The sequence below is a fragment of the Pseudomonas sp. R-28-1W-6 genome (genome assembly GCF_009799925.1).
In the GTDB taxonomy this organism is placed as follows: domain Bacteria; phylum Pseudomonadota; class Gammaproteobacteria; order Pseudomonadales; family Pseudomonadaceae; genus Aquipseudomonas.
The window spans coordinates 166575-279233 of sequence record NZ_WELK01000001.1; the positions used below are offsets into that span (position 1 = coordinate 166575).

Annotated in this window: 102 protein-coding genes, 1 pseudogene and 1 riboswitch (2 of these 104 running past the window's edge); of the genes and pseudogenes, 55 read left to right on the top strand and 48 right to left on the bottom strand. The window is 66.4% G+C overall.

What is annotated here, in order from left to right:
- From alr to F3I62_RS00800, 6 genes are all read right to left on the bottom strand, one after another.
- Window positions 1–614, bottom strand: partial view of an alanine racemase gene (gene alr, locus F3I62_RS00775; protein ID WP_160487790.1) — the 5' portion only. It extends 460 nt beyond the left edge of the window; the window shows 614 of its 1074 coding nt (coding positions 1–614); its start codon is at window positions 612–614; its stop codon lies beyond the left edge, outside the window.
- 60 nt (window positions 615–674) lie between these two features.
- Window positions 675–1025, bottom strand: coding sequence for a RidA family protein (locus tag F3I62_RS00780; RefSeq protein WP_160487791.1), 351 nt, complete (start codon window positions 1023–1025; stop codon window positions 675–677).
- A complete protein-coding gene (dadA, locus tag F3I62_RS00785) occupies window positions 1000–2298 on the bottom strand; it encodes a D-amino acid dehydrogenase (RefSeq protein WP_160487792.1) in 1299 nt (432 codons plus the stop codon). The genes F3I62_RS00780 and dadA overlap by 26 nt, the downstream gene beginning before the upstream one ends.
- 241 nt (window positions 2299–2539) lie before the next feature.
- Window positions 2540–2884, bottom strand: coding sequence for a YdbL family protein (locus F3I62_RS00790; RefSeq protein ID WP_160487793.1), 345 nt, complete (start codon window positions 2882–2884; stop codon window positions 2540–2542).
- 20 nt (window positions 2885–2904) lie between these two features.
- On the bottom strand, window positions 2905–3096 hold the full coding sequence (locus F3I62_RS00795; protein ID WP_160487794.1) for a YnbE family lipoprotein: 192 nt from the start codon (window positions 3094–3096) through the stop codon (window positions 2905–2907).
- A 2-nt stretch (window positions 3097–3098) separates the two neighbouring features.
- Complete coding sequence (locus F3I62_RS00800; RefSeq protein WP_160487795.1) at window positions 3099–5321, bottom strand: YdbH domain-containing protein; 2223 nt, start codon at window positions 5319–5321, stop codon at window positions 3099–3101.
- A gap of 155 nt (window positions 5322–5476) precedes the next feature.
- Between F3I62_RS00800 and dadR the strand changes: the two genes are divergently transcribed.
- Window positions 5477–5965: a transcriptional regulator DadR gene (gene dadR, locus F3I62_RS00805; RefSeq protein WP_160487796.1), complete on the top strand. Its 489-nt coding sequence runs from the start codon at window positions 5477–5479 to the stop codon at window positions 5963–5965.
- A gap of 105 nt (window positions 5966–6070) precedes the next feature.
- Here dadR and F3I62_RS00810 read toward each other — a convergent pair whose 3' ends face one another.
- Complete coding sequence (locus tag F3I62_RS00810; protein WP_160487797.1) at window positions 6071–6424, bottom strand: YkgJ family cysteine cluster protein; 354 nt, start codon at window positions 6422–6424, stop codon at window positions 6071–6073.
- A gap of 174 nt (window positions 6425–6598) precedes the next feature.
- Between F3I62_RS00810 and F3I62_RS00815 the strand changes: the two genes are divergently transcribed.
- Window positions 6599–7933 carry an FAD-binding oxidoreductase gene (locus F3I62_RS00815; RefSeq protein ID WP_160487798.1) on the top strand — a complete coding sequence of 445 codons (1335 nt, stop codon included), beginning with the start codon at window positions 6599–6601 and terminating at the stop codon, window positions 7931–7933.
- 251 nt (window positions 7934–8184) lie between these two features.
- Here the strand turns inward: F3I62_RS00815 and F3I62_RS00820 are convergent, their stop codons facing one another.
- Together F3I62_RS00820 and F3I62_RS00825 are read right to left on the bottom strand one after the other, a co-directional pair.
- The gene (locus tag F3I62_RS00820) at window positions 8185–9336 is read right to left on the bottom strand and encodes an MFS transporter (protein WP_160488413.1); all 1152 of its coding nucleotides are present in this window, start codon (window positions 9334–9336) and stop codon (window positions 8185–8187) included.
- A gap of 289 nt (window positions 9337–9625) precedes the next feature.
- On the bottom strand, window positions 9626–11119 hold the full coding sequence (locus F3I62_RS00825) for an aldehyde dehydrogenase (protein WP_160487799.1): 1494 nt from the start codon (window positions 11117–11119) through the stop codon (window positions 9626–9628).
- Window positions 11120–11333: 214 nt separating this feature from the next.
- Here F3I62_RS00825 and F3I62_RS00830 point away from each other — a divergent pair, with 214 nt between their 5' ends.
- Window positions 11334–11696: a cupin domain-containing protein gene (locus tag F3I62_RS00830; RefSeq protein WP_160487800.1), complete on the top strand. Its 363-nt coding sequence runs from the start codon at window positions 11334–11336 to the stop codon at window positions 11694–11696.
- Window positions 11697–11872: 176 nt separating this feature from the next.
- Here the strand turns inward: F3I62_RS00830 and F3I62_RS00835 are convergent, their stop codons facing one another.
- The 4 genes from F3I62_RS00835 to F3I62_RS00850 form a co-directional block, all read right to left on the bottom strand.
- Window positions 11873–12604 (bottom strand): ABC transporter ATP-binding protein, encoded by a 732-nt coding sequence (locus F3I62_RS00835; protein WP_160487801.1) that lies wholly within the window; start codon window positions 12602–12604, stop codon window positions 11873–11875.
- A gap of 1 nt (window position 12605) precedes the next feature.
- Entirely contained in the window at window positions 12606–13433 is an 828-nt protein-coding gene (locus F3I62_RS00840) for an ABC transporter permease (protein ID WP_160487802.1), read from the bottom strand.
- 5 nt (window positions 13434–13438) lie between these two features.
- Window positions 13439–14428, bottom strand: a complete 990-nt coding sequence (locus tag F3I62_RS00845; RefSeq protein WP_160487803.1) for an aliphatic sulfonate ABC transporter substrate-binding protein — start codon at window positions 14426–14428, stop codon at window positions 13439–13441.
- Window positions 14429–14523: 95 nt separating this feature from the next.
- Entirely contained in the window at window positions 14524–15849 is a 1326-nt protein-coding gene (locus F3I62_RS00850) for an OprD family porin (protein WP_160487804.1), read from the bottom strand.
- 369 nt (window positions 15850–16218) lie between these two features.
- Between F3I62_RS00850 and F3I62_RS00855 the strand changes: the two genes are divergently transcribed.
- Both F3I62_RS00855 and F3I62_RS00860 read left to right on the top strand, forming a co-directional pair.
- A complete protein-coding gene (locus tag F3I62_RS00855) occupies window positions 16219–17193 on the top strand; it encodes an aliphatic sulfonate ABC transporter substrate-binding protein (RefSeq protein WP_160487805.1) in 975 nt (324 codons plus the stop codon).
- Window positions 17183–18409 (top strand): acyl-CoA dehydrogenase family protein, encoded by a 1227-nt coding sequence (locus F3I62_RS00860; protein ID WP_160487806.1) that lies wholly within the window; start codon window positions 17183–17185, stop codon window positions 18407–18409. Before F3I62_RS00855 ends, F3I62_RS00860 begins: the two co-directional genes overlap by 11 nt.
- Window positions 18410–19134: 725 nt before the next feature.
- Here the strand turns inward: F3I62_RS00860 and F3I62_RS00865 are convergent.
- From F3I62_RS00865 to F3I62_RS00875, 3 genes are all read right to left on the bottom strand, one after another.
- Window positions 19135–20040 (bottom strand): sigma 54-interacting transcriptional regulator, encoded by a 906-nt coding sequence (locus F3I62_RS00865; RefSeq protein WP_160487807.1) that lies wholly within the window; start codon window positions 20038–20040, stop codon window positions 19135–19137.
- A 119-nt stretch (window positions 20041–20159) separates the two neighbouring features.
- Window positions 20160–20741, bottom strand: a complete 582-nt coding sequence (locus F3I62_RS00870; RefSeq protein WP_160487808.1) for an alpha/beta hydrolase — start codon at window positions 20739–20741, stop codon at window positions 20160–20162.
- Between the two features lie 111 nt (window positions 20742–20852).
- Window positions 20853–21821 carry a sensor domain-containing diguanylate cyclase gene (locus F3I62_RS00875; RefSeq protein ID WP_160487809.1) on the bottom strand — a complete coding sequence of 323 codons (969 nt, stop codon included), beginning with the start codon at window positions 21819–21821 and terminating at the stop codon, window positions 20853–20855.
- Window positions 21822–22126: 305 nt separating this feature from the next.
- Here F3I62_RS00875 and oscA point away from each other — a divergent pair, with 305 nt between their 5' ends.
- The 6 genes from oscA to F3I62_RS00905 all read left to right on the top strand — a co-directional run bounded on the left by oscA (window position 22127) and on the right by F3I62_RS00905 (window position 27276).
- Window positions 22127–22309: a sulfur starvation response protein OscA gene (oscA, locus tag F3I62_RS00880; protein WP_160487810.1), complete on the top strand. Its 183-nt coding sequence runs from the start codon at window positions 22127–22129 to the stop codon at window positions 22307–22309.
- A gap of 83 nt (window positions 22310–22392) precedes the next feature.
- Complete coding sequence (locus F3I62_RS00885) at window positions 22393–23391, top strand: sulfate ABC transporter substrate-binding protein (RefSeq protein ID WP_160487811.1); 999 nt, start codon at window positions 22393–22395, stop codon at window positions 23389–23391.
- Window positions 23392–23518: 127 nt separating this feature from the next.
- On the top strand, window positions 23519–24337 hold the full coding sequence (gene cysT, locus F3I62_RS00890) for a sulfate ABC transporter permease subunit CysT (protein ID WP_160487812.1): 819 nt from the start codon (window positions 23519–23521) through the stop codon (window positions 24335–24337).
- 9 nt (window positions 24338–24346) lie between these two features.
- Entirely contained in the window at window positions 24347–25219 is an 873-nt protein-coding gene (gene cysW / locus F3I62_RS00895) for a sulfate ABC transporter permease subunit CysW (RefSeq protein WP_160487813.1), read from the top strand.
- 3 nt (window positions 25220–25222) lie between these two features.
- Window positions 25223–26212 carry a sulfate/molybdate ABC transporter ATP-binding protein gene (locus F3I62_RS00900; protein ID WP_160487814.1) on the top strand — a complete coding sequence of 330 codons (990 nt, stop codon included), beginning with the start codon at window positions 25223–25225 and terminating at the stop codon, window positions 26210–26212.
- A gap of 299 nt (window positions 26213–26511) precedes the next feature.
- A complete protein-coding gene (locus tag F3I62_RS00905) occupies window positions 26512–27276 on the top strand; it encodes a hypothetical protein (RefSeq protein ID WP_160487815.1) in 765 nt (254 codons plus the stop codon).
- Between the two features lie 228 nt (window positions 27277–27504).
- Here the strand turns inward: F3I62_RS00905 and serA are convergent, their stop codons facing one another.
- Window positions 27505–28734: a phosphoglycerate dehydrogenase gene (gene serA / locus F3I62_RS00910; RefSeq protein ID WP_160487816.1), complete on the bottom strand. Its 1230-nt coding sequence runs from the start codon at window positions 28732–28734 to the stop codon at window positions 27505–27507.
- Window positions 28735–28921: 187 nt separating this feature from the next.
- Between serA and F3I62_RS00915 the strand changes: the two genes are divergently transcribed.
- The 3 genes from F3I62_RS00915 (at window position 28922) to F3I62_RS00925 (ending at window position 32117) form a co-directional block, all read left to right on the top strand.
- Window positions 28922–30316, top strand: a complete 1395-nt coding sequence (locus F3I62_RS00915; RefSeq protein ID WP_160487817.1) for an FAD-binding oxidoreductase — start codon at window positions 28922–28924, stop codon at window positions 30314–30316.
- A gap of 146 nt (window positions 30317–30462) precedes the next feature.
- Window positions 30463–31128, top strand: a complete 666-nt coding sequence (locus F3I62_RS00920; RefSeq protein WP_160487818.1) for a fumarylacetoacetate hydrolase family protein — start codon at window positions 30463–30465, stop codon at window positions 31126–31128.
- Window positions 31129–31196: 68 nt separating this feature from the next.
- Window positions 31197–32117 (top strand): SdiA-regulated domain-containing protein, encoded by a 921-nt coding sequence (locus F3I62_RS00925; RefSeq protein ID WP_160487819.1) that lies wholly within the window; start codon window positions 31197–31199, stop codon window positions 32115–32117.
- 27 nt (window positions 32118–32144) lie between these two features.
- Here the strand turns inward: F3I62_RS00925 and ubiM are convergent, their stop codons facing one another.
- The gene (gene ubiM / locus F3I62_RS00930; RefSeq protein WP_160487820.1) at window positions 32145–33320 is read right to left on the bottom strand and encodes a 5-demethoxyubiquinol-8 5-hydroxylase UbiM; all 1176 of its coding nucleotides are present in this window, start codon (window positions 33318–33320) and stop codon (window positions 32145–32147) included.
- Between the two features lie 222 nt (window positions 33321–33542).
- On the opposite strand from ubiM, the gene F3I62_RS00935 reads away from it, so the two are divergent.
- Complete coding sequence (locus tag F3I62_RS00935) at window positions 33543–34466, top strand: SdiA-regulated domain-containing protein (protein ID WP_160487821.1); 924 nt, start codon at window positions 33543–33545, stop codon at window positions 34464–34466.
- A 33-nt stretch (window positions 34467–34499) separates the two neighbouring features.
- Here the strand turns inward: F3I62_RS00935 and F3I62_RS00940 are convergent, their stop codons facing one another.
- Together F3I62_RS00940 and rpiA are read right to left on the bottom strand one after the other, a co-directional pair.
- Window positions 34500–34832: a YegP family protein gene (locus F3I62_RS00940; RefSeq protein WP_160487822.1), complete on the bottom strand. Its 333-nt coding sequence runs from the start codon at window positions 34830–34832 to the stop codon at window positions 34500–34502.
- A 123-nt stretch (window positions 34833–34955) separates the two neighbouring features.
- Window positions 34956–35630, bottom strand: coding sequence for a ribose-5-phosphate isomerase RpiA (gene rpiA, locus F3I62_RS00945; RefSeq protein WP_160488414.1), 675 nt, complete (start codon window positions 35628–35630; stop codon window positions 34956–34958).
- A gap of 163 nt (window positions 35631–35793) precedes the next feature.
- On the opposite strand from rpiA, the gene ilvA reads away from it, so the two are divergent.
- From ilvA to F3I62_RS00960, 3 genes are read left to right on the top strand one after another with little or no spacing between them, the layout of a single operon-like run.
- Window positions 35794–37329 carry a threonine ammonia-lyase, biosynthetic gene (ilvA, locus tag F3I62_RS00950; RefSeq protein ID WP_160487823.1) on the top strand — a complete coding sequence of 512 codons (1536 nt, stop codon included), beginning with the start codon at window positions 35794–35796 and terminating at the stop codon, window positions 37327–37329.
- A gap of 24 nt (window positions 37330–37353) precedes the next feature.
- Window positions 37354–37794 carry a DUF2269 family protein gene (locus tag F3I62_RS00955; RefSeq protein WP_160487824.1) on the top strand — a complete coding sequence of 147 codons (441 nt, stop codon included), beginning with the start codon at window positions 37354–37356 and terminating at the stop codon, window positions 37792–37794.
- 37 nt (window positions 37795–37831) lie between these two features.
- Window positions 37832–38299 (top strand): DUF2269 domain-containing protein, encoded by a 468-nt coding sequence (locus tag F3I62_RS00960; protein WP_160487825.1) that lies wholly within the window; start codon window positions 37832–37834, stop codon window positions 38297–38299.
- A gap of 64 nt (window positions 38300–38363) precedes the next feature.
- On the opposite strand, the gene F3I62_RS00965 is transcribed toward F3I62_RS00960, so the two are convergent.
- Window positions 38364–39017, bottom strand: a complete 654-nt coding sequence (locus tag F3I62_RS00965) for an HAD family hydrolase (RefSeq protein ID WP_160487826.1) — start codon at window positions 39015–39017, stop codon at window positions 38364–38366.
- Between the two features lie 145 nt (window positions 39018–39162).
- Here F3I62_RS00965 and F3I62_RS00970 point away from each other — a divergent pair, with 145 nt between their 5' ends.
- On the top strand, window positions 39163–39642 hold the full coding sequence (locus tag F3I62_RS00970; RefSeq protein WP_160077046.1) for an RNA pyrophosphohydrolase: 480 nt from the start codon (window positions 39163–39165) through the stop codon (window positions 39640–39642).
- An 11-nt stretch (window positions 39643–39653) separates the two neighbouring features.
- Window positions 39654–41936, top strand: coding sequence for a phosphoenolpyruvate--protein phosphotransferase (gene ptsP / locus F3I62_RS00975; RefSeq protein WP_160487827.1), 2283 nt, complete (start codon window positions 39654–39656; stop codon window positions 41934–41936).
- A 177-nt stretch (window positions 41937–42113) separates the two neighbouring features.
- On the opposite strand, the gene F3I62_RS00980 is transcribed toward ptsP, so the two are convergent.
- The 8 genes from F3I62_RS00980 to F3I62_RS01015 form a co-directional block, all read right to left on the bottom strand.
- Entirely contained in the window at window positions 42114–42977 is an 864-nt protein-coding gene (locus F3I62_RS00980) for an ABC transporter permease subunit (protein WP_160487828.1), read from the bottom strand.
- The gene (locus F3I62_RS00985; RefSeq protein ID WP_178122488.1) at window positions 42974–43855 is read right to left on the bottom strand and encodes an ABC transporter permease subunit; all 882 of its coding nucleotides are present in this window, start codon (window positions 43853–43855) and stop codon (window positions 42974–42976) included. Before F3I62_RS00985 ends, F3I62_RS00980 begins: the two co-directional genes overlap by 4 nt.
- A gap of 23 nt (window positions 43856–43878) precedes the next feature.
- The gene (potA, locus tag F3I62_RS00990) at window positions 43879–45033 is read right to left on the bottom strand and encodes a polyamine ABC transporter ATP-binding protein (RefSeq protein WP_160487830.1); all 1155 of its coding nucleotides are present in this window, start codon (window positions 45031–45033) and stop codon (window positions 43879–43881) included.
- A 53-nt stretch (window positions 45034–45086) separates the two neighbouring features.
- Window positions 45087–46181 carry a polyamine ABC transporter substrate-binding protein gene (locus tag F3I62_RS00995; RefSeq protein ID WP_160487831.1) on the bottom strand — a complete coding sequence of 365 codons (1095 nt, stop codon included), beginning with the start codon at window positions 46179–46181 and terminating at the stop codon, window positions 45087–45089.
- A gap of 211 nt (window positions 46182–46392) precedes the next feature.
- Window positions 46393–47493 carry a polyamine ABC transporter substrate-binding protein gene (locus tag F3I62_RS01000; protein WP_160487832.1) on the bottom strand — a complete coding sequence of 367 codons (1101 nt, stop codon included), beginning with the start codon at window positions 47491–47493 and terminating at the stop codon, window positions 46393–46395.
- A 120-nt stretch (window positions 47494–47613) separates the two neighbouring features.
- Window positions 47614–48987 carry an aspartate aminotransferase family protein gene (locus tag F3I62_RS01005; RefSeq protein WP_160487833.1) on the bottom strand — a complete coding sequence of 458 codons (1374 nt, stop codon included), beginning with the start codon at window positions 48985–48987 and terminating at the stop codon, window positions 47614–47616.
- Window positions 48988–49050: 63 nt separating this feature from the next.
- On the bottom strand, window positions 49051–50409 hold the full coding sequence (locus tag F3I62_RS01010) for a glutamine synthetase family protein (RefSeq protein WP_160487834.1): 1359 nt from the start codon (window positions 50407–50409) through the stop codon (window positions 49051–49053).
- 87 nt (window positions 50410–50496) lie between these two features.
- Window positions 50497–51249, bottom strand: a complete 753-nt coding sequence (locus F3I62_RS01015) for a gamma-glutamyl-gamma-aminobutyrate hydrolase family protein (protein WP_160487835.1) — start codon at window positions 51247–51249, stop codon at window positions 50497–50499.
- Window positions 51250–51526: 277 nt separating this feature from the next.
- Between F3I62_RS01015 and F3I62_RS01020 the strand changes: the two genes are divergently transcribed.
- The 6 genes from F3I62_RS01020 (at window position 51527) to ligB (ending at window position 58950) form a co-directional block, all read left to right on the top strand.
- Window positions 51527–52906 (top strand): glutamine synthetase family protein, encoded by a 1380-nt coding sequence (locus F3I62_RS01020; RefSeq protein ID WP_160487836.1) that lies wholly within the window; start codon window positions 51527–51529, stop codon window positions 52904–52906.
- A 136-nt stretch (window positions 52907–53042) separates the two neighbouring features.
- Window positions 53043–54119 (top strand): polyamine ABC transporter substrate-binding protein, encoded by a 1077-nt coding sequence (locus tag F3I62_RS01025; protein ID WP_160487837.1) that lies wholly within the window; start codon window positions 53043–53045, stop codon window positions 54117–54119.
- Window positions 54120–54223: 104 nt separating this feature from the next.
- Window positions 54224–54865 carry a TetR/AcrR family transcriptional regulator gene (locus F3I62_RS01030; RefSeq protein WP_160487838.1) on the top strand — a complete coding sequence of 214 codons (642 nt, stop codon included), beginning with the start codon at window positions 54224–54226 and terminating at the stop codon, window positions 54863–54865.
- A 266-nt stretch (window positions 54866–55131) separates the two neighbouring features.
- Window positions 55132–56010, top strand: a complete 879-nt coding sequence (aguB, locus tag F3I62_RS01035; protein WP_160487839.1) for an N-carbamoylputrescine amidase — start codon at window positions 55132–55134, stop codon at window positions 56008–56010.
- Between the two features lie 59 nt (window positions 56011–56069).
- Window positions 56070–57167, top strand: a complete 1098-nt coding sequence (gene aguA, locus F3I62_RS01040; RefSeq protein ID WP_160487840.1) for an agmatine deiminase — start codon at window positions 56070–56072, stop codon at window positions 57165–57167.
- 112 nt (window positions 57168–57279) lie between these two features.
- Window positions 57280–58950 carry an NAD-dependent DNA ligase LigB gene (gene ligB / locus F3I62_RS01045; protein WP_160487841.1) on the top strand — a complete coding sequence of 557 codons (1671 nt, stop codon included), beginning with the start codon at window positions 57280–57282 and terminating at the stop codon, window positions 58948–58950.
- 32 nt (window positions 58951–58982) lie between these two features.
- On the opposite strand, the gene F3I62_RS01050 is transcribed toward ligB, so the two are convergent.
- The gene (locus F3I62_RS01050; protein WP_160487842.1) at window positions 58983–59429 is read right to left on the bottom strand and encodes a cytochrome c; all 447 of its coding nucleotides are present in this window, start codon (window positions 59427–59429) and stop codon (window positions 58983–58985) included.
- Between the two features lie 187 nt (window positions 59430–59616).
- Window positions 59617–59767: riboswitch (S-adenosyl-L-homocysteine riboswitch) on the top strand.
- A gap of 8 nt (window positions 59768–59775) precedes the next feature.
- On the opposite strand from F3I62_RS01050, the gene ahcY reads away from it, so the two are divergent.
- The 4 genes from ahcY to F3I62_RS01070 all read left to right on the top strand — a co-directional run bounded on the left by ahcY (window position 59776) and on the right by F3I62_RS01070 (window position 65083).
- Window positions 59776–61185 (top strand): adenosylhomocysteinase, encoded by a 1410-nt coding sequence (gene ahcY, locus F3I62_RS01055; protein ID WP_160487843.1) that lies wholly within the window; start codon window positions 59776–59778, stop codon window positions 61183–61185.
- 71 nt (window positions 61186–61256) lie between these two features.
- Entirely contained in the window at window positions 61257–62102 is an 846-nt protein-coding gene (metF, locus tag F3I62_RS01060) for a methylenetetrahydrofolate reductase [NAD(P)H] (RefSeq protein ID WP_160487844.1), read from the top strand.
- Between the two features lie 115 nt (window positions 62103–62217).
- Window positions 62218–62994, top strand: coding sequence for an ABC transporter substrate-binding protein (locus F3I62_RS01065; RefSeq protein WP_160487845.1), 777 nt, complete (start codon window positions 62218–62220; stop codon window positions 62992–62994).
- 187 nt (window positions 62995–63181) lie between these two features.
- The gene (locus F3I62_RS01070; protein ID WP_160487846.1) at window positions 63182–65083 is read left to right on the top strand and encodes a DEAD/DEAH box helicase; all 1902 of its coding nucleotides are present in this window, start codon (window positions 63182–63184) and stop codon (window positions 65081–65083) included.
- A gap of 215 nt (window positions 65084–65298) precedes the next feature.
- Here F3I62_RS01070 and F3I62_RS01075 read toward each other — a convergent pair whose 3' ends face one another.
- The 3 genes and pseudogenes from F3I62_RS01075 to F3I62_RS01085 all read right to left on the bottom strand — a co-directional run.
- Window positions 65299–65874, bottom strand: coding sequence for a YceI family protein (locus F3I62_RS01075; protein WP_160487847.1), 576 nt, complete (start codon window positions 65872–65874; stop codon window positions 65299–65301).
- 24 nt (window positions 65875–65898) lie between these two features.
- A complete protein-coding gene (locus F3I62_RS01080) occupies window positions 65899–66453 on the bottom strand; it encodes a cytochrome b (RefSeq protein ID WP_160487848.1) in 555 nt (184 codons plus the stop codon).
- A gap of 279 nt (window positions 66454–66732) precedes the next feature.
- Window positions 66733–68110 (bottom strand): annotated as a pseudogene (locus F3I62_RS01085) (flavin monoamine oxidase family protein); the annotation flags it as partial.
- 137 nt (window positions 68111–68247) lie between these two features.
- Here F3I62_RS01085 and F3I62_RS01090 point away from each other — a divergent pair.
- Window positions 68248–69654: an adenosylmethionine--8-amino-7-oxononanoate transaminase gene (locus tag F3I62_RS01090; RefSeq protein WP_160487850.1), complete on the top strand. Its 1407-nt coding sequence runs from the start codon at window positions 68248–68250 to the stop codon at window positions 69652–69654.
- Between the two features lie 141 nt (window positions 69655–69795).
- Window positions 69796–70515, top strand: a complete 720-nt coding sequence (locus F3I62_RS01095) for a 16S rRNA (uracil(1498)-N(3))-methyltransferase (protein ID WP_160487851.1) — start codon at window positions 69796–69798, stop codon at window positions 70513–70515.
- 137 nt (window positions 70516–70652) lie between these two features.
- Here the strand turns inward: F3I62_RS01095 and F3I62_RS01100 are convergent, their stop codons facing one another.
- The 8 genes from F3I62_RS01100 to pilG form a co-directional block, all read right to left on the bottom strand.
- Window positions 70653–71123: a chemotaxis protein CheW gene (locus F3I62_RS01100; RefSeq protein WP_160487852.1), complete on the bottom strand. Its 471-nt coding sequence runs from the start codon at window positions 71121–71123 to the stop codon at window positions 70653–70655.
- A 31-nt stretch (window positions 71124–71154) separates the two neighbouring features.
- Window positions 71155–72177, bottom strand: a complete 1023-nt coding sequence (locus F3I62_RS01105) for a chemotaxis protein CheB (RefSeq protein WP_160487853.1) — start codon at window positions 72175–72177, stop codon at window positions 71155–71157.
- Window positions 72170–79825: an Hpt domain-containing protein gene (locus tag F3I62_RS01110; protein ID WP_160487854.1), complete on the bottom strand. Its 7656-nt coding sequence runs from the start codon at window positions 79823–79825 to the stop codon at window positions 72170–72172. Before F3I62_RS01110 ends, F3I62_RS01105 begins: the two co-directional genes overlap by 8 nt.
- A gap of 24 nt (window positions 79826–79849) precedes the next feature.
- A complete protein-coding gene (locus F3I62_RS01115; RefSeq protein ID WP_160488415.1) occupies window positions 79850–80713 on the bottom strand; it encodes a CheR family methyltransferase in 864 nt (287 codons plus the stop codon).
- Between the two features lie 68 nt (window positions 80714–80781).
- A complete protein-coding gene (locus tag F3I62_RS01120; RefSeq protein WP_160077103.1) occupies window positions 80782–82824 on the bottom strand; it encodes a methyl-accepting chemotaxis protein in 2043 nt (680 codons plus the stop codon).
- An 83-nt stretch (window positions 82825–82907) separates the two neighbouring features.
- Window positions 82908–83444 carry a chemotaxis protein CheW gene (locus F3I62_RS01125; RefSeq protein WP_160487855.1) on the bottom strand — a complete coding sequence of 179 codons (537 nt, stop codon included), beginning with the start codon at window positions 83442–83444 and terminating at the stop codon, window positions 82908–82910.
- 49 nt (window positions 83445–83493) lie between these two features.
- Entirely contained in the window at window positions 83494–83859 is a 366-nt protein-coding gene (pilH, locus tag F3I62_RS01130; protein ID WP_068824882.1) for a twitching motility response regulator PilH, read from the bottom strand.
- Between the two features lie 45 nt (window positions 83860–83904).
- Window positions 83905–84312: a twitching motility response regulator PilG gene (pilG, locus tag F3I62_RS01135; RefSeq protein WP_160077107.1), complete on the bottom strand. Its 408-nt coding sequence runs from the start codon at window positions 84310–84312 to the stop codon at window positions 83905–83907.
- A 242-nt stretch (window positions 84313–84554) separates the two neighbouring features.
- On the opposite strand from pilG, the gene gshB reads away from it, so the two are divergent.
- The 7 genes from gshB to F3I62_RS01170 all read left to right on the top strand — a co-directional run bounded on the left by gshB (window position 84555) and on the right by F3I62_RS01170 (window position 90427).
- Window positions 84555–85517, top strand: a complete 963-nt coding sequence (gene gshB, locus F3I62_RS01140) for a glutathione synthase (RefSeq protein ID WP_160077108.1) — start codon at window positions 84555–84557, stop codon at window positions 85515–85517.
- 56 nt (window positions 85518–85573) lie between these two features.
- Window positions 85574–86470 carry an energy transducer TonB gene (locus F3I62_RS01145; RefSeq protein ID WP_160487856.1) on the top strand — a complete coding sequence of 299 codons (897 nt, stop codon included), beginning with the start codon at window positions 85574–85576 and terminating at the stop codon, window positions 86468–86470.
- Window positions 86471–86533: 63 nt separating this feature from the next.
- Window positions 86534–87103, top strand: a complete 570-nt coding sequence (locus F3I62_RS01150; RefSeq protein WP_160487857.1) for a YqgE/AlgH family protein — start codon at window positions 86534–86536, stop codon at window positions 87101–87103.
- Window positions 87100–87534, top strand: coding sequence for a Holliday junction resolvase RuvX (gene ruvX / locus F3I62_RS01155; protein WP_160487858.1), 435 nt, complete (start codon window positions 87100–87102; stop codon window positions 87532–87534). Before F3I62_RS01150 ends, ruvX begins: the two co-directional genes overlap by 4 nt.
- Before the next feature lie 100 nt (window positions 87535–87634).
- Window positions 87635–88144: a bifunctional pyr operon transcriptional regulator/uracil phosphoribosyltransferase PyrR gene (gene pyrR, locus F3I62_RS01160; RefSeq protein ID WP_160487859.1), complete on the top strand. Its 510-nt coding sequence runs from the start codon at window positions 87635–87637 to the stop codon at window positions 88142–88144.
- A 10-nt stretch (window positions 88145–88154) separates the two neighbouring features.
- Window positions 88155–89156 (top strand): aspartate carbamoyltransferase catalytic subunit, encoded by a 1002-nt coding sequence (locus F3I62_RS01165; protein ID WP_160487860.1) that lies wholly within the window; start codon window positions 88155–88157, stop codon window positions 89154–89156.
- Window positions 89156–90427: a dihydroorotase gene (locus F3I62_RS01170; protein WP_160487861.1), complete on the top strand. Its 1272-nt coding sequence runs from the start codon at window positions 89156–89158 to the stop codon at window positions 90425–90427. The genes F3I62_RS01165 and F3I62_RS01170 overlap by 1 nt, the downstream gene beginning before the upstream one ends.
- Before the next feature lie 56 nt (window positions 90428–90483).
- Here F3I62_RS01170 and F3I62_RS01175 read toward each other — a convergent pair whose 3' ends face one another.
- Window positions 90484–90882 carry a TM2 domain-containing protein gene (locus F3I62_RS01175; protein ID WP_160487862.1) on the bottom strand — a complete coding sequence of 133 codons (399 nt, stop codon included), beginning with the start codon at window positions 90880–90882 and terminating at the stop codon, window positions 90484–90486.
- Between the two features lie 149 nt (window positions 90883–91031).
- On the opposite strand from F3I62_RS01175, the gene F3I62_RS01180 reads away from it, so the two are divergent.
- Complete coding sequence (locus F3I62_RS01180) at window positions 91032–92243, top strand: putative DNA modification/repair radical SAM protein (protein ID WP_160487863.1); 1212 nt, start codon at window positions 91032–91034, stop codon at window positions 92241–92243.
- Entirely contained in the window at window positions 92243–93085 is an 843-nt protein-coding gene (locus F3I62_RS01185; protein ID WP_160487864.1) for a TIGR03915 family putative DNA repair protein, read from the top strand. The genes F3I62_RS01180 and F3I62_RS01185 overlap by 1 nt, the downstream gene beginning before the upstream one ends.
- On the opposite strand, the gene F3I62_RS01190 is transcribed toward F3I62_RS01185, so the two are convergent.
- Window positions 93082–94227, bottom strand: coding sequence for a PilT/PilU family type 4a pilus ATPase (locus tag F3I62_RS01190; protein WP_160487865.1), 1146 nt, complete (start codon window positions 94225–94227; stop codon window positions 93082–93084). The two genes, F3I62_RS01185 and F3I62_RS01190, sit on opposite strands and share 4 nt — an antisense overlap.
- A gap of 54 nt (window positions 94228–94281) precedes the next feature.
- Window positions 94282–95316 (bottom strand): type IV pilus twitching motility protein PilT, encoded by a 1035-nt coding sequence (gene pilT / locus F3I62_RS01195; RefSeq protein ID WP_160077127.1) that lies wholly within the window; start codon window positions 95314–95316, stop codon window positions 94282–94284.
- Between the two features lie 72 nt (window positions 95317–95388).
- Here pilT and F3I62_RS01200 point away from each other — a divergent pair, with 72 nt between their 5' ends.
- The 12 genes from F3I62_RS01200 (at window position 95389) to F3I62_RS01255 (ending at window position 105470) form a co-directional block, all read left to right on the top strand.
- Window positions 95389–96075, top strand: coding sequence for a YggS family pyridoxal phosphate-dependent enzyme (locus tag F3I62_RS01200; protein WP_160487866.1), 687 nt, complete (start codon window positions 95389–95391; stop codon window positions 96073–96075).
- 42 nt (window positions 96076–96117) lie between these two features.
- Complete coding sequence (gene proC / locus F3I62_RS01205) at window positions 96118–96936, top strand: pyrroline-5-carboxylate reductase (protein ID WP_160487867.1); 819 nt, start codon at window positions 96118–96120, stop codon at window positions 96934–96936.
- Between the two features lie 25 nt (window positions 96937–96961).
- Complete coding sequence (locus F3I62_RS01210; protein ID WP_160487868.1) at window positions 96962–97555, top strand: YggT family protein; 594 nt, start codon at window positions 96962–96964, stop codon at window positions 97553–97555.
- Window position 97556: 1 nt separating this feature from the next.
- Window positions 97557–97853: a DUF167 domain-containing protein gene (locus F3I62_RS01215; RefSeq protein WP_160487869.1), complete on the top strand. Its 297-nt coding sequence runs from the start codon at window positions 97557–97559 to the stop codon at window positions 97851–97853.
- A 175-nt stretch (window positions 97854–98028) separates the two neighbouring features.
- Entirely contained in the window at window positions 98029–100017 is a 1989-nt protein-coding gene (locus tag F3I62_RS01220) for a dynamin-like GTPase family protein (RefSeq protein ID WP_160487870.1), read from the top strand.
- Between the two features lie 97 nt (window positions 100018–100114).
- On the top strand, window positions 100115–101254 hold the full coding sequence (locus tag F3I62_RS01225) for a homoserine O-acetyltransferase (RefSeq protein WP_160487871.1): 1140 nt from the start codon (window positions 100115–100117) through the stop codon (window positions 101252–101254).
- A 3-nt stretch (window positions 101255–101257) separates the two neighbouring features.
- Entirely contained in the window at window positions 101258–101878 is a 621-nt protein-coding gene (gene metW, locus F3I62_RS01230; RefSeq protein ID WP_160487872.1) for a methionine biosynthesis protein MetW, read from the top strand.
- 25 nt (window positions 101879–101903) lie between these two features.
- Complete coding sequence (locus tag F3I62_RS01235; RefSeq protein WP_160487873.1) at window positions 101904–102323, top strand: DUF4426 domain-containing protein; 420 nt, start codon at window positions 101904–101906, stop codon at window positions 102321–102323.
- On the top strand, window positions 102320–102916 hold the full coding sequence (rdgB, locus tag F3I62_RS01240; RefSeq protein WP_160487874.1) for an RdgB/HAM1 family non-canonical purine NTP pyrophosphatase: 597 nt from the start codon (window positions 102320–102322) through the stop codon (window positions 102914–102916). The genes F3I62_RS01235 and rdgB overlap by 4 nt, the downstream gene beginning before the upstream one ends.
- Window positions 102913–104073 (top strand): radical SAM family heme chaperone HemW, encoded by a 1161-nt coding sequence (gene hemW / locus F3I62_RS01245; protein WP_160487875.1) that lies wholly within the window; start codon window positions 102913–102915, stop codon window positions 104071–104073. The genes rdgB and hemW overlap by 4 nt, the downstream gene beginning before the upstream one ends.
- 172 nt (window positions 104074–104245) lie before the next feature.
- A complete protein-coding gene (locus tag F3I62_RS01250) occupies window positions 104246–104569 on the top strand; it encodes a DUF3392 domain-containing protein (RefSeq protein ID WP_160487876.1) in 324 nt (107 codons plus the stop codon).
- A gap of 475 nt (window positions 104570–105044) precedes the next feature.
- Window positions 105045–105470: a hypothetical protein gene (locus tag F3I62_RS01255; protein WP_160487877.1), complete on the top strand. Its 426-nt coding sequence runs from the start codon at window positions 105045–105047 to the stop codon at window positions 105468–105470.
- Between the two features lie 62 nt (window positions 105471–105532).
- On the opposite strand, the gene F3I62_RS01260 is transcribed toward F3I62_RS01255, so the two are convergent.
- From F3I62_RS01260 to F3I62_RS01270, 3 genes are all read right to left on the bottom strand, one after another.
- Entirely contained in the window at window positions 105533–107074 is a 1542-nt protein-coding gene (locus F3I62_RS01260; protein ID WP_160487878.1) for a phosphoenolpyruvate carboxykinase, read from the bottom strand.
- Window positions 107075–107232: 158 nt separating this feature from the next.
- Window positions 107233–108120: an Hsp33 family molecular chaperone HslO gene (hslO, locus tag F3I62_RS01265; protein ID WP_160487879.1), complete on the bottom strand. Its 888-nt coding sequence runs from the start codon at window positions 108118–108120 to the stop codon at window positions 107233–107235.
- Window positions 108121–108205: 85 nt separating this feature from the next.
- A complete protein-coding gene (locus F3I62_RS01270) occupies window positions 108206–108601 on the bottom strand; it encodes an RNA-binding S4 domain-containing protein (RefSeq protein WP_160487880.1) in 396 nt (131 codons plus the stop codon).
- 166 nt (window positions 108602–108767) lie between these two features.
- Between F3I62_RS01270 and F3I62_RS01275 the strand changes: the two genes are divergently transcribed.
- Both F3I62_RS01275 and rimK read left to right on the top strand, forming a co-directional pair.
- On the top strand, window positions 108768–109169 hold the full coding sequence (locus F3I62_RS01275; RefSeq protein ID WP_372238565.1) for an ATP-dependent zinc protease: 402 nt from the start codon (window positions 108768–108770) through the stop codon (window positions 109167–109169).
- Window positions 109166–110071: a 30S ribosomal protein S6--L-glutamate ligase gene (gene rimK, locus F3I62_RS01280; protein ID WP_160077161.1), complete on the top strand. Its 906-nt coding sequence runs from the start codon at window positions 109166–109168 to the stop codon at window positions 110069–110071. Before F3I62_RS01275 ends, rimK begins: the two co-directional genes overlap by 4 nt.
- Before the next feature lie 57 nt (window positions 110072–110128).
- Here rimK and F3I62_RS01285 read toward each other — a convergent pair whose 3' ends face one another.
- Window positions 110129–112659 carry the 3' portion of an EAL domain-containing protein gene (locus F3I62_RS01285; protein WP_160487881.1) on the bottom strand. 1255 nt of this gene lie beyond the right edge of the window, so the window shows 2531 of its 3786 coding nt (coding positions 1256–3786); the start codon falls outside the window, past its right edge — the gene reads right to left on this strand; the stop codon is at window positions 110129–110131.

The following is a 112659-nucleotide window of genomic DNA, read 5'->3' on the forward strand; positions in this document are numbered from 1 at the left end:
TCACTAGGGATAGAGGGCCAACCGAGGATGGCCGGCGAGTTGCGCAGGCTGACCTCGGCCTGCAGGCCGTTGCGCGCCTCGTGGAACAGCGCCAGCTGCTCGGCACTGCGCGGGCAGTCCAGCTCGTCGGCGCGGGCGAAGTGGCTCATCAGCACGACCTTCTTCACCTTGCCGCTGGCCAGCAGGCGCTGGTGCGCATCGCGGTACTCGGCCGGGTGCAGGCCGACGCGGTGCATGCCCGAGTCCAGCTTCAGCCAGACGGTCAGCGGCCGCCGCAGCGGCGTGCGCTCGATGGCCTCCAGCTGCCAGCTCGAATGCACCACGCACCACAGCTCATGCTGCTCGATCAGCGCCAGCTCGGCGGCTTCGAAGAAGCCCTCCAGCAGCAGGATCGGCTGGGTGATACCCGCTTCGCGCAGCTCCAGGGCTTCCTCGATGCAGGCCACGGCGAAACCGTCGACCTCGGCCGCCAGGGCCTGGGCGCAGGGCACGGCGCCATGGCCGTAGGCGTCGGCCTTGACCACCGCCAGGGCTTTCGCGCCGCTGACTTCGCGGGCCAGTTGGTAGTTGTGGCGCAGGGCATTGAGGTCGATCAGGGCACGGGCGGGACGCATGGTTCGAGCTTCTTCAGGATAAAAAAAGCCCGGCGGGGGGACGCCGGGCCAACGGGATGTTCAGGCTTGCGCGGCGACCACCATCATCTCGACCCGCACGCGCGGGTCGTACAGCTTGGCCTCGACGCAGGCACGGCCGGGCGCGGCACCGGCGGCGACCCAGGCGTCCCACTCCAGATTCAGGCCGGCATAGTCGGCCATGTCCTTGAGGTAGATGGTCACCGAGAGGATCTTCGCCTTGTCGCTGCCGGCCTCGGCCAGCAGGCGGTCGATGTTGGCCAGGGTCTGGCGGGTCTGCTCGCGGATGTCGCCGTCGTAGTCGTCAGCCAGCTGGCCCGCCAGGTACACGGTGCCGTTGTGGATGACGATTTCGCTGTAGCGCTTTTCAGTGTGCAGGCGCTGGATGGACATGCTTGGTGCTCTCCTTGGTCTTGCCGTAGCGGGAAATATCCAGGCCTTCGCTGCTGATCTGCGGGCGCTTCTGCGCCATCAGGTCGGCGAGGTAGCGACCGGAGCCGCAGGCCATGGTCCAGCCAAGGGTACCGTGTCCGGTGTTGAGAAACAGGTTGCGGTAGGCGGTGGCACCGACGATCGGGGTGCCGTCCGGGGTCGCCGGGCGCAGGCCGGTCCAGAACTCCGCCTGGCTCAGGTCGCCGCCCTGCGGGTAGAGGTCGGCGGTGATCATTTCCAGGGTCGCGCGGCGCTTCGGGTTGAGGTGCAGGTCGAAACCGGCGATCTCGGCCATGCCGCCGACGCGGATGCGCTGGTCGAAACGGGTGATGGCGACCTTGTAGGTCTCGTCGAGGATGGTCGACGCCGGGGCCATCGCCGGGTTGGTGATCGGCACGGTCAGCGAGTAACCCTTGAGCGGGTAGACCGGCGCGCGGATGCCCAGCGGCTTGAGCAGCTGCGGGCTGTAGCTGCCCAGCGCCAGCACGTAGCGGTCGGCGGTTTCCAGCTTGCCGTCGACCCACACGCCATTGATGCGGTCGCCGGCATGGTCCAGGCGCTCGATGTTGCAGCCGAAGCGGAACTCCACGCCCAGCGCCTTGGCCATCTCGGCCAGTTTGGCGGTGAACATCTGGCAGTCGCCGGTCTGGTCGTTGGGCAGGCGCAGGGCACCGGCCAGCTTGTGCTTGACCCCGGCCAGGGCCGGTTCGACGCGGGCGATGCCGTCGCGGTCGAGCAGTTCGTAGGGCACGCCGGAGGCTTCCAGCACGGCGATGTCCTTGGCCGCGTTGTCGACCTGGGCCTGGGTGCGGAACAGCTGGGTGGTGCCCAGCTGGCGACCTTCGTAGGCGATGCCGGTCTCGGCGCGCAGCTCGTCGAGGCAGTCGCGGCTGTACTCGGACAGGCGCACCATGCGCTCCTTGTTCACCGCGTAGCGCGCGGCGGTGCAGTTGCGCAGCATCTGCGCCATCCACAGGTACTGGTCGATGTCGGCGGTGGCCTTGATCGCCAGCGGCGCATGCTTCTGCAGCAGCCACTTGATGGCCTTCAGCGGCACGCCCGGGGCGGCCCAGGGCGAGGCATAGCCGGGGGAGACCTGGCCGGCGTTGGCGAAGCTGGTTTCCAGGGCCGGGCCGTTCTGGCGGTCGACCACCACCACCTCGAAACCGGCACGGGCCAGGTAGTAGGCACTGGCGGTACCGATCACACCGCTGCCAAGAACCAGAACACGCATGATTGTCTCCCTCGTCGCGAGCTTTCGCTGGCGTTTGTTTTACTGAGCACGATTAGGCGCAGTATAGGAAGACAGCAGCAGTGTTATTCACTGTTTAACATGGCTTATTTGGCGATAATTTCCGGCAAATAAGCCTTTTATGGAGAGCCATGCAGCAGGATAAAGGGCTCAAACAGTAAATAGACAGGTAAAACTCTTGCAGCGGAATATTTAACAGAAGCAGAGCAAACCTCGGCCCCCGCTATTTGCGCAGCCACTTGCCGTTGAGCTGGATGTACTGCCCGGACGGGGTCTTCTCCAGCGCCTTCTGCCCGGCCAGGGCCTCCACATCGCCGAGCTGCAGGCCGTTGTCCTTGGCCAGGCGCTGGTATTCGGCCTGGCGCGCCTGGTTGATCAGCCTGGCGATCTCGGCGGCCGAACCGCCGGGGCTGACCACGCCGAGGTAACCGTCGGGCTGCTCGCCCAGTTGGCCGCTGTTCTTGGCCGGGCCGAGGGCCGCCATCGCCTCGTTGAGGTTCATCGCCAGGGCCGGCAGGCTGAGGCTCAGGGCCAGCAGGCCGCAGGCCAGGGTGCGTTGTAGTTTCATGAAGGGCTCCTTGCGGGGGCTCAGAACAGGCCGCTGTCTTCGTTGATGATGGAGTCCAGGGCCTTGTCGACCTTGATGTAGATCTCGTGCTCGATCTTCACGTTGAGGTTGATGTTGATCGGCTCGTCGGGCATGGCCAGCTGCACCGTGGGGGTGCAGGCGCCAATCAGGCCGGCGAGCAGCGGGACGACCAGCAGGGCGCGCAGGCGCATGGTCAGTTCTCCTTCTGCGGATCAGTGCGTTGCCGCAGGCGTTGCTGCACGCGCTGGCGGATGGTTTCGCTCACCCGGTCGGTGAGCTGCAGGCTGGTCAGCAAGGCCGGAATGTCCTCTTCCAGATTGACGTTAAGGTTGATCGGCCGGCCCTTCTCCACTGCCGGGTTGCGCCCCTGCAGGCGCAGGGCCAGCTGCAACTTGCCGTCGGCAGCATAGCTGACCGCACTGTCGAGCAGGTCGAAGTGGAAGTCGTCGAGCGCCTCCACCACCAGCTGCATGCCGGGATTGCTGCGGCCCAGGGCACTGATCTTTTCCGAGCGGAACTGCAGGTAACCGGGCGCCTGGGCGGCCAGCCGGCCCTGCTCGATGCGCAGGCCGGCGGCATCCAGCAGCAGCGGCAACTCGCCGCGCAGACTGCCGCGCCCGGCCAGCCCTTCTGCAGGGTAGACCCGGAAAATCTCCTCCAGTTGCACGTCCTTGAACTGCACGTGCAGGCGCTGGCTGGGCTGGGCCAGGTCCAGCTGCCCGGCGGGCAGCCAGGCCTGGCCTTGGAGCAGCGCGGCCTGCGCCGTCTGCCAGGACAGCAGGCCCTGCAGCGGCTGGCCCAGACGGGCGACATAGCGCCCCTGCAGCTGCAACGGGCCGATCGGCAGGCCGGGATTGAGCTGCTGCAGGCTCAGCTGCGGCAGCTCCACTGTCAGCTGCTCGCCCTGCAGCCGCAGGTTCAGCTGGCCATCCAGGCCGCTTAGCTCGCTGCGGTCATAGACCCCGGCGAGGCCCTGGAACTGCAGGGCCAGATCCAGCAGCAGCGGCGCGCCGAGCGGCAACTGCAGGCTGGCCTGGCCGAGCAGGCGGCCGCTTCCCAGCTGCAACAGCGCCGGCCAGGCGCGCAGGGTCTGGCTCAGCGGATTGCCGGCGCGGAAAAACAGCTCGGCCAGTGTGGCGGACAGCTGCAGCGCGCCCTGGGCATCGCGCGCGGCGGCGACGTCCAGGTTGAGCCCCGCAGCATTGCTCAAGGCGCCCTGCAGGCGCTGCTGGCCGGCATCGGCCTGCAGCTGGCCGCTGAACTGCCAGGCCTGCGGCAGCAGCTCGGCCTGTTCCAGCCTGCTCACGCTCAGTTGCAGCCGGCCCTGCAGGCTCGGGTTGGCGCCCAGTTGCAGGGCCAATCCGGCCAGCCTGGCCTGCAGCTGCTGCACCTGAATCGAGTCGGCGAACTGCACGCGCCCGGCCTGCAGGCTGGACGAGGGCTGCAGGCCGATCTGCAGCTGCCGTTCGGCTAGCGTCCCGGCCAGCGTGAGATCGAGCGCCAGGCCTTCTGCACGCAGATCCTGGTACTGCAGCAGCGGGCTGTGCAGCTGCAGCGCGGCGCTGAAGGTACCGCTGCCGCCGCGCAGGCGCTGCCCATCCAGCAGGCTCGAACCGGGAGCCAGCGCCAGCTGCCAGCTGGCCTGCAGGCGCAGGGACGCTTGGGTATCGAGCAGGCGCTGGTCGGGGGTCTGCCATTGCTGCAGCCAGACGAACAGGCCGCGGCTATCGGCCAGTTGCACCAGCTCCAGCTCGCCTTGCCAGTGGCTGACGGCGGCCTCCTCGCGCAGTTCGCTGCGCAGTTTGAACAGGGGTTGGCGGTCGAGCTGGGCATCAGCCAGCACCTGCCACTGGCCATCGCGCTGCACCAAGTGCGCCTGCAGCTCGAGGCTGCGCGGCCCCGTCTGCAGCTGCAGGCGCAACTCGGCCGGCTGTTGCAGTTCGCCGGCATGCTGCAGTTGCAGGCTGCCGAGCAACGCGCAGCGCCCCGCCGCGCAGGGCAATTCCAGGCTCAGCTGGTCGACCGCCAGTTGCCGCGGCAGCCAGGCCAGGCTGTCGAGCAGCGCCTGCGGATCACTGTCTGCCTTGCCCTCGCCCTGCCCCGCCTGCCAGCTCAGTTGCAGCGCCTGGCTGCGCAGCGCGGGCAGATACAGGCGCTGCTGCGCCCGTTGCGGCCAGGCCAGTTGCAGTGCACTGGCGCTCAGGTGCAGGCGGCTGCCATCGGCGCCGTCGCGCACCAGCTGCAGGCTGTCCACCTGCAGCCCCGCGCCCGACAGCTGCAGGCCCTGCCAGTCCAGCTGGCTGATGCCCTGGGCCGCCAACAGCCAGCGCCAGGCCAGCCACAGCAACGCCGCCAGCAACAGCAGTGCCAGCAGCAGCCTGCCCAGCAGGCGGCTTCCCTTGTGGCGCGACGGCATGGCGCAAAACCTCGACGGCATCCATTGCCACTCAGGGTGGCGGGCGCCCCCGGCAAGATCAAGGCGTTTCGCCTGGCCAGTGTTTTCCGCTGGGTTCATCGCTATATTTGTCGACGAATACTGGAACCTTAGCGGCTTTCACAGAGATATCCCCCATGAGAACCCAACACCAGAGCCGGCGCGAGCTGGACAAGATCGACCGCAACATCCTGCGCATCCTGCAGGAGGACGGGCGCATCAGTTTCACCGAACTGGGCGAGCGGGTCGGCCTGTCGACCACGCCCTGCACCGAGCGTGTGCGTCGCCTGGAGCGCGAAGGGATCATCATGGGCTACCACGCGCGGCTCAACCCGCAGCAGCTCAAGGCCAGCCTGCTGGTGTTCGTCGAGATCAGCCTGGACTACAAGTCCGGCGACACCTTCGAGGAATTCCGCCGCGCCGTGCTCAAGCTGCCGCACGTGCTGGAGTGCCACCTGGTCAGCGGCGACTTCGACTACCTGGTGAAGGCGCGGATCAACGAGATGGCCAGCTACCGCAAGCTGCTCGGCGACATCCTGCTCAAGCTGCCGCATGTGCGCGAATCGAAGTCGTACATCGTCATGGAAGAGGTGAAGGAGAGCCTGAGCCTGCCGGTGCCGGAGTGACGCGACCTGCGACCTTCGCGTAGGGTGCGCCGCGCGCACCATGACTTCACGCGACGACCCTGGTGCGCACAGCGCACCCTACACCGGCCGCGGCAGCCTCCGCAGCTACACCAGGCGCTGGCGGGTGCTGGCGATCAGTTGATGGATCCGCCGCTCGACCTGCGCCTCGATCGGCGTTTCCGGCCCCTGGCCGCGCGGGCACGGCAGGTTCGGCGTGGTGCCGAACAGGCGGCAGATCAGCGGGCGCTGGTCGTACACCGTGCAGCCCTGCGGGCCGAGGTGCACGCAGTTGAACTCGGCCAGCGCCGCGTCGTGTTCGGCGTCGCTCTTCACCGGCAGGCGCGCCAGCTCCTCGGAGGAGGCGGTGACCGGGCCACAGCAGTCGTGGCAACCGGGCACGCAGGCGAAGCCGGGGATCTGCCGACGCAGGTGATCGATCTTGCGGTTGGTGCAACTCATGGACGGCGCTCGGCAAAGTAGCCGCTAATCTTACCCGCGCAACGCGCTCACGGCCCGCCCGGCGACGAACGTCCAGCGGGAAAAACTGTTTTTCCCGGCGCGCCCTTGGCTATGGGTAAAGTCCGCGCTTATCCTGCGTAAAATTTTAACAACACCTCAGTCAGGATTTCACACATGAACGCCCGCGTTCGCCAGCCGCTGCAACAACCCGTGCACAGTGACCAGCACGCCGCCTCCTACTACGCCGCCACTGCCAACCGGCAGCTGGCCTACCCGCCATTGGCGGGTGAGGAGCTGGCCGATGTGTGCATTGTCGGCGGCGGCTTCTCCGGGCTGAACACCGCCATCGAGCTGGCCCAGAAGGGCTTCTCGGTGGTGCTGCTGGAAGCCCACCTGATCGGCTGGGGCGCCAGCGGGCGCAACGGCGGCCAGCTGATCCGCGGCGTCGGTCACGGCGTCGAGCAGTTCGCCCCGGTGATCGGCCAGGAGGGCGTGCGCCGTCTGAAACTGATGGGCCTGGAAGCGGTGGAAATCGTCCGCCGCCGGGTCGAGCAGTTCAACATCGACTGCGACCTGACCTGGGGCTACTGCGACCTGGCCAACAAGCCGGCGCACCTGGACGGCTTCGCCGAGGACAAGGCCGAGCTGGAAAGCCTCGGCTACCGCCACGAACTGCGCCTGCTGCAAGCGGAGCAGATGCACCAGGTGGTCGGCTCCGACCGCTACGCCGGCGGCATGATCGACATGGGCTCCGGCCACCTGCACCCGCTCAACCTGGCCCTGGGCGAGGCCGCGGCCGCCGCCTCGCTCGGCGTCAGGCTGTTCGAACACTCGGCGGTCAGCCGCATCGACTACGGCCCGCAGGTAACGGTGCATACCGCCGGCGGCCGGGTGCGCGCCAAGACCCTGGTGCTGGCCTGCAACGCCTACCTCAACGGCCTGAATGGCAAGCTCGGCGGCAAGGTGCTGCCGGCCGGCAGCTATGTGATCGCCACCGAACCGCTGTCGCCGGCCCAGGCGCGCAACCTGATCCCGCAGAACATGGCGCTGTGCGACCAGCGGGTGACGGTGGATTACTTCCGCCTGTCCGCCGACCACCGCCTGCTGTTCGGCGGCGCCTGCCACTATTCGGGCCGCGACCCGGCGGATATCGCCGCCTACATGCGGCCGAAGATGCTGCAGGTGTTCCCGCACCTGACAGGCGTGAAGATCGACTACCAGTGGGGCGGCATGATCGGCATCGGCGCCAACCGCCTGCCGCAGATCGGCCGGCTCAAGGACCAGGCCAACGTGTTCTACGCCCAGGCCTATGCCGGCCACGGCGTGAATGCCACCCACCTGGCCGGCCAGCTGCTCGCCGAAGCCATTTCCGGCCAGCAGGGCGGCGGCTTCGAGCTGTTCAACCAGGTGCCGCACCTGACCTTCCCCGGCGGCAAGCACCTGCGCTCGCCGCTGCTGGCGCTGGGCATGGCCTGGCACCGACTGAAGGAAGCGGTCGGCCTGCTCTGAGAACCTGTTTACGATCTCCTGACTCGCGGCCATACGGCGTTAAAAACGGCCTCGGAATGCTCATTTACAGTTCGTAAACTGCGCTTCCTCGGCCGTTTTTGCCTTGTCTGGCTCTAATTCAGAAGATCGTAAACAGGTTCTGAGCCAACAGCCCGTGGGGCCATGCGCACCAAGGCCCACTGCGGAGCCACGGTGCGCACGGCGCACCCTACGGCGGCAGCCGGGACGACTGCGGCGCAACCGGCCCGCGGCTAGTCGCCGGCCAGTGCCTGCGGGGCGAGAAAGGCCGCGCGGCGCCAGGCCAGCCAGACGAACAGCGCGGCCCCGGCGGCCATCAGCAGCGGCAGCGCATGGCCGCTCAGCCACTGGCTGGCGGCGCCGGTGGACAGCGGTCCGAGCAGGCAGCCGACGCCCCAGAGCAGGGCGATGTGGGCATTGGCGCGGACCAGCGCATCATCGCGGTAGAACTGCCCGACCAGGATCAGCGACAGGGTGTACAGGCCGCCGGCCGAGGCGCCGAACAGCACCAGCAGCGGCCAGATCAGCGGCGTGTGCAGCAGTGGCGGAATCGCCAGGCTGGACAGCAGCAACACCACCCCGCAGATGCGGAACAGCAGGCCGCGCGGCACCCGGTCGGCGAGCAGGCCGATGGGCAGCTGCAGCAGGGCATCGCCGACCACCACCACGCTGGCCATCAGCAGGGCGCTGTCCTGGGCGAAGCCTTCGCGCAGCAGGTACACCGGCAGCAGGGTCAGCACCATGGCCTCGAAGGCGGCGAACAGCACCACCGCCCAGGCAATCGCCGGCAGCTGCCGGCAGAACCCGAGCAAGCCGCGCCCGGCGGCGCTGTGGGCGTCCACCCTGGGCGCGCCGCCGTGGCCGAACAGCACGCTGCAACCGGCCACCAGCAGCCCGGCGGACAGCCAGAAGCCCAGATCACCGTCGCTGCCGATCAGGGTCAGCAACAGCGGCCCGCACAGCTGGCTGAGGGCGAAGCCGGTGCCATACAGGGCCACCAGGCGCCCGCGCAGACGCTCCTCGACCAGCTGGTTGATCCAGCTCTCGCCGAGAACGAACACCACGGTCAGGGAAATGCCGATCAGCAGGCGTAGCAGCAGCCACAGCGGGTAGCTGGGCAACAGCGCCAGCAGGCCGACCGACACGGCGCTGGCCAGCAGGCACAGGCGCAGGGTGCGCGGCGTGCCCAGCCAGCCGGCCAGGCGCCCGGTCAGGCGCGCGCCGAGCAGCACGCCGATGGCCGGCATGCCCGCCATCACGCCGATGGCGAACGGCCCGTAGCCCCAGCTCTCCAGGCGCAGCGAGACCAGCGGCAGGGTCACGCCCAGGGCCAGGCCGACGATGATCACCGCCGAGCAGACGGCGAAATAGGTACCCCAACGCATAGCCATGTCCTTTCCATTGTCTGGCCGCAAAAAAGCAAACGGCCGGGTTTCCTAGGAAACCCGGCCGCAGGTGTGGCTCGCCAGAGCCGGCTCCTCTCAAGAAGAGCGGACCTTCATCAAAACGCTACCCGGTCTTACCTCGACCGGGTTCACCGCCCATCCAGAGCTTCGGGACTAAGGCCAGGCCAGGCGCCCCGCAGCTTTTAAGCGCAGCGTACTGCTGTACGTGAGCATTAAAAGCGAGGACGCAACGCCGTATGGCCGACGACCAGGAGATCGTCCAGCGTACTTACAGCTTGATCCAGGTGGCTTTCAGCTCGGTGTACTTGTCGAAGGCATGCAGCGACTTGTCACGGCCGTTGCCGGACTGCTTGTAGCCACCGAACGGCGCGGTCATGTCGCCGCCGTCGTACTGGTTGACCCACATGCTGCCGACGCGCAGCGCCTTGGCGGTCATGTGCGCCTTGGACAGGTTGCTGGTCCAGATCGCCGCGGCCAGACCGTAGATGCTGTCGTTGGCGATGGCGATGGCTTCTTCGGTGGTGTCGAACGGGATCACCGTCAGCACCGGGCCGAAGATCTCTTCCTTGGCGATGCGCATGTCATTGTGCGCGTCGTCGAAGATGGTCGGCTCGACGTACACCCCGCCGGTTTCGCTGAGGGTCTGGCGGCCGCCGCAGAGCAGCTTGGCCTGGTCGGCATGGCCGGCCTCGATGTACGACAGCACGCTGTTCAGGTGGCCCTGGTCGACCAGCGCGCCGACCTGGGTTTCCGGGTCCAGCGAGTGGCCGACCTTCCAGGCCTGCATGGCCTCGACCACCATGGGCATGAACTGGTCCTTGATCGAGCGCTGCACCAGCAGGCGCGAACCGGCGGTGCACATCTCGCCCTGGTTGAAGCAGATGGCCATGGCCGCAGCCTCGGCGGCATCCTTCAGGCTGGGCGCGTCCTCGAAGACGATGTTGGCGCTCTTGCCGCCCGCCTCCAGCCAGACGCGCTTCATGTTCGACTCGCCGGCGTAGATCATCAGCTGCTTGGCGATCTTGGTCGAGCCGGTGAACACCAGGGTGTCGACGTCCATGTGCAGGGCCAGGGCCTTGCCCACGGTATGCCCGTAGCCCGGCAGGACGTTGAGCACGCCGGCCGGGATGCCGGCCTCGAGGGCCAGCTGGGCCATGCGGATGGCGGTCAGCGGCGATTTTTCCGACGGCTTGACGATCACCGAGTTGCCGGTGGCCAGGGCCGGGCCGAGCTTCCAGGCGGTCATGATCATCGGGAAGTTCCACGGCACGATGGCGGCGACCACGCCGACCGGCTCGCGGGTGACCAGGCCCAGCTCGTCGTGCGGGGTGGCGGCCACTTCGTCGTAGATCTTGTCGATCGCCTCGCCGCTCCAGCGGATGGCGCGCGAGGCACCGGCCACGTCGACGCTCAGGGCGAAGCCGATCGGCTTGCCCATGTCGAGGGTTTCCAGCAGGGCCAGTTCTTCGGCGTGGGCATCCAGCAGGTCGGCGAAGCGCACCATGATCTTCTTGCGCTCGACCGGCTTGAGCCGCGACCACACGCCGGACTCGAAGGTGGCGCGGGCATCGGCCACGGCCCGTTCGGCATCCGGCGCATCGCAGCTGGCCACCAGGCAGAGCAGGCGCCCGTCCACCGGGCTCACGCATTCGAAGGTGGCGGCGGAAACGGCTTCGCAGAGTTCGCCGTGGATCAGGGCGCGGCCCTCGATCTTCAGGTTCTTGGCGCGCTGTTCCCAGTCGGCACGGGTCAGGGTAGTCATGCGGGAGTCCTCGGTGAAAGCGTGTCGCAAATCGACAACACGCACTGTCAATTATTCTGCCAGGCCGCTTGCCTGCCATCGTGCCCGTAACACTAAACCAGAGGCCGTGACCTTTTCAATATTTTTGACAGAAGGCCGCCAAACGCCTTGCAATGTTCGTTTTATCAAACATAGACTCCGGGACGTTTCCGCCCACCCAGACCTGGACAGGCCCATGCATATCGAGCAGATCGTCGACTTCGCCACCGCCGGCACCGCGCCCGAGCACTACCGCCCGGCACCCGAGAAAATCCTCAAGGGCGACCCCGAGCAGAGTGTACGCAACCATTACGGCAGCCCGTGCGGCCAGTTCCATGCAGGCATCTGGGAAGGCGCCGTCGGCCACTGGACGATCAACTACACCGAGCACGAGTACTGCGAGATCCTCCAGGGCGTCTCGGTGATCCGCGATGCGGCCGGCAATGCCAAGACCGTGCGCGCCGGCGACCGCTTCGTGATCCCGGCCGGCCTCAGCGGCACCTGGGAAGTGCTGGAGCCGTGCCGCAAGGTGTACGTGATGTTCGAGGCCAAGGCCTAACTGCACGCCGCCCCGGGGCGGCGCCCCCGCGTGACCCTGTTGCCCGCGTGACTGCGGGCTTTTTTATGCGCGCCGCGCCCTTCGCGGCCGAAGCCGCTGCCACGGGCGGGGCGTTGGCCGCTGGCAAAAAAACCGGGCCATGCGGCCCGCAAACATGCTTCCACCTTGAGGTTCGCTTACAGGGCGTGGGCCTGGTACAGCGCGGTCAGCGCCTCGCCACGCAGGTAGGCCAGTTCCACCGCGCGGCGGTCGCGCGGGCGGGCCAGCGGTACATTCAGTTCAAGCTGCAGGCGGCTAGGTGTACCACCGAGGATCAGCACCCGGTCGCTGAGGTAGAACGCCTCGTCCAGATCATGGGTGACCAGCAGCAGGGCGATGCCGTAATGCTCGGCGAGGGCGACCACCAGGTCCTGCAGTTTCATGCGGGTGAAGGCATCCACCGCGCTAAAGGGCTCATCGAGCAGCAGCACCTGTGGCCGGCCGAACAGGCCGCGGGCGATGGCCACGCGCTGGGCCATGCCGCCGGAGAGCTGCTTGGGCAGTTTCTCGGCATGCCCGGCCAGGCCGACATCCTGCAACAGCTGGCTGACCCACGCGGTGTCGGCGGCGCGGCCGGCGGCAAAGCCGATGTTCTCGGCCACCGTCAACCAGGGCAACAGGCGCGGCTCCTGGAACACCACGCCAATACCGCTGCCCCGGCCGAAGCCGAGCAGCGGGTTGAGCTCCAGGCTGCCGGAAAAGTCGCGATCGAGCCCGGCGGCGATGCGCAGCAAGGTGCTCTTGCCGCAACCACTGGGGCCGAGCAGGCTGACGATCTCGCCGGGGGCCAGGGCCAGGCTGACTTCATCGAGCACCTGCACGCCGGCGAAGGCCTTGCGGATGCCCTGCAGTTGCAGCAATGCGCTCATCTCAGGCCTCCCCACCGCTGTAGCTGTCGCGCCAATGCAGGGCGCGGCTTTCCAGGTTTTTCAGCAGGCCATCGCTGAGCTTGCCGAGCAGCGCGAGCAGGACGATGGCGGCGAGCACCAGGTCCGGCCGCGACGTTTCGCGACCGTCGCTGAGCAGGTAGCCGAGGCCCTGGGTGGCAGCGATCAGTTCGGCGGCGACGAGGAACATCCAGCTCAGGCTGAGAGCCCCACGCAGGCCGGTGAACAGGTTGGGCAATGCCGCCGGCAGGAGGATGCGCCGGGTCAGGGCGAAGGCCGACAAGCCATGCAGCCGGCCGACTTCCACCAGTTTGCGATCGACCCCGCGAATGCCGGCGAGCAGCGCCAGGTACACCGGGAAGAAGGCGCCGAGGGCGATCAGCACGATCTTCGGTGTCTCGTCGATGCCCAGCCAGAGCAGCAGCAACGGCACCCAGGCCAGGCTGGGAATCGCCCGCAAGGCCTGGAAGCTAGGTTCCAAGTAGGCCTCGGCGCGGCGGCTGAGGCCGACCCAGGCACCGATCAGCACAGCCAGGCCGGCACCGCAGGCAAAACCCGCGGCCACCCGCGCCAGGCTGACGCCGACATGCCCCCACAGCTCGCCGCTGGCCGCCAGCCAGTAGAGCGTTGCGCCGATCTGGCTGGGCGCCGGCAACTGGTGCGCCGGTACCCAACCCAGGCGCACCAGCGCCTCCAGCAGGCCGACCAGCAGCAGCGGCAGCACCAGGCCACGCCAGCCCGCCAGAGTGGGGCGACGCCAGCGCGGCAGGCGCACGGCACCGCGCAGGGCGAGCAGGCTGGACGCGGGCATGGCCGTTACTCCGCCTTGGCCACGGGCTGGCCGATGACACTGGCCGCCAGTTGCGGGCTGATCAGTTGCTCGACGGTAGCGGCCACGTCGGTACCCGGACGCACCAGTTGCTCCTCGACCAGGATCGGCGCGGCGGCTTTCAGCGCGGCAATGTGCTCGGCACCCGGCTGCGGGTTGCTGAAGTCGGTACGCGACAGCTGCAGCTTGGCCACTTCCAGCGGCAGCTTGGCTTCACGGGCGAGCAGCTCGGCGGTCTCCTGCGGATGGCTGACGGCCCAGTGGCGGGCCTTCTCGTAGGCGCCGATGACTTTCTCGATCAGCTTGGGCTGCTCCTTGAGGAAGCTGTCGCTGACGTTGAGCACGCCGTAGCTGTTGAAGTCGACATTGCGGTAGAGCAGGCGCGAACCGGCCTGTAGCTGACTGGCGGCCAGATGCGGATCGAGGCCGGACCAGGCGTCGACATCACCACGCTCCAGGGCCACGCGGCCATCCGGATGCTGCAGGTGGACGATTTCCACGTCGTCCTTGTCCAGCCCGGCCGTTTGCAGGCTGCGCAGGAGGAACAGGTAGGGGTCGGTGCCCTTGGTGGCGGCGATCTTCTTGCCCTTGAGGTCGGCCAGGCTCTTGATCGGCGAGTCCTTCGGCACCGCCAGGGCGGTCCATTCCGGACGGCTGGCGATGTACACGGTCTTCACCGGGCTGCCGTTGGCCCGGCTGAGCACGGCGGCCAGGCCGGCGGTGGAGGCGAAGTCGATGCTGCCGCCGTTGAGGTATTCGAGGGAGCGGTTGCTGCCCTGGCTGAACACCCACTTGACGCGGATGCCGTCGGCGGCGAGCTGTTTTTCGAGAATGCCCTGTTCCTTCAGCACCAGGCTGGTGGGGGCGTAGTAGGCGTAGTCCAGGCGGACTTCCTGGGGTGTTTCGGCCTGCACGCCGGCGGATGCCAGGGCGGCCAGCAGGGCGGTCAGGCCGTGACGCAATGTGAATTGTTTCATGGGGTTCTCCTTGGCTCTTGGGCAGATGCCTTCCGGCCCGATGGCGGGCTGGTCAGGAGGTGGCGCCGGCGGGGTTCGCCGGCGCCCTGGGTGAATCAGAGGATCGGCAGGCTGTAGCTGAGGATCAGGCGGTTCTCGTCCTGGTCAGCCGCCGCGTTGCCGCGCAGGCTGGCGTTGCGCCAGGACACGCCGAGGCCCTTGAGGGCGCCCTCCTGCAGGGTGTAGTCGAGACGGAAGTCGCGTTCCCATTCCTGCTTGTCGCCGTCGGCCGAGTCGATGTTGTCGCCGGACAGGTAGGTGACGGTGGCTTTCAGGCCCGGTACGCCGACCTTGCTGAAGTCATAGCCGTACTCGGCCAGCCAGGTGCGCTCGCCGGCACTGAGGAACTTGCCGATCTGGCGGTCGGTGATCAGGTAGGCGGTGGCGCCATCGCCCTGGTTCAGATAGGGGAAGTTGCTGTCGCCGGCGACTTCCTGATAGCCGGCGCTCAGCGCATGGCCACCGAGGGTGTAGGTGAACAGCGCACTCCAGGTGTTGTTGTCGACTTCACCTTTGTCGCTGTCGCCGCTCTCCCAGTAACCGCTGCTCTTGTAGCCATCAGCACGCCCGGCAGCGCTGCCGTTCTTGCCATCGGAGCTGCTGTTGAAATAGCGCAGGTCGGACTTCAGCGCGCCCGGGCCGATGGCCAGGTTGTGGGTCAGGCCGAGAAAGTGCTGCTGGTAGAACTCGTTCAGCTCGCCGTAGTAGTACTGCGCCAGCAGGTTCTTGCTGATCTTGTAGTCGCCACCGGCGTAGTAGAACTTGTTGCTGAACTGGCCAGTCTTGGCGTTGTTGGCGCCACCAATCGACAGGCCTTCGCTGCTGCTCGAACTGCGCCCCTTGGCATGCTCCAGTTGGCCGCCGATCAGGGTCAGGTTGTCGATTTCATTGGAGGTGATCTGCCCGCCCTCGAAGGTCTGCGGCAGCAGGCGGCCGTCGTTGAAGGTCACCACCGGCAGCTTCGGCTGCAGGGTGCCGATGCGGCCTTCGGTCTTCGACAGGCGGACCTTGCCGGTCAGGCCGAGGCTGCTGAAGTCATCCACCGCGCGACCATCGTTGTCGGTGGGGAACACGGTCCCGGAGTACTTGTCGCTGCTCGGGTTGTAGTGACGCCCCTTGCCGGAGTCCAGCTTGATGCCGAGCAGACCGATGGCATCGACGCCGACACCGACGGTGCCTTCGGTGAAGCCGGAGATGTAGTTGAACTGGAAACCCTGACCCCATTCTTCCTGGGTGTTGGCCGCTTCGTTGCGGGTGTCCTGGTTGATGTAGAAATTGCGCAGGCCGATGGTCGCCTTGCTGTCTTCGATGAAACCGGCGGCGCCGGCCTGCTGGGCGATGGCGCCGAGGGCGACGGCCAGGGCCAGGGATGACTTGTTCATGCTCGATGCTCCAGATGCGTTCTTGGTCTCGTATGGGCTGGGGCTCGAGCCGGCATTCTGCGTGCCGTGCTGCGTAAGGAAGGAGAGCCCCTTTGATCGGGCTCGGTGCGGTGGTCCGCTGTCGGCTTGGGGTGCAATCTAGGGGATTTTTTTAATCCCTAAAAAGAATTATTTTTCACTTTTATGTAACTAAAAAGAATATAAGAACAGTAGCAACAAACCCATAAGCTAATTCCTGAAAAGTATTTGTGAAGCGCTTTTTAGATCGACTAGCTTGTCTCAACCGGATCACCGGACTTCCTCTTCCCCCGAAGTTTCCTGTGCTCCGCCGCCTCGCAATGGCCGGAGTGCCCCTTGCAGAGGTCTGCCATGTCCCCTTATTTGTTTACCCGCCGCGCCCTGCTCGGCCTCGGCTTGAGCCTCGGTCTGCTCGCCGCCCTGCCGGTCCAGGCCGAAACCCAGCTGCGCATCGGCTACCAGAAATCCTCCACCCTGATCAGCCTGCTGAAGAGCCAGGGCACCCTGGAACAGGCCCTGGCCGGCCAGGACATCCGTATCAGCTGGCACGAGTTCGCCAGTGGCCAGCCGCTGCTGGAGGCACTGAATGTCGGCAATATCGATCTGTCCGCCGATGTCGCCGACACCGTGCCGGTGTTCGCCCAGGCCGCCGGCGCCCAGCTCACCTACTTCGCCCAGGAAGCGCCCTCGCCTGGCGCCCAGGCGATCATCGTGCGCAACGACTCACCGCTGCACAGCCTGAGCGAGCTGAAAGGCAAGCAGGTGGCAGTGACCAAAGCTGCCGGCAGCCACTACCTGCTGCTCGCCGCCCTGGCCAAGGCCGGGCTGCAGTTCAGCGATATCCAGCCGGCCTACCTGACCCCGGCCGATGGCCGCGCCGCCTTCGAGAACGGCAAGGTGGATGCCTGGGTGACCTGGGAACCCTTCCTCAGCAGCGCCCAGCGCCAGCTGCCGACCCGCACCCTGGCCGATGGTCAGCAGTTGGCCAGCTACCAGCGCTACTACCTGACCAGCAATGCCTTCGCCAAGGCCCATCCGCAGGTGCTGCAGGTGGTGTTCAACGAGCTGGTGAAGACCGGTGACTGGCTGCGTGCCAATCCAGCCGCGGCGGCCAAGGTGCTCGGCCCGCTGTGGGGCAACCTCGACCCAGCCATCGTCGAGCAGGCCAACCAACGGCGCAGCTACCAGGTGCGCGCGGTGCAGGCCGCCAACCTCGGCGAGCAGCAGAAGATCGCCGACGCCTTCTTCGCCGAAGGCCTGCTGCCCAAGGCGGTGGATGCCAGCCAGGTAGCGATCTGGCAACCGGAGGCGAAGCATGGCCAGTGAAGCCCGCCACCTGCACCCGCAGGCCGAGCCGCTGCTGGATGCGCGGCTGTTCCCCGTCGACTTCGGCACCCTGACCAGCAAGGTCGAGCGCCTGGCGCGCAAGCTCGCCGACAGTGCCATCGAACGCGACAAGCGCGGCGGCCATGCGCGCGCCGAGCGCGAGCTGATCCGCGACAGCGGCCTGCTCAGCCTGGCCATTCCGCAGCGCTACGACGGCCAGGGCAAGAGCTGGCCGGATATCTACCGCATCGTCCGTCATCTGGCGGCGGCGGACAGCTCGCTGGCCCACCTGTTCGCCTTCAATCACCTGCAGGTAGCCACCATCCTCCTGCACGGCAGCGCCGAGCAGCAGCGCCACTGGCTGAGCCGCAGCGTGCAGGAGCGCTGGTTCTGGGGCAACGCCAGCAACGGCCGCGACCTGGGCCTGCAGTTGCAGGCACGCGAGGAACACTTCGAGCTCAACGGCAGCAAGTCGTTCTGTTCCGGCGCCCTCGGCGCCGATGCTCTGCTGGTCAGCGCGCCGCGCGGCAAGAGCGCCACGGAACGGGTGTTCCTGACCCTGCCGGCGCAGCGCGAGGGCCTGGCGATCAACGACGACTGGGACGCCTTCGGCCAGCGCCAGACCGACAGCGGCACGGTGCAGTTCGAGAATGTCTTCGTCGACCGCGACGAGCTGCTGATCTCCGGCGGCCAGAGCCCGCGCAGCAGCCTGCGGGTCTGCGTGTCGCAGCTGATCCTCACCCAGCTCTACCTGGGCAACACCCAGGCCGCGCTGGATGGCGCGCTGCGCTACACCCGCGAGCAGGCCCGCGCCTGGCCCGGATCCGGAGTGGCCACGGCCAGCGAGGACCCATTGATCCAGAAGCGTTACGGCGAACTCTGGCTGCTCTACCGCGGCGCCCTGCTGCTCGCGGAACACGCCGCCGAGCGCCTGCAGCAGGCCTGGGAAAAACCGGCACTGGGTGCCGCCGAGCGTGGCGAGGTGGCACTGCTGATCGCCGAGGCACGGGTCGCGGCGGCCCGCGCGGCGCTGGAGATCACCAGCCAGGTGTTCGAGGCCATGGGCGCCCGCGCCACGGCCTCGCGCTACGGCTTCGACCGGTTCTGGCGCAACGTGCGGGTGCACAGCCTGCACGACCCGCTCGATCACAAGGTGCGCGATGTCGGCCACTGGCTGCTCAGCGGCGTGCCGCCGACGCCATCGCTGTATTCCTGAACACACGTTTGCACGGGGGCCGTCTCAGGCAGGGCGGCTCCCGTTTTTTTTGCGCGCGGCTTGAATGCCGGGCGCTGGCATAAGCTTCGATTGCTAGCTGATTAACGTGCCGGCCTGGGCTTCTGGTTTCGCCCTCCTGGGCGACTCACTTTTTTCAAACGCGGAAAAAGTAAGCAAAAACGCTTGCCCCTGCATACGGCCCCGGCTGCGCCGGGGTTCGTGACCAGCCTTCGGCTGTTACTGCGTTTCGCTCCATCGTCGCTCCAGGGGCCCGCCGCGAAGGGCCATCCTTGGCCCATCGCGGCTCTCGCGGCATCCATGCCGCTCAACCCCTTCCACAACGATTCCACTCACCCTCCTGAAGGGGCGTTTGGTGTTGTCTGAAAGTTCGCGTTAAGGAGTAGAGCAAAGAGCCTTCAAGCAACTCGGAGCCTGATCCCCGTCAGGAGGCCGAGTGGAGGTGCTGCGCAGGGGGACGAGCCGCAGGGATGCGGCGAGAGGCTTAAAGGGCCAGGGACGGCCCTTGTAAGCCGGCCCCCGGAGCAGCACCGGAGGGAGGGAAGTTTCGCGCAGCGAAACCCGAATGTCGGGGCGCACTTCTCTTTGGTTACTTTCTCTTGTGCGAGCAAGAGAAAGTGACTCGCCCGGGAGGGCGAAACCAAAAACCTAAGTCGGCTCAGGAATCAGCTAAACCACCAGAGCCGAGGCTCTCTAACGAAGCAACTTCAGAACGCCAGCCGCTGCCGCAGCTCCGCGCGCTCTTCCGCCGTCAGCAACCCCAGCTGCTGCTCGATCACCTGCAACGGCGCACTGGCCGGCAGGTTGAGGTGCTGCGGCAGGATCTCCGCGCCACTGCTGACCAGCAGGGCGAAGTGGATGACGTTCTCCAGCTCGCGGGTATTGCCGTGCCAGGGATGGCTCTCCAGGGCGGCCTGCACGGCCGTGCCGAGCAGCGGGATGGCCAGGCCCAGGCGCTGGGCGTAGATACCGAGAAAATACTCGGCCAGCGGCAGGATATCGCCCGGCCGCTCGCGCAGCGCCGGCAGCTCCAGGCGGCCTTCGTTGAGGTACAGATACAGGCGTTCGCTGAACTTGCCGGCGGCCACCGCCTGGGCCAGGTCGATGCTGGTGGCGACCACCAGGCGCACATCCACCGGGGTGGCGTGATGGGCGCCGACGCGCAGCACCTCGCGGGTTTCCAGCACGCTCAGCAGCTTGTCCTGCAAGGGCCGCGGCAGGTCGCCGATCTCGTCCAGATACAAGGTGCCGCCGGTCGCCGAACCGAACCAGCCGGCGCGGCTGCTGGCCGCGCCGGCATAGGCACCGGCGGCATAGCCGAACAGCTCGGCCTCGCCCCACTGCGGGCTGATCGCCCCGCAGTTGACTGCGACGAACAGACCGCCGCGCTCGCTTTCGCGGTGGATATGCCGCGCCAGCAGCTCCTTGCCGGTACCGGTCTCACCGACGATCAGCACCGGCAAGTCGAGGGTGGCCAGCAGGTTGGCCTGCTCGCGCAATTCACGGGAGCGCGGGTCGACGAACACCAGCGCCTTGGCGCGGATGCTCAGCGGGCTCTTCTCGGTCTCGGCAAAGGTCAGCAGGGCTTGCGGGGGGTAATGGGGGCGGCTCATGGATCGGTTTCTCTGTGCGCGATGAGCCACCGCACAGCAGCGGACTCAGGATGAATAACGGACGTAAACGGGCACGCCGCCGGGCATTCGCCTGGCGGGCGAACAACCGGGGCGCGGACTCACGCGCGCTTCCGGCTCTGCTGCTCGATCTGGCTCTGCAGGCGGTACAGGTAGGCAAAACCCTGCTCCCAACGCTGGTGGCCAGACTTCACGTTGATATGCCCGGCGCCGCTCAGCACCGCGGCCTGCGCGCCCCAGTCGCGGGCCAGTTGCAGGGCGCGGGCGGCGCTCGCCGCCGGGTCGTTGTCGGAGCCGACCAGCTGGCTGGGGAACGGCAGCAAGTCGCGGGGAATCGGCGCGAAGCCTTGCAGGGCCTCGGGGCAACCGGGCCGCTCGACGTCCGCCGGGGCCACCAACAGGGCGCCGCGCACCTGACGCAAGGATGCCAGCGGCGCCTGCGCCGCCCAGCGCGCCACGGTGACGCAGCCGAGGCTGTGGGCAATGAGGATCACCGGGGTGCGGGCGGCACCGACGGCGCACTCCAGGGCGGCCACCCAGCTGGCCGGATCGGGGTGGTCCCAGTCGGCCTGCTCGACCCGCGTGGCATTCGGCAGGCTGCGCAGCCAGTGGCTTTGCCAGTGGTTGTCCGGCGAACCCTGCCAGCCCGGCAGGATCAGGTAGCGGATGGATTGACTGCGCATCGCGGGCCTCCTTGAGCGGTGAATGGAGGCCAGTCTAGGAGGATGAAAAAGATAAGTTAAGGAATAAGAAATTATTTATTTATACTTATATTGATATAAGCAGTGAAGCGATCACACCTGCACGATGCAGTTCTTGCCGCCGTGCTTGGCCTGGTACATGGCCTCGTCGGCACGCACGTAGAGCGCCTCCAGGTTGTCGTCCGGGCCCAGGCTGGTGAGGCCCTGGCTGATGGTCACGCTGAAGTTGTGCCCGTCGGCGCTGAACGTCAGGCGCTGCACCTCGCGCTGCAGGCGCTCGGCTATCTGCCGCGCCTGCACGGTGGTGCAGCCGAGGAAGATGGCGGCGAACTCCTCGCCGCCAATGCGCCCGAACAGGTCGTCGCGGCGCAGCACGTAGGCCCCGCAGTGGGCGATGCGCTGCAGCACGCGGTCGCCGATCTGGTGGCCGTGGCTGTCGTTGATCTTCTTGAAGTCGTCGATATCGAACAGCAGGAAGGCCAGCGGGTGGCCGTTGCCACGGGCCTGCTCGAAGGCCAGTGCGGCGCTGTCGAAGAAGTGGCGGCGGTTGTGGATGCCGGTCAGCACGTCGGTGGTGGCCAGGCGATGCAGTTCGCCCTGCAGCTGCTTCTTCTCGGTGATGTCCTCGGCGATGCCGACGATCAGCGGCTGGCCCTCGGGCGTGCTGCGCGGGCTGACGAAGCATTTGTCGCTGAGCCAGCGGATCTGCCCGTCGCCGCGGATGATGCGGTATTCGCGCTGCTCCACCGCGCCGACCTCGAGTACCGAGGCCAGGCTCTGCGCGGCGAACTCCATGTCGTCCGGGTAGATGCTGTTGAGCCACTCGCCGTAGTCGTTCAGGAGCAGGGCCGCCGAGCGGCCGAACACGCCTTCATAGGCCGGGCTGACGTAGACCACCCGTTGCTGCTGCCAGTCGAAGGCCCACAGCACCACATTGACGCTGCCCAGCAGGCTGCTGACCAGGGACTCGCGCTCACGCAGGCGCTCGACCTCGCCCCGACTGTGCAGCAGGGCGAGGGTCAGGGTTTCCAGCTCACTGGGCGCACGCGCGTTGTCATCCATGGGTCATCTCCTGACTGCCAATTCACAAGACTATCCCGCGCACCTGGGGCTGGCGATGGGCAGGCGGCAGTGATGTGACCAGCGGCAGAAAAACCGCCGATTCAGTCAGGATCAGGGAACTTGCGGCCAGCTGACGGTTCCGCGCAGCCCCCGCCGGGGCGGTGGGCCGGTCATTCGTCTCTTAGGCATTAAAGGAATATATAAATCATTAAATATTCTTTTTAAGCATATTCAATCTCCCCCTACTATCCGCTCCACGCCCAGCGCCTATCCCCGGCCGGGCATCTTTCCCCAGGAGCAGAGTCATGAGCGCAACCCTCAGAAGCGTCGAAGGCCAGGACGAAGCCAGCATCCTGCGCGAGATCCAGGCAGCCCTGCAGGGCCTGCGGTTTGGTTCGGTGGAAATCACCGTGCACAACGCCCAGGTCGTGCAGATCGAGCGCAAGGAAAAAATCCGCCTGCAGGCCCCGGCCAGCAAACAACCCTAACGAACGGCCCGACTGGACAACCAGAGGGTGCGCCAAACCTGAAACGCAAAACGCCAACACCCAGAATTCTCAGGAGCACCACCATGTCCATTCGCCGTTTCGCCCTGGCCGCCCTGGCCTCCGCCCTGATCGCCGGCCCGGCCGCTGCCGCCACGGAAATCCTCAACGTGTCCTACGACCCGACCCGTGAGCTGTATCAGGAATTCAACGCCGCCTTCAACAAGCACTGGACCGCCCAGGGCAAGGAAGCGGTGACCATCCAGCAATCCCACGGCGGCTCGGGCAAGCAGGCTCGCGCGGTGATCGACGGTCTCAGGGCCGACGTGGTGACCCTGGCCCTGGCCGGCGACATCGACGAGCTGAACAAGCTCGGCAAGCTGATTCCGGAAAACTGGCAGAGCCGTCTGCCGCAATCAAGCACCCCCTACACCTCGACCATCGTGTTCCTGGTGCGCAAGGGCAACCCGCAAGGCATCAAGGACTGGGACGACCTGGTCAAGCCGGGCGTGGAAGTGATCACCCCCAACCCGAAAACCTCCGGCGGCGCACGCTGGAACTTCCTCGCCGCCTGGGCCTACGCCCAGCAGAAGTACGGCAGCGAGGCCAAGGCCCAGGCATTCGTCGAGAAGCTGTACAAGAACGTCCCGGTGCTGGACACCGGCGCCCGTGGCTCGACCATCACCTTCGTCAACAACCAGATCGGCGACGTGCTGCTGGCCTGGGAAAACGAGGCCTTCCTGGCCCTCAAGGAACAGGGTGGCGACCAGTTCGAAATCGTCGCGCCGAGCCTGTCCATCCTCGCCGAGCCGCCGGTGGCCGTGGTCGACAAGAACGTCGACAAGAAAGGCACCCGTGAAGTGGCGACAGCCTACCTCAACTACCTGTACAGCGAGGAAGGCCAGCGCATCGCCGCGAAGAACTTCTACCGCCCGCGTAACGAAGCGGTGGCCGCCGAGTACGCCAAGCAGTTCCCGCAGCTGAAACTGGTGACCATCGATCAGGACTTCAACGGCTGGAAAACCGCGCAGCCGAAGTTCTTCAACGACGGCGGCATCTTCGACCAGATCTACCAGGCGCAGTAAGCCGTAGTTCGTAGGGTGGATCCCGTTTCACCGATCCACCATCGACCTCCGCGAGGGCGCCGTTGGTGGAAGAAAAAACGACTTCCACCCTACAGCCTTCGTCGCAAAACCAGCTAAGGCCAAAATCATGTCACGCCGCATTTCCCCCGTCATACCCGGCTTCGGGCTGACGCTGGGCTACACCCTGGTGTACCTCAGCCTGTTGGTGCTGATTCCCCTGGGTGCTATGTTCGTCCACGCCGCCCAGCTCAGCTGGGGCGAATTCTGGGCCATCATTTCCGCACCGCGGGTGCTGGCCGCGCTGAAACTGAGCTTCACCACCGCCTTCGCCGCTGCCGTGATCAACGGCCTGATCGGCACCCTGCTGGCCTGGGCCCTGGTGCGCTACAGCTTCCCCGGGCGCAAGATCATCGACGCGATGATCGACCTGCCGTTCGCCCTGCCCACCGCCGTCGCCGGCATCGCCCTCACCGCGCTGTATGCCCCGGCCGGCCCGGTTGGGCAGCTCGCCACCTGGCTCGGTTTCAAGATCGCCTACACGCCGCTGGGCATCACCCTGGCCCTGACCTTCGTGACCCTGCCGTTCGTGGTGCGCACCCTGCAGCCGGTGCTGGCCGACATCCCCCGTGAGGTGGAAGAAGCGGCCGCCTGCCTGGGCGCCAAGCCACTGCAGGTGTTCCGCCACATCCTCGTACCGGCACTGCTGCCGGCCTGGCTGACCGGCTTCGCCCTGGCCTTCGCCCGCGGCGTCGGCGAGTACGGGTCCGTCATTTTTATAGCCGGCAATATGCCGATGAAGACCGAGATCCTGCCGCTGCTGATCATGGTCAAGCTCGACCAGTACGACTACACCGGCGCCACGGCCATCGGCGTGCTGATGCTGGTGGTCTCCTTCATCCTGCTGCTGCTGATCAACCTGCTGCAGCGCCGCATCGAAAAGCCCTGAGGAGCCGCCATGACCTCCCTTACCCTCGGCGCCGCCGCCAGTGCCAATGCCGCCCGTCGCGGCAGCCGCGCCGGCCGTATCGCCCTGATCCTCGGCGCCTGGCTGGCCTTCGTGCTGTTTCTCCTGCTGCCCTTGCTGGTGGTTTTGAGTGAAGCGCTCAAGCTCGGCCTGGGCACCTTCTTCAGCGCGCTGATCGAGCCGGATGCGCTGTCCGCGCTGAAGCTGACCCTGCTCGCCGTGGGCATCTCGGTGCCGCTCAACCTGGTGTTCGGCGTGGCCGCCGCCTGGTGCGTGAGCAAGTACGAGTTCCGCGGCAAGAGCATCCTGGTGACCCTGATCGACCTGCCGTTCTCGGTCTCGCCGGTGATCGCCGGCCTGATCTACGTGCTGCTGTTCGGCGCCCAGGGCTTCTTCGGCGAGTGGCTGCAGGAGCGTGATATCCAGATCATCTTCGCCCTGCCCGGCATCGTCCTGGCCACGGTGTTCGTCACCGTGCCCTTCGTCGCCCGCGAGCTGATCCCGCTGATGCAGGAACAGGGCACCCAGGAAGAGGAAGCCGCACGCCTGCTCGGTGCCAACGGCTGGCAGATGTTCTGGCACGTGACCCTGCCCAACATCAAATGGGGCCTGATCTACGGCGTGGTGCTGTGCGCCGCGCGGGCCATGGGCGAGTTCGGCGCAGTGTCGGTGGTGTCCGGGCATATCCGTGGCTACACCAACACCCTGCCGCTGCATGTCGAGATTCTCTACAACGAATACAACCACGTCGCCGCGTTCAGCGTGGCCAGCCTGCTGCTGGCCCTGGCCCTGATCATCCTGCTGCTCAAGCAGTGGAGCGAAGCGCGTCTGTCCCGTCTGAAATCTGCAGACGACGAGGAATAAGCCATGAGCATCGAAATCCGTAACGTCAGCAAGCACTTCGGCGCCTTCCGCGCGCTCAACGAGATCAACCTGGACATCCACAGCGGCGAGCTGGTGGCCCTGCTCGGCCCGTCCGGCTGCGGCAAGACCAGCCTGCTGCGGATCATCGCCGGCCTGGAAACCCCGGACAGCGGCAGTATCCAGTTCCACGGCGAAGACGTGTCGCGCCACGACGTGCGTGATCGCAACGTCGGTTTCGTGTTCCAGCACTACGCCCTGTTCCGCCACATGACCGTGTTCGACAACGTCGCCTTCGGCCTGCGCATGAAGCCCAAGGGCGAGAAGCCGAGCGAGCCCGAGATCGCCGAACGCGTGCACGAGCTACTCGGCATGGTCCAGCTCGACTGGCTGGCCGACCGCTACCCGGAACAGCTGTCCGGCGGCCAGCGCCAGCGCATCGCCCTGGCCCGCGCCCTGGCGGTGAAACCCAAGGTGCTGCTGCTCGACGAACCCTTCGGCGCCCTCGACGCCAAGGTGCGCAAGGAGCTGCGCCGCTGGCTCGCGCGCCTGCACGAGGAAGTGCATCTGACCAGCGTGTTCGTCACCCACGACCAGGAAGAAGCCATGGAAGTGGCCGACCGCATCGTGGTGATGAACAAAGGCGTGATCGAGCAGATCGGCACGCCGGGCGAGGTCTACGAGCAGCCGGCCAGCGACTTCGTCTACCACTTCCTCGGCGACTCCAACCGCCTGCACCTGGGCGACGACCAGCACCTGCTGTTCCGCCCGCACGAGATCTCGCTGTCACGCCTGGCGGTGGCCGAGCACCAGAGCGCGGAAGTGCGCGATATCCGCCCGCTCGGCGCGATCACCCGAGTGACCCTCAAGGTCGCGGGCCAGGACGAGCTGATCGAGGCCGAGGTGGTCAAGGATCATGACAGCCTGACCGGGCTGATCCGCGGTGAAACCCTCTACTTCAAGCCCAAGGTCTGGCAGGCACAGTCCAGCCGCTGAAGGCCGCCCCACCGGCGCGCGCCCTCTTCCCTGCTGCCCTAGACCGGTGGGGGCGGAGGGCGCCAGGCACGCCCTCATCCAGGCGAAAGCGGCAGGCTTCAACGCCCAGCGCCCGAACTTCGCCCCCCGGTAGCACAGGCAGAGCCGCAACGGCTCTGCGGCGTCATAATTGCGACGCAAATCACTCTTTTGGCTCATCCTTTGCTATGACAAGCACAGTAGGCTGTTGCCACTGCGCGACAGCTGCTGTTTTTGCCTACGTTCCCGCGGCTCACAAGAATAATAAGGAGTCCCACGGTATGAACCGTAACCCTTTGATCAATCAAATATTTACCCTTTGCATGGGGCTGTTGGCACTGCTTTCCGCAGAAGTCTTCGCCGCCCCGATGACCGCTGCCGAACAGGTCCAGGTGTTCGCCAGCCGCGCCACCGGCAGCCTGCTGCTGCTGCGCGGCGAGGGCTTTCAGGAAGGCCATCTGAGCCGCCTGGAAAAGGACATAGCCGATCTGGAGGGCGCCGCGCAGAACGCCATCAGCGCCAGCTCGGAAATCCCCGGTCTGACCACCAAACTTGTTACCCAGTTACGCCTCGGTGTTTCCTTTGGCCCCAAAGAAGACAACGTGCCATGGCGCTACCCGGAAGAACTGGCCCAGTCCCTGCGTGACCTGCTCACCGTGGCCCGCGCCGTACCCGACGCCAACCCGGAAGGCGAGCTGCCGGCCAAGGTCGAGTACCTCGCCGTGCAATACCTCAGCCGCTCCTACATCGGCACCTTCGAGATCGCCCGCGAACAGCCGGACAACTACGTCGGCCAGGACGAGCGCGTACTGGTGCCGGACATCGATCAAGAGATGCAGGTCCTGGACGGCAAGAGCAACCCGGCCGTGGCCAAGCTGAAGACCCGCTGGAACTTCCTGCGCGCCGCCCTGATCGACATGAACAGCCAGAGCAACGCCCTGGCCAGCGCGTCCGGCCGCGCCTTCGCGCCGACCACCGTGGACCGCCACGCACGCTCGCTGAGCAGCCAGTGGATGGCCATCAATTCGCTGGCCGGCATGCCGTAAGCCAGGCGCACCCCAGCGAACCGAAGCCGGGCCGAGTGCCCGGCTTTTTTCTGCGCGGCATAAACCGCCTGGACAGACGGACGCCGGGAATGAGCGCGACGCAGCAGTTGCGGCTGAAACCGCCGTGAGCGGCACCGAACGCCCCCGCAGGAGCGGCATCAGCCGCCAGGCATCGCCAATCCATGAAAAAGGGAGGCCTAAGCCTCCCTTTTTCATTGCGGCAGCGTCTTAGAACAGAACGCGGCTGCGGATGGTGCCGTTCACGTGCTGCAGCTTTTCCAGGGCCAGCTCGGAGTACTCGGCGTCGACGTCGATCACCACGTAGCCGACCTTGTCGTTGGTCTGCAGGAACTGCCCGGAGATGTTGATGCCGTTGTCGGCGAACACCTTGTTGATCTCGCTCATCACGCCCGGGATGTTCTGGTGGATGTGCAGCAGACGGTGCTTGCCCGCGTGCGCCGGCAGGGCCACTTCGGGGAAGTTGACCGAGGACACCGAGGTGCCGTTGTCGCTGTACTTGACCAGCTTCTCGGCCACTTCCAGGCCGATGTTGGCCTGGGCTTCGGCGGTGGAACCACCGATGTGCGGGGTCAGGATCACGCGATCCAGGCCGCGCAGCGGGCTCTCGAACTCTTCGTCGTTGGATTTGGGCTCGACCGGGAACACGTCGATGGCGGCGCCGATCAGGTGCTCGTCCTTGATCGCGGCGGCCAGGTGATCCAGCTCGACCACGGTGCCGCGAGCGGCGTTGATCAGGATGCCGCCCTTCTTCATGGCGCGGATTTCCTTCTCGCCGATCATCCACTGGGTGGATGGCAGTTCCGGCACGTGCAGGGAGACGATGTCGGCCAGGCCCAGCAGCTCGTGTAGGCTAGCCACCTGGGTGGCGTTGCCCAGCGGCAGCTTGGTCACGGTGTCGTAGAAGTACACCTGCATGCCCAGGGCTTCGGCCAGTACCGAGAGCTGGGTGCCGATCGAGCCGTAGCCGACGATGCCCAGCTTCTTGCCGCGGATTTCGAAGGAGTTGGCCGCCGACTTGATCCAGCCGCCGCGGTGGCAGGAAGCGTTCTTCTCGGGGATGCCGCGCAGCAGCAGGATGGCCTGGGCCAGCACCAGCTCGGCTACCGAACGGGTGTTGGAGAACGGCGCGTTGAATACGGCGATGCCGCGCTCGCGGGCCGCATTCAGGTCGACCTGGTTGGTGCCGATGCAGAAGCAGCCGACGGCGACCAGTTTCTTGGCGCAGTCGAAGACCTCGGCGGTCAGCTGGGTGCGCGAGCGGATGCCGATGAAATGGGCATCGGCGATCTTGGCCTTCAGCTCGTCGTCGGACAGCGCGCCTTTGAGGTACTCGATGTTGCTGTAGCCGGCGGCCTTCAGCGTGTCGACGGCATTCTGGTGCACGCCTTCCAGCAGAAGGAACTTGATCTTGCTCTTGTCGAGAGAGGTCTTGCTCATCGGAGTACCTGTTGTCCCACGAATAGTGTCAGGAGAAGCGTCAGCAGCGTTGCTGAGCGGGCCCCGCAGATCGGCGCGGGGCACGATTAACGGGGGGCGTATGCTAGCATACGAGCCCCGCGAAAGACCCACCCCTGGCCGATGAAGCGTGCTCAGGGTGACCATGAATCATTTGAGAGTTCCCCAGATGACCAATCCCGCCCTGATCGAAGCGCTGAAGACCCTGGTCGAGCCCGGCAAGGTGCTCACCGATGCCGACTCCCTCAACGCCTACGGCAAGGACTGGACCAAGCATTTCGCCCCGGCGCCCAGCGCCATCGTGTTCCCCAAGACCATCGAGCAGGTGCAGGCCATCGTCCGCTGGGCCAACGAGCACAAGGTCGCCCTGGTGCCGTCCGGCGGCCGTACCGGCTTGTCCGCCGGCGCCGTGGCGGCCAACGGGGAAGTCGTGGTGGCCTTCGACTACATGAACCAGATCCTCGAGTTCAACGAGTACGACCGCACCGTGGTGTGCCAGCCGGGCGTGGTGACCAAGCAGCTGCAACTGTTCGCCGAGGACAAGGGCCTGTACTACCCGGTGGACTTCGCCTCCAGCGGTTCCAGTCAGCTGGGCGGCAATATCGGCACCAATGCCGGCGGGATCAAGGTCATTCGCTACGGCATGACCCGCAACTGGGTGGCCGGCCTGAAGGTCGTCACCGGTACCGGCGAGCTGCTGGAGCTGAACAAGGACCTGATCAAGAATGCCACCGGCTACGACATGCGCCAGCTGTTCATCGGCGCCGAGGGCACCCTGGGCTTCGTGGTGGAAGCCACCATGCGCCTGGAACGCGCGCCGAAGAACCTCACCGCCATGGTCCTCGGCACCCCCGACTTCGACTCGATCATGCCGGTGCTGCACGCCTTCCAGAACAAGCTGGACCTGACCGCGTTCGAGTTCTTCTCGGACAAGGCCCTGGCCAAGATCCTGGCCCGCGGCGACGTGCCGCCGGCGTTCGACACCGACTGCCCGTTCTATGCCCTGTTGGAATTCGAGGCCAGCACCGAGGAGGTCGCCGAGCAGGCCCTGGCCACCTTCGAGCACTGCGTCGAGCAGGGCTGGGTGCTGGACGGGGTGATGAGCCAGAGCGAGCAGCAGCTGCAGAACCTGTGGAAACTGCGCGAGTACATCTCGGAAACCATCAGCCACTGGACGCCGTACAAGAACGACATCTCGGTCACCGTCGGCAAGGTCCCGGCCTTCCTCCACGACATCGACCGCATCGTCGGGGACAACTACCCGGACTTCGAAGTCATCTGGTTCGGCCACATCGGCGACGGCAACCTGCACCTGAACATCCTCAAGCCGGAGAACCTGTCCAAGGACGAGTTCTTCGCCAAGTGCGCCATCGTCAACCAGTGGGTGTTCGAGACCGTGCAGAAGTACAACGGCTCGATCAGCGCCGAACACGGCGTGGGCATGACCAAGCGCGATTACCTGCACTACAGCCGGAGCCCCGCCGAGATCGGCTACATGAAGGCGATCAAGGCGGTGTTCGATCCGAACGGGATCATGAACCCCGGCAAAATCTTCCCAGTTTAAAGCTGCTGCGCTCGACCAGGCGTTGTTGGCGCATCCGTGAAAAATGCTCATTGGCTACAGCCAACTCCGCTTTTTCCCGGCTCCGCCGCCTAGCCTGGTCTTCGCTCGCGACGCTTTAAACAGCGCTTCGTAATGGAGAAGCTGCAATGAGCTACCAGCACCAGTACACCGACGGCACGCCGATCCACTTCCCCATGGGCAAGGTGGTCTGCGTCGGGCGCAACTACGCCGAGCACGCCGCCGAGCTGAACAACCCGATCCCCAGCGAGCCGCTGCTGTTCATCAAGCCCGGCTCCTGCGTGGTGCCGCTGGCTGGCGGCTTCGCCATTCCGCAGGATCGCGGCGTGGTGCACTACGAGGCGGAAATTGCCGTGCTGATCGGCAAGCCACTGTCGAAGCAACCTTCCGCGGAGGAGGTGCGTGACGCCATTTCCGGCTTCGCCCCTGCGCTCGACCTGACCCTGCGCGACGTGCAGGCCAGGCTCAAGGAAAAGGGCCTGCCCTGGGAGCTGGCCAAGTCCTTCGATGGCGCCTACGCGCTGGCGCCCTTCGTCGCCGGTGACGCCTACGCCGATCTGGCCGATATCGGCATCCGCCTGTTGATCAACGGCGAGCTGCGCCAGGACGGCAACAGCAGCGCCATGCTCAACCCGATCATCGGCCTGATCCAGCACATTGCCGGGCACTTCAGCCTGCAGCCGGGCGACGTGATTTCCACCGGCACCCCGGCCGGCGTCGGCCCGCTGGCCAGTGGCGACCAGCTGCAGATCGCGCTGAGCAACCAGCAGGGTTTTACCAGCCAGGTGCTGTAGCAATGCGTTAAGGGAACCTTCATAGACGCCCCGCACTCTGACCCGCGCCGCCCAGTGAGAAGTCGCCGATGCCTGCATTCCTCAGCCCCATCCGCCAGCGCTGGCTGGCACTGGCCGGCCTGCTCGCCGCCGGGGTCGCCCTGTCCCTCTACCTGCACCTGGACGACCGCGCCCGCTACTGGCTGAAGGAGCAGAGCCTGTCGCTGCTCGAGCGCGACGCCAGCGTCTGGCTGCCCGGCTATACGGCAGAGATCCAGGCCAAGCCGCTGAGCGGCCTGGATGAGGACGAAGCCTCGGACCTGGCCTATAACCCGGTCACCGGCACCCTGTTCACCGTTACCGGCAAGAACCCCCTGCTGGTCGAACTGACCCGCAGCGGCGACATCTTGCGGCGCATCCCCCTGCTCGGCTTCAGCAACCCCGAGGGCGTGGCGATTCTCGAGGATGGTAGCGTGGCCATCGTCGACGAGCGCCGGCGCAGCCTGTCGGTGCTGGCGCTAGACCCGCAGACCAGTGAACTCAACGTGGTCAATTCCCGCGAGTTCGACCTGGGTTTCGCCGACTCGCGCAACAAGGGCTTCGAAGGCGTGGCCTGGGATGCCCGTCAGAACCGCCTGTTGCTCGGCAAGGAGCGCAACCCCACCGCCATGTACAGCCTGCCCGGCGACAGCCAGGAGGCACTGGCCGAAGCGCTCAAACCGCTACCCGACTACGGCCTGGGCATGCGCAACCTCTCGGCCCTGAGCGTCGACCCGCGCACCGGGCACATCCTCGTTCTTTCCGCGCAATCCAACCTGCTGCTGGAGCTGGACCAACAGGGCCAGCCGGTCAGCTTCATCAGCCTGCTCGGCGGCCTGAACGGCCTGGACAAACGCATCCCGCGCGCCGAAGGCGTGGCCATGGACGAAGAGGGCAACCTCTATATCGTCAGCGAGCCCAACCTGTTTTACAGGTTCCGCAAGGAAAACAACGACACCCCACGCGAGTGAAAGCGCCCGCCAGCGCCTCGACGCGCCTCAGCCCGCACGGGCGGTCAGGTGGCGGGCAATGGCGCTGCGCAGCGGCACTAGGCCCTGGGCCACGCGCAGGCCGACTCCGCGCAGCAGGCGGGCGGGCAGGCGTTCGTCGGTGTACAGGCCGACCAGCAGCTGGGTGGCCTGGTACAGCGGCCAGGTGGCCAGGCGATGCTGGCGCTCGTAACGGCCGAGCACGCCGGCCGCGGCGATGTCCCGCCCCCTGGCGTGAGCCGCCAGCACGGCGGCGGCCAGCCGCTCGACACTGCCCAGGCCGAAGTTGAAGCCGTGCGCGGTGACCGGGTGCATGCCCACCGCGGCATCGCCGATCAGTGCGCAACGCGGTCCCGCCAGGCGCTGGGCGTAGACCCCGACCAGCGGATAGGCATGCCGGCTACTGAGCAGCTGCATGGCACCGAGCCGGTGCTCGAAGCGCCGCTCCATCTCGCCGGCGAAGGCCACCTCGTCCAGCTGCTGCAGGCGCTCGATCTCCCGCGGCGGCAGGGTCAGCACCAGCGAGGAGACGTTGCCGTTGAGCGGCAGCAGGGCCAGGGTCTGGCCATAGCCGAACCATTCCCAGGCCACCTGCTGGTGCGGCTGCTCATGCTGCATGCGGCAGACCAGCATGGTCTTGCCGAAGTCCTTGAGCTGCGCGCCGATGCCGAGCAGGCGGCGGGTTTCCGAGAAGCGGCTGTCGGCGGCCACCAGCAGGCGGCTGCGCAGGCAACGGCCGTCGGCCAGCTCCAGGCTGACCTGCTGCGGCGCATGGCGGATCGCCCGTACCTGGCTGTCGCACAGCAGCTGCACATCGGCGCAGTCCTCCAGCGCGGCATAGGCCGCCCGGCGGATCGCCTGGTTGGCCACCAGGTGGCCGAGGCGCTCGGCGCCGGCCTGTTCGGCGCGAATCTGCAGGGCGAACAGCGAGGGGCCATTGAGCACCTGGGCATCGCGCAGGATCGCCACCTCGCCGGCCGGCAGGCGCTGCCACAGGCCGAGGCGCTCCAGCAGCGCCTGTGAAGCATGGGTCAGGGCGATCTCGCGGCCGTCGAAGGCAGGCTCGGCCAGGCTCTGCTCGCCCTGGCGCTCGACCAGCACGATGGATAGCCCCTGCCCCGACAGGGCACGGGCGAGGCACAGGCCGGCCGGGCCGGCACCGATGATGGCGACATCGCAGAACATGGAGCGTTCCCCCTGGGTAACTGACATTGCCGCGAGTCTAGGCGGGCCACGGCGGGCAAACCTTGCCCGAGGTCATGGCCGGGGCGCGGCAGCGCGCGACCCGGCGTCGCAGGCTGGCAACGGCGCCGACCGGCAGCCTGGAAGACTCCGGTAACGCTCTTTAAGCTTGAACTCAGCCGGACTGTGCTATTGATGCGGCCCCCGATCGACAAGGAGCCCTCCATGCCACGCCCGACTCCAGCCCGCCTCATCGTGGCCACCCTGCTACTGGCCGCCCTGCTGCTCGGCGCGGTGGCGGCCCAGCAGTTGCGCCTGTTCGAACGGGCCTGGTTCATGTTGCAGGAATGGCGGCATGCCGCCGAGTGGCGCGAACGCTCGATCTGGCTGCCCGACTATGTCGCCACCCTGCAGGCCCAGCCGATCGTCGGCCTGGACGACGATGTGTCGGCGCTGACCTACGACCCGGACCGGCGCAGCCTGTTCACCGTTACCAACCAGAAGCCGCAGCTGATCGAGCTGTCGCTGGACGGACGGATCCTGCGCCAGATCCCGCTGGTCGGCTTCGGCGACCCGGAAGCCATCGAATACATCAGCCACGGGATCTACGTGATCACCGACGAGCGCCTGCAGCGCCTGATCAAGGTGCGCCTGGACGACGACACCCGCTTCATCGACGCCACCGAATCGCAGCAGCTGTCCCTGGGCATTGACCGCAACGGCAACAAGGGCTTCGAGGGGCTGGCCTACGACAGCCAGGGGCAACGCCTGTTCGTCGCCAAGGAGCGCGACCCGGTGAGCATCTACGAAATCCACGGCTTTCCGCACACCAACCCGGACAAGCCCTTCGCCGTGCACGTGGCCGGCGACGCCAAGCGCGATGCCCGGCTGTTCGTGCGCGACCTGTCCAGCCTGCAGTACGACGAGGCCAGCGGCCATCTGCTGGCGCTGTCCGACGAGTCGCGCCTGGTGCTGGAGCTGGATGCCAACGGCAAGCCGATCAGCAGCCTATCGCTGCTCGGCGGCCGGCAGGGTTTGAAGAAAGGCGTGCCGCAGGCCGAAGGGGTGGCCATGGATGATGCCGGCACCCTGTACCTGGTCAGCGAGCCGAACCTGTTCTACGTGTTCAAGAAACAGCCCGGCGATTGAGCCGACCCAGGCTGCCTGGTGCTTGGCGACCGCTCAGCTGTCGTCCTGCAGCGATGCCTGCGCGGCGTTGTGCTTGACCGACTCGCTGCCGGCCACGGCGCCGGCTTCGCTGGCATACAGCTGGCTGCTGCCGACCACCTGGCCATTGCTGGCCTTGAGCACGAAGTGGAACTTGCCGGAAGCCGCCGCCTTGATCTCGAAGGCGCCGGCGCGCTGGACGTTGTTGCGCACCGACTCGATGCCGGCCAGGGCCGAGGCCTTGCTCTTGTACAGCTCGCTGCTGAGGATGATCTCGCCGTTGCCGGCCAGCAGGTTGAAATGCAGCTGACCGTCGGCGGCCTTCTTCAGATGAAACTTCGCGGCCATGTCGTGGCTCCTGTCGGGTGCGCTGCCAGGCAAGCTTAGTCGCTCGCCACCACCCCGCCAGCGCCACACAGACGCACCAGCCCCGGCCGTGAGCTGGGCGGCCGGGCTCAGGCGCGGCGCCGCTCAGTCACGCTTGAGGGTCTTCACCCCGTCCGCGGTACCGAGCAGCAGCAGATCGGCCGGGCGCGCGGCGAACAGGCCGTTGGTGACCACGCCGACGATGGCGTTGATGTCGCGCTCGAGGGCCACCGGGTCGACGATCTGCAGGTTGAACACATCGAGAATGATGTTGCCGTTGTCGGTCAGCACACCCTCGCGGTACACCGGGTCGCCACCCAGTTTGACCAACTGGCGCGCCACGTGGCTGCGGGCCATGGGGATGACTTCCACCGGCAGCGGGAAGGCGCCCAGCACCGGCACCAGCTTGCTGGCGTCGGCGATGCAGATGAAGGTCTTGGCCACCGCGGCGACGATCTTCTCGCGGGTCAGCGCGGCGCCGCCGCCCTTGATCAGGTGCAGGTGCTGGTCGCTCTCGTCGGCGCCGTCGATGTAGAACTCCAGCTCGCTGACGCTGTTCAGGTCGTACACCGGAATGCCGTGGCCCTTGAGTCGCGCGGCGGTGGCTTCGGAGCTGGCCACGGCGCCGTCGAAGGCCATCTTGTGCTGGGCCAGGGCGTCGATGAAGCAGTTGGCGGTGGAGCCGGTGCCGACGCCGATCACGCTCTTGCTGTCGAGGAAGGGAAGGATATGGTCGACGGCGGCCTGGGCCACGGCCTGCTTGAGCTGATCCTGGGTCATCACGGGGTCTGCGCCTGGGGAGTACGGGAAGGGGCGAATTATAGCCTCGCCACCCGGCCCTGCGGCTGCGTTTTATCGCCACGCCCTACTGTTATGGGGTTTTCAGCACCGACTGTCGGTGGCCGCCGGCCGAAGCGCTGGGGTAGACTCCAGACTCCGTGAAATGCCCGCCAGTGAAGCCGCGATGCTCGAACAGTACGTAAAGAAGATCCTCACCTCGCGCGTCTACGACGTCGCCGTGGAAACCCCGCTGCAGCCTGCCCGCCAGCTCTCCGAGCGGCTGGGCAACCAGATTCTGCTGAAACGCGAAGACCTGCAGCCGGTGTACTCGTTCAAGATTCGCGGCGCCTACAACAAGCTGGCGCAGCTGTCGCCCGAGGAACTGGCGCGCGGCGTGGTCACCGCCTCGGCCGGCAACCACGCCCAGGGCCTGGCCCTGGCGGCCAAGCACCTGGGGGTCAAGGCCACCATCGTCATGCCGCGCACCACCCCGGAACTCAAGGTCCAGGGCGTGCGCTCGCGCGGCGGCAAGGTGGTGCTGCACGGCGACGCCTTCCCCGAGGCCCTGGCCTATTCGCTGAAGCTGGTGGAAGAGAAGGGCTATTCCTATATCCACCCCTACGACGATCCGCTGGTGATCGCCGGCCAGGGCACCGTGGCCATGGAGATCCTGCGCCAGCAGCCGGGCCAGCTGGACGCCATCTTCGTGCCCTGCGGCGGCGGCGGCCTGATCGCCGGCATCGCCGCCTACGTCAAATACCTGCGCCCGGATATCCGCGTGATCGGCGTCGAGCCGGACGACTCCAACTGCCTGCAGGCAGCCATGGCGGCCGGCGAGCGCGTGGTGCTGCCGACCGTGGGGCTGTTCGCCGACGGCGTGGCCGTGGCGCAGATCGGCCAGTACACCTTCGATGTGTGCAAGCACTATGTCGACGAGGTGATCACCGTCAGCACCGACGAGATCTGCGCGGCGATCAAGGACATCTACGACGACACCCGCTCGATCACCGAGCCGGCCGGCGCGCTGAGCGTGGCCGGGATCAAGAAGTACGTGGAGCGCGAAGGCGTCAGCGGCCAGGTGCTGGTCGGCATCGACTCGGGTGCCAACGTCAACTTCGACCGCCTGCGCCACGTGGCCGAGCGCGCCGAGCTGGGCGAGAAGCGCGAGGCAATCATCGCCGTGACCATCCCCGAGCAGCCGGGCAGCTTCAAGACCTTCTGCGAGGCGATCGGCAAGCGCCAGATCACCGAGTTCAACTACCGCTACCACACCGACGGCGAGGCGCACATCTTCGTCGGCGTGCAGACCCACCCGGAGAACGACCCGCGCGCCGCCCTGGTGCAGGGCCTGCGTGACCAGGGCTTCCCGGTGCTGGACCTGACCGACAACGAACTGGCCAAGCTGCACATCCGCCACATGGTCGGCGGCCACGCGGCGGCGGTGCCGGACGAGTGCGTGTTCCGCTTCGAGTTCCCGGAACGCCCGGGGGCGCTGTTCAACTTCCTCAACAAGCTCGGCGGGCGCTGGAACATCAGCATGTTCCACTACCGCAACCACGGCGCCGCCGACGGCCGCGTACTGGCCGCGCTGCAGGTACCGCAGGAGCAGCGCTCGCTGATTCCGGCAGCGCTGGACGCCATCGGCTATCCCTACTGGGACGAAACCGACAACCCGGCCTACCAGCTGTTTCTCGGCTAAGCACCACCCAGGGAGAATGCATCGATGGAACCTTACCAGCTGCTGAAGATCGCCCACAGCCTGCCGGCCGCGCTGTTGCTGCTCGGCGTCCTGGCGCATGCCTTCATGCTGTGGAAAGCCAACAAGGGCGGCGATGCCGCCGTGCTCGCGCGCAAGCTGCGCGTCACCCGCCTGTACAGCCTGCCGGCCCTCGGCATGCTGGCCCTGAGCCTGCCGGTCAGCGGCTGGTGGCTGGTGCACGGCGCCGGCTGGCCGCTGGGCCAGCTGTGGCTGCTGCTCAGCGCCATCCTGTTCGCCCTGCTGGTGCTGGCCGGCCTGCTCCTGCATGGCCGCCTGGGTGCCTGGCAGGCCGCGCTCGGCGGCGCGGTGCCGCTGACACTGCTGCGTTTCGTCTGCGCCTACGGCGCACTGCTGCTGGTCCTACTGCTGGCGATCTTCGCCCTGATGGGGGCCAAGCCGGCCTGATGTCGCCCTTCCCGTTCGGGCGGCAGGGCGCCGGGCAATGAGCCTGTACCTGCTGCTCAAGACCCTGCACATCCTTAGCGCCACCCTGCTGTTCGGCACCGGCCTGGGCTCGGCCTACTACGCCCTGCGCGCCTGGCGCAGCGGCGAGCTGCAGGTGATCGCCACGACCTTCCGCCACCTGGTCACCGCCGACTGGCTGTTCATCGCCACCAGCGCGGTGTTCCAGCCGCTCAGCGGCCTGGCCCTGGCGAAGATCGCCGGCTGGCCGCTGAACCACCTGTGGCTGCTGTGGAGCGCCGGGCTGTTCGTGTTCGCCGGGCTGTGCTGGCTGCCGGTGCTGTGGCTGCAGATCCGCGTGCGCAACCTGGCCCGCCAGGCCCTGCGCGACGGCACGCCGCTGCCGGAGCGGGCCAACCGCTACATGCGCATCTGGTTCGTGCTGGGCTGGCCGGCGTTCCTGGCCTTTATCGCGATCTTCTGGCTGATGGTGGCCAAGCCGCTATAGCGCAGCGGCGCCACGGATAAGGCCCTCGGTGCGCATGGCGCACCCTACTAGACCGAGCTGACACTCAGCGCAGCGAAATCACCGGCCAGCCGCGCTCGCCGGCGATGCCGCGCAGCGTGTCGTCCGGGTCCACCGCCACCGGGTGGGCGACCTTCTCGAGCAGCGGCAGGTCGTTGCGCGAGTCGCTGTAGAAGTAGCTGTCATCCAGGTTCAGGCCGCTGTCCTGCAGCCACTGGCCGAGGCGCACCACCTTGCCCTCCTGGTAGCAGGGAATGCCGGCCAGCTGCCCGGTGTAGCGGCCATCCTGCATGCCGCACTCGGTGGCCAACAGGGTGTCGACGCCCAGGCGTGCGGCAATCGGCGCGGTGACGAAGCGGTTGGTGGCGGTGATGATCACCAGCTTGTCGCCGGCCTCGCGGTGCTGCGCCAGCAGCGCCTCACCCTTGGCCAGGATGATCGGCTCGATCACCTCGGCCATGAACTCCGCCTGCCACTGCGCCAGCTCCTGGGCGCCGGTGCGGCCGAGAATCGCCTGGCTGAAGTTCTGGTAGGCCACCACGTCGAGCCTGCCGGCGCAGTAGTCGGCATAGAAGGCATCGTTGCGCGCCTGGTACTCGGCGGCATCGACCCGGCCACGCTGACAGAGGAATTCGCCCCAGCTGTGGTCGCTGTCGCCGGCGAGCAGGGTGTTGTCGAGGTCGAAGAGGGCAAGGCGCACGTCGTTTCACCTGAATCTGGAGGGCCGAAAAGGCCGCCAGAATAGCCGCTTTTGCCTTCAGTGCCCATTCGCCGGGCCGCGCGTTTGCTGCGCCCGCGGCCTTTGTGGAACAATGCGGGCATATGCGTTTTCAAGGTGTTTTGTCGTGATCGATTCCGATGGTTTCCGCCCCAATGTCGGCATCATCCTGACCAATGATATTGGCCAGGTGCTCTGGGCGCGGCGGATCAACCAGGATGCCTGGCAATTTCCCCAGGGAGGCATCAATCCCCAGGAGTCGCCGGAGCAGGCCCTGTACCGCGAACTTAACGAAGAAGTCGGTCTCGAAGAGCAGGATGTGAAGATTCTCGCCTGCACCCGGGGCTGGTTGCGCTATCGTCTGCCGCAACGTCTGGTACGCACCCACAGCCAGCCGCTGTGCATCGGCCAGAAACAGAAGTGGTTTCTCCTGCGCCTGACCGGCGCCGAAGAGCGGGTACGCATGGACCTGACCGGCAAGCCGGAGTTCGACGGCTGGCGCTGGGTCAGCTACTGGTACCCGCTGGGCCAGGTCGTTACATTCAAGCGCGAGGTCTACCGTCGCGCCCTCAAGGAATTAGCCCCGCGCCTGCTGGCGCGCGACTGACGGAAACGAGCATGCTCAACACGCTGCGCAAGATCGTCCAGGAAGTAAACGCCGCCAAGGATCTCAAGGCAGCGCTGACGATCATCGTGCAGCGGGTCAAGGAGGCCATGGGCAGCCAAGTCTGCTCGGTCTACCTGCTCGACCCGGAGACCTCGCGTTTCGTGCTGATGGCCACCGAAGGCCTGAACAAGCGCTCCATCGGCAAGGTCAGCATGGCCTTGAACGAGGGCCTGGTCGGCCTGGTCGGCACCCGCGAGGAGCCGCTCAACCTCGAACACGCCTCCGAACACCCGCGCTACCGCTACTTCCCGGAAACCGGCGAGGAGCGCTACGCCTCCTTCCTCGGTGCGCCGATCATCCACCACCGCCGGGTGATGGGCGTACTGGTGGTGCAGCAGAAGGAACGCCGCCAGTTCGACGAAGGCGAGGAAGCCTTCCTGGTGACCATGAGCGCGCAACTGGCCGGGGTCATCGCCCATGCCGAGGCGACCGGCTCGATCCGCGGCCTCGGCAAGCAGGGCAAGGGCATCCAGGAAGCGCGCTTCGTCGGCGTGCCCGGTTCGCCCGGCGCCGCCATCGGCAGCGCCGTGGTGGTGCTGCCGCCGGCCGACCTGGACGTGGTGCCGGACAAACCGATCGACGATGTCGAGGCCGAGGTCGAACGCTTCAAGCTGGCCCTGGAAGCCGTCCGCGCGGACATGCGCGCGCTGTCCAGCAAACTGGCCAACCAGCTGCGCCCGGAAGAGCGCGCGCTGTTCGACGTCTACCTGATGATGCTCGACGACGCCTCCATGGGCCTCGAAGTGAAACGCGTGATCCGTACCACCGGCCAGTGGGCCCAGGGTGCCTTGCGCCAGGTGGTGCTGGATCACGTCAAGCGCTTCGAGCTGATGGACGACGCCTACCTGCGCGAACGCGCCTCGGATGTGCGCGACCTCGGCCGCCGCCTGCTCGCCTACCTGCAGGAAGAGCGCAAGCAGAACCTGGTCTACCCCGACCACACCATCCTGGTCAGCGAGGAAGTCACCCCGGCCATGCTCGGCGAGGTGCCGGAAGGCAAGCTGGTCGGCCTGGTCTCGGTGCAGGGCTCGGGCAACTCGCACGTGGCCATTCTCGCCCGCGCCATGGGCATCCCCACGGTCATGGGCGTGGTCGACCTGCCCTATTCCAAGGTCGACGGCATCCAGCTGATCGTCGACGGCTACCACGGCGAGGTGTTCACCAACCCCAGCGAGCTGCTGTGCAAGCAGTACGCCGAAGTGGTCGAGGAAGAACGCCAGCTGTCCCAGGGCCTCGACGCCCTGCGCGAGCTGCCCTGCGAAACCCTCGACGGCCAGCGCCTGCCGCTGTGGGTCAACACCGGCCTGCTGGCCGACGTGAAGCGTGCCCAGGAACGCGGCGCCGAAGGCGTCGGCCTGTACCGCACGGAAGTGCCGTTCATGAACGGCGAGCGCTTCCCCAGCGAGAAGGAACAGCTGGCCACCTACCGCGAGCAGCTGGCCGCCTTCCACCCGCTGCCGGTGACCATGCGCACCCTGGACATCGGCGGCGACAAGGCGCTGAGCTATTTCCCGATCAAGGAAAGCAACCCCTTCCTCGGCTGGCGCGGCATCCGCATCACCCTCGACCACCCGGAAATCTTCCTGGTCCAGGTGCGCGCCATGCTCAAGGCCAGCGAGGGCCTGAACAACCTGCGCATCCTGCTGCCCATGATTTCCGGCATCCAGGAACTGGAAGAGGCCCTGCACCTGATCCACCGCGCCTGGGGCGAAGTACGCGACGAAGGCGTCGACGTGCCGCTGCCGCCGGTGGGCGTGATGATCGAGATTCCCGCGGCGGTCTACCAGGTGCGCGACCTGGCACGCCAGGTCGACTTCCTCTCGGTCGGCTCGAATGACCTGACGCAATATCTATTGGCGGTCGACCGCAACAACCCGCGGGTCGCCGACCTCTACGACTTCCTCCACCCAGCCGTGCTGCACGCCCTGACCCTGGTCATCGCCGGCGCCCATGCCGAGGGCAAGCCGGTGAGCATCTGCGGCGAGATGGCCGGCGACCCGGCCGCGGCCGTATTGCTGCTGGCCATGGGCTTCGACAGCCTGTCGATGAACGCCACCAACCTGCCCAAGGTCAAGTGGCTGCTGCGCCAGATCAGCCTGAGCAAGGCCAAGGAGCTGCTCGAACAGCTGCTGCGCATGGACAACCCGCAGGTGATCCACAGCACCCTGCACCTGGCCCTGCGCAACCTCGGCCTGGGCCGGGTGATCAATCCGGCGGCGACCATCCAGAGCTGAAGCCCCGCTCCCGATCCAGAACCAGGCCCGGCCGAAATGGCCAGGGCAGCAGAGTGGCTGACCCTCACGCAGGGCATTGCCCCACCTGCAGATGCCTTCCAGACCGACTACCTGGCAGACGCTGAAAACAGAAAGGGCCACTTCCGTGGCCCTTTCTGTTTTTTGCTAGCAGCAGGATCAGGCGGGTTGCGCCGACCAGGTCTCGCTGGTGGTTTCTTCCATGGCCTGCTGGATCGCGCGCTTGCGCTTTTCCTCGGCGCGGCGGGCGAAGTACCAGGCGAAGAAGGTGAAGATCGACACGGTCAGCAGGATCAGGCTGGCCACCGCGTTGATCTCCGGCTTCACGCCCAGGCGCACGGCGGAAAACACTTCCATCGGCAGGGTGGTGGAGCCCGGACCGGAGACGAAGCTGGCCAGCACCAGGTCGTCCAGCGACAGGGCGAAGGACATCATGCCGCCGGCCGCCAGGGACGGCGCGATCATCGGGATGGTGATCAGGAAGAACACCTTCCACGGCTTGGCACCGAGGTCCATGGCCGCCTCTTCGATGGACAGATCCAGCTCACGCAGGCGCGCCGATACCACCACCGCCACGTAGGCGGCGCAGAAGGTGGTGTGGGCAATCCAGATGGTCAGGATGCCGCGCTCGGCTGGCCAGCCGGTCAGCTGGGCCATGGCCACGAACAGCAGCAGCAGCGACAGGCCGGTGATCACCTCGGGCATCACCAGCGGCGCGGTGACCAGGCCACCGAACAGGGTGCGGCCCTTGAAGCGGGTAACCCGGGTCAGCACGAAGGCCGCCACGGTACCCAGCGCCACGGCGGCGATCGCCGTGTAGCAGGCGATCTCCAGGGAGCGCATCACCGAGCCCATCAGCTGGCTGTTGTCGAGCAGGCCGACATACCACTTCAGCGACCAGCCGCCCCAGACGGTGACCAGCTTGGAGGCGTTGAAGGAGTAGATGACCATGATCAGCATGGGCAGGTAGATGAACGTCAGGCCGGCCCAGAGCATTACATTGGAGAAACTGAAACGTTTCATGCGCGGCCCTCCATCTCTTTAGCCTGGTTACGGTTGAACAGGATAATGGGCACGATCAGGATCGCCAGCATCACCACCGCCAGGGCGGAAGCCACCGGCCAGTCGCGGTTGTTGAAGAATTCCTGCCACAGCACCTTGCCGATCATCAGGGTCTCCGGACCGCCAAGCAGCTCGGGGATGACGAACTCGCCGACCACCGGGATGAACACCAGCATGCTGCCGGCGACGATGCCGTTCTTCGACAGCGGCACGGTGATCTTCCAGAAGCTATTGAAGTTGCTCGAACCGAGGTCCGCGGCGGCTTCCAACAGGCTGTGATCGTGCTTCACCAGGTTGGCGTAGAGCGGCAGGATCATGAACGGCAGGTACGAATAGACCACGCCGATGTACACCGCCAGGTTGGTGTTGAGGATCTGCAGCGGCTCGTCGATCAGCCCGATGGACTGCAGGAAGCCATTGAGCAGGCCGTTGTTACTGAGGATGCCCATCCAGGCGTAGACGCGGATCAGGATCGCGGTCCAGGTCGGCATCATGATCAGCAGCAGCAGGGTGGTCTGCATTTCCTTGCTTGCGCGGGCGATGGCATAGGCCATCGGGTAACCGATCAGCAGGCAGAGCAGGGTGCTGATGCTGGCCATCTTCAGCGAGCCTAGGTAGGCCGCCACGTACAGCTCATCCTCGGTGAGGAAGATGTAGTTGCCCAGGTTGAGCACCAGCGACAGCTGATTCTCGGCCCAGGTCCAGACCTCGGTGTAGGGCGGAATGGCCACGTCGGCTTCGGCGAAGCTGATCTTAAGGACGATGAAGAACGGCAGTAGGAAGAACATGAACAGCCAGAGGAACGGCACGCCGATCACAGCATGCCGCCCCCTCGGCAGGTAGCGCTTGAGTCGAGAGATTTTCATGCTTGCAGTACCACGCCGCTGTCGTCTTCCCAATACACCACCACCGCATCGTCCCAGGTCGGGCGCTTGCCGCGGCGCTCGGCGTTGGCGATGAAGCACTGCACGATCTGCCCGGAGGACAGCTTGACGTGGTACACCGAGTGGCCGCCGAGGTAGGCGATGTCATGCACGGTGCCGCCGCACCAGTTGTAGTTGGGGTGCTCGTGGTCGGCAGGCAACTGGGTGGCCATCAGCAGTTTTTCCGGACGCAGGGCGTAGCTGACCGACTTGGTCTCGGCCCGGGTGCTGACGCCGTGGCCGATGTAGATCGGCCTGTCCAGGTGCGGGCAGCTGATGATCGCGTGGTCCGCTTCGTCGGTGGTGATCACCCCGTCGAACAGGTTGACGTTGCCGATGAACTCGCAGACCAGGCGGCTGGCCGGGGTCTCGTAGATGTCCACCGGGCTGCCGATCTGGGCAATCCAGCCGAGGTGCATGATGGCGATGCGCTGGGCCATGGTCATGGCCTCTTCCTGGTCGTGGGTCACCATCACACAGGTCACGCCGACGCGCTCGATGATTTCCACCAGCTCCAGCTGCATCTGCGAACGCAGCTTCTTGTCCAGCGCACCCATCGGCTCGTCGAGCAGCAGCAGCTTGGGACGCTTGGCCAGGGAACGGGCCAGGGCCACGCGCTGGCGCTGGCCACCGGACAGCTGGTGCGGCTTGCGCCGGGCGTACTGGGTCATGTGCACCAGCTTGAGCATCTCGGCCACGCGCTCGTCGATCTCGGCCTTGGGCAGCTTGTCCTGCTGCAGGCCGAAGGCGATGTTCTGCGCCACGGTCATGTGCGGGAACAGGGCATAGGACTGGAACATCATGTTGATCGGCCGCTCGTAGGGCGGCATGTCGGTGATGTCCACGCCGTCCAGCAGGATGCGCCCGGAGGTGGGGCGCTCGAAGCCGGCGAGCATGCGCAGCAGGGTCGACTTGCCGGAGCCGGAGCCGCCGAGCAGGGCGAAGATCTCGCCCTTGTTGATGGTCAGCGAGACGTCTTCGACGGCGATGGTTTCGTCGAACTTCTTCGTCACGCGGTCAATTTTCACCAGCACCTCTTTGGGTTGCTGGTTGCCCTCTAGGGCTTTCTTGTAGGCGCTGGAGGCAACGGCCATTTTGCAAAACTCCCGGAACATTTAGGGCCCGGTCACCAGGACCGGGCAAAGACTCACTTACCCGACTTGACCTTGGTCCAGCTGCGGGTCATCAGGCGTTGTACTTTCGGTGGCAATTCTGCCGAGATGAACAAGTTGTCCAGTACCGCCTGGGGCGGGTAAACGGACTCATCGTTGCGCACGTCCTGGTCCATCAGAGCCCCGGCCTTGGGGTTCGGGTTGGCATAGCCAACATAGTCGCTGACCTGGGCGATCACCGCCGGGTCGAGCAGGTAGTTGATGAAGGCGTGGGCTTCCTTGACGTTCTTCGCGTCGGCCGGAATGGCCAGCATGTCGAACCACAGGTTGGCGCCTTCCTTGGGGATGCTGTAGGCGATCTGCACGCCCTTGCCGGCCTCGTCGGCGCGGTCGGCGGCCTGCAGGATGTCGCCGGAGAAGCCGACGGCCAGGCAGATGTCGCCATTGGCCAAGTCGCCGATGTACTTGGAGCTGTGGAAGTAGGTCACGTAGGGACGCACGGCCATCAGCGTCTGTTCGGCCTTCTTGTAGTCGTCCGGGTTGGTGCTGTTGGGCGGCAGGCCCAGGTAGTTGAGCGCCGCCGGGATCATTTCGTCGCCGGAATCGAGGAAGGCCACGCCACAGGCGCTGAGCTTCTGCATGTTGGCCGGGTCGAAGACGGTGGCCCAGGAGTCGATGCTGTCGACACCGAGCACGGCCTTGATCTTCTCGACGTTGTAGCCGATGCCGTTGGTGCCCCACAGGTAAGGCACGGCGTACTGGTTGCCCGGGTCGTTCACGTCGAGCTGCTTGAGCAGCGCCGGGTCAAGGTTCTGCCAGTTGGGCAGCAGGGCGCGGTCCAGCTTCTGGAAGGCACCGGCCTTGATCTGCTTGCCGAGGAAATGGTTGGACGGCACCACCACGTCGTAGCCGGAACGGCCCGCCAGCAGTTTGCCTTCCAGGGTCTCGTTGGAGTCGAACACGTCGTAGACCGGCTTGATGCCCTGGGCCTTTTCGAAATCAGCCAGGGTGCTCTCGCCGATGTAGTCGCTCCAGTTGTAGATATGCACGGTCGGTGCCGCCTGAGCGGCATGCGCCAGCCCCAGGCCGATCGCCGCTGTGATCAGGGTGTTGCGGAAGGAAATTCGCACACGTCAGTCCTCTTTATTGTTGCTATTCAGGCCGTTACACACGACCAGGGGCTTGATAACTCGTCCTGCCGATTCCGCAAATTCAGGCCAATCGCCCAGCCGTCCGCGCACGGAGCTGTGTGGGGGCTCGTGTGTAACGGTAGACGGAAATGGCACATGAACCTCCTGGCGGGTCCCCGGCGGGAACACCCGCCGGAGGGTGTCGCTGTGGTTACTTGCCGGACTTGATGGTGGTCCAGCTGCGGGTCATGCTGCGCTGCACCTTGGCCGGCAGATCCGGGAAGGCGTAGAGCTTGGCCATGGTTTCCGCGCTCGGGTAGATGCCCGGGTCGTTGCGGATCGCCTCGTCAACCAGCGGGGTTGCCGCCGCGTTGCCGTTGGGGAACTGCACGAAGTTGGTGATCTCGGCCATCACCTCCGGCTTCATCAGGAAGTTCATGAAGGCATAGGCGGCTTCCGGATTGGCGGCATCCTTCGGCATGGCGATCATGTCGAAGAAGGTACCGGCGCCTTCTTTCGGAATGTTGTAGGAAACGGCTACGCCGGCCTTGGCCTCTTCGGCACGGGACTTGGCCTGGTAGATGTCACCCGAGTAGCCGACTGCCACGCACAGGTTGCCGTTGGCCAGGTCGGAGATGTATTTGGAGCTGTGGAAGTAGGTCACGTGCGGACGGATCTTGAGGAACAGCGCCTCGGCTTCCTTGAGTTCCTTCGGGTCCTGGCTGACCGGGCTGTGGCCCAGGTAGTGCAGGGCGATCGGCAGGATCTCGGTCGGCGAGTCGAGGAAGGACACGCCGCAGCCTTTCAGCTTCTCGATGTTTTCCGGCTTGAACAGCAGGTCCCAGGAGTTGACCGGCGCGTCGGCGCCCAGCACGGCCTTGACCTTCTCGGCGTTGTAGCCGATGCCGATCGAGCCCCACATGTAGGGGAACGCATACTGGTTGCCCGGGTCGCTGACTTCCAGAGTTTTCATCAGGTTGGTGTCGAGGTTCTTCCAGTTCGGCAGCTTGGACTTGTCCAGCGGCTGGTAGACGCCGGCCTTGATCTGCTTGGCCAGGAAGTTGTTGGACGGCACCACGATGTCGTAACCCGACTTGCCGGCCAGCAGCTTGGCTTCCAGCGTCTCGTTGCTGTCGAACACGTCGTAGACGACCTTGATGCCGGTCTCCTTGGTGAACTTCTCGACGGTATCCGGGGCGATGTAGTCCGACCAGTTGTATACGTGCAGCACCTTGTCGTCGGCCTGAGCCACGCCGGCTACCGCGCCGGCCAGGGTCATGGCCAGCAGAGTTTTACCGAAGGTCTTGATCATGCGGGTTAGCTCCATTGTCGTTTGAAGTATCCGGGGCTGCGTCGCCTGAGCGACGCACCCTCCGGTGAGCCTGGCCAACGCACCATGCAGTCTGGCAAGGTCTGGCGTGTCTCTCAAGCTTTAGACCAATACTGCACGGGCGGTGAGATCGAGGCACTTGCGTGCTTTTTCAATCAGCTCGTCGATCTCGCTTTTGCTGATAACCAGTGGCGGCGCGATGATCATGGTGTCGCCCACGGCGCGCATGATCAGTCCGTTGTCGAAACAGTGGCCGCGGCAGATCATGCCCACGCCCAGCTCGCTCGGGAAACGCTCGCGGGTCTCTTTGTCCTTCGCCAGTTCGATGGCGCCGAGCATGCCCACACCGCGGACTTCGCCCACCAGCGGATGATCCGCCAGCTCACGAAGACGCTGCTGCAAATATGGTGCCGTTTCCGCCTTGACCCGCTCGATGATCTTTTCTTCACGCAGCAGGCGGATGTTGGCCAGGCCGACGGCGGCCGCCACCGGGTGCCCGGAATAGGTGAAGCCGTGGTTGAAGTCGCCACCGGCATTGATCACGTCGAACACCTTGTCGCTGACGATCAGGCCGCCCATCGGCACGTAGCCGGAGGTCAGGCCCTTGGCGATGGTCATCAGGTCCGGCTGGTTACCGTAGAAATCGCTGCCGAACCACTCGCCGGTACGACCGAAACCGCAGATCACTTCGTCGGCGACGAACAGGATGTCGTACTTGGCGAGAATCTCGCGGATGCGCGGCCAGTAGGTCTGCGGCGGGATGATCACGCCACCGGCGCCCTGGATCGGCTCGGCGATGAAGGCGGCGACATTCTCCTCGCCGACTTCGAGAATTTTCTTTTCCAGCTGATCGGCGGCCCAGATGCCGAACTCGTCCGGGCTCATCTCGCCACCCTCGCCGAACCAGTACGGCTGCGGGATGTGCACGATGCCCGGAATCGGCAGGTCGCCCTGCTCATGCATGTACTTCATGCCGCCCAGGCTGGCGCCGGCCACGGTGGAGCCGTGGTAGCCGTTGACGCGGCTGATGATCACCTTCTTGTTCGGCTGGCCCTTGCACGCCCAGTAGTGGCGAACCATGCGCAGCATGGTGTCGTTGCCTTCCGAACCGGAGCCGGTGAAGAACACGTGGTTCATGCCTTCCGGCGCGATCTCGGCGATGGCCTTAGCCAGCTCCAGCACCGGCGGGTGAGCGGTCATGAAGAAGGTGTTGTAGAACGGCAGCTCGCGCATCTGCGCCGCGGCCGCCTCGACCAGTTCCTCGCGGCCGTAGCCGACCGCCACGCACCACAGGCCGGCCATGCCGTCGAGCACCTTGTTGCCTTCGCTGTCCCACAGGTAGACGCCGTCGGCCTTGGTAATGATGCGCGGACCCTTCTCGTGCAGCTGCTGGTAATCGCTGAACGGCGCGAGGTGGTGCTCACGGCTCATGGCCTGCCACTCGCGGGTTTTCGGGTTGTTCGCTTGGTTAGTCATTATTCACCTCAGATAACGCAATCGGCGGGGTGCCGGACGGATTACCCGCCGGCACCCGCCCCATCAGACGGAGAGCAGCAGGAACTCGCGTTCCCAGGAACTGATCACCCGCTTAAAGTTTTCATGTTCGGCCCGCTTGACCGCGACATAGCCGCGGACAAACTTCTCGCCCAGGTATTTCTCGGCGTCCTTGCAGGCTTCCATGCGCTCCAGGGCGCTTTCGATGGTCACCGGCAGGGCCAGGTTGCGCCGCTCGTAACCGCGCCCCTTGACCGGCGCGCTGGGCTGGATGCCTTCGAGCATGCCGATGTAGCCACACAGCAAGGAGGCGGCCAGCACCAGGTAGGGGTTGGCGTCGGCACCGGCCAGACGGTTTTCCACGCGGCGGTTCTGCGGCCCGGCTTCCGGTACGCGTAGGCCCACGGTGCGGTTCTCCTCGCCCCACTCGACGTTCACCGGCGCCGAGGTGTCCGGCAGGAAACGGCGGAACGAGTTGACGTTCGGCGCGAACAGCGGCAGCAGCTCGGGGATGTACTTCTGCAGGCCGCCGATGTGGTGCATGAACAGCTCGCTCATGCTGCCGTCTTCGTTGGAAAACAGGTTGTTGCCGGTCTCCACGTCCACCACGCTCTGGTGAATGTGCATGGCGCTGCCCGGCTGGTCGGTGATCGGCTTGGCCATGAAGGTCGCCGCCACGTCATGCTTGAGCGCAGCCTCGCGCATGGTGCGCTTGAACACGGTGATCTGGTCGGCCAGGTGCAGGGCGTCGCCGTGGCGGAAGTTGATTTCCATCTGCGCCGGGCCGTCTTCGTGGATCAGCGTGTCGAGGTCCAGATCCTGCGCCTCGCACCAGTCGTAGACGTCCTCGAACAGCGGGTCGAATTCGTTGGCCGCGTCGATGGAGAACGACTGACGACCGACTTCCGGGCGACCGGAGCGACCCATCGGCGCCTCCAGCGGGAAGTCCGGGTCACTGTTGCGCTTGGTCAGGTAGAACTCCATCTCCGGCGCGACGATCGGCTTCCAGCCCTTGGCCGCGTAGAGTTTGAGGACGTTCTTGAGGATGTTGCGCGGCGACAGCTCGATCGGGTTGCCCTGCTTGTCGAAGGTGTCGTGGATCACCATCGCGGTCGGCTCGATGGCCCAGGGCACCAGGAACACGGCGTTCTCGTCGGGCCGACAGAACATGTCGATGTCGGCCTCGTCGAGCAGCTCGTAATAGATGTCGTCCTCGACGTAGTCGCCGGTCACGGTCTGCAGCAGCACACTCTCGGGGAGGCGCATGCCCTTCTCGTCGAGGAACTTGTTGGTCGGCGAAATCTTGCCCCGGGCAATGCCGGTGAGATCGCTGATCAGGCATTCAACTTCGGTGATTTTGCGTTCTTTCAGCCAGCTGGTGAGCTGGTCGAGCTTGCTAGTCATAAAGACCTCAGGGTTGTAGAGCGGCTTCTGCGGACCGGTACAGCCTGGCGAAACCTCCCAGTTTCGCCCGCCGGTTGCCTCACCTACTCAGCGTTGCCCCGCCCTCTTCCTGCAAGCCTCACCAAAGGCCTGGAAGATGGCGAGATAATTCGGGTTGGATCGCACCTGCCACTCCGGGTGGAATTGCACCCCGAGCGCGAAGCTTGGCGCACCTTCGACGGAGAAGGCTTCGATCAACCCGTCAGGCGCCAGTGCTTCTACGCGAAGGCCCGGCGCCAGACGCTGAACGCCCTGGCCATGAATGGAATTGACTTGGATCTCGTCCGGCAAGCCGAGGCCGGCGAGGAGACCACCCGGCTGCACCCGCAGCGGGTGGCGGGGAGCGTATTGCACCTCGACCGGCTGCTCGGCCGGCTCGCGGTGATCCATCATCCCGACAACCTCGTGCACCTTCTGATGCAGGGTGCCGCCGAAGGCCACGTTCATTTCCTGGAAGCCGCGACAGATGCCGAGCACCGGGATGCCGGCCGCCACCGCCTGACGCATCAGCGGCAAGGTGGTCTGGTCACGCTCGGGGTCGTGCGGCGTACCGGGCGCACTGGCCGGGCCACTATAATGATGGGGTTCGATATTCGACGGCGAGCCGGTAAACAGCAGACCATCTAGACTGGCTAGAAGGGTCGACTGATCGATCAGTTCGCCCAGCGACGGGATCACCAGCGGCAGGCCACCGGCACCGACCGCCACGGCACGGACATATTTGTCCCCGACGATGTGGTTGAGATGCAGGCCTACCTGCTTGGTGCAGGCGGTTACGCCGATCAACGGCAGGCGCGACATGGAACACCTGTTTTATTGCTGTTATTAGGTTGAGGCCGAGATTAGCCTTGTTCGATTTTTTACACAATAGCCCTGTAAAAAATTGAACACAGCCCACTGAGCGCTGCGCCAGACAAGGCGTAGAAGGGGCCTGCGATGCCCTGAAACGCCCCAAAACTGGCCATCAAGCCCCATTTCAGGGCAAAATTGGCGGCTATTGACAGCACAAGGTGTTTAAGATTGACTCACACTTGTGCAATTGCATGATTGAAATTTTTAACAATAAAGGTGTTGCATCATGTCGGTACCCCTGCGTGCCGTTCAGCTCAACGAAGCGAACGCGTTCCTTAAGGAACATCCTGAGGTCCTGTTCGTCGACCTTCTTATTGCAGACATGAACGGCGTGGTGCGCGGCAAGCGCATCGACCGTAACAGCCTGCATAAAGTGTACGAAAAGGGCATCAATCTGCCCGCATCCCTGTTTGCCCTCGACATCAACGGTTCCACGGTAGAGAGCACCGGCCTCGGCCTGGACATCGGCGATGCCGACCGCATCTGTTTCCCGATCCCCAATACCCTGTGCAACGAACCCTGGCAGAAGCGCCCCACCGCACAGCTGCTGATGACCATGCACGAACTGGACGGCCAACCCTTCTTCGCCGACCCGCGCGAAGTGCTGCGCCAGGTGGTGGCCAAGTTCGACGAGATGAACCTGACCATCTGCGCCGCCTTCGAGCTGGAGTTCTACCTGATCGATCAGGAGAACGTGAACGGCCGCCCGCAGCCGCCACGCTCGCCGCTGTCCGGCAAGCGCCCGATCTCCACCCAGGTGTACCTGATCGACGACCTCGACGAATACGTCGACTGCCTGCAGGACATGCTCGAAGCGGCCAAGGAACAGGGCATCCCGGCCGACGCCATCGTCAAGGAAAGCGCCCCGGCCCAGTTCGAGGTCAACCTGCATCACGTCGACGACGCGATCAAGGCCTGCGACTACGCCCTGCTGCTCAAGCGCCTGATCAAGAACATCGCCTACGACCATGAGATGGACACCACCTTCATGGCCAAGCCCTACCCGGGCCAGGCGGGCAACGGCCTGCACGTGCACATCTCGCTGCTCGACAAGGCCACCGGCAAGAACATCTTCACCGCCGATGACCCCCTGGAGAACGCCGCTCTGCGTCATGCGATCGGCGGTGTCCTGGAGACCATGCCCGCGTCGATGGCGTTCCTCTGCCCCAACGTCAACTCCTACCGCCGCTTCGGCGCCCAGTTCTACGTGCCCAACGCGCCGAGCTGGGGCATCGACAACCGCACCGTGGCCGTCCGCGTGCCCAACGGCAGCCCGGACTCGGTACGCATCGAACACCGCGTGGCTGGTGCCGACGCCAACCCGTACCTGATGATGGCCGCGATCCTCGCCGGCATTCACCACGGCCTGACCAACAAGCTGGAACCGGGCGAGCCGATCGAAGGCAATTCCTATGAACAGCTGGAACAGAGCCTGCCGAACAACCTGCGCGACGCCCTGCGCGAGCTGGACGATAGCGAAGTGCTGAACCAGTACATCAGCCCGGACTACATCGACATCTTCGTCGCGTGCAAGGAAGCCGAGCTCGAGGAGTTCGAGACCACCATCTCCGACCTCGAGTACAACTGGTACCTGCACACCGTATAAGCACCACCCCGACGCCGGCTCCCGAGCCGGCGTCGCCTTATCCGCTGCCCGCCTTTCCCGCCCCTCCGTCAGCCCCGCTGCACGGGTTGGCGAAGCTTTGCCGTTGCATTGCCTACATCACACCAAGGAGGTTGTCATGTTTCGCGTTCTTGCTCCGTTACTGCTGGCGTTGACCCCGGGACTGGCGGCCGCCGCCGAGAGCATCCGGGTCTACAACTGGAACGACTACATCGCCCCGCAGGTGCTGGCCGACTTCACCAAGGACACCGGCATCGAAGTCGAGTACCGCACCTTCAGCACCGATGACGAACTCGACCAGGCCCTGGCCAGCGATACCGCCATCGATGTCGCCGTACCCTCCCACGACGAGCTGCCGGCGCTGATCCGTGCCGGCAAGCTGCAGCCGCTGGACTTCAGCCGCCTGCCCAATCGCCAGCACCTGGACAAGCAGCTGCTCAACAAACTGGCCGCCGTCGACCCCAACAACCGCCACGCCGTGCCCTACCTGTGGGGCGCCGTCGGCCTGGCGATCAACACGCCGCTGGCCGAGGCCGCCTTCGGTGGCCCGCTGCCGCACAGCTGGAGCCTGCTGTTCGACCCCGCGCAGAGCCAGCGCCTGGCGGGCTGCGGCATCAGCGTGCTGGATGCCCCCGACGAGCTGCTCTACAGCCTGCTCAACTACCAGGGACGCAGCCTCAACAACAGCTCGCCGGGACGCATCCGCAAGGCCGGCGCGGTGCTCGACGGCCTGCGCCCGAACCTGCGCTACGTCGACAGCGAGCGCTACATCGCGGACCTCAACCAGGGCAAGCTGTGCGTCGCCCTGGCCTGGGTCGGCGACGCCCTGGCGGCCAGCGAGGCCGGCCAGGCGGTGCAGTTCGTGGTGCCGCAGGAAGGCTCCTCACTGTTCATCGACAACCTGGTGATCCCCACCAGCGCCCGCCGCGCCGACCTGGCGCACCGGTTCATCGACTACCTGATGCAACCCCGGGTGGCGGCGAAGATCACCGAGGAAACCCTCTACCCGAGCGCCAACGCCGACGCCCGCGAGTTCCTCGACCCGGCCCTGCGCGACCAGCCGGGGCTGTATCCGGACCGCGACACCAAGCGCCGCCTGTTCGCCCTGATGCCGCTGCCGGACAAGCTCAAGGCCAGTCGCGACGAGGTGTGGAGCCGTTTCCGCGACGGCACCGCCGCGCCGGCGCCGCTGTAGCCGGGCGCCCGACCGGGGCGCCGCCGCCCCGGTCGCACCAGCGACGGCTTGCCTCCCCTGCCGCTCTGGCGTCCAATAGCGCCTCCGATGGACAGGAGTCCGGCATGACCCGCACCGCCAGCCCCCGCAAACCCCGCGCCAGCAGCCAGGCACGCATCGCCCTGATCCTCGACGCCGCGCGCGCCCTGCTCAGCGAACAGGGTTTCACCAGCCTGTCGATCTACAGCGTGGCCGAACGCGCCGGCATTCCACCGTCCTCGGTCTACCACTTCTTCGCCAGCGTGCCGGCCCTGCTCGAAGCGCTGACCGCCGACATCCATGGCGCCTTCCGCGCCTGCCTGCTGCAACCGGTGGTGCATGCCGAGCTGCGCGACTGGCGCGACCTGTCGCGCATCGTCGAGGAGCGCATGCTGGCCATCTATGCCGGCGACAACGCGGCGCGCCAGCTGATCCTCGCCCAGCACGGCCTGGCCGAAGTGCTGCAGGCCGACCGCCAGCACGACCTGGAACTGGGCCGCCTGATGCAGGCCCTGTTCGAGCGGCATTTCCCCCTGCCGCAGCTGCCGGAGGATATCGACGTGTTCGCCCTGGCCATGGAGCTGGGCGACCGCGTCTATGCCCGCTCGGTGCAGCTGCACGGCGCGATCACCCCGCGCCTGGCCGAGGAAGGCATGCGCGTGTTCGATGCCTACCTCGGCCTCTACCTGCCGCCCGCCCTGCCCAAGCGCCGCCAGCCGCTCGGCTGAGGCGCCACCGCCCACCGCCCACAATCCGCCATCCGCCATCGAGCCCGGAGCAGCGCACTGGGCCCGGCTCTGCTCGGCCAAAAATCCGGATTTAATTCGATATAAATCGACATTTTTTACAAGAACAGGCTAAAAACAGCTTCCTAAGCCGATTTTTATCGGATATAAAATGAGCATCCGCTGCCCGGTGGCGATGCAACGCCACGGCACAGTCACGGGGCCCTGCTGGCTGCAGATGCCCCTCAAACGCTGCTACGAGGTGTTTCATGTCGCGTATCGTTACCGTCGCCGCCACCCAGATGGCCTGTTCCTGGGACAGCGCCGCGAATATCGCCAATGCCGAGAAACTGGTGCGCCAGGCTGCCGCCGAAGGCGCGCAGATCATCCTGATCCAGGAGCTGTTCGAGGCCCCGTACTTCTGCCAGAAGCCCAACCCGGATTACCTGCAGCTGGCCACCCCGACGGAAGAAAACCCGGCCATCCTGCACTTCCAGAAAGTCGCCAAAGAGCTGCAGGTGGTGCTGCCGATCAGCTTCTACGAGCGAGCCGGGCGCGCCCGCTTCAACAGCATCGCGATCATCGATGCCGACGGCAGCAACCTCGGCATTTATCGGAAAAGCCACATCCCGGATGGCCCCGGCTACCATGAGAAGTACTACTTCAACCCGGGCGACACCGGCTTCAAGGTATGGAACACCCGCTACGCCAAGATCGGCGTGGGCATCTGCTGGGACCAGTGGTTCCCGGAATGCGCGCGCAGCATGGCCCTGCTCGGCGCGGAGATCCTGTTCTACCCGACCGCCATCGGCAGCGAGCCGCATGACCCGACCATCAGCTCGCGCGACCACTGGCAGCGCGTGCAGCAAGGTCACGCTGGCGCCAACCTGATGCCGCTGGTAGCGTCCAACCGTATCGGTCGCGAAGACCAGGACGGTTACCACATCAACTTCTACGGTTCCTCCTTCATCGCCGACCAGTTCGGCAAGAAGGTCGAGGAACTGGGCGAGACCGAGGAAGGCATCCTGGTGCACCGCTTCGACCTGGACCAGCTGGAACACATCCGCAGCGCCTGGGGCAGCTTCCGCGACCGCCGGCCGAACCTGTACGGCCCGCTGAAGACCCTCGACGGCAGCCTAGAGTCCTAACATTCCCTGCAGGAGCCAGCCGACTGGCTCCTGCAACAGCCCATACATAGGTAGATCCGATGACCACTCTCTCCAGCACACCCCGCGCCGACGGCTTCCGCATGCCGGCCGAGTGGGAAACCCAGAGCCAGGCCTGGATGGTCTGGCCCGAGCGCCCGGACAACTGGCGCCTCGGCGGCAAGCCGGCGCAGGCGGCCTTCACCGCGGTGGCCAAGGCCATCGCCGAATTCGAGCCGCTGACCGTCTGCGTCTCCGCCGGCCAGTACGAGAACGCCCGCGCACGCCTCGACCACGGCAATATCCGCCTGGTGGAAATCAGCACCGACGACGCCTGGGTGCGCGACACCGGGCCGACCTTCGTGATCAACGACCAGGGCGGCGTGCGCGGCGTGGACTGGGGCTTCAACGCCTGGGGCGGCTTCGACGGCGGCCTCTACGCGCCCTGGCAGCGCGACGACCAGGTGGCCAGCAAGATCCTCGAGATCGAGCGCTGCGAGCGCTACCGCACCGAAGGCTTCGTGCTGGAAGGCGGCTCGATCCACGTCGACGGCGAAGGCACCCTGATCACCACCGAGGAATGCCTGCTCAACCGCAACCGCAACCCGCACCTGAGCCGCGAACAGATCGAGGCGGTGCTGGCGGAACACCTGGCCATCGACACGGTGATCTGGCTGCCGGACGGCCTGTACAACGACGAGACCGACGGCCACGTCGACAATTTCTGCTGCTACGTGCGCCCCGGCGAAGTGCTGCTGGCCTGGACCGATGACGTCAATGACCCCAATTACCCGCGCTGTCAGGCCGCCATGCGCGTGCTGGAAAACGCCCGGGACGCCAAGGGCCGCGCGTTCGTCGTGCACAAGATGCCGATTCCCGGCCCGCTGCATGCCACGGCAGAAGAGTGCGCCGGGGTCGACCTGGTCGCCGGCAGCCAGGAACGCAGCCCGGAGGTGCGTCTGGCCGGCTCCTACGTCAACTTCCTGATCGTCAACGGCGGCATCATCGCGCCGAGCTTCGACGACCCCAAGGACGAGGAAGCGCGCGCCATCCTGCAGCGCCTATTCCCCGAGCACCGGGTGGTGATGGTGCCGGGCCGCGAGATCCTCCTCGGCGGCGGCAATATCCACTGCATCACCCAGCAGCAGCCGGCCGGCTGACCCCGCGCCGTAACCGTGCCCGCCCAGCATCCAGCCTGGCGGGCACGGCCCGGCCTGTTGCAGCGCCTTGATCTAGGCTTGCTCACTCAAGCCCCGAGCAAGGATGCTCAGCATGCAGCGCTGGATCGCGTTATCCCTCTATTGCCTCACCTGCCCCATTCTTGCCGCCCCCTGCCCCGACTGGTCCGCCAGCCGGGCCGACGCCGAGCTGGCGAGCCTGCAGCACCAGCTCAAGGACTGGGACCTGGCCTACCACCGGCAGGGCCGCTCGCCGGTCAGCGACGAGCTGTATGACCAGGCCCGCGAACGCCTGCAGGACTGGCAACAGTGCTTCCCGCCGCGGGTGCCAGACCCGCGCGCCGACCTCGGCCCGCCCGGCCCACAACCCCATCCCATCGCCCACACCGGCCTGCACAAGCTGCGCGACGAACAGGCCGTGCAGCAGTGGCTGCACAGCCGCAGCGAGCTGTGGATCCAGCCCAAGGTGGATGGCGTGGCGGTGACCCTGCATTACCGCGACGGCCGCCTGCTGCGGGCGATCAGCCGCGGCGACGGGCAGCGCGGCCAGGACTGGACGGCCCAGGCCCGGCTAATCGCCGCCATCCCGCAGCAGCTGCCGCGCAGCGATGAACTGATCCTGCAGGGCGAGCTGTACTGGCGCCTGCCCGGCCATGTGCAGGCCCAGGCGGGCAGCGGCACGGCGCGCAGCCAGGTGGCCGGGGCGATGAGTCGCAGCCAGCTGGATGCCGCCACGGCCGCGCAGATCGGCCTGTTCGTCTGGGACTGGGCCAATGGCCCGAGCGGCATGACCGAGCGCCTGCAGGGCCTGCGCGCCCTCGGTTTCGCCGACAGCGCCGAGCTGACCCTGGCCATCGCCGACCTGGCCCAGGCCCGCCACTGGCGCCAGCACTGGTACCGCCACCCGCTGCCGTTCGCCAGCGACGGCGTGGTGCTGCGCCAGGGCTCACGCCCGCCCGCCAGCAGCTGGGCCGCCGAGCCGCCGCAGTGGGCGGCGGCCTGGAAGTACCCGCTCAGCCAGGCCCTGGCCGAGGTGCGCGCCGTGCACTTCCAGATCGGCCGCAGCGGGCGCATCACCCCGGTCGTACAATTGCAGCCGGTGCGCCTGGAGCAGCGCCGCATCCGGCGGGTCAGCCTGGGTTCGCTGCAACGCTGGCAGGCTCTGGATATCCGCCCCGGCGACCAGGTCGCGATCAGCCTGGCCGGCCTGACCATCCCGCGCCTGGACGGCGTGGTCTGGCGCGGCGCGGAACGCCCGGCGCTGGCCAGCCCCGACCCCGCCGCCTACCACGCCTTGAGCTGCTGGCAACCGAGCCCAGGCTGCGCGAGCCAGTTCAGCGCGCGCCTGGCCTGGCTCGGCGGCAAGCAGGGGCTGCAGCTGGCGGGAGTCGGGCCGGGCACCTGGGCCAAGCTGCAACAGGCGGGAAAGCTGCCCGACCTGCTCGCCTGGCTCGCTCTCGAAGAGGCCGAACTGGCGCGCACCCCGGGTTTCGCCGCCACCAGCGCGCGCACGCTGCAGCAGAGTTTCGCCGGCGCCCGCCGGCGCCCCTTCGCCCAGTGGCTCAGGGCCCTAGGCCTGCCAGCGAGCGGCGCGGCACCCCTGGGCAATGACTGGGACGCGCTGGCCGCGCGCGATGCGCAGGCCTGGGATGGCTTCGCCGGCATCGGCCGCGGGCGGGCCGAGCAGCTGGTGGCGTTCTTCCAGCATCCGGACGTGCAGGCCCTGCGCCAGCGCCTGCAAGCGGCCGGGGTGGCAGGTTTCTAGCGGGCGAACGCGTAGGGTGCGCACCGCAGATGTCAGTACGCGCGAAACGCCTTGTGGCAGGCCTCGCAGCTGTCTTCCACGCGCTGCACCAGCGGCGCCATGGCCGCTGCCGCCAGCGGCTTCTCGGTGCTGGCCGTGCGCAGGGTCGCGGTGGCTGCCTCCAGGTCGCGGGCCAGTTGCTGGAAGCGCGCCTGCTCCTGCCAGACCTCGGGCTTGGCGCTGCTGCGCTCGCTTTCGGCAATCTGCGGGAAATGCTGCCAGGGCTTGCGCGACAGCTCATCGAGCTGCTGCGCGCCCTGGGCAAAGCGCTGCTCGTTGAACGGCAGGCGCCCGCGCAGCATGCCGCCAAGGTCTTCGCTGGTTTTCAGCATCTGCTTGAACAGGGTCTGGCGCTGGCCCTGGGGGGAATTGGGGTCGACGCCGCCACAGGCGCTCAGCAGGGCACAGAGACACAGCAACAACAGGCTTTTGGCTTTCATGGGCAGCGCGGACGGACTGAAAAAGGGCCGCCAGTATCGCCACACACCGGCCTGCGGCCAAGTGGGGCGATTGCCGCAGGTCGCCTGCACGCCCGGAGCGGCGACGGAAAACCTTGGGCTTGCCCGCGCGCCTGGCTATAATCCCCCCGCTTCACGCGGCCGGCACAGCTCCGGTCGCTCCCGCCACCCGTCCGAGGGGCGCTGCAGCATGCGGTAAGTCTGTTTTGAATCCCGAAACCCAGCATTCCAGCAATGCAGCGTGGCGGATTCAAATCAGGCTTCCGCCTGTCAGGCTCGGATGGGGCGTTAACCATACGCATCAACGGCGCCCATTCGCAGACAACGAATGGAGAGCTTTTGCATGAGCGCCGCTTTTACCGATTTTAAAGTCGCCGACATTTCCCTGGCCGCCTGGGGCCGTCGCGAACTGATCATCGCCGAATCCGAAATGCCGGCCCTGATGGGCCTGCGCAGCAAGTACGCCGGCGAACAGCCGCTGAAAGGCGCGAAGATCATCGGCTGCATCCACATGACCATCCAGACCGCCGTGCTGATCGAGACCCTGATCGCCCTGGGCGCCGAAGTGCGCTGGTCGTCCTGCAACATCTTCTCCACCCAGGACCAGGCCGCTGCCGCCATCGCCGCCGCCGGCATCCCGGTGTTCGCCTGGAAGGGCGAGACCGAGGAAGAGTACGAGTGGTGCATCGAGCAGACCATCCTCAAGGACGGCCAGCCGTGGGACGCCAACATGATCCTCGACGACGGTGGCGACCTGACCCAGATCATCCACGAGCGCTACCCGGCCATGCTGGACAAGATCCATGGCATCACCGAGGAAACCACCACCGGCGTGCACCGTCTGCTCGACATGCTCAAGGCCGGCACCCTGAAAGTCCCGGCGATCAACGTCAACGACTCGGTGACCAAGAGCAAGAACGACAACAAGTACGGCTGCCGTCACAGCCTCAACGACGCCATCAAGCGCGGCGTCGACCACCTGCTGTCGGGCAAGCAGGCCCTGGTCATCGGCTACGGCGACGTGGGCAAGGGCTCCGCGCAGTCGCTGCGCCAGGAAGGCATGATCGTCAAGGTGTCCGAGATCGATCCGATCTGCGCCATGCAGGCCTGCATGGACGGCTTCGAAGTGGTTTCGCCGTACAAGAACGGCCTCAACGATGGCAGCGAAGCCAGCGTCGACCGCGACCTGCTGGGCAAGATCGACCTGATCGTCACCACCACCGGTAACGTCAACGTCTGCGACGCCAACATGCTCAAGGCCCTGAAGAAGCGCGCCGTGGTGTGCAACATCGGCCACTTCGACAACGAGATCGACACCGCCTTCATGCGCAAGACCTGGGCCTGGGAAGAGGTCAAGCCGCAGGTGCACAAGATCCACCGCACCGGCGCCGGCAGCTTCGACGAGCGCAACGACGACTACCTGATCCTGCTGGCCGAAGGCCGCCTGGTCAACCTGGGCAACGCCACCGGCCACCCGAGCCGGATCATGGACGGCTCCTTCGCCAACCAGGTGCTGGCGCAGATCTTCCTGTTCGGCCAGAAGTTCGCCGACCTGCCGGCCGCGCAGAAAACCGCGCGCCTGTGCGTGGAAGTGCTGCCGAAGAAACTCGACGAAGAAGTGGCCCTGGAAATGGTCAAGGGCTTCGGCGGCGTGGTCACCCAGCTGACCAAGCAGCAGGCCGAGTACATCGGCGTCACCCAGGAAGGCCCGTTCAAGCCGGACGCCTACCGCTACTAAGCAGCCATGCTGCGAGCCTCAGGCCGCCAGAGCCCCGCGCACTGGCGGCCTGCCGCTAAAGGGAACCTGCAATGAGTCAAGAACGCCGTTACAGCTTCGAGTTCTTCCCCACCAAGACCGAAGCCGGGCATGAAAAGCTGCTGAACGTCGCCCGTCAGCTGGCGACCTACAACCCCGATTTCTTCTCCTGCACCTACGGTGCCGGGGGCTCAACCCGCGACCGCACCCTCAACACCGTGCTGCAGCTGGACGGCGAAGTCGGCGTGCCGACCGCGCCGCACCTGTCCTGCGTCGGCGACAGCAAGGACGAGCTGCGCAGCCTGCTCAGCCAGTACAAGAACTCCGGCATCCGCCGCATCGTCGCCCTGCGCGGCGACCTGCCGTCGGGCATGGGCATGGCCAGCGGCGAGCTGCGCTACGCCAACGAGCTGGTGGAGTTCATCCGCGCGGAAACCGGCGATCACTTCCATATCGAAGTGGCCGCCTACCCGGAAGTGCATCCGCAGGCACGCAGCTTCGAGGACGACCTGGCCAACTTCGTGCGCAAGGCCAAGGCCGGCGCCAACAGCGCCATCACCCAGTACTTCTTCAGCGCCGACTGCTACTTCTACTTCGTCGAGCGCGTGCGCAAGCTGGGCGTGGACCTGCCGATCGTGCCGGGCATCATGCCGATCACCAACTACAGCAAGCTGGCACGCTTCTCCGACGCCTGCGGCGCGGAGATCCCGCGCTGGATCCGCAAGCAGCTGGAAGCCTACGGCGATGACCTGGAGAGCATCCAGGCCTTCGGCGAGCAGGTGGTAACCGAGATGTGCGAACGCCTGCTGCAGGGTGGCGCACCGGGCCTGCACTTCTACACCCTGAACCAGGCCGAGCCGAGCCTGGCGATCTGGAACAACCTCAAGCTGCCCCGCTGAAGGTTGCGCTGCACTGAACTAGCCGGGCATTGCCCGGCTTTTTCTTGCCCATTGAGCCAGGCGATCGATCTGCTGGTCACTTTTCAAGCAGGGCAAATCTGATTACCCTGGCTGAATGCCATTATTCCAGCGCCAGATAATCGCCACCATTCTGCTCGGCTGCCTCGCCCTCGCGGCCCGGGCCGAGCCGTTGCACGTGGTCACCGAAGCCTGGGCACCCTATGTCTACGAAGACAACGGCCAGCCGGCCGGCCTCGACTACGAGATCGCCGCCGAAGTGCTGCGCCGCCTGAACGTCGAGGTGCAGTGGCAGTTCCTGCCGTGGAAGCGCTGCCTGCTGGCTCTGGAGCAGGGCCAGGCCGATGCCATCCTCGATATCTTCCGCCTGGCCGAGCGCGAGCAGCAGATGCTGTTCGTCGAGGAGCCGCTGTCCGAGGTGCAGTTCGTGCTGTTCTTCGCCCGCAACCGGCCCTACCCCTACCGCAGGCTGGAAGACCTGCGCGACCTGGTGATCGGCACCTCGCCCGGCTACTGGTACAACGATGCCGAGTTCCGCCGCTCCAAGCTGTTCCACCGCGAGGAGGCGCCGAGCCACGAGGCCAACCTCGGCAAGCTGGTGCGCAACCGGGTCGACCTGGTGGTCAACGACCGCCGCGCCGGGCTGTTCCTCGCCGCCCGGCTCGGCCTCGGCCAGCAGCTCGGCTACAACACCGAGGAACTCGGCCGCGACCGCCTGTACCTGGCCCTGCGCCGCGACCCCAAGCTGCAGCCGCTGGCCGGCGCCTTCGCCAGGGAGCTGCGCAGCTTCAAGCTGGAGGCCGGCTACGCCCAGCTGCAAGCCCGCTACGCCGAACCGGCCAACGCCCCGCTGGCCACCGCACAGCGCCCGTGAATCGGCCGACGGGCAGGTAGCTGCGCAAGGGCCCGGCTCTGTTATACTCGGGGCTCCCGCCAGGCTTGCGCCCGGATGCTAGCCCCCGAGGCCAGCAGTACCGGTCGGGATTGCGCGCCCCAGTGCCGTGATTCAAGCCAGGCAATACACCCCCATAGGGCTTCGCCCTCACTAGACAGGATTTCACATGTCCTTTGCCTCCCTCGGTCTCTCCGAGGCTTTAGTCCGTGCGGTCGAAGCCGCCGGCTACACCCAACCCACTCCGGTGCAACAGCGGGCCATTCCCGCCGCGTTGCAAGGTCGCGACCTGATGGTGGCGGCTCAGACGGGTACGGGTAAAACCGGCGGGTTCGCCCTGCCGATCCTCGAGCGCCTGTTCCCCAACGGTCACCCGGACCGCGAACAGCGCCACGGCCCCAAACAACCGCGCGTGCTGGTGCTGACCCCCACCCGCGAACTGGCCGCCCAGGTGCACGACAGCTTCAAGCTGTATGCCCGCGATTTGCATTTCGTCAGCGCCTGCATCTTCGGCGGCGTTGGCATGAACCCGCAGGTACAGGCCCTGGCCAAGGGCGTCGACGTCCTGGTCGCCTGCCCCGGTCGCCTGCTCGACCTGGCCAACCAGAAGGCCATCGACCTGTCCCACGTGGAAATCCTGGTCCTCGACGAAGCCGACCGCATGCTCGACATGGGCTTCATTCATGACGTGAAGAAGGTCCTCGCCAAGCTCCCGGCACAGCGGCAGAACCTGCTGTTCTCGGCGACCTTCTCCAAGGACATCACCGACCTGGCCGGCAAGCTGCTGCACAACCCGGAACGCATCGAGGTCACCCCGCCGAACACCACGGTGGAGCGCATCGAGCAGCGCATCTTCCGCCTGCCGGCCAGCCACAAGCGCGCCCTGCTCGCCCACCTGATCACCCAGGGCGCGTGGGAACAGGTGCTGGTGTTCACCCGCACCAAGCACGGCGCCAACCGCCTGGCCGAGTACCTCGACAAGCACGGCCTGCCGGCCGTGGCGATCCACGGCAACAAGAGCCAGAACGCCCGCACCAAGGCCCTGGCCGACTTCAAGGCCAACCAGGTGCGCATCCTGGTCGCCACCGACATTGCCGCCCGCGGCCTGGACATCGACCAGCTGCCGCACGTGGTCAACTTCGAACTGCCCAACGTCGAGGAAGACTACGTGCACCGTATCGGCCGTACCGGCCGGGCCGGGCGTAGTGGCGAGGCGATCTCGCTGGTGGCGCCGGACGAGGAGAAGCTGCTCAAGGGCATCGAGCGGATGACCAAGCAGCGCATCCCCGACGGCGACACCCTGGGTTTCGACCCGGCCAGCGTCGAAGTGGAGAAACCGGAAGTGCGCGGCCCGCGCCCGGAGCGCCAGCCGCGCGCCGACCGTCCGCGCCACGAGGCGAAGAAGCCGGAAGGCGCCGCCGTGGAAAAGGAAAAACGCTCGAACAACCGCCGCGATCGCCTCAAGCCGCAAGGCCAGGCCGCCAGCGGCGAGCAGCAGCCACGCCAGGCGCGCGAGCCACGCGAGCCGCGCGCTCCGCGGGAGCAGCGCGAACCCCGCACCGCCCGCGAGCCGAAGGCACCGCTGACCCCGCCACCGGATCGTGACCCGGAAGAATTCCTCGACGACGAGTTCGACAACTTTGGCAACCGCGCGGACTACGTACCCGTGCCGGCCAAACCGCAAGGGCGCGCCAACCCGCGTCGCGGTGGCCAGCCGGGCCAAGCCGCGCAGGGTCGCGGCCAGGGCAAGCCGCAAGGTCAGGGCCAGGGCCAACGCCAGGGCGCTGGTGGCCAGGGCAGCGGCAAGCCGAAGTCCGGCCAGCGGCCGCAAGGCCAGGGTCAGGCTCGCAGCGGCGGCGGCCAGGGCCGTGGCAATGGCGGCGGGCGGCGCGACGAGGTCATGCGCGAACGCCAGGAACCGGCCGTGCAGGATGCGCGCACGACCAAGCAGCCGCTGATCATCCGCAAGGGTGAGCGCCTGCCGACGCCGGAACAGCTGGACAGCCTGTCTGCCAGCCGTCCGCGCGGCGAGAAGCCGGCACTGCTGACGCGCAAGGCCGAGCAGGAATAAAGAACCTGCCTAGGATCTCTTGATCGTCGGCCATGCTGCGTTGAAATTGGGCTCGGGCTGCTCATTTACAGCTCGTAAACTCCGCGCCCTCGCCCAATTTCGCCTTGCCTGGCTCTAGCTCAAAAGATCCTAAACAGGCTCTGAGGCGTTTCACCTGCCCATGAAAAAGCCGGCGCTAAGCCGGCTTTTTCGTTTCTGCAGAACGCTGTCGCGAGTTACTCGCGCACGCCTTCCACCGACAGGATCAGCTCGACTTCCTGGGAAGCCGGGCCGAGATCCTTCTGGATGTCGAAGTCCTTCAGCTTGAGCGTGGTGCTGCCCTCGAAGCCGGCACGGTAGCCGCCCCACGGGTCGCTGCCTTCGCCGAGGAACTTGGCCTTGATCACCACCGGCTTGGTCACGCCGTTGAGGGTCAGGTTGCCGGTGATGTCGGCCGTGCCGGCGCCGGTGGACTTGACCGAGGTGGAGGCGAAGGTCGCGGTGGGGTTCTTCTCGACGTTGAGGAAGTCGCCGCTGCGCAAGTGCTTGTCGCGCTCGGCGTGGTTGGAGTCGACGCTGGCGGTGTTGATGCTGACATTGACCTTGCTCGCTTCCGGCGCCTTGGCGTCGAAGCTGAAGCTGCCGTCGAAGTCCTTGAAGGTGCCGTACAGCCAGCTGTAGCCCAAGTGGCTGATCTTGAAGTTGATGAAGGCGTGCTGGCCCTGCTTGTCGATGGCGTAGTCGGCGGCCATGGCCTGGCCGGCGAACAGGGCGGCGCCCAGGGTGAGGGCGGCGAGGGATTGCTTGAACATTGTTCAGTCTCCTTGTGGGTTAGGTTACTTGCTGGCACGACCGAGCATGCGCATCAGCGTCGCATCGCGGTCGATGAAGTGGTGTTTGAGGGCCGCCAGGGCGTGCAGGCCGGCGAAAATCACCAAGGCCCAGGCGAGGTATTTGTGGATCAGCCCGGCCACGTCGGCCTGGTCGGGAATGCTGGTCAGGGTCGCCGGAATCTCGAACAGGCCGAACACGCCGATGCCGCGCCCATCGGCGGTGGAGATCAGGTAGCCGGAGATCATCAGGGCGAACAGGCCGAGGTACAGCGCGGCATGGCCGAGCCTGGAGGCGGCGCGGGTCAGCGCGCCATGGCTGGCCGGGGCCGGCGGTGGCGGGCTGACAAAGCGCCACAGCACGCGCAGCAGCATCAGGGCAAAGAGCACAAGACCGACGCTCTTGTGCAGGTCGGGCGCGGTGCGATACCAGCCGCTGTAGTAGTCCAGGTCGACCATCCACAGGCCCAGACCGAACAGGCCGAACACCGCCAGGGCGACGACCCAGTGCAGCAGCATGCTGACCAGGCCGTAACGGGAATTCGAGTTGCGCCACTGCATTGCGAGACTTCCATGAAAATCGATGGGGCTAGCCTAGCGGCAAACCCATCGATTTAAAGCGGAAAATTTCGCTTCGAAATATCGAGTAAACAGATAGTTTGCCGGATAGCGCGGGCCGCGCTGCATCCGTGCGCAGGGGCGCGGCGAACCCGGGCGGGTTCGCCGCCGGGGCTTACCAGCTGAACAGGCGGGCGAAGAAACCGGGCTTGGCGGCCTTCTCGTCCGGGCTGGCGGGCTTGGCCGCCGGGCTGCTCTTGGCCGCGGGCTGGGCGATCAGCACGGCCTTGCCCGCCTGCAGCTCCTGGGCCTGGCTGGCGGCACGCTGGCCGCTGCGCAGGGCGCCTTCGAGGGTGCCCGGGTACAGCGCATCGCTGTGTTCGCCAGCGAACAGCACGCGACCCAGCGGCTTCTCCCACAGGCGCCAGTACTGGCTGATCTCGCCCGGACCGTAGGCCAGGTAGGCGCCACCGACCAGGGAGTCCTTGCCGTAGCGGCGCAGCTCGTAGCCGGTGAACTGCTCGCGGGCGCCGGGGTAGCGCTGGTCGAAGCGGATCAGCACCTGGTCGACCATCTGCCGGTCGCCGAAGGCATTGAGCAGGCGGGCGTTGTCGCCGGACAGGTTGATCAGCAGGTTGGCCCCGCCCTTCAGCGCCGGCTCGACCCACAGCATGCCCAGACCCTTGTCGCTGAAGATCTCGCCGGACAGGCGCGCCTTGCCCCATACCGGCTTCTTGAACTTGAGCAGCATCTGGTCGCGCCAGCCGTAGTTGATGTCCTGCAGCGCCTTGCGTTGCAGGGCGTCGAGCGACGGCGTCAGGCTGATCTTGTTCAGCGCCGGCAGCGGCACGGCGAGCACCACGTAGTCGGCGCTGTAGCCGGTGGCACCGACCTTGACCGTGACCTTGTCCTGCTCCTGGACGATGGCCGAGACCCGCGCGTTGGTCTTCACCAGCTTGAGCTGCTTGGCCAGGGCCAGGGCCAGCACCTGGCTGCCACCGGGCAGGCGCGCGGCACGCAGCTCGCTGTCCGGCAGACCGCGGTAGACCCGCGCCTGCTGGGCCAGGTAGAGCAGAGACAGGCGCGACGGCTCGTCGTAGCGCGAGCGGATGCGCTGGTCGACCAGGGCGCGTGCGGTGGGCGGCAGGGCCAGCTTGTCCAGCCAGCGCGCGGTACTCATCGCGTCCAGGCTCTTCAGGGTGTGGTTCGCCAGCGGATTGAGCGGGTCCTCGATGGAGGCGGCCAGGTCATCCAGGCTCTGCTCGAAACGCGCCAGGCCCTCGCTGGTGCTCGGCGAGCTTTTGGCCAGGTCGGCGGCGGACTGGTAGTGGCCGTCGATCAGGTAGCCCGGGCTGCGCACATAGTCCGGCGCCGCCTGCGCCTTCAGCTTGAAGCGCTGCAGGTAGGCGTGTACCACCGGCTGCACCTTGGCCGAGCCGAGCCATTCGCTGTTGGCCAGCCCGGAGCGCCCGCCGACACTCGGCTTGGCCTCCAGCAGGGTGACCTGCCAGCCCTTGTCCTGCAGCTCAACGGCGGCGGTCAGGCCAGCCAGGCCGCCACCGACCACAATGGCCGTGGGTTGCTTGTCCTTGCCCAGCGCCAGGCTGCTGAAGACGGCTAAAACCATGAGCGCACAGGCGCGCAACCAGACTGCGGACATACGGGGAATCCCTGGGCAAAAACGACGGCGCGCAGGATACGCCAGGCCCCGGCGGCGGGCCAGACGTATCCGTCGGCGGGCGGGCAGACCCCATCGGCAATCTGCTAGGCTGGCGCCCCCGAATGAGGAGACCCGCGATGAGCCTGAATGCCGAGTGGATGCAACGCGACCTGGCCGTGCTCTGGCACCCCTGCACGCAGATGAAGGACCACGAGCGCCTGCCGCTGATCCCGATCCGCTCCGGCTCCGGCGTGTGGCTGGAAGACTTCGACGGCAAGCGCTACCTCGACGCGGTCAGCTCCTGGTGGGTCAACGTGTTCGGCCACGGCAACCCGCGGATCAACCAGCGCATCCGCGAGCAGCTGGATAGCCTCGAACACGTGATGCTCGCCGGCTTCAGCCATGCGCCTGTGATCGAGCTGTCCGAGCGCCTGGTGCAGATCACCCCGGCCGGGCTGAACAAGGTGTTCTACGCCGACAATGGCTCCTCCGGCATCGAAGTGGCGCTGAAGATGAGCCACCACTACTGGCTCAACAGCGGCCAGCCCGGCAAGAAACGCTTCATTACCCTGAGCAACAGCTACCACGGCGAGACGGTGGCGGCGATGTCGGTGGGCGACGTGGCGCTGTTCACCGACACCTACAAGGCGCTGCTGCTCGACACCATCAAGGTGCCGAGCCCGGACTGCTACCTGCGCCCCGCGGGCATGGGCTGGGAGGAACATTCGCGGACCATGTTCGCCGCCATGGAGCAGACCCTGGCCGAACATGCCCACGAAGTCGCCGCGGTGATAGTCGAGCCGCTGATCCAGGGCGCCGGCGGCATGCGCATGTACCACCCGATCTACCTCACCCTGCTGCGCGAGGCCTGCGACCGCCATGGCGTGCACCTGATCCACGACGAGATCGCCGTCGGCTTCGGCCGCACCGGGACGATGTTCGCCTGCGAGCAGGCCGGAATCACCCCGGACTTCCTGGTGCTGTCCAAGGCGCTGACCGGCGGCTACCTGCCGATGGCCGCGGTACTGACCACCGACGACGTCTACGCCGCCTTCTACGACGACTACGCCACCCTGCGCGCCTTCCTCCACTCGCACACCTACACCGGCAACCCGCTGGCCTGCGCCGCCGCCCTGGCGACCCTGGACATCTTCGCAAGCGACAACGTGATCGAGGCCAACAAGGCATTGAGCGCCCGCATGGCCAGCGCCACCGCGCACCTGGTCGACCACCCGCATGTGGCCGAAGTGCGCCAGACCGGCATGGCCCTAGCCATCGAGATGGTCCAGGACAAGGCGAGCAAGACCGCCTACCCCTGGCAGCAGCGCCGCGGCCTGCAGGTCTACCAGCATGCGCTGGAGCGCGGCGCCCTGCTGCGCCCGCTGGGCAGCGTGGTGTACTTCCTGCCGCCGTACGTGATCACCCCGGAGCAGATCGACTTCCTCGCCGAGGTGGCCAGCGAAGGCATCGATATCGCCACCCGCCAGTCGACCAGCGTCAGCGTGGCCAGCGATCTGTACCCCAACCATCGCGATCCGGGCTGATCGCTTGCCTGCCGTAAGGCGGGCGAACCCGCTTCGGACGCTCCTGCTGGCGTAGGGGGCGCCGTGCGCACCGACAAACCCAGCGGTGCGCACGGCGCACCCTACGGCTAGAATGCGCGCTCTACCCCAGGTTCTCGCCCCATGCGCCTATCCCGCTTCTTTATCGACGCCCCGCTCTCTCTCGGCCAGCACGAGCTGCCGGAAACCCAGGCCCACTACATCGGCCGCGTGCTGCGGCATGCGGTGGGCGACGCCGTGCAGCTGTTCGACGGCAGCGGCCAGGAGTACCTCGGCGAGCTGATCGAAGTGGGCAAGAAGGCCGTGCGGGTCGAGCTGCGCGAGCAGCTCAGCGGCCAGCCGGAGTCCGCGCTGCAGGTGCACCTGGGCCAGGGCCTGTCGCGCGGCGAACGCATGGACTGGGCAATCCAGAAGGCCACCGAGCTGGGCGCCGCCAAGATCACCCCGATCGTCTCGGAACGCTGCGAAGTGCGCCTGAAGGACGAGCGCGCCGACAAGCGCCTGGCCCACTGGCGCCAGGTGGCGATCAGCGCCTGCGAGCAGTGCGGGCGCTCGGTGCTGCCGCAGATTAACCCGCCCGTGCTGCTGGCCGACTGGCTGCAACAGACCGACGCCGAGCTCAAGCTGGTCCTGCACCCGGTCGCCGAGCCGCTGGCCAGCCATGCCAAGCCGACGACCCTGGCCTTCCTGATCGGCCCGGAGGGCGGCCTCAGCGACGGCGAAGTGGCGCAGGCCAAGGCCGCCGGCTTCCACGCCGCCCGCCTCGGCCCGCGGGTGCTGCGCACCGAGACCGCACCGGTGGTGGCGCTGAGCGTGGCGCAGCAGCTGTGGGGCGATTTCTAAGGGCCTTGCCTAGGTGAAAGCCCGCGAATTGTCCCTGGTGTGCGCGGTGCACCCTACGGCCGAGCGCGCAACCGCGGCTACCGCGCCCACAAAAAAACCCGCCGAAGCGGGCTTTTTCGATACCGGCACAGCACGGCTCAGATCAGCCCGGCATCCGCCAGCTTCTGCTCCAGGCCGATCAGGTCGGGGATCTTCACCACGGCTTCGCCCAGCTGCACGGCGTCCAGCTCCAGCGGAGCCAGGCGCTCGTTGGCCCGCGCCAGGTGGCCGTCGACCTTCAGCGAGCGCGGAATGCCCTGCACCAGCAGGGCGATGAACTTGACCTGGTCACGCCCGCCGAGGGCGTTGAGCACCGCCACGCGCACGCCCGGGCCGATCTGCGGCTGGCCGTCGGAGGCCGCCTCGAACGACAGCAACGGCAGTTGCAGGTCGCGCCAGGCCACCTGGCCGAGGAACCAGCCCGGCAGGCCCGGGGTGACGTGCGGCGCACGGTAGGGGATCAGCTCTGCCAGCGCCACGTTGGGCAGCAGCAGGGTGCGGTCGGCCAGGGGCACCAGCAGGGCGGTGAGGTTGTTGACGCTGTTGGCGGTGCTTACGGCTTGGCTCATGGATCGATCCTGTACGAAGGCGAAGCGGGCGTCAGGCGCACTGCTCGGCCAGATGGTTCACCAGCGCCGCGGCCAGCTCGCGCGGGTCGCCGCTGAGGGCGCTGTAGCCGCCTTCGCGCAGGCTGTCGGGCATGCTCGGGCAGGCACAGCTGTCGCCGCGCTGGGTCCAGATCTGCCCGCCCTGGCGTCGCACGTAGGCGGCGGCGGCACTGCCGTCGCTGCCCATGCCGCTGAAGGCGATCACGCCGCAGTTGCCGGTGAAGTGCTGGGCCAGGTTGAGCATCATCTGGTCGATGGAGGGGCTGTAGGGTTCCGGCCAGGCGCGGTCGCAGACCTGCATGGCGCCGCTATCGGTGAAGCCCAGCTCGTGGGATACCGGGGCCACCACCACTTCGCCGCAGCGAATCGGGTCGCCATGCCGCGCCGGATTAACGTGCCACTGGCTGTGCCGGCCGACGGCCTGCGGCAGCGCGGTCTCGAAGCTGGCGCCGATGTGCTGGGCGTAGACGAAGCCGATCGGCAGGCCGCCGGGCAAGGCGTCGAGGAAGGCCTTGACCGCCTCCGGGCCGCCCAGCGAAGCCGCCAGCAGCCACACCTGGCGCGCCGGCTCGCCGGCCACCAGCGGTGTACCGGCCAGGGCCGCCGGCAGCTCCAGGCGTCCGGGACGCTGCGCTTCGGCGAGCAGGGCTTCGAGGCTCGGGCCGATGGCCTGGGCCGGGTCGCCGACCAGGCGCTTGAGCTTGCCGAACAGGCTGCGCTCCCAGCGCGGGTAGTTTTCCGAGTGGCGCTCCGGGGCATGCCCCTCGCCGAACAGCACCGGCGCATTGGAGCGCTCGAGCAGGTTCTCGACCAGCGGCGAATCTTCCGACTGGGCCAGATCGACCAGCCACAGATCCGGCTCGCAGGCAGCCAGAGCTTCCTCGTCGAGGCGCGCCGGGTCGCTATTGAGTACCACCTGGTATCCATTGCCGGACAACGCCTGCTGCAGCACATGGCGCTGCAGCGAGGTATCGGCAATCACGGCAATCCTTGCAGCTGTACGGCTATCACTCATGGTGCTTGACCAACTTCTGGATGTTTTCGAGCAGATCGGATTCCTGGTACGGCTTGCCCAGGTACTCGTTGACGCCGATCGCCATCGCCCGCTCGCGGTGTTTCTCGCCGGTACGCGAGGTGATCATGATGATCGGCAGGTCTTTCAGGCGCTCGTCGTGGCGCACCAGGGTGGCCACTTCGAAACCGTCCATGCGCGGCATTTCGATGTCCAGCAGCATGATGTCCGGCTTGTGTTCCTGCAGCTGGGCGATGGCGTCGACCCCGTCCTTGGCGGTCAGCACGTTCATTCCGTTGCGCTCGAGCAGGCGGCTGGTGACCTTGCGCACGGTGACCGAGTCGTCGACCACCATGACCAGGGTCGGCCGGTCCGCTTCGATCTCCGCCACGGTCTGCGGCGTATGGCTGGCCAGGCGCGGCTGCTGCAGCTGGCTGAGCAGGTGCGCGTGGCGCACGCGGATGGTCGCCAGCAGGTCGAGAATCACCACCACGCGACCGTCACCGAGGATGGTCGCACCGGAGATGCCGTGCACCCCGGCAAACTGCACGCCAAGGCTCTTCACCACGATTTCGCGCGAACCGGCCAGGCTGTCCACCTGTACCGCCACGGCGTGTTCGCTGGAACGCACCAAGATCACCGGCAGCGGCAGGCTCTGGCCGATCAGTTTGGGCTGCTGGCCGTTGTTCAGCAGGTCGCCGAGGTACTTCAGTTCGTAGGCCTGGCCGGCGTACTCGAAGCGCGGCGCGTCCGGCGCGTAGTAGGCCTCCAGCTCGTACGGCGAGACCCGCACGATACCTTCGATGGTGTTCAGCGGGATGGCGTACAGGTCTTCGCCGGACAGCACCATCAGCGCGCGGTTGACCGACACGGTGAACGGCAGGCGGATGAGAAAGCGGGTGCCCTCGCCCACCGTCGACTCGATGCTCATCGAACCGCCGAGCTGCTTGACCTCGGAGTGGACCACGTCCATGCCGACGCCGCGCCCGGAAATCTGGGTGACCTTCTCGGCGGTGGAGAAACCGGCCTCGAGGATGAACTGCAGGATCTCGTGGTCGGACAGATCGGAATCGGCATCCATCAGCCCGCGTTCGATGGCCTTGCGGCGTACCGCATCGAGCTTGATGCCGCCGCCGTCGTCGGCCAGGGTCAGGAGGATGTCGCCACCCTCGCGGCCCAGGCTCAGGCGGATGTTGCCGACGTCCGATTTGCCGCTGGCGCGACGCTTGTCGGCCGGCTCGATGCCGTGGTCGACGGCGTTGCGCAGCATGTGTTCCAGCGGCGCGACGATGCGTTCCAGCACGGTACGGTCCATCTCGCCTTCGGCGTTGCCGACATGGAACTCGACCTGCTTGCCCAGCTCACTCGCCACCTGGCGCACGATGCGGCGCAGGCGCGGCACCAGGCGGTCGAACGGCACCATGCGGGTGCGCATCAGGCCTTCCTGCAGCTCGGTGTTGACCCGGGCCTGTTGCAGCAGCAGGGTCTCGGCATCGCGGTTACGCGCGGCCAGGGTTTCCTTGAGGTCGAGCAAGTCGGAGGCGGACTCGAACAGCGCCCGCGACAGCTGCTGCAGCTGCGAGTGGCGGTCCATCTCCAGCGGGTCGAAATCCTCGTAGCCGGCACGCTCGGCCTCGGCCTGGTAGCGGCTGAGGATCTGCGCCTGGGTTTCGATGTCGAGACGGCGCAGCTGGTCGCGCACCCGCTCGATGGTCGCTTCCATCTCGCCGAGGGTGAAGCCGACGTCGCTGACCTGCTGCTCGACCCGACCACGGAAGATCGAGGTCTCACCGGCCAGGTTGACCAGGCCTTCGAGCAGATCGGCCGGCACCTTGACCAGCTCCTGCGGGGCGCGGCGCGAGGCGGCTTCGGCAGCGGCCTCGGCGGCGCGCTGGACGAACGGCAGGACGCGGCGTTCCTGCTGGCTCTGCGGCTGGCTGCTGACGGCGACAATCGGCGTATTCAGGGTCACCGCCGCGGGCGCCGGCGCTTCCGCGGGCGCGGCCTGCGGCAGAGCGGCTTCGGCCAGCGTCTGCGCGTCGAGGCGCTGGCGCAGCTGGTCGAGCTCCTGCTGCAGGCCTTCGAAACCGGACTGCACATCGAGGAACAGGCTTTCCGGCCAGGGCGCGCCCTGCTGCTGGGCCTCGGTCAGGTGTTGCTCGAGGTCGTGGCTGAGGTCGCCCAGGCGCTTCTGCCCGGCCAGCCGTGCACCGCCCTTGAGGGTGTGCAGGATGCGCAGCATCTCGTCGATGGCGCCGCCGTCTTCGCGGCTGGCTTCCCAGCGGCCGATGGCGGCCTCCATGGCCTCCAGCAGGTCGTCGCCCTCTTCGAGGAAGATGTCGAGGATCTCGTCTTCGGCGGTGGAATCGTCTTCCACCACCGGCTGCAGGTGCACGCTGGAGGGGATGCTCAGCTGTTCCGCGGGGTTGGCGCGAAACTGCTTGATGGTGGCGATCAGCGCCTCGCCATCCGGCAAGGCGCGATGGTCGCGCACCGCCTCGAGCATTTCCGCCAGACGATCGTGACAGGCCTGCAGCAGGCCGATCAGGTCCTGGCCGGCACGCAGGCGGCCGTCGCCGACGCCTTCGTAGAGAAATTCCAGTTCGTGGGCCAGGTCGCCGATCTCGCGGATCTCGGCCATCCGCGCACCGCCCTTGAGGGTATGCAGATCGCGCTGCAGGGCCTCGACCTCGAGGGTGTTGTCGAGATCAGCCATCCAGCGCTGCAGGGCGGCGCCGGCGCTTTCGATGATGTCGAAACCTTCTTCGAGGAAGATTTCCACCAGCTCCGGGTCGCGATCGTCTTCAACCGGCGTCGCAGCGGCCACGGCAACCGGCTGCTCGAGCGCTGGCGCGGCGGGTTCGGCTGGTTCACTCGCCGCCCACTCGACGAACTGCGGCGCGGCCTGCACTGCCGGTTCGGCAGCGAGCGCCTCGTCGATGGCGTCGGAGGGCTCTGCGGACCAGTCGGCATCGGCCGGGGCGGACAGTTCCTGCTCCGCGGACGGATCGCCGGCGGTCGCCGCCAGCGGCTCGCTGCCCAGTTCGGGCAGGGCACCGTCCAGCGCCCAGTCGGCGCCACTGAGGTCGGGCAGGTCTTCCAGCTGCGGCGCTTCGATCACGAAGGGCTGCGGCTCGGCCGGCTCCACGGCGGCGGCAAAGCCCGTTTCGTCCAGGTTGGGAGCGCTGAACTCGACGTCTACCAGTTCGCCCAGGTCCATTTCCGCCGACTCGGCGAGCTCGGGCTCTAGCGGGCTGTCGACCAGCGTCAGCGCGGGCAGCTCTTCCTCGACCAGCAGCTCGGGCAAGGCTTCGGCTTCGGCTTCGGCTTCGGCTTCGGCTTCGGCTTCGAAATCAGCGTGCACGGCCACCGCGGCGGCCGACAGGCTCGGCGCACCACCATTCTGGCGGAAGCTGCGGATCGCCTCGATCAGCGCCGCCGGATCGTTCAGCGGCCGACGACCCTGCAGCTGCTCCAGCAGCACGGCCAGGCTGTCGTGGCTCTGTTGCAGCAGGCCGGCCAGGTACGGCGAATGGCTGAAGCGGCGATCGACCAGCCCTTCGTACAAGGATTCCAGCTCGTGGGCCAGATCGCCGATGGCGCGAATCTCGGCCATCCGCGCGCCACCCTTGAGGGTATGCAGATCACGTTGCAGCGACGACAGCGCCAGGCCGTTGTCGGGCTCGGCGAGCCAGCGGTCCAGCGCCTGACCGGCGCTGTCGAGGATATCCACGGCCTCTTCGAGGAAGATCTCGACCATTTCCTCGTCGAGGTTTTCCGGCATGCCGCTGAGCACCACGGCGGGCTGTTCGGCCTGCGCCTCGGGCTCAGCCGCAACCGCCGGGCCCGGCTCGCTCACGGCGGGGAAATCGACTTCATCCAGCTCGATGACTTCCAGCCCGGCCATCTGCGGTTCTAGCAGAGCCAGGGTGGCCGGGGCGATGGCCTCGGCCAGCAGGGTATGGAGGGCGGCAACCCGCTCCGGCTGGGCGCTGACCTGCAGGCCGGCGGCGACCTGATCCATCATGCCGATCAGGGCTTCGTGGGCCGCTTCGGCCTCGCTGAAGAAGCGCTCGCTGATCGGCAAGCGGCCCTCCAGGGCGGCCTGGTACAGGGCCAGCAGGGCCTGGCACAGTTCGTCGATCTGCGGCAGCTCGGCCATTTCGGCACCGCGGCCAAGGGTCGCCAGCTCCTCCAGCAGGGCGCTGAGCTCCTGCTGCTCGCTAGGGTGCTCGCGCCACTGGCGCAGCAGGTCCTCGGCATCCAGCAGGATGTCCATGCCCTCGGCGAGGAAGATCGAAATCAGTTGCGGGTCGCGGGTTTCGCCCGGCTCGTCCTGTCGTTCCTGATCGGCGCTGTCGAGGCGCTCGTGGTGCAGCTTGTGCACATCGGCGAGCAGCTCGGCGGCACCCGGGATCTGCGCCAGCGGATGGCTTTCCAGTTGCTCCAGGCCGGCACGGAACAGCTGTTCGGCGCGGTGCAGCAGCTCGGCCTCGGCCAGATCCATGGGAATCAGGTTGGCCTTGAATTCCTTGGCCAGTTTCTCCAGCGGCGTGGCGATTTCGGCGATCGGCAGGATGCCGGCCATGTATGCACTGCCCTTGAGGGTGTGCAGGGCGCGCTGCAGCGTATCGGTCACCGGCTGCGGCAATTCCTGGGCGCAATCGGCGAGAAAGCCGACCAGGGCATCCAGATGGGTTTCCGCTTCGTTGCGGAAGATTTCCAGCAGCTGTGGGTCGAGGGCTTCGTCCAGCTCGGCGGCCGGCGTCTCGCCAGCCGGGGCAGCGGACTCCGGCCCGGCCTCGGGCGCCTCGGCAACCTCGCCGGCCGGCAGCTCGCGCTCGGCGCGCGGTGTCGAACCAGGACCGCTCGGCGGCGGCTGCTGGCCACGGGCCAGGGCATGGGCGGTGGCGGCCAGCAGGTCGACGTCGTCACGCTGGCGCTGGGCCTTGGCGGCGAACTCTTCGACCAGGGCCGGCATCAGCGCGACCACATCCTTGACCACCTGCTGCACCGGCGCAGAGGCCTCGATGCTGCGGTCGAGCACGCGGTTGAGCAGGTTCTCGATCGACCAGCCCAGCTCGCCGATGACCAGGGCGCGAACCATGCGGCCGCTGCCCTTGAGGGTGTGGAAGGCCCGGCGGATCTCGGTCAGGGCGTCCTTGTCGGCGCTGTCGGCGCACCACTGCGGCAGATATTCGCCAATGGTTTCCAGTACTTCTCCGACTTCCTCGACGAAGACCTCCAGCAGTTCCTCGTCCACCGGCTCTTCATCGGCCGGCGGCGGCAGCAGGCTGGGCGGCACATCCTGGGCCGGCGGGTTGATCGCCTGCACCGGGGCGGCCATCACGTCGGCCATCGACAGCGGCTTGTCGATCAGCGGGGCGGGAACTTCGACGGCGAACGGCTCGTTCGACAGCTCGACTTCCGGCAGGTCCAGGTCGGCGATCTCGGTCGTATCCCAGTTCAGCAGCTCGTCACCGATCTCGTCGAGGTTCAATTCTTCCAGCTGCAGATCGAGATCGCCAGGCGCCGTCTCAGCGTCCAGCGCCGGCAGCTCGGCGAGCTCCAGGCTGGGCAATTCGTCGCTCGGCGCAGACTCGTCCAGCGCCAGCGGCGCCTCCAGGCTGAGGTCGAAGCCCTCGCCCAGGTCGGCGGTGGCGGCTTCACCCAGGCTCCAGTTGTCGTCGCTGACCAGCAGCTCGCTCTCGCTCGCCGGCTGTTCGAGCGCGGAAAACTCGCTGTTCAGCTCATCCAGGCTGAAGGACTCGGCCTCGCCCAGCGCCTCGAGGTCGAGCGCCGGCTCCTCGTCCTGCGCCAGCTGCAGTTCGATCTCCGCCTCGGGCTCGGCCTGGATCGGCAGATCCGGCTCGGCGGCGGACAGCACGTCGATCTCGTGCAGCGGGTCGGCGTGCGGCGCGAAGCTCTCGGCGGCCGGTTCGATGCGATCGAGGATCGACGGCTTTTCCTTGAGCGGATAGCCCAGGCTTTCCAGGCTTTCCTCGGCGACATCGAGAATCAGGTCGCCCTGGGTCGCGTGGTCTTCGGCCAGGCGTTCGAGGTAGTACTCGACGCTGGTGATGGCGTCGGCCAGGGTGTCGAGGTTCTGCCAGTTGGGCACGGCCTTGCGCGCCAGCAGCTGTTCCTGGATATAGCGGTTGCAGGCCTGCAGCAGGGCGGCGGCACGCGCCAGCGGAATCATCGCCAGGCCGCCACGGACCTGGGTCAGCAGCTCCGGCACACGGGCCAGGTGCTCGTGGTTCCACTGCGAGGCGATGAACTCGATGATCGCGTCCTTGGCCTGCTCCAGGCCATTGCGCGCTTCCTTGATCACCAGCTGGTGAATCTGCGCCACGTCGGTGGTGGGCAGGTGGCTCTGTTCGTTCTGCCGGTCATCGGCCGGGCCGACCATGCCGGCCAGCGTCGCCTCGACGTACAGCAGGGCGCCGGCGACATCCATCAGCACCGCATCGCTGGGTTCGCGCTGGCCGAGGGACAGGCTGTGCACCACGTCGATCTGATCGACTATCACCTTGCGCGGCTGGCCGAAGCCGAGCACCGCCAGGGTGTCGGCGATCTGCTTGAGCGGCGCGAGCAGGCCGTCCAGTTCGGCGACCTGCTTGCGGTCGCTGCGCACGAACAGGTCGAGGCTGTCCTTGACCCGCACCAGCTCCTCGCACAGGGCGGCGACCACCGAACGCATGGCATCGCGGTCCGGACCGGCCAGACGCGCGCGCTCCTCGTCGACCACTTCGCTGTCCGGCAGCGCGTCGTCGAGGCGGTACTGTTCTTTCAGGGCACTGATGCGTGGCGATTGCGCGGGGGCCTTGGCCAGGTAGAACAGCAGGTTCTTCGCCAGGTCATCCGGCGCGGCCTGGTTGATCCCATCGGCGCCCTGTTCGACCAGGCGCTTGAGCTCCTTGTCGACCTGGCGCAGCAGGGTGCGCACCGACGCGCCATTGGCCACGCTGCCGTTGGCCAGGCCTTCGACCATGCCCGAGGCGATCTGCCAGATCGGGCCGAGCGGCGCGTCCTTGCACAGGCTTTCCAGGCGGGCGAAGACACGCGCCATGTAGCCCAGATTGGTCGGCAGATCCTGATTGCGGATCACCCCGACCAGGGCCATCTGCAACATCTGCCGCAGCTTGCGCAGCAGCACCGGCAGTTCGGCGGTGCGCAGCTTGTCGAGCGACTCGTGGGACAGCGCCGGCTGGCTGCCGGAGAGGTCGGGGGAGAACAGGCTGGTTTCCGACAGCAGCTTCTCGCCACGGGCCGCACGCAGGTCGTTGAGCAGCGGCAACACCACCATCGGCAGATCACGGCGTGCGCTCTGGATCCGTTCCAGGTACACCGGCAGCTGCAGGATGGCCTGCATCAGCACTTCCAGGGCCTCGCCCTGGTTGCTCACGCGACCTTCCATCAGGGCCTGGGCGAGTTGTTCCATTTCCTCGGCGAGCAGGGCCGCGCCGTAGAACTCGACCATCTGCAGGGTGCCATGCACCTGGTGCACATAGGTCAGGCAGAAACGCATGCGCGTCGGGTCCTGCGGGTTCTCGACGAACGCCTCCAGGGCCTGGCGGGCCTGCTTCAGGGTTTCCGCGATCTCGCCTTTGACCCACTCCAGGGCGACATAGTCGTGCCGATCACCCATACCGACTCCACTCATATTCTTGTCTTAGCCCTTGCGGGTAAACGCCAGCACACGCTCGTCGGCGACCGGGACCAGGTCCGGGTGCTGCCAACCGACCACTTCCCCCACTCCGACGACCAGCAAGCCCCCCGGCGCCAGGCGTTCGGCCAGGCGGTTGAGGATCTCGCGGCGCCGCCAGCGGCGGAAATAGATCAGCATGTTCTGACAGAAGATAACGTCCATGCCGGTCAGGGGCGCCTTGCCCAGTTCCAGCACATTCAATCTGGCGAAACAGATACGTGCCGCCAGATCCGGCACTACCTTGAAGCGTCCATCGGCCTGGGTAGCGAAATAGCGCTCGCCCAGGTCCGCGTCCAACTGTTCCAGCCTGCGCGCGCCGTACGCCGCCTCGCGGGCCTTGCTCAGCGCATTCAGGCTGATATCCGTGCCCGTGACGCCGAACTGCTGGGAGCTGCCGCTCTCACGCAGGACCTCGGCGGCACAGATGGCCATCGAGTAGGGTTCTTCACCACTCGAACAGCCCACGCTCCACAGCGCCCAGGGTTGTTGCTGCTGATCGGTCGCCAGACGCCCGCGCAAATAGCTGTCGAGCACATCGAAGGACGGCCGATGGCGAAAGAAGCGGGTTTCCTGCACGGTCAGACGATCCAGCAGGGTCGACCACTCCACCGCACCACGCGGGCCATCAGTGACCTGACGGTAGTAGGTGGCGTAGTCGGCGACGTCCAGTTCGCGCATGCGCGCAGTCAGGTTGGTCTGCAGGAAGGCCCGGCGCTGCTCGCTGATCACCACGCCGGTGCGCTCTTCCAGCAGCGCCTGCCAGTCGCGGAACTCCGTCTGTGACATATCGGCCAGGGGTTTCAAGGCCCAGACGCCGCTTGGCTGCATGCCGTGCCCCTCGCTCATGGCCGCGTTCCCCGGGCAGCGACCCGTTCAGGCCGCTGCACCTCCCATGATCAGACCTGGCCGTCCGGCAGGGTGAAGCCGGATACCGACTTGCGCATCTCACTGGCCATCTTGGCCAGGTTACCGATGCTCTTGGCGGTGGCGGTGGTACCGGCGGAGGTCTGCGAGGTGATCTCCTGGATCACGTTCATGGTGTTGGAAATGTGACCGGCCGAAGAGGCCTGCTGACGGGCGGCGTTGGAGATGTTCTGGATCAGCGCCGCGAGGGTCTTGGATACCTTCTCGATCTCTTCCAGGGCCACCCCGGCGTCCTGCGCCAGGCGGGCACCGCGCACCACTTCGGAAGTGGTCTGCTCCATGGAGATAACCGCTTCATTGGTGTCGGTCTGAATGGTCTTAACCAGCGCTTCGATCTGCTTGGTCGCCGCCGAGGAACGTTCCGCGAGGCGCTGTACTTCGTCCGCTACCACGGCGAAGCCGCGGCCCGCGTCACCGGCCATGGAGGCCTGGATCGCGGCGTTCAGGGCGAGGATGTTGGTCTGGTCGGCGATGTCGTTGATCAGGCTAACGATGTCACCGATCTCCTGGGACGATTCACCGAGGCGCTTGATTCGCTTCGAGGTGTCCTGGATCTGCTCACGGATGTTATCCATGCCGGTGATGGTGTTGTGTACGACTTCGTTACCCTTGTTGGCGATGGCTACGGAACGTTCCGCTACCGCGGAGGATTCCGAGGCGTTCGCCGATACCTGGTCAATCGACACGGCCATTTCGTTGATCGCCGCGGAAGCACCGGCGATTTCCTGGGCCTGATGCTCGGAGGCCTCGGCCAGGTGCATCGCGGTAGCCTGGGTTTCCTGGGCGGCGGCGGCCACCTGCACGGCAGTCAGGTTGATCGTCGCGACCAGGTCGCGCAGCTGGTCGATGGAGTAGTTGATGGAGTCGGCGATGGCACCGGTGAAGTCTTCGGTTACCGTCGCGGCCACGGTCAGGTCACCGTCGGCGAGGTCGGCGATTTCGTCGAGCAGACGCAGAATCGCCGACTGGTTGCGTTCGTTCTTCTCGGCGGTGGAGGCCAGGCGGCGGTTGGTTTCGCGCACCATCACCAGGCCGATGAGGATGATCGAGGCCAGGGCGATCAGGCCCAGCACATAACCGGCCAGGGTGTTGAAGTAGCGGCCGCCGGCCAGGCTCTCGAAGCCGCCGGTCAGTACCGAGGCCTTGTCCAGCAGGGTCTGCGATTCGTTGAAGATGGTGCTGGCGGATTCACGCACCTGGAACAGTTCCGGCGAGGTTTCCAGGATCTCGTCCACCGAACCGGAAACGAACTGGAACAGCTCGGAGATCTCGGCCAGACGCTCGAGAGCGTCCGGATCGGTGACCTGGGAGATTTCCATGGCGGCGTTGCCTTCGGTCATCGCCTTGAGCACGCGACCGAACAGGCTGGCGTCGCGGCCGAACATGTCGGCGGCCTGTACCGAGTCATCGTCACCGGCCAGTACCTTGTTCACCGAGCCGAGGATACGTTCGGCCAGCAGCGACTGGCGCTGGGCAACGGACACCTGGGCCGCCGGCGCACCGCTCTGCAGCAGGATGTCGACCACCTCTTCGTACTCGACCTGCAGCTGCGGAATGGTTTCCGCCAGGGTCGCGGCTACCTGGTGCAGCGAGAGTACGGTCTGTTCGCTGGCGAGAATGGCGTCGGCGTTCTTGCGCAGGCTGTCCCAGTCCTTCTGTACCGCCTCCATTTCCGCCTGCATCGAGGCCGGCGCCGGCGGCAGGCCGGTGGCTTCGCTGCCTGCGGTGAGAAAGCCCCAGCGTTCTTCGAAGCCGTTGCGCGCTTCCTTCAGCAGCGGGAAGGCTTGCGCCTTGCCGGTCGCCGCTTCGGTGGCGTTCTTCGCAATCCGCTGGGACAGAACACGCAGCTCACCGGCGTGGCTGATGTATTCCTTGTCGTAGTTCGACTGGGTGTTGAGGTAGGCGAAGTTGGCGAACAACAACACGATGGAAATGATCAGGACGATGAACAGTCCGGCGATCAGCGTGTTACTGCGCACACCTGCCAAAAGATTGCCTGCGTTGAATTTTTTCATTATCTGGCCCCCGCCTGGACCGACCGCACTACGGTTCCCATGTAACGCCAAAGGCCGGCAAATGCCGACCCAACCGAAAAACTTTAGATCGCCACGTCGAGAAAGCCCTGGTGCTGAGCCAGCGCATGCGGGCTGAACACCAGCCAGGGCTGCTCGCGCTGGAAGACGCCGTGGATAAAAGGTTCTATGGAAGCTTCGAGTGGTGGCAACTGCTCGGAAAAGGTATCCACCGGGAAGTGCTGCATGCCGAACACTTCGTCGACCGTCAGCCCGGCAAACACTTCCTGGTGATCCACCACCAGCACGCGCCGCTGCTTGCGCAACGGCGACAGGTCGGAACCAAAGAAGCCGCACAGATCCATGACCGGCAGCAGCCGGCCACGCACGTTGGCGACCCCCTTGACCCAGCTTTTCACGCCCGGCAGCAAGGTGTGCCGCGGCTCATGCAGGACTTCGCCGATCTCCCCCATGGGCGCCACGAAATAGCGGTCGCCCATGCGAAAGCCGATGCCACTCCAGGTCTGCACGGCCTGCTGCTGGGACGGCAGGCCGGCGGCCAGCAGCCGACAACGCTGGTCGATCTGTACGAGGAGCTGAAAGGGGGATTGCGCGTCCGACATGCCAGCCTTGGCCTTTTCTTGTTATTGGGCTCTACGCTCTTGCCCGGCCTTAGCCGGCCAGCACCGCATTCAGGGTTTTCATCAGGGTGTCTTCGTCGACCGGCTTGGTCAGGTAGTCACGCGCGCCCTGGCGCTTGCCCCAGACCTTGTCGGTCTCCTGATCCTTGGTGGTGACGATGATCACCGGGATGTGACTGGTGTCGGCATCCTTGGTCAGCTGGCGGGTGGCCTGGAAGCCATTGAGACCCGGCATGACGATGTCCATCAGCACGGCATCGGGCTTTTCCTGGCGAGCCAGGGCGACACCGTCGGCGCCATTCTCCGCCTTGAGCACCTGATGGCCGTGCTTTTCCAGCATGGCGGTCAGTTTGTACATCTCGGTTGGCGAATCATCAACAATCAAAATACGAGCCATGGAGTTCCCCATACGGAATAGGCTTCACCGGCCTGCGGCCGGAAATCAGGAGGCTTGTTCCACCGGAACGAAGTCGGGGACATGCGTCTTGATGGCACCGAGCAGCTCTTCCTTGCTGAAGGGCTTGGTCAGGTACTGGTCGGAGCCAACGATACGCCCCTTGGCCTTGTCGAACAGGCCGTCCTTGGAGGACAGCATGATCACCGGGGTGGATTTGAAAGCACTGTTGTTCTTGATCAGGGCGCAGGTCTGATAGCCATCGAGCCGCGGCATCATGATGTCGACGAAGATGATACTCGGGTGAGTATCGGCGATCTTGGCCAGTGCATCGAAACCATCAACAGCCGTGATGACTTCGCATCCGACTTTTTTCAGCAGAGTTTCAGCGGTGCGACGAATCGTTTTCGAATCGTCGATCACCATGACCTTCAAACCCTCGGAATGCTGTTCCATGTTTGCCCTACCATCGCCTCGGTGAGTCATTATTCTTGCGTTATCAGTGTGCCTGAGGCCCTGCCACCGACGGGCTGCGTCCCAATCGTCGGGCCTTTTTAGCACACTCTCCAGATGCAATCTATAAGCCCCGGATTCGCGGGGTTTTCCTTGACCGGCAAGGCCGCCGGCGCCACCCTTGCGCATCACAGTATGGCCACCCAGGCCTTTTTAGCCGGATTACGCTGCCGAGGTTTACCCCGATGAGCATTCGCCTGGGGATCGTCATGGATCCCATTGCCCAGATCAGTTTCAAGAAGGACAGCTCGCTGGCCATGCTCCTGGCCGCCCAGGCCCGTGGCTGGTCGCTGTTCTATATGGAACAGCAGGACCTGTACCAGAACGCCGGCCAGGCTCGCGCCCGCATGCGCCCCCTGCGCGTATTCGACAACCCGCTGCAGTGGTTCGAGCTGGACGCCGAGCAGGACAGCCCGCTGAGCGAACTGGACGTGATCCTGATGCGCAAGGATCCGCCATTCGACAACGAGTTCGTCTACTCCACCTACCTGCTGGAACAGGCCGAGCGCGCCGGCGTGCTGGTGGTCAACCGCCCGCAGAGCCTGCGCGACTGCAACGAAAAACTCTTCGCCACCCTGTTCCCCCACTGCATGCCGCCGACCCTGGTCAGCCGCAGGCCAGACATTCTGCGCGAGTTTGCCGAACAGCAGCGTGACATCATTCTCAAACCCCTGGATGGCATGGGCGGCTCCTCGATCTTCCGCCACCGCGCCGGCGACCCCAACCTGTCGGTGATCCTGGAAACCCTCACCGCCCACGGCAGCCAGCAGTGCATGGCCCAGGGCTACCTGCCGGGAATCAAGGACGGCGACAAGCGCATCCTGATGATCGACGGCGAGCCGGTGCCCTACTGCCTGGCGCGCATCCCGGCCCAGGGCGAGACCCGCGGCAACCTGGCCGCCGGCGGCACCGGCGAAGCCCGCCCGCTGACCGAGCGCGACCGCTGGATCGCCGCCGAAGTCGGCCCGGTACTGCGCGAGAAGGGCCTGCTGTTCGTCGGCCTGGACGTGATCGGCGAACACCTCACCGAGATCAACGTGACCAGCCCGACCTGCATCCGCGAGATCGACAAGGCCTTCGACACGCGCATCGGCGAACGCCTGATGGATGCGATTGCCGACAAGCTCGCAGCGCGCAGTGCTTCATAGACTTTTGCCCCCTCACTGGGCAGACTGCGCGGCATCCTGATGCCTGTCGAAGCCCGATGAACGCAGCCACTCTTCCGCCCGAACTGCCCAGCACTGGCGTCCGCCCGGCGGACCGGCTGGGCTTCACCCTGCTGATTGCGACCATCGTGCACCTGGCGCTGATCCTCGGCGTCAGCTTTACCCTGGCCAAGCCCGGCACCCTGAGCAAGAGCCTGGAAATCACCCTGTCCACCTTCAAGAGCGAAGCAAAGCCCAAGGAGGCGGACTACCTGGCCCAGGACAACCAGCAGGGCAGCGGCACCCTGGAGCACAAGGCGGCGCCGAAGACCACCGAGCAGGCGATCTTCCAGGACACCCAGGTCAAGCGCGTCACTCCGCCCAGCGCGCCGCCGCAGGCGCAACGCCAGGAAGCCGCGCCCAAGGCCGCCATCGCCACCCGCAGCCCGCAGCAGCAGAAGACCCCGAGCAAGACCGAGCGCACCCAGCCCGAGCCGGACGCCCGCGCCGCGCCGGTGTTCGACAGCTCGCAGCTGTCCGCCGAAATCGCCAGCCTGGAAGCCGAGCTGGCCCAGGAAGTCCAGCAGTATGCCAAGCGCCCGAAGATTCACCGCCTGAATGCCGCCTCAACAGCGCGCGACAAGGGCGCCTGGTATAAGGACGAATGGCGCAAGAAGGTCGAACGGGTCGGCAACCTCAACTACCCGGACGAGGCCCGCCGCCAGCGCATCTATGGCAACCTGCGCCTGCTGGTGTCGATCAACCGCGACGGCACCCTGTATGAAGTGCAGGTCCTCGAGTCGTCCGACCAGCCCCTGCTGGACCAGGCCGCCCTGCGCATCGTGCGCCTGGCCGCGCCCTTCGCCCCGTTCACCGGCGACATGGCCGAGTTCGATCGCCTGGAAATCATCCGCACCTGGCGCTTCGAGCGCGGCGACCGCCTGTCCAGCAACTGAGTCGCGGCCGCGCGACGGCGCGCCACACTTGAAGCCGGCGCCGCGAAGCTTGAAACTAGGCCGATGAAGAACTCCGCGCCCAGCTACCTCAAGCACCACTTCCTGATCGCCATGCCGCACATGGCCGATCCGAACTTCGCGCAGACCGTCACCTACCTGGTCGAGCACAACGAGCAGGGCGCCATGGGCCTGGTAATCAACCGCCCCAACGGCCTCAGCCTGGCCGACGTGCTCGAGCAGCTGCGCCCGGACGAAGAGCCGCCCGCCCGCTGCCAGAGCCTGCCGATCTTTGCCGGCGGCCCGGTGCAGACCGACCGCGGCTTCGTCCTGCACCCGAGCGGGACCAGCTTCCAGGCCACCCTGGAACTGGGCGAGCTGGCCCTATCGACCTCCCAGGACGTGCTGTTTGCCATCGCCGAGGGCACCGGCCCGCGCCAGCACCTGATCACCCTCGGCTATGCCGGCTGGGAAGCCGGTCAGCTGGAAGCCGAACTGGTCGACAACGCCTGGCTGACCTGCCCCGCCGCCACCGACATCCTCTTCGACCTGCCCTCCGAGCAGCGCCTGGAAGCGGCCGCCGCCCGCCTGGGGGTCAACTTGAGCCTGCTCAGCGCCCAGGCCGGCCACGCATGAGCGCCGACAAACCGCTGCGCCTGCTGCTCGGCTTCGACTACGGCAGCAAACAGATCGGCGTCGCCGTCGGCCAGGTAATCACCGGCCAGGCCCGCGAGCTGTGCGTGCTGAAGGCGCAGAATGGCGTCCCCGACTGGCAGAAGGTCGAAGCCCTGATCAAGGAATGGCAGCCGGATGCGATAGTCGTCGGCCTGCCGCTGAACATGGATGGCAGCCCCAGCGAGATGAGCGAGCGCGCGGAGAAGTTCGCCCGCCGCCTCAATGGCCGCTTCAACCTGCCGGTACACACCCACGACGAGCGCCTGACCACCTACGAAGCCAAGGGCGAACGCATGGCCCAGGGCCAGCGCGGCGGCAGCTACCGGGACAACCCAGTCGACGCCCTGGCCGCGGCCCTGCTGCTGGAAGGCTGGCTGGCCGAACAGCCGTGAAGCGTCGGCACCTGCCACCGTCGACCGCTACTGCATGGCATCCGCACCGACTACGCTGGAGCGGATCGCCCACCGCCTGTTAATTGCCCGAGGATCGCCCATGGCCCTGCCCAACCCCGCCGAACTGCTGCCCCGCATGGCCGCCGAGCTGCAACAGCTGCTGGCCAGCCGCGGCATCACCCAGCCGCACTTCATCGGCATCCGCACCGGCGGCGTGTGGGTGGCCGAAGCGCTGCTCGCGGAGCTGGGCCTGGACCAGCCGCTCGGCACCCTCGACGTGTCCTTCTACCGCGATGACTTCACCCGCAGCGGCCTGCACCCCCAGGTGCGCCCATCCGAGCTGCCGTTCGATATCGAAGACCAGCATCTGGTGCTGATCGACGACGTCCTGATGAGCGGACGCACCGTGCGCGCCGCCCTCAACGAACTGTTCGACTACGGCCGCCCGGCCAGCGTGACCCTGGTCTGCCTGCTCGACCTGAATGCCCGCGAGCTGCCGGTGCATGCCGACGTGCTCGGCGCGACCCTCGCCCTGGCGGCCAACGAACGGGTAAAATTGCTCGGCCCCGCGCCGCTCGCCCTCGAGCTGCAAACCCTCTCTGATTCCTAAGGCCTGCCCCATGCCTATCGACGCCAAGCGCTCGCTGCAGCTCAACGACCAGGGCCAGCTGCGCCACTTCCTCTCGCTCGACGGCCTGCCCCGCGAGCTGCTGACGGAAATCCTCGACACCGCCGACTCCTTCCTCGAAGTCGGCGCCCGCGCGGTGAAGAAGGTCCCGCTGCTGCGCGGCAAGACTGTGTGCAACGTGTTCTTCGAGAACTCCACGCGCACCCGAACCACCTTCGAGCTGGCCGCCCAGCGCCTGTCGGCCGACGTGATCAGCCTCAACGTGTCGACCAGCTCGACCAGCAAGGGCGAGACCCTGTTCGACACCCTGCGCAACCTGGAAGCCATGGCCGCCGACATCTTCGTCGTGCGCCATGCCGACTCCGGCGCCGCGCACTTCATCGCCGAGCACGTGTGCCCGAACCTGGCGATCATCAACGGTGGCGACGGCCGCCACGCGCACCCGACCCAGGGCATGCTCGACATGCTGACCATCCGCCGGCACAAGGGCGGCTTCGAGAACCTCTCGGTGGCCATAGTCGGCGACATCCTGCATTCGCGGGTGGCCCGTTCGAACATGCTCGCCCTGCAGACCCTGGGCTGCCCGGACATCCGCGTGATCGGGCCGAAGACCCTGCTGCCGATCGGCATCGAGCAGTACGGGGTGAAGGTCTACAGCGACCTGGCCAGCGGCCTCAAGGATGTCGACGTGGTGATCATGCTGCGCCTGCAGCGCGAGCGCATGCAGGGCGGCCTGCTACCCAGCGAAGGCGAGTTCTACCGCCTCTACGGCCTCACCGAGCAGCGTCTCAAGCTGGCCAAGCCGGATGCCCTGGTGATGCACCCAGGGCCGATCAACCGCGGCGTGGAAATCGAGTCGGCGGTGGCCGACGGCCCGCAGTCGGTGATCCTCAACCAGGTCACCTACGGCATCGCCATCCGCATGGCCGTGCTGTCCATGGCCATGAGCGGCCAGGCCGCCCAGCGTCAACTGAATGCCGAGGAGCAGAACTGATGCGCACCCGTATCTTCGGCGCCCGGGTCATCGACCCGGCCAGCGGCCTCGACCAGGCCAGCGAACTCTACCTCGACGGCGGCAAGATCGTCGCCCTCGACCAGGCCCCTGCCGGCTTCGTCGCCGACAAGACCATCGATGCCAGCGGCCTGGTCGCCAGCCCCGGCCTGGTCGACCTTTCCGTGGCCCTGCGCGAGCCCGGCTACAGCCGCAAGGGCAACATCGCCAGCGAGACCCTGGCCGCGGCCGCCGGCGGCGTCACCAGCCTGTGCTGCCCGCCGCTGACCAAACCGGTGCTGGACACCTCGGCGGTGGCCGAGCTGATCCTCGACCGCGCCCAGGAAGCCGGGCACGCCAAGGTGTTCCCCATCGGCGCACTGAGCAAGAATCTCGCCGGCGAGCAGCTGGCCGAGCTGGTGGCGTTGCGCGACGCCGGCTGCGTGGCCTTCGCCAATGGCCTGGCACCGATGGCCAACAACCGCACCCTGCGCCGGGCCCTGGAATACGCGGCGACCTTCGACCTGACCGTGGTGTTCCACGCCCAGGACTTTGAGCTGGCCGAAGGCGGCCTGGCCCACGAAGGGCCGACCGCCAGCTTCCTCGGCCTGGCCGGCATTCCGGAAACCGCCGAGACCGTGGCCCTGGCCCGCGACCTGCTGCTGGTCGAGCAGAGCGGCGTGCGCGCCCACTTCAGCCAGCTGACCAGCGCGCGCGGCGCCGAAATGATTGCCGCCGCCCAGGCCCGCGGCCTGCCGGTGACCGCCGACGTGGCGATGTACCAGCTGATCCTCACCGACGAGGCGCTGCAGGGTTTCTCCAGCCTGTACCATGTGCAGCCGCCGCTGCGCACCGCCTTCGATCGCGACGGCCTGCGCCAGGCGTTGAAGGCCGGGGTGATCGGCGCCATCGCCAGCCACCACCAGCCCCACGAGGCCGACGCCAAGCTGGCCCCGTTCGGTGCCACCGAACCCGGCATCAGCAGCGTCGAGCTGCTGCTGCCGCTGGCCCTGACCCTGGTGGAAGACGGCCTGCTCGACCTGCCGACCCTGCTCGCCCGCCTCACCGCCGGTCCGGCCAAGGCCCTGCGCCTGCCCGCCGGACGCCTGGCCGTGGGCGCCCCGGCCGACCTGCTGCTGTTCGAAGCCAACGGCCAGACCCTGGCCGGCGAGACCTGGTACTCGAAGGGCGGCAACAGCCCGTTCATCGGCCACTGCCTGCCGGGCAAGGTGCGCTACACCCTGGTGGACGGCCGCATCAGCTTCCAGGGCTGAACCGCCCGACCATGAAAAAGCCCGCCAAATGGCGGGCTTTTTCATGGCGGCAGCCGTCAGCCGCGCTGGGCGTTGCGCAGCGAAACCTGGTCGTTCAGGGTCCAGAAGTCGTAGAGCACGCCCAGGCCGAACAGGCCCAGGGTCAGCAGATAGAGGATGCCGCTGATCCACTTGCCCTGGTACATGCGGTGCACGCCGAAGGCGCCGAGGAAGGTGAGCAGGATCCAGGCCAGGTTGTAGTCGATGTCGCCAGCGTGGAAACGCAGGTCCGCATCGCGGTCCATGCTGGGGATCAGGAACAGGTCGATGATCCAGCCGATGAAGAACAGGCCGAGGGTGAAGAACCAGATGGTCCCGGTCACCGGCTTGCCGTAGTAGAAACGGTGCGCGCCGAGAAAGCCGAAGATCCACAGTAGATAGCCAATGACCTTGCTGTGCGTGTCCTGTCGTTGCATGTCTGCCTCCTGCGCAATGTGCAGCTGTCTGACGCCACACTCTACCCAAGGTTTCCCTGCCAAGAGAAATCCATTGCGTTACAACTTCTGCCTTGCCGGATCATGGGCAATCGAAATACTGTATATCCAAACAGTTAATGGATTGTGCCATGCAGTTGATCGACAAGCTCACCGTACTCGCCGATGCCGCCAAGTACGACGTCTCCTGCGCCAGCAGCGGCGCGCCGAAGCGCAGCTCGAAGGGCAAGAGCGGACTCGGCGCCACCAATGGCATGGGCATCTGCCACAGCTTCACCCCGGACGGGCGTTGCGTCGCGCTGCTGAAGATCCTGCTGACCAACTTCTGCCTGTACGACTGCCAATACTGCGTCAACCGCCGTTCCAGTGATGTACCACGGGCGCGCTTCACCCCCGAGGAGGTGGTGACCCTGACCCTGGACTTCTACCGGCGCAACTGCATCAGCGGGCTGTTTCTCAGCTCGGGCATCATTCGCTCGGCCGACTACACCATGGAGCAGCTGATCCGCGTCGCCAAGCTGCTGCGTGAAGAACACCAGTTCCGCGGCTACATCCACCTGAAGACCATTCCCGATGCCGATCCCCTGCTGATCGCCGAGGCCGGCCGCTATGCCGACCGCCTCAGCGTCAACATCGAACTGCCCACCGAAACCAGCCTGATCCGCCTGGCGCCGGAAAAGCAGGTGGGCACCATCAAGCAGGCCATGCACTCGATCCACCAGGGCGAGAACGAGGCCCGCGCGGAAAAACGCGCACCGCGCTTCGCCCCCGCCGGCCAGAGTACACAGATGATCGTCGGCGCCGACGCCACCGACGACAGCACCATCCTGCACACCGCCCAGTCGCTGTATGGCGCCTACCGCCTGCGCCGGGTCTATTACTCGGCATTCAGTCCGATCCCGCACAGCCCCAAGACCGTGCCCTTCGAGGCCCCACCGCTGCTGCGCGAACATCGCCTGTACCAGGCCGACTTCCTCCTGCGTGGCTATGGTTTCCAGGCCGGCGAGCTGCTCAGCGGCCCCGGCAATCTGGCCCTGGATATCGACCCCAAGCTGGCCTGGGCCCTGGCCAATCGCGAGCACTTTCCGGTCGACCTCAACCGCGCCGAGCCCAGCCTGATCGCCCGCGTCCCCGGGATCGGCGTACTCAGCGCCAAGCGCCTGGTGGCACTGCGCCGGCACAAGCGCATCCGCTTCGAAGACGTCAGCCGCCTGCGCTGCGCCCTGGAAAAAGCCAAGCCCTTCATCGTCACCCAGGACTATCGGCCCCAGCAGGCCGGCAGCGAGTCTCGAGTGCTGCGCCGGCAGCTGAGTGAAACACCGGCGCAGATGGTCCTCTGGTGATGGTCAGCGCCCGCTTCGATGGCAGTTTTGCCGGCTGGCGCCAGGCCGCACGCGAGCTGTTGCAGCAGGGCGTGACTGCCGACCAGATCAACTGGTACAGCAACGATGGCGATAGCGACCTGTTCGCGGCCGGCACTCCCTGCGCAACGCCGCACCAGGCGACAACCGCCATCCGGGTACCACGCCAGCTTCTCAGCCTGCTCGAAAGCGCCGCACGCTATCGCTGCGCAGAACGCTGGAGCCTGCTCTACCGGGTGCTCTGGCGGGTCAGCCAGGGCGACCGCAGCGCCATGCTGGCGGGGGATGCCGACGGCAGTGAGCTGCACAAACGGCTCAAGGCCGTACGCCGCGAAGCCCATCACCTGCATGCCTTTCTGCGCTTTCAGCCCTGCTGCGTCGAGAACGGGCCGGACTTCGTCGCCTGGCACGAGCCGGCCCATGACATTCTGCACAGCGCCAGCGGCCATTTTGCCGAACGCATGGGCCAGCACAGCTGGCTGATCGCTACGCCGCAAGACGGGGTGTACTGGGATGGCCAGCGCTTGCACCACCGGCAGCACTGCCCGCCGGAATGGCGGCAGCTGGCGCAGGCACCTGGGGATGAAGGCCAGCAGCTATGGCTGGCCTACTACGGCAGCACCTTCAACCCGGCGCGGCTGAATCGCAGCGTGCTGGAAAACAACCTGCCGGTGCGCTTCTGGAAAAACCTGCCGGAAGGATCGTTGATTCCGCAACTGATGAGCCAGGCCCGTGCCGGTGCGCAGCGCGACGGCCAGGCCCAGGCTGTCGCCCAGCAATCCGGAAAAACCATTCGCTACCGAACCGGCAGCGATGAGGTTTAGCGGAAACGCCGGCCCGGCTCTTCCTCGCTGACTTCCAGGCTGAGCCCCTGATTGGAGCTGGTCAGGTGTTCGCCGTCGGTTTCCGAACCGAGCTTGATCATCAGGCGCAGGTCGTTCGCCGAGTCGGCGTAGAGCAGCGCGTCTTCGTAGGTGATCTCGCCCTGGGTGTAGAGGTTGTACAGGGCCTGGTCGAAGGTCTGCATGCCCAGCTCTGTGGAGCGTTTCATCAGGTTCTTGAGCTCGTGCACCTCGCCCTTGCGGATCAGGTCGGCGGCCAGCGGGGTGTTGATCAGCACCTCGATCACCGCGCGGCGGCCCTTGCCATCCGGGGTCGGCACCAGCTGCTGGGCGACGATGGCCTTGAGGTTCAGCGACAGGTCCATCCACACCTGGTTCTGCCGGTCCGGCGGGAAGAAGTTGATGATCCGGTCCAGCGCCTGGTTGGCGTTGTTGGCGTGCAGGGTGGCCAGGCACAGGTGGCCGGTCTCGGCGAAGGCCACGGCATGGTCCATGGTCTCGCGGGTACGGATCTCGCCGATCAGGATCACGTCCGGCGCCTGGCGCAGGGTGTTCTTCAGCGCCACCTCGAAGGACTCGGTGTCGATGCCCACTTCGCGCTGGGTGACGATGCAGCTCTGGTGCTGGTGGATATATTCGATCGGGTCTTCGATGGAGATGATGTGGCCGCTGCTGTTCTTGTTGCGGTAACCGATCATCGCCGCCAGCGAGGTGGACTTGCCGGTACCGGTGGCGCCGACGAACAGCACCAGGCCGCGCTTGGTCAGCGCCAGCTTCTTGAGGATTTCCGGCAGCTTGAGGTCGTCGATGGTCGGGATGTTGGTCTCGATGCGACGCAGCACCATGCCCGCCAGGTTGCGCTGGTAGAAGGCGCTGACGCGGAAACGACCGATGCCGCGGGCGCTGATGGCGAAGTTGCACTCGTGGTTCTCGGCAAAGTCGCGGCGCTGCTGCTCGTTCATCACCGAATGCACGGTTTCCCGGGTCTGTTCCGGCGACATGGGGTTCTTGGTCACCGGCATGATCTTGCCGTTGACCTTCATCGACGGTGGCACCCCGGCGGTAATGAACAGGTCAGAACCACCCTTTTCCACCATCAAGCGCAGCAGCTTTTCGAATTCCATCGTTCCCGCCCATGTTGCCAGTGCTGGGCCGCAACCGGGGCGGCCCGCTTATTATTAGAAGTTTTCCGGGGTCTTGGCCTTCTCGCGGGCCGCCTCGCGACTGACCAGGCCCTTGGCCACCAGGCCTTTCAGGCAGGAGTCGAGGGTCTGCATGCCCAGCGAGCCGCCGGTCTGGATCGCCGAGTACATCTGCGCCACCTTGTCCTCGCGGATCAGGTTACGGATCGCCGGGGTGCCGATCATGATCTCGTGGGCCGCCACCCGGCCACCGCCGATCTTCTTCAGCAGGGTCTGCGAGATCACCGACTGCAGCGATTCGGAGAGCATGGAGCGGACCATGGACTTCTCCTCGGCGGGGAACACGTCGACCACCCGGTCGATGGTCTTGGCCGCCGAGGTGGTGTGCAGGGTGCCGAACACCAGGTGACCGGTTTCCGCCGCGGTCAGCGCCAGGCGGATGGTTTCCAGGTCGCGCATCTCGCCGACCAGGATGATGTCCGGGTCTTCACGCAGGGCCGAACGCAGGGCCTCGGAGAAGCCGTGGGTGTCGCGGTGCACTTCGCGCTGGTTGACCAGGCACTTCTTCGACTCGTGAACGAATTCGATCGGGTCTTCGATGGTCAGGATATGGTGGTACTTGGTGCTGTTCAGGTAGTCGAGCATCGCCGCCAGGGTGGTCGACTTGCCCGAGCCGGTCGGCCCGGTGACCAGTACCAGACCGCGCGGCACGTCGGTGATCTTCTTGAACACCTCGCCCATGCCGAGGTCTTCCATGGTCAGCACTTTCGACGGAATGGTCCGGAATACCGCACCGGCGCCGCGGTTCTGGTTGAACGCGTTGACCCGGAAGCGCGCCACGCCCGGCACTTCGAAGGAGAAGTCGGTCTCGAGGAATTCCTCGTAATCCTTGCGCTGCTTGTCGTTCATGATGTCGTAGATCAGCGCGTGGACCTGTTTGTGGTCCATCGCCGGCAGGTTGATCCGCCGTACGTCGCCGTCCACCCGAATCATCGGCGGCAGGCCCGCCGAGAGGTGCAGGTCCGACGCGCCTTGCTTGGCGCTGAAGGCCAACAGCTCGGTAATATCCATGGGACTCCCCAATCACATGCAAGCAGGTAGAATGCCGCAAACCCCTGACGGGCGGGCTATAGAGCGCGAGTAATGTCCACGATAGCAGAGAATATTGCAAAGGTTCGCGAGCGTATCCGTGAGGCGGCGCAAGCCTCGCAGCGAGATTCGGCGACTATCGGCCTGCTCGCGGTGAGCAAGACCAAACCCGCCGCCGCGATCCGCGAAGCCCATGCGGCCGGGGTTCGCGACTTCGGCGAAAACTACCTGCAGGAAGCCCTGGGCAAGCAGCTGGAACTGGCCGACCTGGACTTGATCTGGCACTTCATCGGCCCCATTCAATCGAACAAGACCAAGCCGATCGCCGAGCATTTCGCCTGGGTGCACTCGGTGGACCGCCTGAAGATCGCCGAGCGCCTGGCCGCCCAGCGCCCGGCCGGCTTGCCACCGCTGAATATCTGCCTGCAGGTGAATGTCAGCGGCGAGGCCAGCAAATCCGGCTGTACCCCGGAGCAACTGCCGGCCCTGGCACAGGCGGTTACACAACTGCCGCAGCTGCGCCTGCGCGGATTGATGACAATCCCCGAACCGACCGACGATGCGGTCGAGCAGCATGCCGCCTTCGCCCGCCTGCGCGAGCTGCGCGACCGCCTGGACCCGGGCCTCGACAGCCTGTCCATGGGCATGAGCCACGACCTGGAGGCGGCGATCGCCGAAGGCGCGACCTGGGTACGCATCGGCACCGCCCTGTTTGGCGCCCGCGACTACGGCCAGCCCTGAGCGGGCCAACCACCCCGAATTGAAGAACGAAGGAAACCCGACATGAGCCACCCACGTATCGCCTTCATCGGTGCCGGCAACATGGCCACCAGCCTGATCGGCGGCCTGCTCGCCCAGGGCATCCCGGCCAGCCACATCCGCGCCAGCGACCTGGGCGCCGAACAGCGGGCCAAGGTCGCCGGCGAATACGGCATCGAGCTGTTCGCCAGCAACGCCGAGGCCATCGCCGGCGCCGAGGTGGTGGTCCTGGCGACCAAGCCGCAGGTGCTCAAGGACGTCTGCCTGGCCCTGGCCCCGAGCCTGGTCGACGGCCAGCTGATCGTCTCCATCGCCGCCGGCATCGGTTGCGCCAGCCTGGCCAACTGGCTGGGCGAGCGCCCGATCGTGCGCTGCATGCCGAACACCCCGGCCCTGCTGCGCCAGGGCGTCAGCGGCCTGTTCGCCAACGCCGAGGTCTCCACCGCCCAGCGCCAGCAGGCCGAACAGCTGCTGTCCGCCGTCGGCCTGGCCCTGTGGCTGGACCAGGAGCAGCAGATCGATGCGGTCACCGCCGTGTCCGGCAGCGGCCCGGCCTATTTCTTCCTGCTGATCGAGGCGATGACCGCCGCCGGCGAGCAACTCGGCCTGCCGCGCGGGATCGCTGAGCAGCTGACCGTGCACACTGCCCTCGGCGCCGCGCGCATGGCCAGCGAGAGCGAGGTCGACGCCGCCGAACTGCGCCGCCGGGTGACCTCGCCCAACGGCACCACCGAAGCGGCGATCAAGGCCTTCCAGGCCGGCGGCTTCGAGGCGCTGGTGCAGAAGGCCCTGGACGCCGCCGCCAAGCGCTCGGCCGAACTCGCCGCCCAACTGGGCCAATAAACAGCTGGATCAACAAGGAGCCCGCATGTCCGGATTCACGGAAGCCCTCATCTATATCATCCAGACCCTCGGCAGCCTGTACCTGCTGATCGTACTGCTGCGCTTCATCCTGCAACTGGTGCGCGCCGACTTCTACAACCCGCTCAGCCAGTTCACCCTGAAGGCCACCCAGCCCCTGCTCAAGCCGCTGCGCCGGATCATTCCCGGCCTGGGCGGCCTGGACCTGGCCTCGCTGGTGCTGGCGATCCTGGTGCAACTGCTGCTGATGGTGGTGATCATCCTCATCGCCGGCGCCAATCCGCTCGCGGTCGGCCTGCAGCTACTGGTGTGGGCGGTGATCGCGGTGACCTCGCTGTTCCTCAAGATCTTCTTCTTCGCCATGATCATCAGCGTGATCCTCTCCTGGGTCGCCCCCGGCAGCTACAACCCCGGGGCGCAGCTGGTCAACCAGATCTGCGAGCCGCTGCTGGCGCCGTTCCGCCGCCTGATCCCGAACCTCGGCGGCCTGGATATCTCGCCGATCTTCGCCTTTATCGCGCTGAACCTGCTGGATCGCTTCGTCATCGGCAACCTCGCGGCCATGAGTGGCATGCCCGCCATCCTCAGCCCGTTCATCTGAGATGGCCTGGTTCCGCTGGGATGGCGACGACCTGATTCTCGACTGCCACCTGCAGCCCAAGGCCAGCAAGGACGAGTTCACCGGCCTGCACGGTGAGCGGCTGAAGATCCGCCTCACCGCGCCACCGGTGGAAGGCAAGGCCAATGCCCATCTGCTGGCCTTTCTTGGCAAGGCCTTCGGCGTGGCCAAGAGCCAGGTCAGCCTGGAAAGCGGCGAGCTGAACCGGCAGAAACGCGTGCGCATCCATGCGCCGCAACGCCTGCCGGAGCTGCCCGGGCTGACCGCTCGGTCGTCTTGAGCGACCACAGGGGACGGCGTGTGCGCCGGGGCGATTGACGCCGGCGCCATCCCCCGCATAATGCGGGCATCTGCGGCAAAGCCTCGGCTATCGTGGCGCCGCCGCAGGCCAGTCTGCCGTCGCCCTCGCCACCCACGACCAGCGCAGGATGCGTTACCCGAGAGGAGAAGCCCGGATGAGCATGGAACGTCTCAGTCAGCAGGTAGACGCCTACGTCGCCTGGAAGCGCGAGTTGATGCGCGAGATCACCCGTTACCGCAGCTGGCTGGCGCACAACCGGCTCGGCTCGGAAGCGCTCGACACCCGCCTGGAACGGGCCCTGCGCCTGCTGCGTACCGACCACATCACCCTGGCCTTCGTCGGCGAGTTCTCCCGTGGCAAGACCGAGCTGATCAACAGCCTGTTCTTCTCCGAGTACGGCCAGCGCATGCTGCCGTCCCAGGCCGGGCGCACCACCATGTGCCCGACCGAGCTGTTCTTCGACCCGCGCTCCGAGCGTTCCTACATCCGCCTGCTGCCGATCGAGACGCGCACCGCCTCGGCCAGCGTGGCGCAGTTCAAGCGCATTCCGCGGCACTGGGTGAACATCCCGCTGGACACCAGCGACCCGGACAACATGGTGCAGGCCTTCAGCCAGGTGGCGAAGACCAAGCCGATGCCGGTGGAACAGGCGATCCAGCTCGGCTTCCACCCGGACATGCTGGAAAGCGCCGGCAAGCCCGGCCAGGTGCTGGTACCGGCTTGGCGCCACGCCATCGTCAACTTCGACCACCCGCTGCTGCGCCAAGGCCTGCGCATCCTCGACACGCCCGGCCTGAACGCCCTCGGCAGCGAACCGGAACTGACCCTGTCGATGCTGCCCAGCGCCCAGGCGATCATCTTCCTGCTGGCCGCCGACACCGGCGTCACCGCCAGCGACATGGCGATCTGGCAGCAGCATATCCGCCAGCTCGACGAAGACACCCAGTCCAGCCTGTTCGCCGTGCTGAACAAGATCGACGTGCTGTGGGACGACCTCGCCGGCGAGCAGTTCGTGCACAACGCCATCAGCCAGATCCGCCACGCCACCGCGCGCCAGCTGGGCATCAGTGCCGACAGCGTGCTGCCGCTGTCGGCCAAGCAGGCGATGCTGGCCAAGGTACGCAAGGACGAGGCGCTGCTCGCGCGCAGCCAGCTCGGCGACCTGGAAAGCCTGCTCTGCGAACGCATCGTCGCGCAGAAGGAGCGCCTGCTCGAAGACCGCGTGGTCAACCAGGTGCTGGCCCTGCTCAACAACAGCCAGCACGTGCTCAACCTGCGCCTGGCCAAGGTGCGCGAGCAGCAGGAGCTGCTCTCCAGCCACCAGCAGGACAACGGCCAGATGCTCTTCGAGCTGACCGCCAAGACCAAGGAAGACCACAGCCAGCACCACAAGCGCCTGCTCGGTCTGAAGACCAACCAGCGCCTGCTCAAGCGCCAGGGCGACCTGTTGCGCGCCGCCGTCCTCCCGGACCGCCTGGAAGGTCACCTGGCGCGGGTCCGCGAGGGCCTGAGCGGCAGCTGGACCACCTTCGGCATCAACCAGGCGATCCTGCAGTTCTTCCACAACGTCGAACACGACCTCGGCAACCTGGCCCAGGAAGCCGAGATGGCCAACAAGATGGTCGCCGCCATCTACCGCCGGCACAACGAGGAAAACCCGCTGCACGGCGTCGACGCGCCGCAGTTCAACAGCCGCCGCTACCTGCGCGAGCTGCAGCAGCTGCAGGCCAAGGCCGACCAGTTCCGCCTGCACCTGAAGACCCTGCTCACCGAGCAGAAGATCCTGACCCGGCGCTTCTTCGCCACCCTGGTGCAGGAAGTCATCGGCCTGCACCAGCGCCTGCGCCACGAGGCCGAGCAGTGGGCCAGCGACGCGCTGATGCCGCTGATGCAGCACACCCTGGAACACAAGCAGCTGCTGGAAACCCACATGCTGCGGCTCAAGGCCCTGGCTCAGGACACCCAGCAGGCGCGCCAGCGCGGCCAGCAACTGGCGCGCTACATCGGCGAGCTGGAAACCCAGCTGGGCCAGGCCAGCGACATGCTCCGCGCACTGCGCCGCCCGGCGCCGATCCAGCGCCAGGGCAAGGTCGTCACCCTGCCCGGCGCAGCCCGCCAGCAAGGCGCCGGCGACCCGGCGTAGAGCCTTTCCATTCAAGGCCTTAGCGGCCCCCGCGGCGCTTGCCGCTGGGGGCCCCGGTCTTTAGACTGCTGCACTCCCTTGATCGAGAGCAGGGTCGATGCCGACAGCCTTTCCCGAAGATTCCGTCGGTCTGGTCACACCGCAGACTGTGCACTTTGCCGAGCCACTGCCCCTGGTGTGCGGGCGCACGCTGGCCGACTACCAGCTGATCTACGAGACCTACGGCACGCTGAATGCCGCGGCGAGCAACGCCGTGCTGATCTGCCACGCCCTGTCCGGCCATCACCACGCCGCCGGCTACCACCGCGCGGACGAGCGCAAGCCGGGCTGGTGGGACAGCTGCATCGGCCCCGGCAAGCCGATCGACACCAACAAGTTCTTCGTCGTCAGCCTCAACAACCTCGGCGGCTGCAACGGCTCCACCGGCCCCGGCAGCCTCAACCCGGCCACCGGCAAGGTCTACGGCGCCGACTTCCCGGTGATGACCGTGGAAGACTGGGTGCACAGCCAGGCACGCCTGGCCGACCGGCTCGGCATCGGCCGCTGGGCCGCGGTGATCGGCGGCAGCCTGGGCGGCATGCAGGCGCTGCAGTGGAGCATCAGCTACCCCGAGCGCGTGCGCCACTGCCTGGCGATTGCCTCGGCACCCAAGCTGTCGGCGCAGAACATCGCCTTCAACGAAGTGGCGCGCCAGGCCATCCTCACCGACCCGGACTTCCACGGCGGGCACTTCCAGGAACAGGGGGTGATCCCCAAGCGCGGCCTGATGCTGGCGCGCATGGTCGGCCACATCACCTACCTGTCGGACGACGCCATGGGCGAGAAATTCGGCCGCGAGCTGAAGACCGACAAGCTCAACTACGACTTCCACAGCGTCGAGTTCCAGGTCGAGAGCTACCTGCGCTACCAGGGCGAGGAGTTCTCCGGGCGTTTCGACGCCAACACCTACCTGCTGATGACCAAGGCGCTGGACTACTTCGACCCGGCCGCCGCCCAGGGCGGCAACCTGGCCAAGACCCTGGCGGTGGCCCAGGCCGACTTCTGCGTGATGTCCTTCACCACCGACTGGCGCTTCTCGCCGGCGCGCTCGCGGGAAATCGTCGACGCCCTGCTGGCGGCCAACAAGAACGTCAGCTACCTGGAAATCGACGCGCCGCAGGGCCACGACGCCTTTCTCATCCCGATCCCGCGCTACCTGCAGGCCTTCGGCGGTTACATGAAACGGATCGAGGTATAAGCCATGCGCGCAGATCTGGACATCATCCAGGAATGGATCCCCGCCGGCAGCCGCGTGCTCGACCTCGGCTGCGGCGACGGCGAACTGCTGGCCTGGCTGCACGCCAACAAGCAGGTCAGCGGCTACGGCCTGGAGATCGACGGCGACAAGATCGCCACCTGCATCGAGCGCGGGGTCAACGTGATCGAACAGGATCTCGACCAGGGCCTCGGCAACTTCGCCAGCAACAGCTTCGACGTGGTGGTCATGACCCAGTCGCTGCAGGCCCTGCGCTACCCGGACAAGGTCCTGGCGGAAATGCTGCGGGTCGGCAAGACCTGCATCATCACCTTCCCCAACTTCGGCCACTGGCACTGCCGCTGGTACCTGGCGCGCAACGGGCGCATGCCGGTATCGGAATTCCTGCCCTACACCTGGTACAACACGCCGAACATCCACTTCTGCACCTTCGCCGACTTCGAGCGCCTGTGCCTGCAGCTGGGCGCCCGGGTCGAGGAGCGCCTGGCGGTGGACCACGAGCATCGGCACAGCCTGGGCAGCAAGCTTTGGCCTAATCTGATGGGAGAGATCGGCATCTATCGCGTCAGCGGGCCCGGCCTGGCCGATCACCGCGTAGCCCTCTAACCCCCTGACGCCCAGGAGAACCACCATGCCTCGCCTCGCTTCCCTGCTGCTGTGCCTGCTCGTCGCCCTGCCCGCCTTCGCCGAACGCAAACAGAGCTTCGGCGACCTGGATGTGCATTACAGCGTGTTCAACTCCAGCTTCCTGCAGCCGGATATCGCCGCCGCGGCGGGCCTCAACCGCAGCAAGACCACCGGCGTGATCAACGTCGCCGCGCTCAAGGCCGGCAAGGGCGTGCCGGCCCAGGTCAGTGGCCAGGTGAAGAACCTGCTCGGCCAGACCAGCGCGCTGAGCTTCAAGCAGGTGCTGGAAAGCGGCGCGGTGTACTACCTGGCCGAGTTCCCGCTGCGCGAGCGCGAGATGCTCAACTTCACCCTCAACCTGCAGGTCGGCGATGCCGCGCCGCAGAGTTTCAGTTTTGACCAGGAAGTGTTTCCGGACGAATGATGCAGCTCACCGAACTCGTGCTGGCCAGCCACAACGCCGGCAAACTCAAGGAACTCCAGGCCATGCTCGGCGACGCCGTGCGCGTGCGCGCGATCGGCGAGTTCTCCAGCGTGGAGCCGGAGGAAACCGGCCTGTCCTTCGTCGAGAACGCCATCCTCAAGGCCCGCCATGCCGCCCGGGTGTCCGGCCTGCCGGCGCTGGCCGACGACTCGGGGCTGGCGGTGGACTGCCTCGGCGGCGCACCCGGCATCTACTCGGCGCGCTATGCCGACGGCCTGGGTGACGCGGCCAACAACGCCAAGCTGCTGGAGGCGCTCAAGGACGTCCCGGATGCCGAGCGCGGCGCCCAGTTCGTCTGCGCCCTGGCCCTGGTGCGGCACGCCGACGACCCGCTGCCGATCCTCTGCGAGGGCCTCTGGCACGGCAGCATCCTGCACGCACCGTGCGGCGAGCATGGCTTCGGCTACGACCCGCTGTTCTGGGTCGCCGAACGCGGCTGCTCCAGCGCCGAGCTGACCTCGATCGAGAAGAACCAGCTCAGCCACCGCGCCCGCGCCATGGTCCTGCTCAAGCAGCGCCTGGGGCTGGCATGAGCACGCTCAGCGGCGGGAGCTTCCAGCTGCCGCCACTGGCGCTGTACATCCATATCCCGTGGTGCGTGCGCAAATGCCCGTACTGCGACTTCAACTCCCACGCCGCCGGCCCCACGCTGCCGGAAGAGGACTATGTCGACGCCCTGCTGGCCGACCTGGACGCCGACCTCGGCCATGTCCACGGTCGCGAGTTGAGCTCGATCTTCTTCGGTGGCGGCACCCCCAGCCTGTTCTCGGCCCGCGCCCTGGGCCGCCTGCTGGAGGGCGTAGAGCGGCGCGTGCGCTTCGCCAGCGCCATCGAGATCACCCTGGAAGCCAACCCCGGCACCTTCGAGCAGGCCAAGTTCCGCGACTACCGCCGCCTCGGCATCAACCGCCTGTCGATCGGCGTGCAGAGTTTCCAGCAGGCCAAGCTCAAGGCCCTCGGCCGCATCCACGACGGCGACGAGGCGATCCGTGCCGCCGACATGGCGCGCGCCGCCGGCTTCGACAACTTCAACCTCGACCTGATGCACGGCCTGCCCGAGCAGAGCATCGAGGACGCCCTGTTCGACCTGCGCACCGCCATCGCCCAGGGGCCGACGCACCTGTCCTGGTACCAGCTGACCATGGAGCCAAACACGGTGTTCTGGAGCCAGCCGCCGGCGCTGCCGGAAGACGACCTGCTGTGGGACATCCAGGAGGCCGGCCAGGCCCTGCTGACCGAGCAGGGCTACGCCCAGTACGAGGTCTCCGCCTATGCCCAGGCCGGCCAGGCGGCGCGGCACAACCTCAACTACTGGACCTTCGGCGATTTCCTCGGCATCGGCGCCGGCGCCCACGCCAAGCTGAGCAGCCCGTCCGGGCAGATCGCGCGCAGCTGGAAGACCCGCCTGCCCAAGGACTACCTCGACCCGGCCAAGGCCTTCCAGGCCGGCGAGCGCCTGCTGACGGCCGACGAACTGCCGTTCGAGTTCCTGATGAACGCGCTGCGTCTCACCGAAGGCGTGCCGGCCAGCCTGTTCAGCGCGCGCACCAGCCTGCCCCTGGCGCAGCTGGACGGCGCCCGGCGCGAGGCCGAGGCACGCAAGCTGCTGCTGGCCGACCCCGAACGCCTGGTGGCGACCCGCGAAGGCCAGCTGTTCCTCAACGACCTGCTGCAGCACTTCCTGCCGTAGGTTGGGTTGAGCGTAGCGAAGCCCAACGACGAGCAACCAGGCCGCGACTCTGCTTAGCGCTTCGCTGGTTGGGCTTCGGCGCTACGCACCCCAACCCAACCTACCGCAGCCCGAGCGACAGACGGTAAACTGCCCACCCCCGCCAGCCCACCGCCCAGAATAAGGACAACCGATGGATCTGCTGCTCGACCTGATCACCACCCTGTCGCGCTGGTGCCGCGGCAACCTGTTCGACATTTCCCTGGCCATCATGGCCACCCTGTTCGTGCTGTTCGGACCGGGCATCAATGCCTGGGTGCAACGCTCCATCAGTGGCTTCAACTTCTTCCTGCGCACGCTGATCTTCGTCCTGGTCTGCGCGGTCGGCTACGGCCTGGCCATCGTCTTCCTCACCCCCTGGCTGGCCCAGGGCCTGGGCTACTTCAACAACTTCACCCTGGCGCCGGTGCTGTTGCTGGTGTTCTTCCTGATCGGCGTGCTGGCCGATCGCAGCTGACCCCGCCCACCGGGCAGCAGCCTCATTCGCCCGTGGCCTTGCGCAAAAGCCGCTGATCGCCTTTTCTCTGTAACCAGGCGGATGCCCGCTGGCCATCCGCCCATGGCCCTGTATGCGCCGACACCGGCTGCGCACAGACGCTCGACTGGAGCAACACCCGGCAGTCCTCCCCACCGGCCCACCCCGGAGGCACCATGAAGCGCATCGCCCCGCTGCTGCTGATCCTCGCCAGCCTGCTCAGCCCAGGCGTTCTGGCGGAAAACCTCGCCCGCGAAGGGCACAACAGCCTGCTGCCGCCACCCGCTTAGCCGGCGATGCGGCGCAAGGCCGTGCCGGCAGGGCGCGGCTGCAGCCCCGTGCGCGGTGGCGAAAAACGAACCGGACAATCCATGCGCAGCACTATCGCCAATCCATCTAACGGACCTGCCGCGGGCGAGGTAGATTGAAATTAATAGGGCCACACAGGAGGTAGGGCATGCAAGTATCCGGGTACAGCGGCAACCTGCCCCTCTCGACCCAGATCATCAACAAAGCCGGCCAGGCCACCGCATCACCCGAGGTTCCGCTCACTGCGGAACAGGTGAATCGCACGGTCGACCGCGCTGCTGATCGAGTCGCCGAGCAGCAGGACAGTCAGACACTGGGCCAGTCCAACCGGCGCAGCGCCGCCACCCAGTTGTACAGTGCCACCAGCCAGCAACGGCAAATCGATACCTATCTGGCGGTCGCCAGCGAAGGCGAGATCGACAGCCAGCCGGGCGCGGTGGGAACAGCACTGCAATTGCGTGACGACGCCCGTCGCAACCAGCTGGCACAGGACATCGCGAGCAACACCCGCCGCGTCGAGCGGCCCGAGGCAAAACCGGTTGCACCGGAAGCGTACAGAGACACCCGTGCCTGATCTGCACCGACAGCAGCGCACAAAAAAGCCGCCCGAGGGCGGCTTTTTCATGGGCGGGCAACTTACAGTTGCGGGCCGGCGTTGCGGATGGCCTCGGACACGTCGAACTTCTTGAAGTTCTCGATGAACAGCTTGGCCAGGCCTTTGGCGGCCTCGTCGTAGGCGTTCTGGTCAGCCCAGGTGTTGCGCGGGTTGAGCAGGTTGGTCTCGACGCCCGGTACGGCCTTCGGCACGTCCAGGTTGATCAGCGGCAGGTGCTCGGTTTCGGCACCGATCAGCGCGCCGCTCTGGATGGCCGCGATCACGCCACGGGTGGTCGGAATGTTGAAACGCTTGCCGACGCCGTAGCCACCGCCGGTCCAGCCGGTGTTGACCAGGTAGACCTTGGAGCCGAAGCCATTGATGCGCTTGATCAGCAGCTCGGCGTACTCGCCAGCCGGGCGCGGGAAGAACGGCGCACCGAAGCAGGTGGAAAAGGTCGACTTGATGCCGCTGCCGCTACCCATTTCGGTGGAACCGACCAGCGCGGTGTAACCGGACAGGAAGTGGTAGGCCGCCTGCTCGTTGTTCAGGATCGACACCGGCGGCAGCACGCCAGTCAGGTCGCAGGTCAGGAAGATCACCGCGTTCGGCTCGCCGCCCAGGTTCTTCTCGCTGCGCTTCTCGACGTGCTCCAGCGGGTAGGCGGCACGGCTGTTCTGGGTCAGGCTGTCATCGCTGTAGTCGGGAACGCGGTTCTCGTCGAGCACCACGTTTTCCAGCACGGCGCCGAACTGGATGGCTTTCCAGATCACCGGTTCGTTCTTCTCGGACAGGTCGATGCACTTGGCGTAGCAACCGCCCTCGATGTTGAACACCACACCTTCGCCCCAGCCGTGCTCGTCGTCGCCGATCAGGTAGCGGCTTTCGTCGGCGGACAGGGTGGTCTTGCCGGTGCCGGACAGACCGAAGAACAGGGTCACGTCACCTTCTTCGCCGATGTTGGCAGCGCAGTGCATTGGCAGCACGTCTTTTTCCGGCAGCAGGAAGTTCTGCACGGAGAACATGGCTTTCTTCATCTCACCGGCGTAGCGCATACCAGCGATCAGGACTTTCTTGGCGGCGAAGTTGATGATCACGCAGCCATCGGAGTTGGTGCCATCACGCTCCGGCACGCACTCGAAGTTGGAAACGTTGAGCACCTTCCACTCGTCCTTGCCGGCCGGGTTGTAGCTCTGCGGCTCGATGAACAGCTGGCGACCGAACAGGTTCTGCCAGGCGGTGGCGGTGGTCATCTTGACCGGCAGGTAGTGCTCGGCAGCGGAGCCGACATGCACATGGGAAACGAAGAAGTCCTGGCCGCGGTTGAATTCCTCGACGCGATCCCACAGGGCATCGAACTTGTCGGCCGGGAACGGACGGTTGATGTTGCCCCAGGCGATTTTCGCCTCGCTGCTCGGCTCCTGCACGATGTAGCGGTCAGCCGGGGAACGGCCGGTGCGATGACCGGTACGCACAACCAGCGCGCCATTGGCGGCCAGCTCGCCTTCGCCACGGCGAATGGCCTCTTCGACCAGTTGGGCAACGCTGATATCGGTGTAAACGGCGGTGTTGGCTTGCGTCATGAGGGTCCCCGTCGGCGGCTGGCCGAGTCTTCCAAACGTTGTGTAGTAAGCCGTCGGCTTCGCTACAGCGATAAAAAAGTCGCGGGAGTATGCCAGAAAAGCCGGCTTTTTGGCAGCCTCTTGTCTACCTAACTAACCGATAGACGCACGCTATAGCATCAGTGACGGGTCGCCGATGGCGCCTGGGTATCGCCGCTGACGAACAACTGCGCCACATCGGCCGCGTCGAAGGCATAGCGCTGGTTGCAGAACTGGCAGTCGATCACCACCCGTCCGGCATGCTCGCTGAGCAGCAGTTCGGCATCTTCCTGGCCCAGGCTGATCAGCGCCCGCGCCGAACGCTCGCGCGAGCAGCTGCAACGGAACTGCAGCGGCAGCGGGTCGAACAGGCGCAGGGCTTCCTGGTGATACAGGCGGTGCAGCACGGTGTGGTTGTCCAGGCCGAGCAGCTCTTCGGCGCTCAGGGTATTGGCCAGGGTCAGCAGGTGTTCCCAGCTGGCGGCCCGCTCCTCGGGGTCCGGCAGGCGGTCGGCCGGCAGTTGCTGCAGCAGCAGACCACGGGCGCGGCGGCCGTCGGCATGCAGCCAGAAGCGGGTGGGCAGCTGCTCGGAGCTGGCGAAGTATTCGGACAGGCAGTCGGCCAGGCTGTCGCCTTCCAGGCCGACGATGCCCTGGTAGCGCTGGCCCTGCTTGTGGTCGATGGTCAGCGCCAGGCTGCCTTCGGGCATCAGCTCGTGCAGGCCGGCATCGGCCTTGATCTGCGCGGCGTCGTAGCGGGCGATGCCGCGCACTTCGCGCTGGCTGGAGATTTCGATCATCAGCAGCGGCACCGGCCCGTTGGAGCGCGCCTGCAGGATCAGCAGGCCATCGAACTTCAAGGTACCGACCAGCAGCGCCGCGGCAGCGAGCATTTCGCCGAGCAGCTGGGCCACCGGCTGCGGGTAGGGATGCTTGGCCAGCACATGCTGGTAGCTCTCGCCGAGGCTGGCCAGTTCGCCGCGCACATCGGAGTCGTCGAACAGGAAACGTTGAGTGAAATCGGTCATGCCCGGACTCTGCTTGGTTTCAGGGTTGGCGATTTTAGGCGCAAAGCCCGGCGCGACCAAGGCCCGGCTGTCCAGCGCCCGCCCTTCAGTCCTGCCCGCCGCGGAACTGCTGGAGCTGGCGGCGCTGTTTCTTGCTCGGCCGGCCGTCGGTCTGCAGGCCCAGGGCGCCGGCCTTGCGCAGCTCGGCGGCGGCCTCACGGTGCTCCCGGCTGGCGGCGGTCTCCTCGTACAGCAGCTGCGCCTCCGGCGCCCCGCGGCGCACCATCGACAGCGCGAGCACGCGCACCGTGCGCTCCTCGAAGCCGGTGCGGATGACGTACTCGTCGCCGATCCTCGGCTCCTTGCCCGGTTTGCAGCGCTCGCCGCGGCAATGCACCTTGCCGCCCTCGATGGCCTCCTTGGCCAGGGCGCGGGTCTTGTAGAAGCGCGCGGCCCACAGCCATTTGTCCAGGCGTATCTTGTCTGGGTCTTTATCGCTCATCGTGCCCTCGTGAAGAGTTCGCTCATGACGCTGAATCTTGCCTGATGCAGTTGTCACATGGGCCTACTAGAATGCCCGCAACTTCCGGAGAAAGCCTGCATTGAAGACTTTCGACCATCTCGCCGTGATCGGCCTGCGTGAATGGATCAACCTGCCCGAGCTGGGCATGGTCGGCCTGCGCGGCAAAATCGACACCGGTGCCAGCACCTCGACCCTGCACGCCAGCGATATCCAGGCGTTCGAGCGCAACGGCGCGCCCTGGGTGCGCTTCACCGCTCACCTCGGTACCCAGGTGCAGCGCCGTCATCGCTGCGAGGCGCCGCTGGTGACGGTGAAGACCATCAAGAGCTCCAACGGCCAGGCCCAGACCCGCTACGTGATCCGCACCCAGCTGGCGCTGGGCGATCGCCTGTGGCCGGTGGAGTTCACCCTGGCCTGCCGCAAGACCATGCGCTACCGCGTGCTGCTCGGCTCCAAGGCGCTGGTCGACGGCCAACTGGTGGTCAACCCGGCGCTGACCTACGTGCAAGACAAACCCCAGCTTTCCCTGCCTTCCGGTGCTCAATGAAGATTGCCATCCTGTCGCGCAACCCGCGCCTGTATTCGACCCGTCGCCTGGTGGAAGCCGGCACCGAACGCGGCCATGAAGTGGTGGTGATCGACACCCTGCGCGCCTACATGAACATCGCCAGCCACAAGCCGCAGATCCACTACCGCGGGCGTCCGCTGGAGAACTTCGACGCGGTGATCCCGCGCATCGGCGCCTCGGTGACCTTCTACGGCTGCGCGGTGCTGCGCCAGTTCGAGATGATGGGCGTTTTCCCGCTCAACGAATCGGTGGCCATCAGCCGCTCGCGCGACAAGCTGCGCTCGCTGCAGCTGCTCTCGCGGCGCGGCGTCGGCCTGCCGGTGACCGGCTTCGCCCACTCGCCGGACGACATCCCCGACCTGATCCAGATGGTCAACGGCGCGCCGCTGGTGATCAAGGTGCTGGAAGGCACCCAGGGCATCGGCGTGGTGCTGTGCGAGACGGAAAAGGCCGCCGAGTCGGTGATCGAAGCCTTCATGGGCCTCAAGCAGAACATCATGGTCCAGGAATACATCAAGGAAGCCGGCGGCGCCGACATCCGTTGCTTCGTGGTCGGCGACAAGGTGATCGCGGCGATGAAGCGCCAGGCCAAGCCCGGCGAGTTCCGCTCCAACCTGCACCGCGGCGGCTCGGCCAGCCTGATCAAGATCACTCCTGAGGAGCGCATGACCGCCATCCGCGCGGCCAAGGTCATGGGCCTGTCGGTGGCCGGGGTCGACATCCTGCGCTCCCACCACGGCCCCCTGGTGATGGAGGTGAACTCCTCGCCGGGCCTGGAAGGCATCGAGACCACCACCGGCAAGGACGTGGCCGGGATGATCATCCAGTACATCGAGAAGAACGGCGGCCCGCACCTGACCCGCACCAAGGGCAAGGGCTGACGGCGCGGCTCTGCCGCAGGCCGCACCCCGCGCGGCAAGCCCGCCGAGCTGCAGCGCCTAGACCGCCGCCGAGGCCGGACCGCGTCCGGCCTGATATGCCCGCATCCACTGCAGAAACTCCGCCTCGGCCATCGGCCGGGCAAAGTAGTAGCCCTGCCCCAGGGCGCAGCCGCGGCTGCGCAGCCAGTCCAGCTGCGCCTCGTCCTCGATGCCTTCGGCCACGCACGCCAGGCCCAGGTTGCGGGCGATCAGCAGGATGGTCTCGACCAGCATCTGCCCGCTGGCATCGCTCTGCAGGTCGTGGATGAAGCTGCGATCGATCTTCAGCCGATCCAGCGGCAGGCGCTTGAGGTAGGTCAGCGACGAATAGCCGGTGCCGAAGTCGTCGATGGCGAAGCGGATGCCCAGCTGCTTGAGCGCCTGCATGGCGGCGATGCAGCGTTCGACATCCTCCAGCAGCACGCCCTCGGTAATCTCCAGCTCCAGCGCACTGGCCGGCAGGCCGTGGCGCAGCAGGCAGGCGTTGATCCGCTCGGCGCAGTCCGGCTGGCGCAACTCGCGCGGGCTGAGGTTGAGCGCCAGCACCAGCTGCGGCCAGCGCGCCTGCCAGCTCGCCAGGCGGACGCAGGCCTGCTCCAGCACCCAGCAGCCGAGTTCCTGGATCAGCCCGGTTTCCTCGGCCAGGGGAATGAACTGGGTCGGCGGAATATCGCCGCGCTCCGGGTGCTGCCAGCGCAGCAGCACCTCGGCACCGGCGACCGCGCCGCTGTCCAGCTCCAGCTGCGGCTGGAACACCAGGTACAGCTGGTCGCGGCTCATCGCCTGGCGCAGCTCGCTCTGCAGCAGCAGGCGCTGGTCGATCACCGCCTGCATCTCCGGGGCGAAGAAGTGCAGGGCATTGCGCCCGCCCTGCTTGGCCTGGTACATGGCGGTGTCCGACTGTTTCAGCGCATCGGCGGCACCCTGCCCCGGCAGCGGATGCAGGGTGATGCCGATGCTGGCACTGACCGCCAGCTCGTGGCCGTGGATCAGGTAGCTGCCCTGCAGGCTGGCCAGCAGCTTCTCGCCCACCTCGGCGGCGTACTCGGCGGCCTGCGCCGGGTTGCTGGCGAGGTTTTCCAGGAGCACCACGAACTCGTCGCCGCCCAGGCGGGCCAGGGTGTCCTCGGCGCGCAGGCAGCCGCTCAGGCGGTCGCTGACCGCCTTGAGCAGGGCATCGCCGCTGGGATGGCCGAGGCTGTCGTTGACCGTCTTGAAGTGGTCGAGGTCGATGAACAGCAAGGCGCCGAAGCGCTCCTCGCGCTGTTCGCGGGCCATGGCCTGCTGCAGGCGGTCCTGCAGCAGGCGGCGGTTGGGCAGGCCGGTCAGCTCGTCGCTGTAGGCCAGGCGTTCGATCTCGCGCTGGTAGCGTTGGCGTTCGGAGATATCGGTGATGCTGCCGCGGATCAGCAGCGGCTGGCCGGGCATGCGCACCAGGCGCACTTCGCAGGGCAGCAGATGGCCGACGCTGTCGCGGTGCAGCCACTCGAACACCGGGGTGCCGCCATTGATCGCGGCGTCCAGGTACTCCCGCGCCAGCGGCGCGGATTCCTCGCCGTTGGCCTGGCGGGGCGGGCTCAGCTCGCTCGGGCTCTTGCCCAGCAGCTCGGCGTGGCCGAGCTTGAACAGGCGCAGGGCATTCTCGTTGGCCTCGATGATGCCGCCCCTGGGGCTGAACAGCACGATGGCCTCCGGGGCATGCTCCACCAGGGTGCGGTAGCGCGCCTGCGCCTCGTGCCGCTCGGTGATGTCCTCGATCAGGGCCAGGCAGGCTTCCAGCTTGCCGCCCGGCCCGCGCACCGCGCGCAGGCTCAGGCGGCTGTAGAGCACCGAGCCGTCGCGGCGCAGGAAGCGCTTCTCCAGCTCGTAGTCGTCGCGCTCGCCACGGTTGATGGCGTCGAACAGCGCCGCCTCGGGGGGCACGTCCTCGGCATGGGTGATCCGCCGCCAGCTGCTGTTGCGCAGCTCCTCGCGGCTGCGCCCGAGGATCTGGCACAGCTTGTAGTTGACCTCCAGCCACTGGCCCTGCGGATTGATCATGGCCATGCCGATCAGCGGCGCCTCGAAGAACAGGCGCAGCCATTCGTCGCGCTCGCGCAGCTGCTGTTCGGCCCGCTTGCGCGCGCTGATGTCCTGGATCGCGCCGTACAGGCGCACCATGCGCGGGCCGTCCATTTCCGGAACGCCCTTCAGGCGCACCCAACGCGCGGTGCCGCGGACACCGGACAGGCGCACTTCCATGTCGAACGCCTGGCCGCTGCGCATGATCTGCGCCAGGGTCTGCTCGATCAGCCGGCGGCTCTCGCGGTCGTAGCGGCTGAGGGCCACCTGCAGGGAGGGCGCGCCGTCGGCCGGGTCCATCTCGTTCATGCGGAAGCAGCCGTCGGTCCAGTACATGCGCTGGTCGGCCATCTCCAGCACCCAGCCGCCGATGTCGGCGATCGCCTCGGTCTGCGACAGCAGATGGGTCTGGCGCAGCAGTTCCTCGCGGCCCCTGGCCAGCTCTTCGCCGAGGCGCTCGCGCTCGCTGACGTCATGGTTGAGGGCGA

Excerpts from the sequence above, each read along its gene's own strand:
- F3I62_RS01235 (WP_160487873.1), top strand. The coding sequence starts at position 101,904 with ATGCCTCGCCTCGCTTCCCTGCTGCTGTGCCTGCTCGTCGCCCTGCCC.
- pilH (WP_068824882.1), bottom strand. The coding sequence starts at position 83,859 with ATGGCTCGTATTTTGATTGTTGATGATTCGCCAACCGAGATGTACAAA.
- F3I62_RS01170 (WP_160487861.1), top strand. The coding sequence starts at position 89,156 with ATGCGCACCCGTATCTTCGGCGCCCGGGTCATCGACCCGGCCAGCGGC.
- F3I62_RS01210 (WP_160487868.1), top strand. The coding sequence starts at position 96,962 with ATGTCCGGATTCACGGAAGCCCTCATCTATATCATCCAGACCCTCGGC.
- F3I62_RS00790 (WP_160487793.1), bottom strand. The coding sequence starts at position 2,884 with ATGAAACTACAACGCACCCTGGCCTGCGGCCTGCTGGCCCTGAGCCTC.
- F3I62_RS01095 (WP_160487851.1), top strand. The coding sequence starts at position 69,796 with ATGCGCCTATCCCGCTTCTTTATCGACGCCCCGCTCTCTCTCGGCCAG.
- F3I62_RS01070 (WP_160487846.1), top strand. The coding sequence starts at position 63,182 with ATGTCCTTTGCCTCCCTCGGTCTCTCCGAGGCTTTAGTCCGTGCGGTC.
- F3I62_RS01150 (WP_160487857.1), top strand. The coding sequence starts at position 86,534 with ATGAAGAACTCCGCGCCCAGCTACCTCAAGCACCACTTCCTGATCGCC.
- F3I62_RS00835 (WP_160487801.1), bottom strand. The coding sequence starts at position 12,604 with ATGAGCGCATTGCTGCAACTGCAGGGCATCCGCAAGGCCTTCGCCGGC.
- F3I62_RS00810 (WP_160487797.1), bottom strand. The coding sequence starts at position 6,424 with ATGAGTTGCACCAACCGCAAGATCGATCACCTGCGTCGGCAGATCCCC.
- F3I62_RS01010 (WP_160487834.1), bottom strand. The coding sequence starts at position 50,409 with ATGACTAGCAAGCTCGACCAGCTCACCAGCTGGCTGAAAGAACGCAAA.
- F3I62_RS00885 (WP_160487811.1), top strand. The coding sequence starts at position 22,393 with ATGTCCATTCGCCGTTTCGCCCTGGCCGCCCTGGCCTCCGCCCTGATC.
- F3I62_RS00925 (WP_160487819.1), top strand. The coding sequence starts at position 31,197 with ATGCCTGCATTCCTCAGCCCCATCCGCCAGCGCTGGCTGGCACTGGCC.
- F3I62_RS00825 (WP_160487799.1), bottom strand. The coding sequence starts at position 11,119 with ATGACTACCCTGACCCGTGCCGACTGGGAACAGCGCGCCAAGAACCTG.
- F3I62_RS01220 (WP_160487870.1), top strand. The coding sequence starts at position 98,029 with ATGAGCATGGAACGTCTCAGTCAGCAGGTAGACGCCTACGTCGCCTGG.
- F3I62_RS01225 (WP_160487871.1), top strand. The coding sequence starts at position 100,115 with ATGCCGACAGCCTTTCCCGAAGATTCCGTCGGTCTGGTCACACCGCAG.
- rpiA (WP_160488414.1), bottom strand. The coding sequence starts at position 35,630 with ATGACCCAGGATCAGCTCAAGCAGGCCGTGGCCCAGGCCGCCGTCGAC.
- F3I62_RS01015 (WP_160487835.1), bottom strand. The coding sequence starts at position 51,249 with ATGTCGCGCCTGCCGTTGATCGGCGTAACCGCCTGCACCAAGCAGGTA.
- metW (WP_160487872.1), top strand. The coding sequence starts at position 101,258 with ATGCGCGCAGATCTGGACATCATCCAGGAATGGATCCCCGCCGGCAGC.
- pilT (WP_160077127.1), bottom strand. The coding sequence starts at position 95,316 with ATGGATATTACCGAGCTGTTGGCCTTCAGCGCCAAGCAAGGCGCGTCG.
- hemW (WP_160487875.1), top strand. The coding sequence starts at position 102,913 with ATGAGCACGCTCAGCGGCGGGAGCTTCCAGCTGCCGCCACTGGCGCTG.
- cysT (WP_160487812.1), top strand. The coding sequence starts at position 23,519 with ATGTCACGCCGCATTTCCCCCGTCATACCCGGCTTCGGGCTGACGCTG.
- gshB (WP_160077108.1), top strand. The coding sequence starts at position 84,555 with ATGAGCATTCGCCTGGGGATCGTCATGGATCCCATTGCCCAGATCAGT.
- F3I62_RS01110 (WP_160487854.1), bottom strand. The coding sequence starts at position 79,825 with ATGGGTGATCGGCACGACTATGTCGCCCTGGAGTGGGTCAAAGGCGAG.
- pilG (WP_160077107.1), bottom strand. The coding sequence starts at position 84,312 with ATGGAACAGCATTCCGAGGGTTTGAAGGTCATGGTGATCGACGATTCG.
- F3I62_RS01250 (WP_160487876.1), top strand. The coding sequence starts at position 104,246 with ATGGATCTGCTGCTCGACCTGATCACCACCCTGTCGCGCTGGTGCCGC.
- F3I62_RS00860 (WP_160487806.1), top strand. The coding sequence starts at position 17,183 with ATGGCCAGTGAAGCCCGCCACCTGCACCCGCAGGCCGAGCCGCTGCTG.
- ptsP (WP_160487827.1), top strand. The coding sequence starts at position 39,654 with ATGCTCAACACGCTGCGCAAGATCGTCCAGGAAGTAAACGCCGCCAAG.
- F3I62_RS01185 (WP_160487864.1), top strand. The coding sequence starts at position 92,243 with ATGGTCAGCGCCCGCTTCGATGGCAGTTTTGCCGGCTGGCGCCAGGCC.
- F3I62_RS01020 (WP_160487836.1), top strand. The coding sequence starts at position 51,527 with ATGTCGGTACCCCTGCGTGCCGTTCAGCTCAACGAAGCGAACGCGTTC.
- F3I62_RS00780 (WP_160487791.1), bottom strand. The coding sequence starts at position 1,025 with ATGTCCATCCAGCGCCTGCACACTGAAAAGCGCTACAGCGAAATCGTC.
- aguB (WP_160487839.1), top strand. The coding sequence starts at position 55,132 with ATGTCGCGTATCGTTACCGTCGCCGCCACCCAGATGGCCTGTTCCTGG.
- F3I62_RS00830 (WP_160487800.1), top strand. The coding sequence starts at position 11,334 with ATGCATATCGAGCAGATCGTCGACTTCGCCACCGCCGGCACCGCGCCC.
- F3I62_RS01090 (WP_160487850.1), top strand. The coding sequence starts at position 68,248 with ATGAGCCTGAATGCCGAGTGGATGCAACGCGACCTGGCCGTGCTCTGG.
- F3I62_RS01125 (WP_160487855.1), bottom strand. The coding sequence starts at position 83,444 with ATGTCGGACGCGCAATCCCCCTTTCAGCTCCTCGTACAGATCGACCAG.
- F3I62_RS01165 (WP_160487860.1), top strand. The coding sequence starts at position 88,155 with ATGCCTATCGACGCCAAGCGCTCGCTGCAGCTCAACGACCAGGGCCAG.
- F3I62_RS01030 (WP_160487838.1), top strand. The coding sequence starts at position 54,224 with ATGACCCGCACCGCCAGCCCCCGCAAACCCCGCGCCAGCAGCCAGGCA.
- F3I62_RS01105 (WP_160487853.1), bottom strand. The coding sequence starts at position 72,177 with ATGAGTGATAGCCGTACAGCTGCAAGGATTGCCGTGATTGCCGATACC.
- F3I62_RS00960 (WP_160487825.1), top strand. The coding sequence starts at position 37,832 with ATGAGCCTGTACCTGCTGCTCAAGACCCTGCACATCCTTAGCGCCACC.
- ilvA (WP_160487823.1), top strand. The coding sequence starts at position 35,794 with ATGCCCGCCAGTGAAGCCGCGATGCTCGAACAGTACGTAAAGAAGATC.
- F3I62_RS00900 (WP_160487814.1), top strand. The coding sequence starts at position 25,223 with ATGAGCATCGAAATCCGTAACGTCAGCAAGCACTTCGGCGCCTTCCGC.
- F3I62_RS01080 (WP_160487848.1), bottom strand. The coding sequence starts at position 66,453 with ATGCAGTGGCGCAACTCGAATTCCCGTTACGGCCTGGTCAGCATGCTG.
- dadA (WP_160487792.1), bottom strand. The coding sequence starts at position 2,298 with ATGCGTGTTCTGGTTCTTGGCAGCGGTGTGATCGGTACCGCCAGTGCC.
- serA (WP_160487816.1), bottom strand. The coding sequence starts at position 28,734 with ATGAGCAAGACCTCTCTCGACAAGAGCAAGATCAAGTTCCTTCTGCTG.
- F3I62_RS00865 (WP_160487807.1), bottom strand. The coding sequence starts at position 20,040 with ATGAGCCGCCCCCATTACCCCCCGCAAGCCCTGCTGACCTTTGCCGAG.
- dadR (WP_160487796.1), top strand. The coding sequence starts at position 5,477 with ATGAGAACCCAACACCAGAGCCGGCGCGAGCTGGACAAGATCGACCGC.
- F3I62_RS01005 (WP_160487833.1), bottom strand. The coding sequence starts at position 48,987 with ATGACTAACCAAGCGAACAACCCGAAAACCCGCGAGTGGCAGGCCATG.
- F3I62_RS00905 (WP_160487815.1), top strand. The coding sequence starts at position 26,512 with ATGAACCGTAACCCTTTGATCAATCAAATATTTACCCTTTGCATGGGG.
- F3I62_RS01065 (WP_160487845.1), top strand. The coding sequence starts at position 62,218 with ATGCCATTATTCCAGCGCCAGATAATCGCCACCATTCTGCTCGGCTGC.
- F3I62_RS00920 (WP_160487818.1), top strand. The coding sequence starts at position 30,463 with ATGAGCTACCAGCACCAGTACACCGACGGCACGCCGATCCACTTCCCC.
- F3I62_RS00815 (WP_160487798.1), top strand. The coding sequence starts at position 6,599 with ATGAACGCCCGCGTTCGCCAGCCGCTGCAACAACCCGTGCACAGTGAC.
- F3I62_RS01120 (WP_160077103.1), bottom strand. The coding sequence starts at position 82,824 with ATGAAAAAATTCAACGCAGGCAATCTTTTGGCAGGTGTGCGCAGTAAC.
- F3I62_RS00795 (WP_160487794.1), bottom strand. The coding sequence starts at position 3,096 with ATGCGCCTGCGCGCCCTGCTGGTCGTCCCGCTGCTCGCCGGCCTGATT.
- oscA (WP_160487810.1), top strand. The coding sequence starts at position 22,127 with ATGAGCGCAACCCTCAGAAGCGTCGAAGGCCAGGACGAAGCCAGCATC.
- F3I62_RS01115 (WP_160488415.1), bottom strand. The coding sequence starts at position 80,713 with ATGCAGCCAAGCGGCGTCTGGGCCTTGAAACCCCTGGCCGATATGTCA.
- F3I62_RS00800 (WP_160487795.1), bottom strand. The coding sequence starts at position 5,321 with ATGCCGTCGCGCCACAAGGGAAGCCGCCTGCTGGGCAGGCTGCTGCTG.
- F3I62_RS01255 (WP_160487877.1), top strand. The coding sequence starts at position 105,045 with ATGCAAGTATCCGGGTACAGCGGCAACCTGCCCCTCTCGACCCAGATC.
- proC (WP_160487867.1), top strand. The coding sequence starts at position 96,118 with ATGAGCCACCCACGTATCGCCTTCATCGGTGCCGGCAACATGGCCACC.
- rimK (WP_160077161.1), top strand. The coding sequence starts at position 109,166 with ATGAAGATTGCCATCCTGTCGCGCAACCCGCGCCTGTATTCGACCCGT.
- F3I62_RS00875 (WP_160487809.1), bottom strand. The coding sequence starts at position 21,821 with ATGGATGACAACGCGCGTGCGCCCAGTGAGCTGGAAACCCTGACCCTC.
- pyrR (WP_160487859.1), top strand. The coding sequence starts at position 87,635 with ATGGCCCTGCCCAACCCCGCCGAACTGCTGCCCCGCATGGCCGCCGAG.
- hslO (WP_160487879.1), bottom strand. The coding sequence starts at position 108,120 with ATGACCGATTTCACTCAACGTTTCCTGTTCGACGACTCCGATGTGCGC.
- F3I62_RS00850 (WP_160487804.1), bottom strand. The coding sequence starts at position 15,849 with ATGAACAAGTCATCCCTGGCCCTGGCCGTCGCCCTCGGCGCCATCGCC.
- F3I62_RS01050 (WP_160487842.1), bottom strand. The coding sequence starts at position 59,429 with ATGAAAGCCAAAAGCCTGTTGTTGCTGTGTCTCTGTGCCCTGCTGAGC.
- F3I62_RS01260 (WP_160487878.1), bottom strand. The coding sequence starts at position 107,074 with ATGACGCAAGCCAACACCGCCGTTTACACCGATATCAGCGTTGCCCAA.
- F3I62_RS01270 (WP_160487880.1), bottom strand. The coding sequence starts at position 108,601 with ATGAGCGATAAAGACCCAGACAAGATACGCCTGGACAAATGGCTGTGG.
- ligB (WP_160487841.1), top strand. The coding sequence starts at position 57,280 with ATGCAGCGCTGGATCGCGTTATCCCTCTATTGCCTCACCTGCCCCATT.
- F3I62_RS01100 (WP_160487852.1), bottom strand. The coding sequence starts at position 71,123 with ATGAGCCAAGCCGTAAGCACCGCCAACAGCGTCAACAACCTCACCGCC.
- cysW (WP_160487813.1), top strand. The coding sequence starts at position 24,347 with ATGACCTCCCTTACCCTCGGCGCCGCCGCCAGTGCCAATGCCGCCCGT.
- potA (WP_160487830.1), bottom strand. The coding sequence starts at position 45,033 with ATGGCCGTTGCCTCCAGCGCCTACAAGAAAGCCCTAGAGGGCAACCAG.
- F3I62_RS01000 (WP_160487832.1), bottom strand. The coding sequence starts at position 47,493 with ATGATCAAGACCTTCGGTAAAACTCTGCTGGCCATGACCCTGGCCGGC.
- F3I62_RS01175 (WP_160487862.1), bottom strand. The coding sequence starts at position 90,882 with ATGCAACGACAGGACACGCACAGCAAGGTCATTGGCTATCTACTGTGG.
- F3I62_RS01215 (WP_160487869.1), top strand. The coding sequence starts at position 97,557 with ATGGCCTGGTTCCGCTGGGATGGCGACGACCTGATTCTCGACTGCCAC.
- ruvX (WP_160487858.1), top strand. The coding sequence starts at position 87,100 with ATGAGCGCCGACAAACCGCTGCGCCTGCTGCTCGGCTTCGACTACGGC.
- F3I62_RS00915 (WP_160487817.1), top strand. The coding sequence starts at position 28,922 with ATGACCAATCCCGCCCTGATCGAAGCGCTGAAGACCCTGGTCGAGCCC.
- ahcY (WP_160487843.1), top strand. The coding sequence starts at position 59,776 with ATGGAGAGCTTTTGCATGAGCGCCGCTTTTACCGATTTTAAAGTCGCC.
- F3I62_RS00980 (WP_160487828.1), bottom strand. The coding sequence starts at position 42,977 with ATGAAACGTTTCAGTTTCTCCAATGTAATGCTCTGGGCCGGCCTGACG.
- F3I62_RS01200 (WP_160487866.1), top strand. The coding sequence starts at position 95,389 with ATGTCCACGATAGCAGAGAATATTGCAAAGGTTCGCGAGCGTATCCGT.
- F3I62_RS00935 (WP_160487821.1), top strand. The coding sequence starts at position 33,543 with ATGCCACGCCCGACTCCAGCCCGCCTCATCGTGGCCACCCTGCTACTG.
- F3I62_RS00870 (WP_160487808.1), bottom strand. The coding sequence starts at position 20,741 with ATGCGCAGTCAATCCATCCGCTACCTGATCCTGCCGGGCTGGCAGGGT.
- F3I62_RS00820 (WP_160488413.1), bottom strand. The coding sequence starts at position 9,336 with ATGCGTTGGGGTACCTATTTCGCCGTCTGCTCGGCGGTGATCATCGTC.
- F3I62_RS00845 (WP_160487803.1), bottom strand. The coding sequence starts at position 14,428 with ATGAAACAATTCACATTGCGTCACGGCCTGACCGCCCTGCTGGCCGCC.
- ubiM (WP_160487820.1), bottom strand. The coding sequence starts at position 33,320 with ATGTTCTGCGATGTCGCCATCATCGGTGCCGGCCCGGCCGGCCTGTGC.
- metF (WP_160487844.1), top strand. The coding sequence starts at position 61,257 with ATGAGTCAAGAACGCCGTTACAGCTTCGAGTTCTTCCCCACCAAGACC.
- rdgB (WP_160487874.1), top strand. The coding sequence starts at position 102,320 with ATGATGCAGCTCACCGAACTCGTGCTGGCCAGCCACAACGCCGGCAAA.
- F3I62_RS00940 (WP_160487822.1), bottom strand. The coding sequence starts at position 34,832 with ATGGCCGCGAAGTTTCATCTGAAGAAGGCCGCCGACGGTCAGCTGCAT.
- F3I62_RS01075 (WP_160487847.1), bottom strand. The coding sequence starts at position 65,874 with ATGTTCAAGCAATCCCTCGCCGCCCTCACCCTGGGCGCCGCCCTGTTC.
- F3I62_RS01025 (WP_160487837.1), top strand. The coding sequence starts at position 53,043 with ATGTTTCGCGTTCTTGCTCCGTTACTGCTGGCGTTGACCCCGGGACTG.
- F3I62_RS00840 (WP_160487802.1), bottom strand. The coding sequence starts at position 13,433 with ATGCCCGCGTCCAGCCTGCTCGCCCTGCGCGGTGCCGTGCGCCTGCCG.
- F3I62_RS01190 (WP_160487865.1), bottom strand. The coding sequence starts at position 94,227 with ATGGAATTCGAAAAGCTGCTGCGCTTGATGGTGGAAAAGGGTGGTTCT.
- F3I62_RS00955 (WP_160487824.1), top strand. The coding sequence starts at position 37,354 with ATGGAACCTTACCAGCTGCTGAAGATCGCCCACAGCCTGCCGGCCGCG.
- F3I62_RS01145 (WP_160487856.1), top strand. The coding sequence starts at position 85,574 with ATGAACGCAGCCACTCTTCCGCCCGAACTGCCCAGCACTGGCGTCCGC.
- aguA (WP_160487840.1), top strand. The coding sequence starts at position 56,070 with ATGACCACTCTCTCCAGCACACCCCGCGCCGACGGCTTCCGCATGCCG.
- F3I62_RS01180 (WP_160487863.1), top strand. The coding sequence starts at position 91,032 with ATGCAGTTGATCGACAAGCTCACCGTACTCGCCGATGCCGCCAAGTAC.
- F3I62_RS01275 (WP_372238565.1), top strand. The coding sequence starts at position 108,768 with ATGGTCGGCCTGCGCGGCAAAATCGACACCGGTGCCAGCACCTCGACC.
- F3I62_RS00855 (WP_160487805.1), top strand. The coding sequence starts at position 16,219 with ATGTCCCCTTATTTGTTTACCCGCCGCGCCCTGCTCGGCCTCGGCTTG.